This is a genomic window from Pseudomonas sp. Fl5BN2 (assembly GCF_009908205.1).
Lineage (GTDB): Bacteria > Pseudomonadota > Gammaproteobacteria > Pseudomonadales > Pseudomonadaceae > Aquipseudomonas.
This window is the reverse complement of the sequence record NZ_JAAARL010000026.1, coordinates 1-87069: the sequence shown is the minus strand read 5'-3', so window position 1 is coordinate 87069 and position 87069 is coordinate 1. Positions and strand designations below refer to the sequence as shown.

The following is an 87069-nucleotide window of genomic DNA, read 5'->3' as shown; positions in this document are numbered from 1 at the left end:
TTGGGGGGGGATCCTCTCGCGGCGGGCGCGAGAGGGAGCGCAAGTCAAACTTTACGGACGAATTCGGACTTGAGCTTCATCGGGCCGATGCCGTCGATCTTGCAGTCGATATCATGGTCGCCATCGCACAAGCGGATATTCTTGACCTTGGTGCCGACCTTGACCACCAGGGAGGTGCCCTTGACCTTGAGGTCCTTGATCACGGTGATGGTGTCGCCGTCTTGCAGCACGTTGCCCACCGAATCTTTCTTCACGGCTTCATCGGATGCGGCTTCGGCTTCGCCGTTGGCGGACCACTCGTGGGCGCACTCAGGGCAGATCAGCTGGGTGCCGTCCTCGTAGGTGTATTCGGAATTGCATTTTGGGCAGGGTGGCAAAGTGCTCACTTAAGCTCCTCAAAGTCAGGATGGCTAAAAGCGCACATTATATAGGGTTTTGCAGGGCCGGGGGGCGATGAGGCGTTGCGTCGACAAGCCGGCTCCTGCGGCTAGCAGGAGCCGGATCTTCTTAGTGAGTGCGGGCTACGGCAAATTCGCTCAGCTCTACCAGGGCATCGCGGTACTCGCTGGGTGGCAGGGCCTCCAGGCAGGTAATGGCGCGAGCGACGTAGTCGCGGGCCAGTTGCGCGGTGTAGTCCAGAGAGCCTGAGGCCTCAACGGCTGCACGGATGCTCTCCAGGTCTTCGATGCCACCCTTCTGGATGGCCTGGCGAACCAGGGCCGCTTGCTCCGGAGTGCCTTCGCGCATGGTGTAGATGAGCGGCAGCGTGGGCTTGCCCTCGGCCAGGTCATCTCCGACGTTCTTGCCCAGCGTCTCGGCGTCGCCGCGGTAGTCCAGCAGGTCGTCCACCAGTTGGAAGGCTACGCCCAGGTGATCGCCGAAGGTACGCAGTGCCTCGGCTTGTTCCTGTGTCGCACCGGCCAGGGCGGCGGCGCTGTGGGTCGAGGCTTCGAAGAGCATCGCAGTCTTGCCGCGGATGACTTCCATGTAGGTTTCTTCGGTGGTGCTGGCGTCACGCACCTTGGACAGCTGCAAGACTTCGCCTTCGGCGATGATCCGGGTGGCCTGGGACAGGATGCGCATGACCGGCATCGACCCCAGTTCAACCATCATCTCGAACGAGCGGGAATACAGGAAGTCACCCACCAGTACGCTGGGCGCGTTGCCCCACATGGCATTGGCCGTCGAGCGGCCACGGCGCATGCCGGACATATCGACCACGTCGTCGTGTAGCAGGGTGGCGGTGTGCAGAAACTCGATGGTAGCGGCCAGCAGGCGCAGGTCATCGCCTTCTCGGCCCAGGGCCTTGCCACACAGCAGCACTAATAAAGGACGCAGGCGTTTGCCTCCGGCCGAAGTGATGTAGTCGCCGATTTTTGATACCAGCGGTACTCGGGAAGTCAGCTGTTTCTTGATGATGCCGTCGACGGCACTAAAATCGTCCGCCACCGTGCGGTAGAAAGCTTGGGGTTGCATCAGCGACAGGTGCTCCAGAAGGGTTGCGCGGCATGCTAGGACCCGCGTCCGCAGGTGTCAAGGCGCGGTCCGGGGCGGTTAAAGCACCGGCAGGCGGTAATTTGTCAGGGTAAAACACTGAGGTATAGTCTTTTGCAGTCATGAAACCCTGATTTCAGAGGGCTCCTTTTCTCGCCAAAAGGGCGCGGCACAGTCCCCGGCGACGCCTGAACGGCACTTGCATCGCCATTGTGCCTTGCGTACAATCGCGCACCCTGAACTTCCTGGGCAGCACCTGCCTTACGCAATTGCACTTGGGCCGTTCCAGCCCCATGCAGCCATGCCAGCCAATACCTCTTCTTATAAAGAGCTGGGTGAGCAGGATTATCGGAGAAATACCATGTCTTATGCAGTAATCGTTACTGGCGGCAAGCAGTACAAAGTCGCTCCAGGTGAATACCTGAAGATCGAAAAACTGGAAATCGCTACTGGCGAATCCGTTACCTTTGATCGCGTTCTGTTGGTTGCCAACGGTGACGACGTGAATATCGGTGCTCCTGTTGTTGCTGGCGCTACCGTTGTGGCTGAAGTGATCTCCCAAGGTCGTCACGATAAAGTCCGCATCATCAAGTTCCGTCGTCGTAAGCACCACATGAAGCGTATGGGCCACCGTCAGTGGTACACCGAGATCAAAATCACCGGTATTCAGGCTTAATTTTCAGCCTAATCCCCTTTTTGGAGAATTGAACTCATGGCACACAAAAAAGCTGGTGGTAGTACCCGTAACGGTCGCGACTCAGAGGCTAAACGCCTTGGCGTGAAGATGTATGGCGGCCAGAAAATCATTCCGGGCAACATCATCGTGCGTCAGCGCGGCACCCAATTCCACGCTGGCTACGGCGTTGGCATGGGTAAGGATCACACCCTCTTCGCGAAAATCGAAGGCGTGATCAAGTTTGAAGTAAAGGGCGCTTTCAACCGCCGTTACGTGAGCGTCGTCGCAGCTTAATTGCGCGATCGCTGGAAAAGCCCTGTCTCGCGACGGGGCTTTTTCGTTTGTGGGATGAGTCTCTTGCAAAGCTGTTTGTACGGGCTGCCAGCGTTGGATGTTTCGGTCGTTGATTGAGGTCGCGGCGCTCATTTTTGCAAGAGTCTTATGTCTTAGTGTTTTTCAGCTCGCCCGAGCGGCGAGAGGCGTTTGATCATGAAGTTTGTAGATGAAGTTTCGATTCGAGTAAAAGCTGGTGATGGCGGTAATGGCTGCATGAGTTTCCGTCGGGAAAAATTCATCGAAAACGGTGGCCCTAACGGCGGTGACGGCGGTGATGGCGGCTCGATTTACCTGATTGCCGATGAAAACCTCAACACTCTGGTGGATTACCGCTATACCCGGCATTTCGATGCCGAGCGTGGTTCCAACGGCGGCAGCACCGACTGTACTGGCAAGAAGGGTGAGGATCTGGAGCTGCGGGTTCCGGTAGGCACCACGATAATCGATGCCGGTACTCAGGAGGTCATTGGCGACCTGGCCAAGGCTGGCCAGCGTCTGATGGTCGTGCAGGGCGGTTGGCATGGTCTGGGTAATACCCGTTTCAAGTCCAGTACCAACCGGGCTCCACGTCAGACCACTCCTGGTAAGCCGGGTGAGCAGCGTGACCTCAAGCTGGAATTGAAAGTGTTGGCGGATGTCGGTCTGTTGGGCTTGCCGAATGCTGGCAAGAGTACCTTTATTCGTTCGGTTTCCGCGGCCAAGCCGAAAGTGGCTGACTATCCGTTCACGACCCTGGTGCCGAACCTTGGTGTGGTCAGTGTCGACCGTTGGAAGAGCTTTGTGATTGCCGATATTCCAGGCCTGATCGAAGGTGCCTCCGATGGTGCTGGCCTGGGGATCCGCTTCCTCAAGCACTTGGCTCGTACTCGCATTCTGCTGCACTTGGTGGATATGGCTCCGCTGGATGAAACCAGTCCGGCAGATGCGGCGGAAGTGATTGTCAGCGAGCTGGTCAAGTTCAGCCCGTCCCTGGCGGAGCGTGAGCGTTGGTTGGTGCTGAACAAGTGCGATCAGATTCTTGAAGAAGAGCATGAAGAGCGGGTCAAGGAGATCGTAGATCGCTTGGAGTGGACTGGGCCTGTGTATGTGATCTCGGCCATCTCCAAGGATGGTACCGAGCGCTTGAGTCGCGACATCATGCGTTATCTGGAGGATCGTGCTGATCGTCTGGCGGCCGATCCGGTCTTTGCCGATGAGTTGGCTGAGCTGGATCAGCGCATCGAGGATGAGGCGCGTGCCCAGTTGCAGGCTCTGGATGATCAGCGTGCCTTGCGCCGCAGTGGTGTGAAGAGCGTCCATGACATCGGTGACGATGATTGGGATGAAGAAGATGTGGATGATGAGGATGGTCCGGAAATCATTTACGTCCGCGACTGATTCCGTGGTCGTGGGCTGGTCTGCGAAGACGGTTTATCTGGTTTGATGCGGTGTTATCATCGCTGGCAAGCCAGCTCCCAAGGCGCCGCTCATTTGAGCGGCGTTTTGGTGTCTGCAAGGTGCAAATACGAATAATCCCATGGGGGGCGCTCGGTCGCGTCGCTCGCTGGCAAAGGTTGAATAAGATGCGGAGCAAGGTGACGGGTGCGCAGCGCTGGGTCGTGAAGATCGGCAGTGCACTGCTGACGGCGGATGGCAAAGGGCTGGATCGCGCGGCAATGGGCGTGTGGGTCGAGCAGATGGTGGCGTTGCACGAGGCTGGCGTCGAGTTGGTGCTGGTTTCCTCGGGTGCCGTGGCGGCCGGTATGAGTCGCCTGGGCTGGACCGCACGACCGAGTGCGATGCATGAGCTGCAGGCGGCTGCGGCCATCGGCCAGATGGGCTTGGTGCAGGCCTGGGAGTCAAGCTTTGCCGAGCATGGCCGGCATACGGCGCAGATTCTCCTGACTCATGATGACCTGTCTGATCGCAAGCGTTACCTAAATGCCCGCAGTACCCTGCGGGCGCTGGTGGAGCTCAAGGTGATTCCGGTGATCAATGAAAACGACACCGTGGTAACCGATGAAATCCGCTTTGGCGATAACGACACCTTGGCGGCGCTGGTGGCTAACCTGGTGGAGGCTGATCTGCTGGTGATCCTTACTGATCGTGACGGTATGTTCGATGCAGATCCGCGTAGCAATCCCGATGCTCAGCTGATTTACGAGGCGCGAGCTGATGATCCTGCCCTGGATGCGGTGGCTGGTGGTACTGGCGGTGCCCTGGGGCGTGGCGGTATGCAGACCAAGTTGCGTGCCGCGCGTTTGGCGGCGCGTTCCGGGGCGCACACCATCATTGTTGGTGGGCGCCTGGAGCGAGTGCTGGATCGCCTGAAGGCGGGTGAGCGCCTCGGTACCCTGCTGTCGCCAGAGCGCGGCATGCTGGCGGCGCGTAAGCAGTGGCTGGCAGGGCATCTGCAAACCCGTGGCACTCTGGTGTTGGATGAGGGGGCGGTATCGGCCTTGTCCCAGGGCAACAAAAGTTTGCTGCCTGTGGGGGTCAAGCAGGTCCAGGGCGGTTTCCGTCGTGGCGAGATGGTGGTTTGCGTGGCGCCGGATGGTCGTGAGATTGCTCGTGGCCTGGCTAACTACAGTGCGCTTGAGGCGCAGAAGATTATCGGTCAGTCGTCTGATGCGATTGTCGGTGTCCTGGGTTACATGGCTGAGCCGGAACTGGTTCACCGCGATAACCTGATTCTGGTGTAAGGAAAAGCGAATGCGTTTGGCAAAAGTATTGTTGGGTTTGCTCATGGCGATGCCGTTGGTGGCGTCGGCGGAGGAGATTGGCCAAGTATCTACGGTGTTCAAGTTTGTCGGGCCGAACGACCGGATTGTGGTCGAGGCGTTCGACGATCCCAAGGTTGAAGGGGTGACGTGTTACCTGTCGCGGGCCAAGACCGGCGGCCTCAAGGGTGGGCTTGGCTTGGCGGAAGATCGCGCAGAGGCGTCCATCGCTTGTCGTCAGGTGGGACCGATCGCGTTCAAGGGTGAGCTCAAAGACGGTGATGAGGTGTTCAAGGAGCGCACGTCGCTGGTGTTCAAGACCATGCAGGTGGTGCGCTTCCTGGATAAGAAGCGCAATACTCTGGTGTACCTGGTCTACAGCGATCGCTTGATCGAGGGCAGTCCGCAGAATGCGGTGACGGCGATCCCGATCCTGCCTTGGCCGCATCAGTGAGGCATTGATTGTTGGCGGGCCGGCTCCCGTGGATAGAGGAGCTGGCTTGCGGGTTGGGTAAATCGCAGGCAATAAAAAACCGACCCTTGGGTCGGTTTTTTAACAAGCGTGTCGCTTAGGCTGCAGCAGCAAGGTTCAGAGCCTTGATGTGGCCATTCAGACGACCTTTATGGCGAGCAGCTTTGTTCTTGTGGATGATGCCTTTATCGGCCATACGGTCGATAACTGGTACGGCCAGAACATAAGCAGCTTGCGCTTTTTCGGCGTCTTTTGCGTCGATGGCTTTCACTACATTCTTGATGTAGGTACGAACCATGGAACGCAGGCTGGCGTTGTGGCTGCGACGCTTCTCAGCCTGTTTTGCACGTTTTTTGGCGGAAGGTGTGTTGGCCACCGTCGAGCTCCTCGAAAGACTTTTTGGGAAATAGCAAACAAAATAGGCCGCGAATCATGCCGATGAGTTGAAGTCTTGTCAAGGGCGGGTGATGCGTTCCGCTGAGTGGTCGATCTGAAGAGGCGGGATATTTATTTCCGGCGCTTGACCTGTAAACTCGCGAGCTTTGGCTCTGTGCTGTTGCGGCGCGGAGTATCGCATAAGTGGGCGTCATTTCGCCTGCTGTTTATCTACAGGCAAACAACCTTTTCATGAATCTGCTCAAGTCGTTGGCCGCGGTCAGCTCTATCACGATGCTTTCCCGGGTGCTGGGGTTCGTCCGTGACACCCTCATCGCGCGCATATTCGGCGCCGGTATGGCCACGGATGCCTTCTTCATTGCCTTCAAGTTGCCCAATCTGTTGCGGCGGATTTTTGCCGAGGGCGCTTTTTCCCAGGCGTTTGTCCCGATCCTGGCGGAGTACAAGAGCCAGCAGGGCGAAGAGGCGACCCGTACCTTCATCGCCTATGTCTCCGGCCTGCTGACCCTGGTGCTGGCGGTGGTTACCGCGCTGGGCATGATCGCTGCGCCCTGGGTGATCTGGGCCACCGCGCCGGGGTTTGTCGATTCCCCGGAAAAGTTTGCCCTGACCTCCGATCTGCTCCGGGTGACTTTTCCTTATATATTGCTGATCTCCCTGTCCTCTCTGGCTGGGGCGATTCTCAATACCTGGAATCGCTTTTCGGTGCCGGCCTTCGTGCCGACCCTGCTCAACGTCAGCATGATTATCTTCGCGGTGTTCCTGACGCCTTACTTCGATCCGCCAGTGATGGCGCTGGGTTGGGCGGTGCTGGCCGGTGGCCTGGCGCAGCTGCTTTACCAACTGCCGCACCTGAAGAAGATCGGCATGCTGGTGTTGCCGCGCCTGAATCTGCGGGATACCGGGGTCTGGCGGGTGATGAAACAGATGCTGCCGGCGATCCTCGGGGTCTCTGTCAGCCAGATCTCACTGATCATTAACACCATCTTCGCCTCATTCCTGGTGGCCGGATCTGTGTCCTGGATGTATTACGCCGACCGCCTCATGGAGTTGCCATCCGGCGTGCTGGGTGTCGCGCTGGGCACCATCTTGCTGCCGACCCTGGCCAAGACCTATGCCAGCAAGGACCGCCATGAGTACTCGCGGATTCTCGATTGGGGTCTGCGCCTGTGTTTCATCCTGGTGTTGCCGTGTTCCCTGGCGCTGGGGATTCTTGCCGAACCGCTGACCGTATCGCTGTTTCAATATGGTGAGTTCAGCGCCTTTGACGCATCCATGACTCAGCGTGCGCTGGTGGCCTATGCCGTGGGGCTGCTGGGGATCATTGTGATCAAGGTGCTGGCGCCTGGCTTCTATGCGCAGCAGAACATCCGCACGCCGGTGAAAATTGCCATTTTCACCCTGATCGTCACCCAGTTGCTCAACCTGGCCTTTATCGGCTCGTTGAAGCACGCCGGCCTGGCCTTGGCAATCAGTGTCGGAGCCTGCATCAACGCCGGCCTGCTGTTCTATCAATTGCGCAAGCAGCGGATGTTTCAGCCGCAGCCTGGCTGGGGAGGGTTTACCCTGAAGCTGTTGCTGGCAGTGGCGGTCATGTCAGCGGTATTGCTGGGGCTGATGCACTTTATGCCAGCCTGGGACCAAGGCCACATGCTCCAGCGCTTCCTGCGTCTTGGGGTTCTGGTGGTGGCCGGAGTGGTAGCGTATTTTGGCATGCTGGTCCTGCTGGGCTTCCGTTTGCGCGACTTCAATCGCAAGGCCTTGAACTGATGACTGTTTAGTCGTCGGGTTGGGCTGGACACTGGTTTTGTCGGTTCGATCACGTTGGGTGACGGTGCTGCCTGTCGTCGGCCGTCGGGTGTGGTTATAATCGACCACTTTATGAGCAAGAAGCGCGTTATGCAGCTGGTTCGAGGCCTCCACAATCTGCGCCCCCAGCATCGGGGGTGCGTCGCCACTATTGGCAACTTTGACGGTGTTCACCGTGGTCACCAGGCTATCCTGGGCCGGCTGCGTGAACGTGCGCTCGAGTTGGGCGTGCCCAGCTGCGTGGTGATTTTCGAGCCGCAGCCGCGGGAATTCTTTGCTCCCGATACCGCTCCGGCCCGTCTGGCTCGCTTGCGGGACAAGCTGCAGCTGCTGGCGCAAGCGGGCGTCGACCGGGTGTTGTGCCTGGCGTTCAACCAGCGCTTGAGCAAGCTCAGCGCCACCGAGTTCGTCGAGCGGATCCTGGTGGATGGCTTGGGAGTACAGCACTTGGAGGTCGGTGACGACTTCCGTTTTGGTTGCGATCGGGTCGGTGATTTCCAGTTCCTGCAGCAGGCTGGCGCTACTCACGGGTTTACCGTCGAGGCCGCGCAGACTGTTGAGCTGGATGGCTTGCGCGTCAGTAGTACCCAGGTCCGCAACGCCCTGGCGGCAGCCGATTTTGCCTTGGCCGAGCGCTTGCTCGGTCGCCCGTATCGGATCGCCGGTCGGGTCTTGCACGGACAGAAGCTCGCGCGCCAGTTGGGCACGCCTACTGCCAACGTGCAGTTGAAGCGCCGCCGTGTACCGCTTTCCGGGGTGTACCTGGTGAGCGTCGACATCGACGGGAAAACCTGGTCCGGTGTCGCCAATATAGGCGTTCGGCCCACAGTTGCAGGTGATGGCAAGGCCCACCTGGAAGTCCATCTTTTAGATTTTGCCGGCGACTTGTATGACCGGCGTTTGACGGTGGTTTTCCACCAGAAGCTGCGTGAAGAGCAGCGTTTCGCCTCCCTGGAGGCGTTGAAGACGGCGATCAATGCGGATGTTGCCGCCGCCCGTGCCCAAGTGGCACGTATCCATAGCGCCAATCGCTAATGAAGAGCCTTAAATGACCGACTATAAAGCCACGTTAAACCTTCCGGACACCGCCTTCCCAATGAAGGCCGGCCTGCCTCAGCGCGAACCACAGATTCTGCAGCGTTGGGACAGCATTGGCCTGTACGGAAAGTTGCGCGAGATTGGCAAGGATCGTCCGAAGTTCGTTCTGCACGACGGTCCTCCCTATGCCAACGGCTCGATTCACATCGGTCATGCGGTCAACAAGATTCTCAAGGACATGATCATCCGCTCGAAAACCCTGGCGGGTTTCGACGCGCCTTATGTTCCGGGTTGGGACTGCCACGGCCTGCCGATCGAGCACAAGGTCGAGGTGACCCACGGCAAGAACCTGTCCTCGGATCAGACCCGTGAGCTGTGCCGCGCCTACGCGTCGGAGCAGATCGAAGGGCAGAAGTCCGAGTTCATTCGCCTGGGCGTGCTGGGTGACTGGGCAAACCCTTACAAGACCATGAACTTTGCCAACGAGGCTGGTGAAATCCGTGCCCTGGCGGAAATGGTCAAGGGCGGCTTCGTGTTCAAGGGCCTGAAGCCGGTGAACTGGTGCTTCGACTGTGGTTCGGCCCTGGCTGAAGCGGAAGTCGAGTACCAGGACAAGAAGTCCGCCACCATCGACGTGGCCTTCCCAATCGCCGATGAAGACAAATTGGCCGCCGCCTTCGGCCTGGCCAAGCTGGCCAAGCCTGCTGCGATCGTGATCTGGACCACCACGCCTTGGACCATCCCGGCCAACCAGGCGCTGAACGTCCATCCGGAGTTCAACTACGCCCTGGTCGACGCTGGCGAACGCCTGCTGGTACTGGCCGAGGAGTTGGTGGAGTCCTGCCTGGCTCGTTACAACCTGGAGGGCTCGGTGATTGCCACAGCACCAGGTTCGGCGCTGGAGCTGATCAACTTCCGTCACCCGCTCTACGATCGCCTTTCGCCGGTGTACCTGGCCGAGTACGTGGAACTGGGCGCGGGTACCGGCGTGGTTCACTCGGCTCCGGCCTACGGTGTAGACGACTTCGTGACCTGCAAGCGCTACGGCATGGTCAACGACGATATCCTCAGTCCGGTGCAGAGCAATGGCGTCTATGCGCCTTCGCTGGAGTTCTTCGGCGGCCAGTTCATCTGGAAGGCCAACCCGGCCATCGTCGACAAGCTCAGCGAAGTCGGCGCGTTGATGCACACCGAAACCATCAGCCATAGCTACATGCACTGCTGGCGCCACAAGACGCCGTTGATCTATCGCGCGACCGCGCAATGGTTCGTCGGCATGGACAAGCAGCCAGAAACCGGCGACACCCTTCGCCAGCGTGCCCTGCAAGCCATCGAAGACACTCAGTTCGTACCAGCCTGGGGCCAGGCACGCCTGCATTCGATGATCGCCAACCGTCCAGACTGGTGCATCTCCCGCCAGCGCAACTGGGGTGTGCCAATCCCGTTCTTCCTGAACAAGGAAAGCGGCGAACTGCATCCGCGTACAGTTGAGCTGATGGAAGAGGTGGCCCAGCGCGTCGAACAGGAAGGCATCGAAGCCTGGTTCAAGATGGACGCTGCCGAGTTGTTGGGCGCCGAAGCGCCTCTGTACGACAAGATCAGCGATACCCTGGACGTTTGGTTCGACTCTGGTACCACCCACTGGCACGTGCTGCGTGGTTCGCACTCGATGGGCCATGAGACCGGGCCGCGTGCCGACCTGTACCTGGAAGGTTCCGACCAACACCGTGGCTGGTTCCACTCTTCGTTGCTGACCGGTTGCGCGATCGACAACCACGCGCCATACCGCGAACTGCTGACCCACGGTTTCACCGTGGACGAGAACGGCCGCAAGATGTCCAAGTCCCTGGGCAACGTGATCGCGCCGCAAAAGGTCAACGACACCCTGGGCGCAGACATCATGCGGCTGTGGGTTTCGGCCACCGATTACTCGGGTGAAATGGCTGTCTCCGATCAGATCCTGCAGCGTAGCGCCGACGCCTACCGGCGTATCCGCAATACTGCGCGTTTCCTGCTCTCCAACCTGAGCGGTTTCAACCCGGCCACCGACATCCTGCCAGCTGAAGAAATGCTCGCGCTGGACCGTTGGGCCGTAGACCGTACCTTGCTGCTGCAGCGCGAGCTGGAACTGCATTACGGCGAATACCGTTTCTGGAACGTCTACTCCAAAGTGCACAACTTCTGTGTGCAGGAGCTGGGCGGTTTCTACCTGGACATCATCAAGGATCGTCAGTACACCACGGGTGCCAACAGCAAGGCCCGCCGTTCGTGCCAGACCGCGCTGTACCACATCTCCGAAGCCCTGGTGCGCTGGATCGCGCCGATCCTGGCATTCACCGCCGACGAGCTGTGGCAGTACTTGCCGGGCGAGCGCAACGAATCGGTGATGCTCAATACCTGGTACGAAGGCTTGAGCGAGTTGCCGGAAGGCTTCGAGCTGGATCGGGCTTATTGGGACCGGATCATGGCGGTCAAGGTTGCGGTCAACAAGGAAATGGAAATCCAGCGCGCGGCCAAGGCCGTCGGTGGCAACCTGCAGGCAGAAGTGACGCTGTACGCCGAAGAGGCCCTGAGTGCCGACCTGGCCAAGCTGAGCAACGAGCTGCGCTTCGTGCTGATCACCTCGACCGCCAGCGTTGCACCGTTCGTGCAGGCGCCAGCCGACGCAGTGGAAACTGAAGTTGCCGGTCTGAAACTGAAGGTGGTCAAGTCGAACTTTGCCAAGTGCGCCCGTTGCTGGCACTGCCGTGAAGATGTCGGCGTGCACCCGGAGCATCCGGAAATCTGCGGTCGTTGCGTAGACAACATCAGCGGTGCAGGCGAGGTTCGTCACTATGCCTAACGCCGCGGGCCGTTTTGGCCGTCTGGGCTGGTTGTGGTTGAGCGTGCTGGTCCTGGTCATTGACCAGGTCAGCAAGTTCCACTTCGAAAGTTCGCTGACCATGTACCAGCAGATTGTGGTGATCCCGGATTACTTCAGCTGGACCCTGGCCTACAACACCGGTGCTGCATTCAGTTTCCTGGCTGACAGCTCAGGCTGGCAGCGCTGGCTGTTTGCCCTGATCGCGATTGTGGTCAGTGCGGTGCTGGTGGTCTGGCTCAAGCGCCTGGGGCGCAACGAAACCTGGTTGGCCATCGCCCTGGCCCTGGTGCTGGGCGGTGCCCTGGGCAATCTGTATGACCGCATCGCCCTGGGCCATGTGATCGATTTCATCCTGGTGCACTGGCAGAACCGCTGGTACTTCCCGGCGTTCAACTTCGCTGACAGTGCTATCACTGTTGGTGCGGTGATGCTGGCCCTGGATATGTTCAAGAGCAAGAAAACCGGAGAAGCCGTTCATGACTGAACAGGTATTGACTGAGCAACGCATCGGTCAGAACACGGAAGTCACTTTGCATTTCGCATTGCGCCTGGAGAACGGCGACACCGTAGACAGCACCTTCGACAAGGCCCCGGCGACCTTCAAGGTCGGCGATGGCAACCTGCTCCCAGGGTTCGAGGCCGCGCTGTTCGGCTTCAAGGCCGGTGACCAGCGCAAGCTGACCATCGAGCCGGAAAATGCCTTTGGCCAGCCCAACCCGCAGAACGTGCAGGTCATCCCGCGTTCGCAGTTCCAGGACATGGAACTGTCGGAAGGCCTGCTGGTGATCTTCAATGATGCGGCGAACACCGAATTGCCCGGTGTGGTCAAAACCTTCGATGACGCTCAAGTCACCGTCGATTTCAACCATCCGTTGGCGGGCAAGACCTTGACCTTTGACGTGGAAATCATCGACGTCAAAGCGCTTTGACAGCATCGCCGGCATGCCGCCCCTATTGTGTAGGAGTCGGCTTGCCGGCGATCCGCTGTCTACAACGATCTAACTTCTTGCGCGCAAGACACGAGGCACAGCATGCAAATCAAACTCGCCAATCCCCGTGGCTTCTGCGCCGGAGTGGACCGGGCGATCGAAATCGTCAATCGCGCCCTGGAAGTCTTCGGGCCGCCGATCTACGTGCGGCATGAAGTGGTGCACAACAAATTTGTCGTCGAAGACCTGCGTAGTCGTGGTGCGATCTTCGTCGAAGAACTGGACCAGGTGCCAGACGACGTCATTGTCATCTTCAGCGCCCATGGTGTTTCCCAGGCGGTGCGCAGTGAAGCCGCTGGCCGCGGCCTCAAGGTGTTCGATGCCACCTGCCCGCTGGTGACCAAGGTGCACATCGAAGTGGCGCGCTACAGCCGCGACGGTCGCGAATGCATCCTGATCGGCCACGCCGGCCATCCTGAAGTCGAAGGCACCATGGGCCAGTATGACGTCAGCAACGGCGGCGCCATCTACCTGGTGGAAGACGAAAAGGATGTTGCACAGTTGCAGGTGCACAACCCGGAGCGCCTGGCATTCGTGACCCAGACCACCTTGTCCATGGATGACACCAGTCGGGTGATCGATGCCTTGCGCACGCGTTTCCCAGCCATCGGCGGGCCACGCAAGGACGATATCTGCTACGCCACGCAAAACCGTCAGGATGCGGTCAAGCAACTGGCCGATGAGTGCGACGTGGTGCTGGTGGTGGGGAGTCCCAACAGTTCCAACTCCAATCGCCTGCGTGAATTGGCCGAGCGCATGGCCACTCCGGCCTATCTGATCGATGGTGCCGAAGACTTGCAGCGCAGTTGGTTCGACGGTGTCGAGCGCATTGGCATTACCGCCGGTGCTTCGGCCCCTGAAGTCCTGGTGCGCGGGGTGATCCAGCAACTGCAAGCCTGGGGCGCCACCGGCGCAGATGAACTGGCCGGTCGTGAAGAGAACATCACCTTCTCCATGCCCAAGGAACTGCGGGTCCGCTCCCTGCTTTGATCAGCCGGCTCCCGTGCACAGAGCCTGCTCGGCGGTTTCGCTGCGCAGGCTGATCCGCCCGCTGCGTGACAGCACTACCTGATGACGGCTGTACTCCTGCTCGGTCTGGCACACATGCAGGGTGCCGGCCTGGAAGGCTCCGCTGGGTAGCAGCGGGTTGCCCAAGGTGCTGAAACGCACGAAATGCTGGACCGGGCGATTGCCTACAATCAGCACCTGCCCACCGCTCTGCCGTTCGATCAGCAGCGGATTCTCCGGGTCACCCGGCCCTTTGCCACTGATATCCAGAATGATTCGCCAGCCCCGGCTCCAGTCGCCGTCGAGGCTGTGGATCAGTGCGGTGTGTTGGTACAGGATGGCCGCCGCCCGTGCATTGCGCATGCCGCTGGCAAGCATCTGGGCTGCGTCCAGTTCTCGGTTGGCCCGCAACAGCTCGCTGAAGGTCGTGCTGGAAAGTTGCAGCAACAGCGTCAGCAAGGCCAGTGTGGTCAGCAGTTCAATCAGGCTGAAGCCCTTTTCATGCATGATCTCTCCCTCCCTGGAAATGGTGGTTTCAGGCGATCCGTGCCTGCTCATCGAGCCAATGACCGAAGTGCCGATCTACGACTGATCGAGGCACTTGCCTGTTATAGCCGATGATGGTTCTAAGGCCGCTGGTGAACTTGCATACAAAGGGTTTCAACCTGCTGGAATTGCTTATCGCCCTGGCTGTTGCTGCTGTGCTTTTAGGGCTGCTGGTGCCGACCTATTGCATAACCTTGCAATGCACCCGCGCAGGCACCGAGGCCCATCAGTTGGGTCATCCCCTGGGTTAGGCATGCTTGGTTGTCGTCAGGGCGGGGGATTGTCATCGAGGAGAGTCTTTGGCGCAGGGAGCTGAAGGCGGGTGCGGGCAACAAGCCCGCAGCAATGTATTGCCGGTTGTTCCTGTCCTCAGTCAGGGGGCGACTCTGGCGCTAACCTCATGAATCGACAGCATCGACTTCAATCGCCTCGGCGGGCCGGTGGTTGGGTATGTGCTGAGCATTGTCTATGGACTCGATCAGCAGCGGCGGGTGATCAGTACCTGTCTCAATGGACGGTAGTAATAGCGGAGAGCGGCGGATGAACGAGTGGCATGCACAGGATGGCATGACCCTGATCGAGGTGCTGGTGGCGTTGTTGATTCTCGTAGTGGGGCTGCTTGGGGCGGCGGCGATCCAGATCAAGGCGTTGCAGTACACCGACAGCGCGCGGATGAGCACCCAGGCCAGCTTTATCGCCTATGACATGCTCGACCGCATCCGCGCCAACGCGGCAGCCGACTATACGCTGGCAGCACCTGCCGAAGGAGCCCCGGGCAATGTGCGCGATCAGGACTTGCATGACTTTGCCAGCAATGTCGTGAACTTCGGCGGCCCCAGTGCCAGGGGTAGCATCAGCGCGAGCCAGCAGGTTTATACCATCCATATCACCTGGGACGATTCCCGCGCCGAAGGTCGGGTGGACAGCCAGCGCAGCCTGGTGCTCAGCAGCCGGATAGCGCTGGGCCCGGGAGGCGTGCAATGAGCCGCAGAAATGCGGGCTTCGGTTTGGTGGAAATGATGCTGGCGCTGGCCATGAGCCTGGTGCTGATACTGGGGGCGGCCCAGGTATTCATCTCGGCAAAGAACATTTATCTCAGTCAGAGCGCTTCGGCCTACCTGCAGGAGGATGGGCGTTTTGTCCTGAGCAAGATGCTCCAGGAGATTCGCATGGTGGGTATGTTTGGTTGCCTGCGCAGCATCAGCGACGCCAGTGCTGCAAGCGAGTTCTCCCGCTATGCCGCAACGCCGATTCAGTGGGATGTCGCCGATCAACAGCTGACCCTGATCACCGCCGATGTCGGTGACGAGGGCGTGACACCGACCTGGAGTGTGGTTACCGACTGTCAGCGCAGCGCCGTGGCTTACTCGGGCGCTCGTCGTGGCACTGGCGCAGAGCAGGTGTTTGCTCTGCGCCGACTCTTCTATAGCTTCAAGAATCATCAGTTGTTGCTGGGCAGCGGCCTAGGCAAGCAGCAGGCGGTGCTGCTGGATAATGTTGAAGCCTTTGAGGTCAGCTTCGGTATGGCCCGCTCTGCAACGGAGACTGCTGCCTCCAGCTACACCCGCAACCCGGGAGATCCCGCGCGCATTCGCAGCGTACGTCTGCGCCTGATCCTGGCCGACCCCTATGGCGCCGTGCGCCCACAGAGCTTCACGGTGGTTGCGGCATTACGCAACAGGTTGCCCTGATGCGGCGCATGTGCGACTTCAAACATAACCGGGAGCAAGGCATGGCGTTGCTGGTTAGCCTGGTATTCCTGTTGCTGCTGACAATGATCGGCATTTCATCGCTGCAGAACGCCACTTTGCAGGAAAAAATGGCCGCCAGCCTGAGCTTGCACAATCGCTCGTTCCAGGCAGCCGAAGCGGCGCTGCGGATCGGGGAAAGTGCCATCCGAGTGGAAGATTATCGCTTGCCAGTGTGTGCCGGCCCCGCTCGATGTGCGCCTCCCGCGGAGTCGACGGTGGTCAGTGCCGCAGGGGCGCATGGGGCTTCTGGGGTGCTATGGATTGCCACCGACGATGGCTTCTATGGGGTGCAGAACCTCGGCGCCTCGCTGGATGCGGTCCACGTGCCGAGTAGCACTTCCGCCACCTTGTATCGGGTGACGGCCATCGGACTGGCTGGTCAGTCACGCAGTGTGTTGGAGAGTATCTATGCCAAGTACTGAATGTTGGCCCGGCTGGCTGCGGAGCGGGCTCAAAGGTATGGGCGGGATGTTGTTCGGTATGGGGTTGGTGCTGCCGGTCCAGGCGTTCAATACCGCTCAACTGCGGACGGAGGCTTCTTGCACAAATGCCGGCAGCGGGAAATTGATCGAGCTGGCAGCGTTCAGCGGTAAGATGCTCGACGCTGCGGTGCTCGTCACCCACGGCGAAGGTGTTGTGGATGACTCGGGCACGCCCTCCAGCGGGGTCCGCTTCATTGGCAGCATGCCCAGCCTCGGCGGCGTTGCCAGTAATGGCGCACGCAAGATCAGCAGTGACTCCAGTGGCGGCCTCGGCGCCCTGGTGGAAAGGCCCGGCAGTGGCGGCCGGCGCATCCTTTGGCGACAAATCCAGTAAGCGAGATTCTTGACCATGCGCAGATCCAACCAAGGTTTTACCCTGATCGAAATCATGATCGTGATTGCGATCATCGGTCTGGTCCTTACCTTGAGCCTTCCCAGCATTACCGAGTACATGAAGAAGCCCCATCGCAGCGAAATCGCGGTGCTGCTCACCGAGCAGGCGCAGCAGCTAGAGCGCCATCACTCCAAGTCCGGGGTTTACAGTAATGCCCCCGACCTGAGTGCGGGCAACGAGTACTACAGCATCACCCCGACGCTGAGCGACACCGGCTTCTCGCTGATCGCGACGCCGAAAGTCGACGGCCTGATGGCGGCTGACAAATGTGGCAGCTTCAGCATCGACCAGGCCGGGGCCATCGGCATCAGCGGTCAGGCCGAAGGGCTGACGGCGAAGGATTGCTGGGGACGCTGAGTGGCTGTTTCGGGGCCTCGGAGCCCACTGTCTTTCTCATGATTGGATCGGACTATGGCTAAGCAACAGCAAGTGCTGGTGGTAGGCGGCGGGGTGATCGGCCTGCTCAGTGCATTCAACCTGGCTTCCCAGGGACAACAGGTACGGCTTGTGGAGCGTGCGGAGTTGGGGCGTGAGTCGTCCTGGGCTGGCGGCGGGATCGTTTCGCCACTTTATCCCTGGCGCTACAGTCCGGCGGTCACGGCCCTGGCCCATTGGTCCCAGGACTTTTATCCACAGTTGGCGGAGAAGTTGTTCAGGGTCACCGAGGTCGATCCGGAGGTGCATACCACAGGACTCTACTGGCTGGACCTGGAAGACCAGGCCCAGGCTCTGGAGTGGGCGCAGCGTGAAGACCGGCCCTTGAGCATCGTGGATATCTCGGCGGTGCATGATGCGGTGCCCGCGCTGGGGGCGGGTTACCAGCAGGCGATCTATATGGCCAATGTGGCCAATGTACGTAATCCACGCCTGGTCAAATCCCTCAAGGCCGCCTTGCAGGCCCTGCCTAACGTGCAGATCGATGAGCAGTGTACGGTCAGCGGTTTTATCCGTGATGGTCAGCGGGTGGTGGGAGTGAGCAGTTCGCTGGGTGAGATTCACGCTGATCAGGTGGTGCTCTGTGCTGGGGCCTGGAGTGGCGAACTGCTGGGCAGCCTGGGACTGGCGCTGCCCGTGGAGCCGGTCAAGGGGCAGATGATTCTGTACAAATGCGCCGCCGACTTCCTGTCCTGCATGGTCCTGGCCAAGGGGCGCTATGCGATTCCTCGGCGTGATGGACATATCCTGGTGGGCAGTACCCTGGAACACGAAGGCTTTGACAAGACTCCGACCGCTTCAGCCCTGGAAAGCCTCAAGGCCTCTGCGGTCGAGTTGATCCCCGCCCTGGCTGATGCAGAGGTGGTGGGGCACTGGGCCGGACTGCGCCCGGGTTCTCCCGAGGGGATTCCCTACATTGGGCCGGTCCCCGGGTTTGCCGGTCTGTGGCTCAATTGCGGGCATTACCGCAACGGCCTGGTGCTGGCGCCGGCCTCTTGCCAGCTGTTCTGCGACCTGCTGCTGGGGCACCCGCCAATCATTGATCCAACGCCTTATGCTCCCGCAGGCAGGATCTAGTCCAGCCCGAGTTTTTTCATGCGATAGCGCATCGAACGAAACGACAGGCTCAGCCGTTGAGCCGCGGCGGTGCGGTTCCAGCGGGTCTCCTCCAGAGCCTGGAGCAGCAATTGGCGCTCCACCTGTTGCAGGTGCAGCGCCAGGTCGAGGTTCGGCGAGGCTGGCGCTGGGGCGTCATCGACGGTTTCGGCGGGCAAGTGCAAGTCGGCCAGTTCTATCCACAGCCCCTCGCAGAGGGTTTGTGCCCGCTCCAACAGGTTCTCCAGTTCACGCACGTTGCCGGGAAAGTTGTAGCGCTCCAAGGCTTGCAGTGCCTCGGGTCGCAATTGGGCGACCGGTACACCGCTGTCCCTGGCCAGGCGCTGGAGTATGTGTCGCGCCAGTGCCTGGATGTCGCCACGGCGTTCGCGCAGCGCGGGTACCGGCAGTTCTATAACGTTCAGGCGGTAATAGAGATCCAGGCGGAAACGTCCAGCCTCGACCTGGCTTTTCAAATTCTTGTGGGTGGCGCAGAGAATCCGTACGTCAACGGCTCTTTCCTGCTGGCTGCCCACCTGGCGCACGGACTTTTCCTGCAGTGCACGTAGCAGCTTTACCTGCATGGCCAGAGGCAGATCCGCAACTTCGTCGAGGAACAGCGTGCCACCGTGAGCCGCCTGGAACAGCCCCGGCTGATCCGTCATGGCACCACTGAAACTGCCTTTGCAGTGACCGAAAAACTCACTTTCCATCAGTTCGGAAGGAATTGCGCCACAGTTGACTGGAATGAACGGTTGTTGGGCTCTGGGGCCAAGTTGATGGATCAGGCGGGCCACTCGTTCCTTGCCGCTGCCGGATTCGCCGCTGATGTAGACCGATGCCAGGCTAAGGGCCAGTTTGTCGATGTGGCGGCGCAAGGTGTCCATGGGTGGCGAAGCCCCCAGCAATTGACCGTCGGGGTTGCTACCCGTGGAGGCTGCCGGTCGCTTCAATGTGTCGCCTACCAACTCTCGCAGGCGTGCTAGGTCGAGGGGTTTTTGCAGCAGATCGCAGGCTCCGGCCTGCAGGGCGCTGGCGGTGGTTTCCGCGTTTGTGCTGCTGCTTAGCACCGCCACAGGCAGTTGGGGATGAACCTGGCGGATATGCCGCAGCAACTCCAGCCCGCTGCCATCCGGTAGCTGCAGGTCAGTCAGGCACAGGTCGAAGCGATCCTGGGCCAGGCGGCCGCGGGCCTCCTGCAGGGTGCGGGCGCTTTGGGTGTGCAAGCGCATCCGGCCGAGGGTGATCTCCACAAGGGCGCGGACTTCCGTGGCCTCATCGACCACCAGCACCGTTTGCCGTGGGTTCATGGCGGCTGCAATTTCATCCGTGAGTGAAGGGCGGGCAATAGCGCTCGTCTTGCGGGCGCGTGTTGAAGTCTAGGCCTGGCAGGCTGGGTGCGCAGTGAGCCGCGAGTCGGCGAATGCTTGAGTGCGGGCTTCGGGCACCGCTACTGGATTGCCGTGAGCCCCGGATATATGGGGCGGAAGAGGAGCGTGGCGCGGATGAGTTGGGGGGGAGAATGCGTGGAGGACTTTGTCGCCAATTGTTCGGGCGATGCTGTCGGCTGGATATTTTTGTGGATATCCGTGGTCCACGGCAAAGATTGAAAGCCTAGGGGCTGGTTAGAAATCAGGGGGCAGCGAGCCGGTTCATGTGCTGACCAGGTCCGGAATGGTCTGTGTCAGAGCTTTTTGCCCCTGAGTTACTCACTGCCGGCGGGCAGCAGCGAGCCCCTTGCGGTCAGCGATTCTGGCTGCCCGGCCCTTGTTCCAGGTGTGACTGGCTGCAATACCACTGTTGCGACAGGCTTAGCGCCCGCTCTTGAGGCAGGTGTACGCCGCAATGGGCGCAGCGCACCATGGGCATGCTGGCCGGCTCGCTCGGCGAGTTGGGTGGCGCAACGGGGCGTTTGAATTTGCGCCAGAACCATACCGCGGCAGCAATCAGAGCGATCCAGAACAGTAGACGAACCATGGTGACCAGCTTTGTAGGGAAAGAGCCGCAGTTTAGCCAAGCGGCTGCCGGGCGCACAGGCCCATAAAGCTTCGGGCATGAAAAAGGGAGACATGAAGTCTCCCTTTTTTACCTGCGGTCGCTATCAGTCGAACACACCGAAGGTCATGTAGCTGAACCAGGAGCGGTCGCTGTTGTTGCCAGCAGCTTCGTGATTTTCTTCTTCGATGGCATCACCGTTGCCATCTTTAGGCTTGAGCTCTGAAGGAATCGCATCCTTGGCATCCTGGTACTGCTTCATCACGTCCTGGTTGGCGCGGGTTTCTCCCGGCGGCAGCGGTGGACGGGATTCGATCATGCCCAGGGTGGCCTTGCTCAGCCATGAGCGGTTGTCGGCCTCGGCGACCCGCGGCACGAACTGACCGTCCACCAGGCTAGGATGGTTCGGGTAGTTGAGCTTCAGGGTTTCCAGGCTGGTGGCGGCCAGCTCGTCCAGATGCAGACGCTGGTAAGCCTCGGTCATCACGGCCAGGCCATCACCCACAGATGGGGTCTCCTGGAAGTTTTCCACTACGTAGCGACCGCGGTTGGCGGCGGCCACGTAGGCCTGACGGGTCAGGTAGTAGTCGGCTACGTGGATTTCATAGGCCGCCAGCAGGTTGCGCAGGTAGATCATGCGCTGCTTTGCGTCCGGCGCGTAACGGCTGTTGGGGTAGCGGCTGGTGAGCTGGGCGAACTCGTTGTAGGAGTCGCGGGCAGCGCCCGGGTCACGCTTGGTCATGTCCAACGGCAGGAAGCGCGCCAGCAGGCCAACGTCCTGATCGAACGAGGTCAGGCCCTTGAGGTAGTAGGCGTAGTCGACGTTCGGGTGCTGGGGGTGCAGGCGAATGAAGCGTTCGGCAGCGGACTTGGCGGCTTCCGGCTCGGCATTCTTGTAGTTGGCGTAGATCAGCTCGAGCTGTGCCTGATCGGCGTAGCGACCAAAGGGATAGCGCGATTCCAGGGCCTTGAGCTTGGCGGTGGCACTGGTATAGCTGTTGTTGTCCAGGTCGGTCTGCGCCTGCTGGTACAACTCGACTTCGCTCAGGTTTTCGTCAACGACTTCCTTCGATGAGCAAGCAGCGGTCAGTGCGAGGATGGCGATCAGCAGCAGGTGTTTCACTTGCATGGCGGCTTGCGTCCCTATGACGGCCGCTGTCTTGGGCGGGGCCGTCCTGTTATGATGAGCGCCCCGTTGAAAGCCTCGGGGCAAAAGACGCCGTATTTAACCACAAGCGCGCAGCCGAAACCAAAGGCTGTGCCGACGCCCAGTCCGAGCATGTCCGATAAAATTGAACTTCGCGCAGAGGTGCCGTCCGAACTGGGCGGTCAACGCCTCGATCAAGTCGCCGCACAACTATTCGCTGAGCACTCGCGCTCGCGCCTTTCCGCCTGGATCAAAGACGGCCGCCTGACTGTGGACGGAGCGGTAATTCGCCCTCGTGACATTGTGCATGGCGGTGCCGTTCTTGAGCTGACTGCCGAGCAGGAGGCCCAGGGCGAGTGGATCGCCCAGGACATCGAACTGGATATCGTCTATGAAGACGACGACATCCTGGTGATCAACAAGCCTGCGGGCCTGGTGGTGCACCCGGCTGCCGGCCACGCTGATGGCACCTTGCTCAATGCCCTGCTGCATCACATTCCCGACATCGTCAATGTGCCGCGGGCCGGTATCGTCCACCGTCTGGACAAGGACACCACCGGTCTGATGGTGGTGGCCAAGACCATTCAGGCGCAGACCCAGCTGGTAGCCCAGTTGCAGAGCCGCAGTGTCAGCCGCATCTATGAATGCATCGTGATCGGTGTGGTGACTGCGGGGGGCAAGATCAACGCCCCGATTGGTCGTCATGGCCAGCAGCGCCAGCGCATGGCGGTGATGGAAGGCGGTAAGCAGGCAGTCAGCCACTACCGGGTGCTGGAGCGCTTCCGTTCCCACACTCATGTACGGGTCAAGTTGGAAACCGGACGTACCCACCAGATCCGGGTACATATGGCCCACATCAACTTCCCGTTGGTCGGCGATCCGGCTTACGGCGGTCGCTTCCGCATTCCGCCGGCGGCCAACCCGACCATGGTCGAGTCGTTGAAGAGTTTCCCGCGTCAGGCGCTGCATGCGCGTTTCCTGGAGCTGGATCATCCGACCACCGGTATACGCATGAGCTGGGAGTCGCCGTTGCCGGACGACTTCGTCTGGCTGCTGTCGCTGCTCAAGCAGGACCGTGAGGCGTTCGTTGGATGAGTGACTGGCTGATTCCTGACTGGCCCGCGCCGGCTGGGGTCAAAGCCTGTGTCACCACTCGTGGGGGCGGCGTCAGCCTGACGCCGTTCGACAGCCTCAATCTGGGCGACCATGTTGAAGACCACCCTGAAGCGGTGGCTGAAAACCGCCGTCGCCTGACGGATCATTTCGGCGTTGCCCCGGCTTGGTTGCACCAGGTACACGGGATCGCCGTGGCCCATGCTGATCCCTCAGTGGTGGCTACCGCTGATGCCAGTTGGTCTGCCACCCCGGGAGTCGCTTGTGCGGTGATGACCGCCGATTGCCTGCCCGCCTTGTTCTGCAATCGAGCTGGAACCCGGGTCGCCGCAGCCCATGCGGGTTGGCGTGGCTTGGCGGCCGGCGTGCTGGAAGCTACCCTCGACAGCCTGGATGTACCTGCGGCCGAGGTTCTGGTGTGGTTGGGGCCGGCTATTGGCTCGCAGCGCTTTGAGGTCGGGGCTGAAGTGCGTGAAGTTTTCGTTGCCCAGTTGGCCGAAGCCGAGCAAGCCTTTGTACCCAGCGTGAATGCCGGACGCTTCATGGCTGATATCTACCTGCTGGCGCGCCTGCGTCTGGCAGCCCGGGGAGTCACCTCGGTCTATGGTGGTGGGTACTGTACAGTGACCGATCCACGCTTCTTTTCTTATCGGCGCAGCCCGCGTACCGGTCGTTTTGCCTCCCTGATCTGGCTTGAGCGTTAAACTGATCTGACCTGCGTCAAGTAACGGGTGCTTGAATCTCCCAGAATCGACCGCATCTAGAGATACATCTGGCAGGTTTCTCTATTTAGGTGTGTCCATCGCTCCGGCCTGCTCAAAAGGAAGGTGACTAATGCGTATAGACCGATTAACCAGCAAGTTACAGCTGGCCTTATCCGATTCTCAATCTCTGGCGGTTGGCCTCGATCATCCGGCCATTGAACCGGCGCACCTGATGCAGGCGCTGCTGGAACAGCAGGGTGGTTCGATCAAGCCGCTGCTGATGCAAGTAGGCTTTGACGTTAATAGCCTGCGCAAGGAACTGAGCAAAGAGCTCGACCAACTGCCGAAAATCCAGAACCCCACTGGCGACGTCAATATGTCCCAGGATCTGGCGCGCCTGCTCAACCAGGCCGACCGCCTGGCACAGCAGAAAGGTGACCAGTTCATCTCCAGCGAGCTGGTGCTGCTGGCCGCCATGGATGAAAACAGCAAGCTCGGCAAGTTGTTGCTGGGGCAGGGCGTGAGCAAGAAAGCCCTGGAAAACGCCATCAACAACCTGCGCGGCGGCGAGGCGGTGAATGACGCCAACGTCGAAGAGTCGCGCCAGGCCCTGGACAAGTACACCGTCGACCTGACCAAGCGCGCAGAAGACGGCAAGCTCGATCCGGTGATTGGCCGTGACGACGAAATTCGCCGGACCATCCAGGTGCTGCAACGCCGGACCAAGAACAACCCGGTGCTGATTGGCGAACCTGGCGTGGGTAAAACGGCCATCGCTGAAGGCCTGGCCCAGCGCATCATTAATGGTGAAGTGCCTGATGGCTTGAAGGGCAAGCGCCTGCTGTCCCTGGATATGGGCGCGCTGATCGCCGGTGCCAAGTACCGTGGCGAGTTCGAAGAACGCCTGAAATCCCTGCTCAACGAGCTGTCGAAGCAGGAAGGGCAGATCATTCTGTTCATCGACGAACTGCACACCATGGTCGGCGCCGGCAAGGGCGAAGGTTCGATGGATGCGGGGAATATGCTCAAGCCGGCCCTGGCCCGCGGTGAGTTGCATTGCGTCGGTGCGACCACGCTCAACGAGTACCGCCAATATATAGAGAAGGATGCAGCCCTTGAGCGGCGCTTCCAGAAGGTACTGGTGGACGAGCCGAGCGAGGAAGACACCATCGCTATCCTCCGAGGCCTGAAAGAACGCTACGAGGTGCACCACAAGGTGGCGATCACCGACGGCGCGATCATTGCCGCGGCCAAGCTCAGCCATCGTTACATCACCGATCGGCAACTGCCGGACAAGGCCATTGACCTGATCGACGAGGCTGCCAGCCGTATTCGCATGGAGATCGACTCCAAGCCGGAAGTGCTGGACCGTCTGGAGCGGCGCCTGATTCAACTGAAGGTCGAATCTCAGGCGCTGAAGAAAGAAGATGACGAAGCGGCGATCAAGCGTCTGGAGAAACTCCAGGAAGAGATCATCCGTCTAGAGCGTGAATACGCTGATCTTGAAGAGATCTGGACCTCGGAAAAAGCCGAAGTGCAGGGCTCCGCGCAGATCCAGCAGAAGATCGAACAGTCGCGTCAGGAGTTGGAGTCGGCGCGCCGCAAGGGCGATCTCAATCGCATGGCCGAGTTGCAGTACGGGGTAATCCCGGACCTGGAGCGCAGCCTGCAGATGGTTGACCAGCACGGTCATAGCGAAAACCAGCTGCTGCGCAGCAAGGTCACCGAGGAAGAGATTGCCGAAGTAGTGTCCAAGTGGACCGGTATCCCAGTGTCGAAAATGCTCGAAGGCGAGCGTGACAAGCTGCTGCAGATGGAAAGCCTGCTGCATCAACGGGTGATCGGCCAGAACGAAGCGGTGGTGGCAGTGGCCAACGCTGTACGGCGTTCACGTGCCGGATTGTCGGACCCGAACCGGCCCAGCGGGTCGTTCATGTTCCTTGGCCCGACCGGCGTGGGTAAGACCGAGCTGTGCAAGGCCCTGGCGGAATTCCTCTTCGATACTGAGGAGGCCATGGTGCGGATCGACATGTCCGAGTTCATGGAGAAACACTCCGTGGCTCGTCTGATCGGCGCGCCGCCGGGCTATGTCGGTTATGAAGAGGGTGGCTACCTGACTGAGGCTGTGCGTCGCAAGCCGTACTCGGTGATTCTGCTGGACGAAGTCGAGAAGGCGCACCCGGATGTGTTCAACATCCTGCTGCAGGTACTGGAAGATGGCCGGCTGACGGACAGCCACGGGCGTACCGTGGACTTCCGCAACACCGTGATCGTCATGACCTCCAACCTGGGTTCGGTACAGATCCAGGAGCTGGTAGGGGATCGTGAGGCACAACGTGCAGCGGTGATGGATGCGGTGTCCACTCACTTCCGGCCGGAGTTCATCAACCGGGTGGATGAAGTGGTGATTTTCGAGCCGTTGGCACGGGATCAGATCGCCGGCATCACTCAGATCCAACTGGGCCGTTTGCGCAGCCGCCTGGCGGAGCGCGAACTGAGCCTGGAACTGAGCGACGAGGCTTTGGACAAGCTGATCTCCGTGGGTTACGACCCGGTGTATGGTGCGCGGCCGCTGAAGCGGGCAATCCAGCGCTGGATCGAGAACCCTCTGGCGCAGATGATCTTGTCTGGCAGCTTCCTGCCAGGTGCGACAGTTACCGCTTCGGTGCAGGACGACGAAATCGTCTTCATCTGATCGTCTGGCAGCGTGTTAATGAAGAGGCCTCGCACCGCGAGGCCTTTTTTTCACTAGGGTGTTGAACTGTAAGGAAAAGGCTTGTAAAGTGCGCCCCGCAGTCAGTCACCCCCGAGGTTTTTTCTGATAAGGAAGAAACCGACAATGAAGTCGCAAATCATTGTCTTAAAAGCAATTTAAGGGGTTGACAGGGTCGTTTAAGATTGTAAAATAGCGCGCCTCAGAGGCATGAACGTAGCGATACGGACAAGCCGAAGAGGATGGAAGCAAGATGTTGTAACTTGAAATATGTAGTTCCGTGATAGCTCAGTCGGTAGAGCAAATGACTGTTAATCATTGGGTCCCAGGTTCGAGTCCTGGTCACGGAGCCAATTTCAAACCGGGGTATAGCGCAGTCCGGTAGCGCGCCTGCTTTGGGAGCAGGATGTCAGGAGTTCGAATCCCCTTACCCCGACCATTTTTGGGTCGTTAGCTCAGTTGGTAGAGCAGTTGGCTTTTAACCAATTGGTCGTAGGTTCGAATCCCACACGACCCACCATTTTTGAGACCAGCTCGCTGGAATCGAATCTTAAGAACAGAGGCCAAAAGCACTGTTCGAAGAAGGCGCCTTTCGAAGGTGCCTTTTTTTTACCGGGGTATAGCGCAGTCCGGTAGCGCGCCTGCTTTGGGAGCAGGATGTCAGGAGTTCGAATCCCCTTACCCCGACCATATTCACGAAGAAGGGCACCTCTCGAGGTGCCCTTTTTCGTTTGTCTGCGAAAAGTCCGATTGCTCGGGGCGATGCCGGATGCAGTTCAAGGCGCTGCATCCGCTGCTGTCACTGGGTGGATGGCTCCTCGCTGATCTGGTGTTGTTCCAGTAAGTGCTGTTCCAGGGTCTCGATCGCCTGTTTCACCTGCTCCACACATTCCGTCACGACGAGCAGGGACAGGTCCGGGCTCAAGCAGGCGTCTTCCAGTTGGCGGCAGCTTTCCACTAGTTGCTCGCCTTTCACCATCCTGGCTGCTCCCTTGATCCGGTGTGCCAATTCTGCAAGCTCTGCTGTTGACTGCTCCTGGAGCAGGGAGGTCAGGGTCTGCAAGTCTGTGCGGTTGTTGCTGAGTAATTCGCTCAATATATGATTCAGCGTCGTTGGCTCGCTGCCCACCAGGGTATGCAGTGACTCGAGATCGAACACCTGTGGGGAGCGGGCACTGGTTTGCGCTGGTGGCGGGAGGTGTTCTCGATCGTCATCGTCAACCTGTCCCATGGATAGCAGGCGCTCCTCCAGTTCATCCAGGCTGATGGGTTTGACCAGGCAATCATTCATCCCGGCCTGGATGCAGCGTTCCACTTCCTCCGGCTGAGCGTCAGCGGTCAGGCCGATGATCATCATCGGTTCGCTGGCGTTGTCGCGCTCGTCCTGGCGAATCGCCCGGGCCAGTTCGGCGCCATTCATGATGGGCATGTGGCAGTCGGTGATGACCATGTCAAAATCCTGCTCGCGCCAGATGTTCAGCGCATCCAGGCCATTGCCTGCTTCTACTACGTCATGCCCGAGGAAGCACAGTTGCTGGTGCAGGACCTGACGGTTTACCGAGTGATCGTCAACCACCAGGATCTGCAAGCGGTACATGTGACGCTTCTTGACCTGCAGCGGACGCTCAACGGTAGCTATGCGCTCCAGCATCTGCAGGCGCAGTTCCACATCCACTCGGGTGCCGTGCCCCAGGGAACTGCTCATCGTCACCTCTCCGCCCATCATTTCGCACAAGGAGCGGCAGATCACCAGGCCCAGGCCGGTGCCTTCGATGTTTTGTACATTGCGCTCCACCTGGGCAAAAGGTTGGAACAGACGTTTCTGGCTGTTGGGCGAAATACCGATCCCTGAATCTTCGACACTGAGCTTGACCCGTAGCAACGAGCCTTCCAGCAAGTCGCCAGTAATGGTGATTCTGATGAAGCCGGCCTCGGTGAACTTGATGGCGTTGCTCACCAGGTTGGACAGGATCTGTTTGAAACGCATTCCGTCTACTAGTACATCGCCGTTGATGCTGGAGTCGATTTCGAGGATCAGGCTCAGGCACTTCTGTCGGGCCAGCCCCTCGAACACTCGGGCCACGGACTCCACCAGCTCTCGCAGGTTGGCGCGTTTGGGCGAAAGGCTCAGGCGGCCGGACTCAATGCGGGCGATATCGAGAATGTCGCCGATCAACTCCAATAAACTTTTGGCCGAGCTGTAGGCTATCTCGATGCTGGAGGGTTCGATCTGATCGCTACCGGCACGCTTCAGCGCCAGTTCCAAAATACCGATGATCGCGTTCATGGGAGTGCGTATTTCATGGCTCATGGTGGCCAGGAAGGTGGTCTTGGCCCGGCTGGCCTCGTCAGCGAGATTCTTTGCTTCTTTCAACTCCTGGACCAGGTGGCGATGTTTGGTAATGTCCAGCCAACCGCAGATCACGCCCTTGTTGACACCATTGGCGTCCTGGAACGGCTGGATCCAGTGTTCGATCCAGGCTTCCTTGCCCTGCAGCTGAACCGCGTACACCGAAGTAATGGTCTGGCCGTTGGTGATCGCTTGCAGGTAGTTCTGATGCAGGTCGGGTTCTGCTACGAAGTGCTCACTAGGCAGTTGCTGCACGGTCTTGTTCAGGACCTGTTTGGCATTCAGTCCGACACTCTGCAGATAGCTGCGGTTGCAGGACAGCATTTTGCCGTCGATGTCTCGAATATAGAGCGCCGGAGGCATGTTCTCGGCCAGGGTCTCGATAAAGCGCAATTGGTCATTGAGGGTTTTTTCGGCCTTGACCCGGCGCCGCAGATTGAAGACCCAGACCAGCAGGAGCAGGAGCAGCAGTGATGCCCCAGCGATGATTTCAGCGATCATCAGCGCGTAGTCGCGCCAGGTTTCGCTACTCATTCCCGGTGGTGAGCGCCAGTGGCTGGCAATTGCGTTCAGGTCGTCCGCCGGGAGGCTGAGCAAGGCCTTGTCGAGGATGGATTGCAGCTCCGAGTCGCCTCGGCGCAGGGCAAAGTTGGCCGTTGCCTGGCTCGTGTGAATCAGGTCGGCGATGGCCAGGCGATTTTGAAACAGGCGAACAATGTAGTAGCGCGAGGCTGGTAGTGAGACCACCGCCGCATCGGCGCTGCCGGCATAGACCCTGTTCATGGCATCCAGCGAGGCACCTGCTTCGATTACTTCGGTTTTCGGGTAGAGCTCGCGTACATGCTGCAGTGTCACGTGCCCGGTTGGAATAGCCAGGCGCTTGCCGATCAAGTCGCCTGCTGGTTGTGCTTTGCCCTGGCTGTCGGTCTGGGTTACGAGGACGAAGGGGCTTGTCAGAAAGGGACGGGTGAAGCGCAGGCTTTCCTCTCGTTTCGCGCTGGCGGTCATGATAGCCAGGTCCGCCTCTGATTTTTGCAAGGCCTCAATCTGTTCTGGGTACCCGCCATTACGGGCCGTCACCTGGAAACGCAGCCCGGTACGTTGCGCAATCACTTCTAACAGTTCGGCGGAGACACCCGAGAACACGCCATTGGCGTCGAAGAAGGCAATGGGCGCCAGGTCATCGTTGATCACCAGGCGCACCACCGGATGCCGTGCGATCCAGCGTGACTCCTCTTGAGTCAGCGCGATGCGCTGATCTGATGGAATGAAACCGCTTCCCACCCAGCGGCGAGTCAGGTTGACGAGTTTTTCTTTGCCGATGGCGTCGATGCTTTGGTCGAGAATCCGTTGTAGGCGCTGATTGTCGCTCATCACCGCATAGCCGTAGCCGCCCTTCGAAAAGTCTGCGAAACGTTCAAATTTGAGAAAACCATAATAGGAACGGTTAATTCGGAAGTAAGCGCTGAGTACGTCGTCCACGTAGATATCGGCATGACCAAAAGCCGCTGCGGCTATTGCCTCGTCATGGGTGGGGTAGATCAGAAGGTGTGCCTGAGGAAGCTGTGACTGCAACTCGGCGGCGTGTTCCTTGACGACGGATACTCGTAGTCCAGCGAGGCTGGAGGGAAGGTTGGGTAATTCACCGTTCCGTTTGAACAGGGCCAGGCGGCCCTCGGCGAACGGCCGGGAGAGTCTGATGGAGTCGGTAAGTTGTTTGGAGGTGTGGCTGCCCAGCAGGTCGATGTTGCCCGCCTGTAAGGCCTGCATGGCTTTTTCTTGGGTTGCAAAGGGCACGACCTTGATGCGAACCCCAAGCATCTGTCCAATCAGTGCACTGACATCGGCGGTAATACCCTCGTAGTGACTGTCGTTGTAGCTGACATTGAAGGGAGGTGACTCTGTGGCGACAGCGCCGATTTTCAGTTCCGACTTGTGGCGCAGCCAGGACCAGTCTTCATCCTTGAGTGCGAGATCGTGGTGATCGAGACGGACCATGCTGTACAGCGTGTCGGGCATGGTCAGTGTCTGGGCCTTAGCCGGTTGGGCGCCCATTATCGCCAAGCAGATAAAAAGCCAGATAAGTCGTGAATGCATGATCGCTTCAGAAAGTAGGGAGCAGGATGACGTGACCAACGAGTAGAAACGTAATGATTGTTGGAAGGACGGTACAGGAACATGGGCTATGGGTCGTCATCTTGATCTGTGGGTCAAGCCGTTTCCATGAGGGGCTAGCGCATGCAATAGGCGATGAGATGGCTTTCCGGCATCGGGCGTGCAAACAGAAAACCCTGGGCGACGCTGCATCCGAGTTCCAGTAGGCGTTCCTGCTGTTTGCGGGTTTCCACTCCCTCGATAATCAGTGACATGCCCAGGGAGCGGGCCAGGGCCACGGTGTAGCCAATCACCGCGCAGCTTCTGGATTGATGCCCCATCTTGCGTACGAAGCTGCCATCGAGCTTGATCTGGCTGAAGGGCAGCTCACACAAACGATCGAGGGAGGAGTAGCCGGCACCGAAGTCGTCCATGGCCAAGCCGCAGCCCATTACACGCAGGCGCACGAGGTTTTCCAGGCTGCTGGCGGGAGCGCTGATCAAGCTGGTTTCGGTGATTTCGAAGGTGATGCTGCTGGACGGAACCTGAAACAACGTAAGAAATGAAGTAATGGATTCGGTCAGGGTCTGGGAGGCCAGTTGCGATGGGTGCAGGTTGAACGAAAAACCCAGGGGAATGCCTTTCTGCGCCAGTCTGCGACGCAGAGCCAGGCCCTGATCAAACAACTGCCAGAATAATCGGTCCAGCAGATTGTGGTGTTCCATGATGTACAGGAAGTGCGACGGTGGCAGTACTCCCAACTCTGGGTGATTCCATCGGGCCAGTGCTTCTACGCCCAGCAGCGAGGCGCTGTCGAGGGCTACCTTGGGTTGGTAGTAGGGGCTGAATTCACCGTTATCCAGGCCGCGAACCACATCCGTCAGTGTTGGCAGTTCGGATGTCTTCAGAGGGCTGATCAAGTCATGACGCAGGGCTCGATAGCGGGTCAGCAAGCTGGTGAGGCGTTCCAGATCGAAGGGCTTGCCCAAGTCTCCAAGGAAGTTAAGGCCCAGGCGCTTGATCATCGAAATGGCGGTTTGCCGCAGGATCGGATCTATCTGACTGCACAGGATCACCGAGTGAAGCTTGCCACTTTGGCTGGCGTGGCGCAGGAATGCCAAACCGTCCATTCCGGGCATCTTCAAGTCACAAATGGCAATTTCCATCCTCTCGCAGTTCTCCAGCAACGCAAGTGCTTCGCTACCGCTGGCGGCCTCATGCACCCTTCCCGGCATTACTTTCTTCAATGCGGCGATGGTGACCAGGCGTTGCAGAGGTTCATCTTCCAGAACCAGAACGTTCAAGTCTTGCATTGCAGGCTCGCGTAATTATTTGCCGGCCATCTTACTTAAGCCTTTTGAGCTGATGCCATTAGGCGAATCCCTATGCGGTGTAGGAATTTTCCTAGCGAAAAATCAGACCGTCTGATTCGTTAAACAGAAGTCATTAACCTCTTGTGTCCTAAGATATTTGCCCGGAGTCTGACTTTCTTGGGAGCGATCCGGCTGTTGGAATTTTCAAATTCCATTCAGGCCGGCTGCAGGGAGGCGAGTTGAAGTGACAGCATCATCGTATCCTGTACGTGGCGCCCGCGAAGTCAGAACTTTATGTGAATACGAAAGTTGCACTTGATTGAGATGCAATAACGTATATTTTTCGAGCGCTCATGGCTGACTGAAGGCCAAGTTTTTAAGGTGAAATGACAATATGCACAGCGTATTGATAGTTGATGATCATCCTGTTGTTCGACTTGCTGTTAAGGTCCTGTTGGAAAAGAACGACATACATGTGGTGGCCGAAACGGACAATGGACTGGATGCGTTGGAACTGGTTCGCGAGCACATGCCGAATGTGGTGATTCTGGATATTGGCATTCCCAAGCTGGATGGTCTCAAGGTGCTTTCACGCATCAAGGCGCTGGCCTTGCCCACCGAAGTACTAGTGCTCACCTCGCAGTCCGTTGAAAGCTTCTGCAGGCGCTGCATTCAGTTGGGCGCGCGGGGCTTTGTCAACAAGGAGGAAGGTCTGAGTAATTTGGTGGTGGCCTTGAATGCCGTGTTGGCGGGTTACACGTTTTACCCATCTTTGGCGCTGGATGCTTCCGTTCCGGCCGCGGAACAGCAGTCCGAGGCTGAGCAGATCGGCTTGCTGACCGATCGGGAAATGATCGTGCTGCAATACTTGGCTCAGGGGCATTCGAACAAGGCCATTGGTGAAAAACTGTTTCTGAGCAACAAAACAGTCAGTACCTACAAAACCCGTCTGTTACAGAAATTGGGCTTGGGTTCACAAGTAGGCCTGGCGGAATTTGCCAAGCGTAACGCGTTGATTCCTTGAGGCTGGTATTACTGAATAGTTACTTAAGAGGGGAGCGGTGCTCTGTGCCTGTTTTTCTATTTGATAATAGGCGATACACCAATCTTGCTGTTTGTGAGTAACTAAGTAAGTGACAGGTCAGGTGTCTGACAGTTTTCGAGCTGTCTGGTTTTTTGGACTTCAGGGCCCATCATGGGTGGGTCTCTGAAGGGGCTTGATCATTAAGATTTTTCTTGTTGATGTTGTGGTCGTGTTAATGGATTTTTGAAGTTTCTGATGTGGCTCTTGCTTGGTTCCTGAAATGTAATGGAACGTGCTTCTGAGGTTTTCTACGTAAATATCTGGCCTGTATTTTTTGTATATTATTCGTTTGTAGTTGAAGTCGGTTTTGGCATGATTTAAGTAGAGATAAATATATAAGTCGTGCTCGGTGGATTGAACGTTCCCAGTAGACGTTGCTGCAATAATAATCGCTCGTGGCGGCATCTACGCTTGTGGGCGGCGGCAGGTCATGGGAGCGAAAAGATAAACTCAATGGTTAAAGCTGTTGCTTCAATGTTTGGTTTCCTAGAGTTGTAAAATCCAGATAGTAGATGTTGACTCTATTTAAGCCTGTGCTCTAGAAATGGTGGAAAGCCTACTCGAAGGGAGTTGCCCATCGAGTTGGGCGGTTTTTATTTTTCAGCGCTGAAGACCGCTATTCTCACCTAGATCTTTTGCGGCTAGCCCGGGATAGGGCTCAAGGCGCCAGTCTGGCGATTGCCAGTGGTTACTGCAGGTTGCTCACGTTGGGTACCACTTCGCCGCCCTATTAGCTGTCCAACGGTAGCAGTTTTCTGTATTTCACGGCCTGCTTGGGCAACACTGTTCCCGCGAAAAGCTATGGCGAATCGCTAGCAGCGGTAGTCGTTTCGGGCTCGATGTTATTGCCAACTTCACTCTGGCTTGTCCGCAAGTTCCGGTGCAGATGAGGCTGCAGAGGACCATCGACACTAATGTGTGGTCCAGATGCTCGGAGCAATTGCCGATGTTGCCCGTGCGGTACGTCTTGAACGTCAAGTATCAGGCATGTCTACATGCGCTAGCCCCAACGAGTAACGGTTTTTACGGTGGTCATTCGGTGCGTTTTCTGCAGTTTGTGAAAGGGGGAGAGTGCTCGACTCCTGATCATTTCCAGGCATCATCCAGGATATTGGCATTCAAATTAAGGACGCTGTTAGTGAGGCGATCTTTAGCGATTTTCCTACTATTGGAAGTGAAGTATTCGCCTCTGGCATAGAGCTGGTTACTTGTTGGCGCTTATCGGTGGTGGTCCTTTGCTTGGTTCGAGAAAGCATCACGCGACTATCAGGTTCAGGACTTGTCATTGCAGATGGATGAGTGTTCTTAAGCTTGCAAGGAAGTTTGCCTCTTGGCTCCGTCGAGCGTATGGGTAACCACACACTTTGTGGCCTGTCGCGGGTTTGGCTGGAGCAACTGAAGAGTCTGGATTTCAAGGGCTAGCAGAACCTTGACCTGAGTCTGCTCTCTAAGGCCAACTTCACTTTGGCCGGCCAGTACCTTCTAGCGGTTCATGTCAACCGTGACCCGCTCGCATAAAAGGCCGGCACGGTCCGCTGCAAACTCGCAGCCGGCCAATCTTGGAAATGTGGATGAACGCCCTTTCGCCAGTAACGAGCTCTCCGGGGGAGCAGTGGCTGGTCTTGGGGTGAAGGACTATTCGTGAGTGGCCCAGGGAGGCTTCGCCGGAGTATTCGACCCACAGGCACGATGACGAGCTTCAACCAAAAATGTTGTGCTGCGGTCCATAAGGCAGCCGAGTGATGTTCTCCGCGCCCAGTTGATTGACGATCAGGATGTCGTGCTCGCGATATCCTCCGGCGCCGGGCATGCCCTCGGGCAGCCTGATCATCGGCTCCATGGATACCACCATGTTTGGCTCCAGTATGGTGTCTACGTCTTCGCGAAACTCCAGCCCGGTCTCGCGCCCGTAATAGTGGTTGAGAATACCGAATGAGTGGCCATAGCCGAACGTGCGGTATTGCAGCAGGTCGTGCTCCAGGTAGATCTCGTTCAACTGCCGGGCGATGTCACTGCAGCGCGCCCCGGGCCTGATCAACTGCAAGCCTGCCTCATGCACCTGGACGTTGATTTCCCATAGCCGTAGATGGGCCTCGGGGCAATGCCCAAGGAACAGTGTGCGCTCCAGCGCGGTGTAATAGCCGGATATCATCGGGAAGCAGTTGAGGCTGAGAATTTCTCCTGGGCTGACCCGTCGCGAAGTCACCGGATTATGGGCGCCATCGGTGTTGATCCCTGATTGAAACCAGGTCCAGGTGTCCATTAATTCGGCGGCAGGAAAGCTTCTGGCGATCTCTCTCACCATTGCCTGGCTGGCGTGCAGTGCCACTTCGTACTCCGGTACTTGATCCTGCAATGCTTCGATGGCGGCGGCTCCGCCAATATCGGCGATGCGTGCGCCGTGGCGGATCAGCGTCTGTTCCTCGGCGGATTTGAGCATGCGCATGCTCATGCAGGGCGCGGCGATGTCCAGCAATTGTGCCTGGGGATAGAGTTCGGTGAAGGCCAGGTGATTGGGCAGGGTCAGTTGATCAAACTCCAGCCCCAGCCGTGCAACCCGGGGCAGGGCTTGCTTGACCGCAATGAAGAAGTTGCCACGTTGCCAGTCGGTGTAGACCACCTGCGCGTCACAGACCGCCCGGCGTCCAGGCTGGCCGCCGTCGATATTGGCGCTGATCAGCACCGTACCTGCCTGGGTCACTGCCAGAGCGTACTGGCGGCCAAAGGAGCAGTACAGGAAGTCGGCGTAGTAGTTGATGTTGTGATACGAGGTGAACAGCACCGCGTCGATTTCATGCTGTGTCATGTAGGCACGCAAGCTGTTCAGGCGTCGGGCATATTCTTTCGTCGAGAAGGTTGAAGGGGATTTTTCACCGTTGCGGATCTGAAGGGTCTGGGGCATCTGCATGGCACGGGTCCTTGTCTGCAATGAACGATGCTTGACGCCACATTTGGGTGGGCCATGAAGCAGCATTGCAACAGATAGAGGATGCGCGAGCATGCGCAGTACCGACCTTGAGGTGGTCGCAAGCGCTGTTATCCGGGCGAGCGGCACGCACCAGCAAGCCTTGGAACGGATCAGGGACGCGCTAAGGGCCGAAGCCAGTTGCATATCACAACCTGGTAGTTCTTATAGGTTTTGCCTGGCTCGTTGCTATCGGGCGTGGCATCCTAGGTACCTGCGTTAAGGCCCAAACAGTAAGGAAGCTGAAAGGATGCAGAGCAGACTTGCGGAAGTTAACACGCGTATTTTGTCTGGAAACTCATTACACGAGCGGATGACGGGGACCATGACAGTGGCCTCCGAGTTGGGTTTCGATGCCTTGGTTTACGACTACAGCCCGGTTCCCTTCGACCAAGAAGGCGAACTGATCATCCCCGGCGCAATGGTCTGTAATACCCCCAAGGACTGGCTGGAGCTCTGGTGCGATGAGGGCTACTACCATATCGATCCGGTTCAGCAGGTCGCGCTGGACAGGACTTCTCCCTTTATCTGGTCGTATAAACCCGAGGCGGAAACCGTCTTGCGTCAGGCCATGGGGCAGCAGCACGCTCCAGTATCGAGCTATCTGCAGCATCATCAGATGGCCCATGGTGTGACCGTCCCTATCCACCTGCCCAGGGGTGGCTTCGCCAGCCTGACCGGTTTGCGTTCGGGCAACACCCAGGTAGCGCTGCACGACCTGCAGCATGTCTTGCCCCACTTCACGCTTCTCGCTCATGTGTTGCAGGAGCGTCTCTATCCGCAACTTAGTAAAAGTGCTCACAGTTATCCGGTTCATCTGACCAGGCGTGAGCGCGAGTGCCTGAAATGGGCAGCAGAGGGAATGACCTCCAGCGAAATTGCTGAACGACTGAAGCGCTCGGTGGCCACGATCAATCTGCATCTGACGTCGGCGATGCACAAGTTGGGTGCGAAAAACCGGGTTCAGGCCGTGGTTCGAGCGGTTCACTATCGCTTGCTGGATAACTGACGCGAGCACAACCCGCTCTGTCGTATCGGTGATGCCGGGCGCGGGGCAGAAGATTGAATGACGCAGGGTGATTGTCATCAGGGAGTGAGGCGCAATGAATGCAAGTAAACCGCCACAGGAAGGCTATGCCTCCTTCGGCGCCAACAAGACCTGGTATCGAGTGACAGGGGATCTGCAAAATGGTCTTACGCCTCTGGTGATCCTGCACGGCGGTCCGGGCTGCACCTACGATACTGTCGATGCCTTCAAGGATGTGGCGGCAAGCGGGAGGGCGATCATTCAGTTCGATCATCTCGGTAGTGGATTCTCCACCCGCATGGTGGATAAGGATCCGTCATTCTGGACGGTTGAGCTGTTTCTGGAGGAACTGGACAACCTGCTGGATCACTTGCGCATCAGTCAGGGTTACGCGCTGCTTGGGCACTCCTGGGGAGGCGTGCTGGCCAGTGAGCATGCAGTATTGACCCCCTCGGGCCTGCGGGCCTTGATCATTGCCAATGCTCCAGCCGATATGCGCACCTGGGAGGCTGAAACCCTTCGATTACGCGAAGCTTTGCCGGAAGAGGTTCGGCAGGTGTTGATCCGGCACGAGCAGGCCGGGACGCTCCAGAGCGCCGAATCTGTGCAGGCTTCGCAAGTGTATTTTGAGCGACACGTCTGTCGACTCCGGCCATGGCCCGAAGAGGTGGTGCAGATGTTTGCCAGAGGACGTTGCGACAGTGCGATGGGCGGTGCGGCTCAGCGTGCTGAAGACTTCCCACTCCTGGGTAATCTACGGGACTGGAGCATTGTCGAGCGTTTGTCTCGTATCCAGATACCGACCCTATTGATCTCCGGACGCTATGACGAAGCCACTCCAACGGTGGTCAAGCCCTATCTGGAGAATATCCCAGACATCCGCTGGGCCTTGTTCGAAAGCTCCAGCCACATGCCCCATGTCGAGGAGCGAGTCGCTTGCATGGGGACCGTGGTGAGCTTTCTGGATGAGTGCTTGTAAGCGAGCAACCACTGGATCAGCGACCCGCACGTCCCACTACATTGCGTAGTGTGGCGTGCGGGGTTTCAGGCGCTTAGTGCAACTTCAAGCGTGGATCTGTGCCTCGTCCAATCCGGCTGCCAAGCATCAGCATCGCGGTGCGGAAGACGCCGTACAGCGCCATCTGGTGCATGCGGTACAGCGAGATGTAGAACATCCGTGCGAGCCAGCCTTCCAGCATTACGCTGCCGGTCAGGTTGCCCATCAGGTTGCCTACCGCCGAGAAGCGCGACAGCGAGATCAGCGAGCCGTAGTCGGTGTACTTGTAGGTCGGCAGGTCCTTGCCTTCAATGCGCAGCTTCAACGACTTGGCCAGCAACGACGCCTGCTGATGCGCGGCCTGTGCCCGTGGTGGCACGTTACGGTCGCTGCCCGGCTGCGGGCAGGCGGCGCAGTCGCCGAAGGCGAAGATGTTCTCGTCGCGGGTGGTCTGCAGAGTCGGCAGTACCTGGAGTTGGTTGATGCGGTTGGTCTCCAGGCCATCGATATCCTTGAGGAAGCCCGGTGCACGGATACCCGCCGCCCACACCTTGAGGCTGGCGGCAATGGTCTGGCCATCGGCAGTGATGAGACTGTCGGCGGTCACTTCGCTGACCGAGGCGTTGGTCAGGACCTTGACCCCAAGTCTCTCCAGGGTTTTGTGCACCGGTCCGCTGATGCGCTCGGGCAGGGCCGGCAACACCCGTGGCCCGGCCTCGATCAGGGTGATGTGCATGTTTTCCGGTTGAATCCGGTCCAGGCCGTAGGCGGCCAGTTCGTGCGCGGCGTTGTGCAACTCCGCCGCCAGCTCCACACCGGTGGCACCCGCGCCGACGATGGCCACGCTGATCTGTTCCACTGCATCGGTTTGCCCTGCGTGGGCCCGCAGGTAGTGGTTGAGCAGTTGCTGATGGAAACGCTCGGCCTGTTTACGGGTGTCGAGGAACAGGCAATGTTGGGCCGCGCCCTGGGTGCCGAAGTCGTTTGTAGTGCTGCCTACGGCGATCACCAGGGTGTCGTAGCCCAGCTCGCGGGCCGGCAACAGCTCCACGCTTTCTTCGTCGTAGGTGGCAGCCAGCTGGATCTTTTTCTGCTGACGATCGAGCCCGCTCATACGTCCCAGCTGGAACTCGAAATGGTTCCATTTTGCTTGGGCAACATAATTGAGTTCGTCTTCGGAAGAGTTCAGCGAACCAGCGGCCACTTCATGCAGCAGCGGTTTCCAGATGTGGGTCAGGTTGGCGTCCACCAGCATCACGCTGGCGGTGCCGCGCTTGCCCAGAGTCTTACCCAGGCGGGTCGCCAACTCCAGGCCGCCGGCGCCGCCGCCAACGATGACAATACGATGAGTCATGGGGATATCTCGCAAGGCTAAAAGAAATCGGGGCAGTCAACCGAGCGAGCGCGATGCAGCTCATAGCGTCAGGTAACTGATGAAACGGCTCAACAGGCCCAGGGCGACGGTCACCACCACGACCACCACGAGGAGCATCCACGGCCGGAAGGGCCGGCGCTCGACTCGATGCTGGGGCAGTTGTAGGTATTCTTCGACATGGCGTTGGTCGTCGGGGTTCAGACGGCTGCTCATAAAAGGCCTCGTCAGGTAGACGTTGCAACTCGAAGGAATGTTACAGAGCGGTGTAATCCGCACTTGTAACGGAGCATAGCCGCTGCTGCGTGGGGCTCGAGGGCGAGATTCCGGTGTTGGCTGGCAAGTGGGCTTTTTTACCATTGCCGAGCAAATTCCGCCATGCCCACGCAAGGCTGATTGACGGGTTTTACAAACTGATGCCGACGTCGAAAACGATGCTGCGCCCCAGGTTATTGCGCAGAAACTCCGGAGCATCCGGGTGCGCGAACAGTACCCGGGCGAAGGTCGGCCCCACCAGGGATAACGAGCGCCAGCCCTGGCGCAGGTATTCGGTGGGCGGCGGGAAGTGGCTGTTCAGGTCCAGCACTTCGCGCTTCAGGGCTGCGAAGGCAATGATGTCCAGCTCCCCGAGGTTCATCCCACGCTCCTGGTAGTTGTGGGCTTTCTTGCGCAAGGTCGGCGCCAGGCGCAGCAGTAATTCGTTGGCCGGGATGCGCTTGGGCTTGGCTTCGCGGCGTACCAGCTGGCTCAGGGAAAACGCACTGCGTCGGCGTTGCAGTTCAACACGCCATTCATCGTTGAGCCGACGGCCTTCGTCTAGAACGAAAAACACTTCGAAGCTGGCTTCGCGAAACAGCACATCCGGCGGCTCCTGCCCGGCGGCGGTGAACTCGTCATTGCGGTAGGGAATATTCAGGCCTTGCAGCAGGCGCTGGCAGACCCAACGCTCACGCTCCCATTTGCGGGCATTGGACAGGAACGCGTTGGCTTGTTCGGCCTGGATGGTAAGCAGGCGCAAAAAATCTGAGTCATCCATATCCCCAAGCTTAGCGCCCAAATGTGACCTTAAAAACCAGGGCCTTGGAAAAAAGCGTCCGAAGGCGCTGTTCTGAGGTACTTATGGACCGTGCTGGAGCCTGGTCAGGGGCGGTGTAGACTGTTTGCCGTGCAATCGATCAATAAGGAGTGTGCCGTGAAGCGCTGGTCAATTCTGTTGCTGGGCCTGTTGCCGTTATGGGCCCAGGCCCTTGAAATCGGCGAGCGTCTGGCGCCCTGGACCTTGCTCGATCAGTACGATCAGGCCTACAGCCTCGATAGCCAGGCCAAGGTCCTGTTGGTGGCGCGTAGCATGGACGCGGCCAAGGTGGTGAATGCGGCGCTCAAGGACCAGCCCAAGGGTTATCTGCAGGCGCGCCATGGCATCTTTGTCGCGGATATCCAGCGTATGCCGACACTGATTGCCAAGATGTTCGCGGTACCGGCCATGCGTGACTATCCCTATCGGGTGATGCTCGACCGGGACGGCCGGGTGGTTCCGCGTTACCCAGGCGCCGAGGACAAGGTCCTGTGGTTGCAACTGCAAGAGGGCCAACTGGTTGGCCGGCAGGAATACGCTACCGCCGAGCAGTTGGCTGAGGCCCTGGAGCGGCTCCAGCCATGATCAGTTCGGCACTGCTGTCGTCGCAGAGCCTGATCTTCGGTTGGCTGCTGTATGTGCCGCTGCTGCTCTGGGCGGTGTGGCGGGCGCCGTGGGTCGAGTTGTTCACCGACAGTCGTCGTCAGCATCTGCTGTTCGGTACGGTATTCGCCTTGTTCCTGCTGTGGCTGGTTCGTCGGGACTTCGATACCGGAGTGTCCTACCACTTCATCGGCATGACCGCGGTGACCTTGCTGCTGGACTGGCCGCTGGCGATAGTTGGAGGTTTGATTGCGCAACTTGGATTGTTGGCTCTGGGCCGCCAGGACCTGGCGGCGCTAGGGGTCAATGGCGTTCTGCTGATTCTGCTGCCGGTGGCGGTGACCGAGGCTTGTGCCTGGCTGGTGGAGCGGGCCCAGCCGCGTAATCCCTTCGTGTATATCTTCTGTTCCGGGTTCTTTGCCGCGGCACTGTCGGCGCTGTTGTGCCTGCTATGTGGCCTTGGGCTCTTGTGGTTCGACGAGCGTTTCGTCATGCCTGAGTGGCTGGAAGACTTCGTCGGCTATCTATGGCTGATCATTTTTCCGGAGGCGTTCATCAACGGCATGGTGATCAGTGCCCTGGTGGTGTTCTGCCCGGAATGGCTGGAAACCTTCAATCGCACCCGGTACCTGGCCGCGCCCTGGAAAGACGAGGAACCGCGCCCTTGATCCATATCAACCCCGAGGTTTCGGCCGGGCTGCATGCTCGGCAAAAATCTCAGGAGTGCGATCATGAGTGTCTACCAGTGGGCGCGGCAGGAAGTGCGTGACAGTCTGCAAGGTGCCCAGCAGGAAGGGTTCGAGCCAGGGTTGAGCTTGCGCGCCCTGCTCAGTGCGGTGGTGCAGCAGAGCAAGAGCGTGCGCAGTATTGAAGACCTGGCGGACGAGTTGCAGTTCCTCGCGGAAAACCTCGACGACGATCAGGACTACAGCTTCATGCGGCCCTGACTGGCGTCAGACTGAGCACTCAGTGAGCGCGGGGCGGCAGCTCTTCGGAGAACAGGTCGTCCTCGGCATCCGGGCTCACCGGAATCTTGTGCTCCTCGGCAGCCCAGGCTCCTAGGTCGATCAGTTTGCAACGGTCAGAACAGAAAGGCCGGTTGAGGTTGGCCGCGGTCCATTCCACGGGGGCGCCACAGGTTGGGCATTCGACGGTCAGGGATTGGCTCATGACTGGCCTCCACGCAAAGTTAGGTAAAAGTGATGCAGGCGTTCGACCTCGCTGCGCAACCAGGCGTGGTCGCGGTCGTTGACCAGCACATCGTCGGCGTGACGCAGGCGCTCCTCGCGGCTGGCCTGGGCCTGGAGGATCGCCTGGACCTGCTGTTGGCTGATCTGGTCACGCTGCAGGGTGCGTTCGATCTGCAGTTGCTGCGGTACATCGATCACCAGAATCCGTTGGGTCATCCGCGATTGGCCGGACTCGATCAGTAGCGGCGACACCAGAATCGCGTAGGGCGATTCGGCACGGGCCAGATGGTTGACGATCTCCTCGGCAATCAATGGGTGCAGCAGGGCCTCCAGCCAGCGGCGTTGCTCGGGGACTTCGAAAATCAGCTTGCGTAGGGCCGAGCGGTCCAGTTGGCCGTCGGCCTGCAGCACACCGTCACCAAAGTGTCGGGCAATCTGTTCCAGGGCCGGACGGCCGGGTTCCACCACCCAGCGAGCGGCGTGATCGGCGTCGATCACGTGCACTCCCAGGTCAATGAAGTGCTGGGCGGCGGCGCTTTTACCGCTGCCGATGCCGCCGGTGAGACCTAGGGTCCAGGGTGTGTTTACGGAGCGAGTCATTGGAAACCGACAAACTGCAAATAGAAGTTGGTTATTTGACCACCCCAGAGCAAGGCAATCCAGCCGGCAATGGCCAGAAAGGGGCCGAAGGGGATCGGCGTTGAGGTCTTTGCCTGGCGCAGGCGTAGCATGACAGTGCCAAGGATTGCCCCTGTCAGGGATGACAGGAGCAAGGTCAGTGGCAGAATTTGCCAGCCACCCCAGGCCCCGAGCATCGCCAGCAGCTTGAAGTCGCCGTGGCCCATGCCATCCTTGCCGGTCAGCAGCTTGAACAGCCAGAACACCGACCACAGGAACAGGTAGCCGATCACCGCGCCCCATAAGGCATCTTCCAGGCTGACCAGCAGGCCGAAGCTGTTGGCGATCAATCCCAGCCACAGCAGCGGCAACACCAGTACGTCCGGCAGCAACTGGTGATCGGCGTCGATCAGGCCCATGGCCAGCAACCCCCAGCTCAATATCAGCAAGAGGCCCGCCGGCCAGCCGAAGCCGAAGTGCCAGGCAACGAATGCCGAGATCAGGCCGCACGCCAGTTCGGTCAGCGGATAGCGCAGGCTGATGCCGGTCTTGCAGTGCGAGCAGCGACCGCGCAGCCACAGATAACTGAGCAACGGGATATTTTCCCAGGGGCGGATTGGCTGCGTGCAGTGCGGGCACTGGGAGTGGGGCAGCAGCAGGTTGTAGGGGGCAGCCGCGGGCTCAGGTGGCAGCCCCAGTACTTCGTGGGCCTGGGCTCGCCAGTCACGTTCGAGCATCTTTGGCAGGCGCCATACCAGCACGTTGAGAAAGCTGCCGATGATCAGTCCCAGTACTAGGGCCGACACCACGAATGCCAGGGGGTAAAGGGTCAGGACTTCAGTCAGGGACATGTTCAGATCGCTGTACCAAGTTGAAAGATGGGCAGGTACATGGCGACCACCAGGGTGCCGACGATACTGCCCAGAATGACCATGATCAGTGGCTCCATGAGGCTGGTCAGGCTGTCCACCAGGTTGTCCACCTCGACCTCATAGTGCGTTGCGACTTTTTCCAGCAAATGATCCAGGGTGCCGGATTCCTCGCCGATGGCCGTCATCTGGATCGCCATAGTAGGGAAGACGCCGCTGGCGCGCATTGCAAAGTTCAATTGCATGCCGCTGGCAACCTGATGGCGGATGCGCTCGACCGCTTGCCCGAAGACCTGATTGCCACTGGCCCCGGCCACTGACTCCAGGGCCTGTACCAGGGGGACACCGGCAGCGAAGGTGGTGGCCAGGGTGCGGGCATAGCGAGCCACCGCTGACTTGTGCAGCAAGGGGCCGGCCAGGGGCAGCCGCAGCAGACTGACATCCAGGCCTGCGCGCAATCGTGATGAGCGTCGATACGCCCAGCGCACTCCCAGCCCGGTTGCCAGGCTGCCGGCCAGCAACAGCCCACCGTGGCGCTGAATGAAATGCGAGAGGGCAATGACCCATTGGGTCAGCAATGGCAGTTCTGTGTGGAAACTGGCGAATAGGCTCTGGAACTGAGGGACGACCTTGAGCAACAGGATGCTGCTGACGATGATCGCTACGCCGACCACCGCCAGGGGATAGACCATGGCCTTCTTCAGTCGGGCCTTGAGGTTCGCGCTCTTTTCCTTATAGGTGGCGACCCTTTCCAGCAGGGTATCCAAAGCCCCGGCCTGTTCGCCGGCTTCCAACAGGTTGCAATACAGCTCGTCGAAATAGCGTGGGTGCCTGCGCAGTGCGGTGGCCAGGTTGGAGCCAGCCTCAATGTCGCGTTTGAGGCTGACCAGCAGCTGGCGCATCTGGGGGTGATCGAAGCTCTCGGCGATGATCTCGAAGGATTGCAGCAGCGGCACACCGGCCTGCATCAGCGTCGCTAACTGCCGGGTGAACAGGGCAATCTCCTGGGCCTTGATCCGCTGACCCAGTCGGAGCCAGGCCCTTGGCTTGCGTCTGACCCGGGTTGGGGTGATGCCCTGCTTGCGCAGTCGTGCCCTGATCAGCGCCGGATTCACCGCGCTCAGTTCGCCGCTGATTGTCTGGCCCTGACTGTCGGTGCCTTGCCAGAGATAGACACTGGCTGCGGGTGCTCTTACCGCCATGGTTCGATCCTTGATGAAACGGTGGGTTTCAGGGCCGGTGTGCCCCACGAATATTGAGCAGGCGATAGATCGCCAATGCTCCCCATACGTGTCCCGACAGGGGCATCGGCCTGGCCGTCGGGTTGCCATTGGCCTGTTGAAGCCTAGCTGCCTAGCACCTGCCGAATAGGGTCAGGGAGTGACGGAATTTGTCAGTTTGTGCGACTCCTTGCGCTCAAGGCCATGGGCTATCGCCCTTGCAGGTCACGTATCCCGCGGGTGCGGTGCTGGCACAGGGCGTGCTTCAAGCCTTGCTGATCATGCAACTTTCGTTCATGCCAGGAGGCAGCCCATGAAGAATCAATCCGCTTTTACCCTGATCGAATTGCTGGTGGTGGTGGCGATCATCGGCATTCTCGCCATGGTGGCGATGCCGCTGTATTCCAAGTATCAGGCGCGGGCCAAGGTGATTGCCGCGCTGGCTGAAGCCTCGGCCCTGAAGGTCAACATCGAGGATCTGCTGAACCAAGGGATCGACCCGACCCTGACGTTGGCCGGTGGCACAGCCCTGACTTCGAATTGCCGGATGAGTGCCGAGGGCAATGCGGCCTCCGGCGAAGGAAGCATTGCTTGCACGATCCTCAATGCCCCGGGGCCGGTGTTGAACAAGACCCTGACGCTGACCCGCTCGGCGACTTCGGGGTGGATCTGCAGCACCAGCGTGGAGGCCGACTATGTGCCCAAAGGTTGTGCTGTGGATGAGGTTTGAGCCCTGGCCTGCGAGGCCGGTGCCGGCTTGTCAGTCGGTTGCGGAAAAACCGCAACTTGCATGCAGAACGGCGAGCGGTCATGCATTTTGCATGAGTCCGGGTTTTTGTGTATTTCATAAGTAATTGATTTATAACAATATTTATTGTTTTCTGGACTTGGCACAGCACCTGCAATATTCCTCATAACCCTGCTGCCAGGACACGGCGCAGGCTTTCTAAAAGAACAGGAGTTACTCGTATGAAGAAGTTCGCTATCGCTGCTGCAACTGCTACCGCTCTGACCCTGACTCTGGCCAACGCAGCTTTTGCGCAGACCACTCAAAGCACTCAGTCGCCAATGGTTGTGGCTGCCGGTGAAATGACCAAGGCCGAAGAGGCAACCTCTGATACCTGGATCACCACTAAAGTGAAAAGCGATCTGGTAACCGAGAAAGGCATTCCTGGCACCGATATCAAGGTCGAAACCAACAAGGGCGTCGTGTCGTTGTCGTCCACTGTCGCCATCACCGAGTCGCAAAAAGCTACTGCAGTGGCGATCACCAAGAAAATCAAAGGCGTGAAGGCGGTATCCGCTGATGGCCTGAAAGCCGAGTAATCCACAAGCTTCTCGCCTGGACAGGGAGAGGGGGCGGCAGACGAGTTGAGCGATACGTCTGCCGCTTCTTTAATGGGTTCATGCGGACGATCACAAGGATGTGATCATTACAGGCCCCGGCACATTGTGTCGGGGCCTGTTCTATTGGGCGGAGGAAATACATGACCATGCTCGCTTGAGCCTGGTGTACACCTCATTCGCTATCCAGATGCAGCGGGGTGATTACCTTGCCATCGCTTTCGGCCTGGCCCAGGTTGGCATCGATGAAGTAGACCCGGTCGTCGGCCAACTGGCCTTTGTCCACCAGGAAGTCCTTGATGCTACTGGCCCGCTCCTGGCCCAGCTGGCGCAGCAACACGTCACTGCCGCTCCAGAACTTGATCAGGCCTTCACGCAGCTTGGCAGTGCGCTCGTCACGGCTGAGCTGGGTCCATTCGGCAGGAGGCTGCTGTTTCAAGCGGGTGCGGTAGATGCCTTCCAGCAACGGGGCTTTCTCGCCTTCGGGTACCTGCAACAAGGACGCCTGGGCCGGGACCTTGTCGCCGCGCCGTTGCAGAATCTTGTAGTAGTTGTACTGGTATTCCCGCTCCAGGCGCTGCTGGGCGATCAGTGGGCCATCGCTGCTCTGGGCGCTGGTGCCTTCGATCTCCAGGCGCAGGGCCGGACGCTCCTTGAGGGCCTTGGCCAAGGTGGTCAGGGCCGACTCGGATTCCTTGCTCAGTTCGCTGGAACCTGGGGCGAAGGACACATTGCTCAGATCTTCCGAGCCGCCACCAGTGATCAGGCCGCCGATGAACTTGAACGGTGCCTCGGCCGCGCGCAGTACCAAGTTGCGCAGGGTCTGCCAGACAATCGGCATGACGCTGAACTGTGGGTTGTTCAAGTCGCCAGAGATGGGCAGCTCGATGGAAATCTTGCCGTCGGTGTCTTTCAGCAAGGCCACCGCCAGACGGATTGGCAGGTCCACGGCGTCCGGGCTATCGACCTTTTCCCCCAGTTGCAGTTGCTCTACCACCAGTTTGTTCTCGGCCTTGAGTTGGCCATTGGTGATCATGTAGTGCAGATCGAGGTTGAGTCGGCCTTTGCGAATGCGGAAACCGGCGAACTTCCCGGAGTAGGGCGTCAGGGTGGTCAGCTCTACCCGTTTGAAACTGGTGGCAATGTCCAGGGCGGCCATTGGGTCGAAGGGGTTCACGCTGCCCTTGATGGTCACCGGTGCATAACGGTCGACCTTGCCCTTGACGTCCACTTCCGCCGGTTTGGCCTGGCGGCTGTCGATGGTGCCGACATGCCCGTTGAGCTGCTGGACGGCAGTAGCGAAGTTCGGTGTCAGGCTGAGGTCGGCGAAATTGGCTGAACCGTCGTTGATGGCGATTTCACCGATGTGGATGCCCAGCGCCTTGCTGGTGCTCGGGGCCGGCTTCGCTGCGGGCTTGCTGCTCTCGGGTTGGGGAATCAGCAGGTCATCGATATTGGTGGTGCGGTCATCGTTGATGATGAAGCGTGCGTAGGGCTGGGTCAGGTTGACCCGGCTGATGCTCAGGCTGTCACCGTGCTGATAGTTCAGGCCTTCTACCACCACCTGCTTCCACTTTACGAAGTCGCGGGTCTTGAGAGTATCCAGGGTGTGCAACTGCTCCACCTCGGCCCGGCCGGTGACGCTGAAGGTCAGCGGCTCGACCTTCTTCAAGTCCACCGCCAGATCGCTGCCGAGCATGCCGCTACGCAGTTCCAGGCGAATGAACGGGCTGATGTAGGACTGGGCGACACGCAGGTCGATGTCCTTGGTCTGCACCTTGAGCTTTGCGGTGATGGGGTTGAGATTGACCTCGCCGCTGGCGCTGACCTTGCCTTGTTTACCCAGGCCGGTGTCGAGCTTGAGAGTGAAGGGCGACTGGTTGAGGCTATCGAAGTTCTTCAGGTCCAGGTTCAGTGGACCGAGTTCCAGGGCCACGGCCGGTTTGGCCTGACGATCGGCCAGGTGCACCTGATAATTGCGCAGTTCTACGTCCTTGAGCAGCACCTGCCAGGGCTTGCTCGGCGCTGCCGGTTCCTTGGGGCTCTCGGCAGTGGCTGGTTGAGACGCTGTTGCAGGCTTGGCTGGTTGGCTGGCAAAGAGTTTCTGCCAGTCCAGCTGGCCGTCGGCTTCCCGGGCGGCCCAGGTTTCCAGCTTCTGGCTGCTGATCTTGCCGACAATCACTTGCTGCTTGGCCAGGTCCAACGTGGTTTCGCTGACGTCCAGGCGTTCCAGGCGTGCCAGTGGGCGACCGTCCGGAGCCTTGATCGCGAACGGCGCGATGCTGATCGAAGTATTGTCCAGCAGCAGTTCGGTTTCCTTGGCCAGGCTGAACTTGTAGTGGGTACTGAGGTTCACTACGCCGTCTTCCAGTACCAGCGGCACTGCATCGCGAACATAGGGCCACCAGGCTTTCATCTTGCCGTCGGTGACTTTCAAGGTGCCTTCGGAAGTCAGCGGGGTGACGCTGAAGTTGCCGCTCCAGTCGATCTGGCCGCCTTCGGGGCCGGTAGCCACCAGGGTCATATCGGCGCTGTCATCAGGCAGGGTGCTGAGGTTCTTCAGTTCGAATTCGAGCTTGTTGTAGATGAACTCGATGGGCTCGCTAGGGCGCAGGTCCTGAAAGTGCAGGTAGCCGCCAGCCAGCTTGATACGCTCGATGCGTACCGGGAACGGCTTGGCGTTGGGATCGCTCGGGGTTGGCTCGCTGGCGGGCAGCTTGAACAGGGCCAGGAGGTTGAGCTTGCCTTCCTTGTCGAAGAGGATCTCGGTCTTGGGTTGGTCCAGCTCGATGTCTGCCAGGTGCAGCGCACGGGTCCAGAGGCTGTCCAGCTGAAGGTTGGCATAGAGGCGTTCGAATGCCACTTGTTCCTTGCCTGGCTCTCCGATAGACAGGCCCCAGAGAGTCAGCTCCAGACTGAAGGGGTTGAGTTCGATGCGCTGGATATGGGCCGGGGTCGTGGCGTAGTTGGCCAGTTGCTGATTGGCCACCCGCAAGGCGATGCCCGGCAATATTAGAAAGCCCAGCAGACTGTAAAGGGCGAGAGCGGTCAACAAGGCGCCGAGAGCGCGAATCAATCCTTTGGTCATGCGAGGCTTCATCTATCTGAATCGGAAGTGCCTTGGAGTATGGCACGCGTTTACGGTTCCGAAACCATCACAGTCTTCAGGATTGTTCAGATTTCTTACCCTTGGTCAAAGTTGCAGGATCAGGGTTTTCAGCGGCGGCTGGCCATCCTGGGAAGGAAAGTCCGCAGCTGGGGCCAGGACCTGGCATTCACGTACTGGCCGCCCGGCTTTGTCGGCGCAGCGCAGCACCTGTTCGCGCCAGTCCTGCATCGAGACCTTGGCCAGGTTGTTACAGCAGATCAGTACGCCATCCTCTGCCGTCGCCAGCAACGCTGGTTTCAGCAAGCTCTGGTAGTCGCGCAACAGGTCGACGGTGCCGAATGCGCTCTTGGCCCAGGCGGGCGGGTCCAGCAGTACCAGGTCGTATTGGCGTTGTTCAAGGAGCGGATAGCTGGGCAGCTTCTGCCCACGCCGCTGGCTGATGGGCAGGCCGGCCAGTTGGCGGATGGCCGGAAAGTAGTCTGATTGTACGAACTGCATCTCGGGCAACTGCGGGTTGAGCTGGCCGTTTTCTCGTCCGACCGCGAGGTTGCCTTCGGCGAAGTCCAGGTTGCAGACCTCCCGGGCTCCCCCGGCTGCGGCACTGAGGCCGACACCGCAGGTATAGGCGAAGAGGTTGAGCACGCTTTTGCCAGCACTGTGCTGCTTGACCCAACCGCGGGCGTTGCGCAGGTCGAGAAACAACAGCGGGTCCTGCCCGGCATGCCGCCCGCGGACCCGGTAGTTCAAGCCCCACTCGTGGCCGACGAGATCTTCCAGAGCGTGCTCTTCAGCGTGGTACACCGAGTCTTCACGGTCGATACGCGAGTTGCCCCGGGAGCGATCGTTGTAGACCAGCAGGGTGGACAGGTTCAGCCGTTGATTGATGGTCTCGTGCAGTTGCAGCAAGGCGTCGCGTTCCAGGGCCTGGTGAAAGCTTTGCACCAGCAGTTGTGGCCCATAGCGGTCGATGGTCAGGCCGCCGGCACCTTCCTGGCTGCCATGGAACAGGCGGTAGCAGTCAGTGCCCTGCTGATGCAGTTCGGCGAGCAGTTCCTGACGGTGATCGAGGGCGGCGCGCAGCGCCTGATTCAAGGAAGACATGCAGGGCGCCTTGGAGCAGAGGAATAAGGCGCCGCAGTCTACCAGCGTCGTGCCTGTTGTAGGAGTGGCCGGATGGCGTTCGGTTGACCGGCGCAGGTGAGCTTGTGTTGGCAAGCCGACGCCTTACAGCCCCATGCGCCGTTTTGCCCGATGCACTGAACTGTCGCGTACTGCCCAGCGCAGCATCGGTGTACTGCGCTTGACGCTGGCACGAATCAACTGGCGTTGCAGCGGGTTCTGGTTGACCTCGAGCATGGCGCTGGCCCAGTCCGGCAGCAGGTCGATACCCGCCTGCATCATCAAGGCACCAAAGGGTTTGGCCAGGCGGCTAGGGGCGGGAGCCGCGAGCAGCAGGCGCAGTACTTCGCGGCTGCGTTCGTCACAGAGCAATTGCCTGCGCATGGCTTGCAGGTAATCGGCCACGGCTTGTCGTGAGCGTGGTACATCGCGGGCGCCGAGGCGTTCGGCAATCAGGGCAATCTCGTTGTAGTAGCGATCCTGGTCAGCCCCCGACAGATGGGGGTTGAGGTAGCGCAGGTGAGCAGCAAGAAAACTGCTGACTTCCGCCACATGCACCCATGTCAGCAAGTCCGGGTCGCTGGCGGCATAAGGCCGGCCATCGGGAGCCGTGCCGACAACCTGCAGGTGAATGGTGCGTACCTTGTCGATGAGCCACTCGGCGTCCTGGCGCGAACCGAAAGTGGTGCCGGAAATGAACTGCCCCGTACGGCGCAGACGACCGATCATGTCCTGGCGAAAATTCGAGTGATCCCAGACTCCGGCCAGGGCCAGTGGGTGCAGGGCTTGCATCAGCAGGGCGCTGATGCCGCCAATCAACATGCTGCCGAAGTCGGCGTGTACTTGCCAACTGACTGACTCCGGTCCGAACAGGCCAGGATCACCCTTGGGATTTTCCAGGTCGAGCTGACCCAGGGACAGGCCAGACAAACTCATGACCTGCTTTTCGATACGGCTGCGAATGAATTCCATGACAGCTCGGTGCGGATATTGGAAAAAGGGGCGCGGCCATCGCCGCGCCGGTTTCAAGCGTTCAGGCGCTTGTCGATCAGACCTTCCACTACGCTGGGGTCTGCCAGGGTCGAGGTGTCACCCAGGCTATCGAGTTCGTTGCAGGCGATCTTGCGCAGGATACGCCGCATGATCTTGCCAGAGCGAGTTTTCGGCAGGGCGGGTGCCCACTGGATCAATTCCGGCTTGGCAAAACTGCCGATCTCGCGGCTGACCAGGGCCAGCAGCTCCTTCTTCAGTTCCTCATCGGGTTCGACGCCCTGCATCGGCGTGACAAAGGCGTAGATCCCCTGGCCCTTGAGGTCATGTGGGTAACCCACCACCGCCGCTTCGGCAATGCTGTCGTGGAGCACCAGGGCGCTTTCCACCTCGGCGGTACCGATGCGGTGCCCGGAGACGTTGATCACGTCATCGATACGTCCAGTGATCCAGTAGCTGCCGTCCTCATCGCGACGTGCGCCATCGCCAGTGAAGTAGTAGCCGGGGTAGGGCGCGAAGTAGGTTTCGATCATGCGTTTCGGGTCGCCATAGACACTGCGGATCTGCGCCGGCCAACTGGCCTTGATTGCCAGGATGCCACTACCGACGCCGTGGATCTCTTTGCCCTGATCGTCCAGCAGCACCGGTTGTACGCCAAACATCGGGGTCGAGGCGCAGCCGGGTTTGACTTGCCGGGCGCTGACCAGGGGGCTGAGCATGATGCCGCCGGTTTCGGTCTGCCACCAGGTGTCGACAATCGGACAGCGTTGCTCACCCACCGTATTGAAATACCACTCCCAGGCTTCCGGGTTGATCGGCTCGCCGACGCTGCCCAGCAAGCGCAGGCTGGCGCGGGAGGTATGTTGCAGCGGTTCGCTGCCTTCGCGCATCAGTGCGCGCAAGGCGGTGGGGGCGGTGTAGAAGATGTTTACCTGATGCTTGTCCACCACCTCCCAGAAGCGCGAGGTGCTCGGGTAGTTGGGCACGCCTTCGAAGATCAGTGTGGTGGCGCCATTGGCCAGTGGCCCGTAGAGGATATAGCTGTGACCGGTGACCCAACCGACGTCGGCGGTGCACCAGAAGACTTCGCCGTCGCGATAGTCCAATACGTACTTGAAGGTCATGGCGGCCTGCAGCAAGTAGCCGCCAGTGGTGTGCAGCACGCCTTTGGGCTTGCCGGTGCTGCCGGAGGTGTAGAGGATAAACAGTGGGTCTTCGGCGTCCATGGGCTCGGGGGCGCATTGATTGCTGGCGGCGGCTACGGCCTGGTGATACTGAACGTCGCGGTCCTGCACCCAGTTCATTGGATTGTGGGTGCGCTCGACCACCACCACGCTGCTGACGTCCGGGCAACTGAGCAGGGCCTTGTCGACGTTACTCTTCAGCGGGACCAGTTTACCGCCCCGCACACCCTCATCGGCGGTGATCACGGTGCGACAGTCGGCGTTGAGAATCCGGTCGCGCAGGGCTTCCGGGGAGAAGCCGCCGAACACCACCGAATGCACGGCGCCGATCCGCGTGCAGGCGAGCATGGCGTAGGCTGCTTCGGGAATCATCGGCATGTAGATACACACCCGGTCGCCTTTCTTCACGCCGCGGCTTTTGAGGACGTTGGCCAGGCGGCAGACATGCTCGTGGAGTTGCTGGTAGGTGATACGCAGGGAGTCGGCAGGGTTGTCGCCTTCCCAGATGATCGCTGCCTGATCGCTGCGTTTTTCCAGGTGACGATCAATGCAGTTGTAGCTGACGTTGAGCTGGCCGCCGCGGAACCAGCTGGCTTCACCGGTGCGGATATCGTGGCTGTGCACGCTGTCCCAGGGGCTGCTCCAGTGCAGGAAACGCTTGGCCTGCTCGGCCCAGAACAGATCCGGTTGCTCAATGGATTGACGGTAGAGGTGGTGGTAGTCGTCCTGACTCATTTGTGCCGCCCGGCGGACGGCATCGGCTTTCGGAAAAGTGCTGATATCGAACATGACGGTTCCTTATTCTTGTTTTGCGACAAGTCATAAGGGTGCGCACAAGTGTCAGGAAGGTTCAAGGGGGGAGGGGCGAGCCCCGGACGGGAGCCGGCGTACCGGCTCCCGTGGGAGAGAAGCTTGATCAGCCGCGGTGACGGCCACGGAAGTAGTTGATCAGGCCTTGGGTCGAGGCATCGTCAGCCAGGGTTTCATCGCTGCCGGTCAGACGGTTGTAGACGCCTTTGCCCAGCTCCTTGCCCAGCTCCACGCCCCATTGGTCAAAGGCGTTGTTACCCCAGATCACGCTTTGCACGAAGACTTTGTGTTCGTACAGCGCCACCAGGGCGCCGAGGCGTCGCGGGCTGATGCGTTCGACCACCAGGGTGTTGCTCGGACGGTTGCCGGGAATCACTTTGTGTGGCGCGAGTTTCGCTACTTCAGCCTCACTCAGGCCCTTCTCCCGCAGTTCATTCTCAGCTTCGGCGCGGGTCTTGCCCAGCATCAGCGCCTGGCTCTGGGACAGGCAGTTGGCATACAGCCATTGATGGTGGTCGGCCACTGGATTGAAGCTGACGATCGGCACGATGAAGTCGGCCGGAATCAACTGGGTGCCCTGGTGCAGCAACTGGTGGTAGGCGTGTTGTCCGTTGCAGCCCACGCCGCCCCAGATCACCGGGCCGGTATCAGTGGTCACTGGCGTGCCGTCCTGGCGCACGCTCTTGCCGTTGGATTCCATGTCCAACTGTTGCAAATGCTTGGTGATGTTACGCAGGTAGTGGTCGTACGGCAGGATTGCGTGGCTTTGCGCGCCCCAGAAGTTGCCGTACCACACGCCCAGCAGAGCCAGCAGTACCGGCATGTTCTGTTCGAACGGGGCGCTCTGGAAGTGCTGGTCCATGGTGTAGGCACCAGACAGTAGCTCCTTGAAGTTGGACATGCCGATGGCCAGGGCGATCGGTAAGCCAATGGCGGACCACAACGAGTAGCGCCCGCCAACCCAGTCCCACATCGGGAAGATGTTCTCTTCACGGATGCCGAAGGCCACTGCCGCAGCGTTGTTGCTCGAGACGGCAATGAAGTGGCGATGCAGCTCTGCCTCGGAGCCGCCCTGGGCCAGGTACCAGGCACGTGCAGCCTGGGCGTTCTTCAGGGTTTCAAGGGTATTGAAGGACTTCGAGGAAACGATGAACAGTGTGGTTTCCGCGCGGATTTTAGCCGAAAGCTCATGGAATTCACTGCCGTCGATGTTGGCCAGGTAATGGCAACGCACGCCTTTGTGGGCGTAGGACAGCAGCGCTTCGGATACCAACTCCGGGCCGAGGAAGGAGCCACCGATACCGATGTTCACCACGTCGGTAATGGGCTTCTCGGTGTAGCCGCGCCACAGGCCATCATGGATGCGCCCTACCAGCTCGGTGATCTGGTTCAGCACCTTGTGGACTTCCGGCATCACGTTGACACCGTTCACTGCCAGCTTGTCGCCAACCGGGCGACGCAGCGCCGTGTGCAGGGCAGGACGACCTTCGGAGGCGTTGACCAACTCGCCGGTCATCATGGCCTTGATGGCATCGGCCAGGCCTACTTCCTTGGCCAGGTCTACCAGCAGGTCACGGGTCTGGCTGGTGATCAGGTTCTTCGAATAATCGAGAAACAGTCCGCAGCTGCTCAGGGTAAATTGGCTGAAACGCTGTGGATCGGCATTGAACGCCTCGCGCATGCTGAAATCCTGCATGGCTTGGCGGTGGTCTTTCAACGCTTGCCAGGCGGGCAGAGCGGTAACGTCTTGAGGAGTGCGGTAGTACGCCATCGCTGCGGTTTTCCTTTTGCTTGAACTGCCTTTTGGACACTGAAAAGCCCGGAACGTCCTGCGTGGTCCCAAGGACCCCGTTCGGTCAGCCCGGTGCTGATACGATTAATCACTCAGGGGGATAACAGTAACCCCGGCGTGCTGTTCTGTCTTGGCTTTGTCCGACCTGTGGCCAGTACTATTTTGTACCCGCGGGCCAGCCAGGGCTGCGTGCGGGCTTTCAGTGCGAAGAAACGGGGTTGGGTTCAGGCGACCTGGACCGCAATCGCATGGCTGGTATGGCTTAGCTCGTTGCCGGGGGCCATGTACAGCATGCGAGGTTTGAAATTGAGCAGATCGGCTTCGCTGTAGTGAGCGTAGGCGCAGATGATTACCCGATCACCGACCTTGGCCTTGTGCGCGGCGGCGCCGTTCACCGAGATCATCCGTGAGCCTGGTTCGCCGCGGATGGCATAGGTGGTGAAGCGTTCGCCATTGTCGAGGTTATAGATCTGGATCTGCTCGTATTCACGAATGCCGGAGAGGTCCAGCCAGTCGCCGTCAATGGCACAAGAGCCTTCGTAATCAAGCACGGCGTGGGTGACTTCTGCGCGATGCAGCTTGGCCTTGAGCATGATGGCATGCATGGGATGTTTCCTGGGTCTGATCCTCGAACGGGGCCTGCAGTATTGGCTGCAGGCCCCAGCCGGCGGCAGTTTGCCCGAAGGTTTGAGTTCGGGCAATCAGGCGTTTATGCCGGTGTGTCGAGGTTCAGATGCAGGTTGTCGATCAGCCGTGTCACACCCAGATACGCCGCCACCAGAATCACCAGGTCGCGGTCTTCGGCAGTGGCTGGACGCAGGTTCTGTGCCTGGCGGATTTCCAGGTAGTCACCACGCAGACCAGCCGCTTCGAGCAGCTGTTGATGCTCGGCCAGCAGCTTCGCATAGTCGCGCTCGCCACCCTTGATGGCCTGAGCTATCTGGCTCAGGCTGCGGTACAGCACCGGCGCAATGGCACGCTGCTCTTCACTCAGGTAACCATTGCGTGAGGACAGGGCCAGGCCGTCGGCAGCTCGCACCGTGGGCTCGCCGATGATCTGGACTGGCATGTTCAGGTCATGCACCAGGGCACGGATGACGGCCAGTTGTTGATAGTCCTTCTGGCCGAATACCGCCAGATCGGGCTGGACCATGTTGAACAGCTTGCTGACCACCGTGGCCACACCTTCGAAATGCCCGGGCCGACTGGCACCGCACAGGCCTTCGGACAGTTGTGGAACGCTGACCCGGGTCTGCCCGGCCATGCCGTCGGGGTACATTTCTTCGACGCCGGGAGCGAACAGCAACTGGCAGCCGGCCTGGAGCAGTTTTTCCTGGTCGGCGGCGAGGGTGCGAGGGTACTTGTCCAGATCCTCCCCTGCACCGAACTGCAGCGGGTTGACGAAGATACTGGCGACCACGAAGTCCACTCGTTGGGCCGCTTTGGCCACTAGGGCCGCGTGACCGCTGTGCAAGTTGCCCATGGTGGGCACGAAGCCGATGCGCTTGCCTTCGCTGCGGGCGCGAGCGACCGCAGCGCGCAATTCGCGCACGGTTTTAACTGTATTCATGCAGAAAACCCGTGTTCGACGCCAGGGAAGGTAACGGCTTTGACTTCTTGAACATAAGCGCTCAATGCGGCCTGGATGCTGTCTTTACCGGCCATGAAGTTTTTCACGAACTTGGGCGAGCGACCGCTGAGAGACAGCCCCAGCATGTCGTGGATCACCAGGACCTGGCCGTCGGTAGCGCTGCCGGCACCTATACCGATCACCGGGATCTTCACCGCTTGAGTGATTTCGGTCGCCAGCTCGCTGGGCACGCATTCCAGCAGCAGCATTGCCGCGCCGGCCTGTTCCAGGGCGATGGCATCGGCGCGCATCTGCCGTGCCTGGCTTTCGTTGCGCCCCTGGACTTTATAGCCGCCCAGTACATTCACCGTCTGCGGGGTCAGCCCCATGTGCACGCAGACAGGAACGCCACGTTCGTTCAACAGGCGAACCGACTCGGCCAGCCAGGCTGCGCCTTCGATCTTGACCATGTGCGCACCAGCCTGCATCAGCTGGGCTGAGCTGCTCAGCGCCTGCTCGGGGGTGGCGTAGGACATGAAGGACAGGTCAGCAACGATCATTGCGCCGTTGTTGCCGCGTTTCACCGCAGCGACGTGGTAGGCCATATCGGCAGTGCTGACGGGCAGTGTGCTGTCGTGCCCTTGCAAGACCATGCCGAGGGAGTCGCCTACCAGCAGAACGTCGACGCCGGCTTCGCAGCAGGTGTGGGCGAAGGTCGCGTCATAGCAGGTCAGCATGGCGATTTTCTCGCCTTTGTGCTTGAGGTTTTGCAGGGTGGTCAGAGTGATGTCTGGCATAAAAAGGGGTCCTCATTTCAGGCGCTTTGGAAACTACTGCGAGTAACGCGCGTGATTCTTCGTTATTCAGGCGCACGGTCTTTTGTCGTGCTTATACAGCCTGGTTCCAAGCGATATGAAGGCGGTGCCGGGACTCGCGCTTACGGCGCAGTGCGTATCATCCTGTGCTCAGTCCAGCTGTTTGGCTACGGGTGCCACCGCTGCGTGACAGCTGATTCTGCCTGGCCTTTCCTGTGTTTTCCGCAAACAGACCTTGCTTGAATTGCGCCCTTTAACGCCGTGATGGCGGCAGCGGGACGCCTATAGTCGTGATGAGAACTCGGGAAGTCAATTAGATGTGTTACCGCATTGTTACGCTGCGAGTGTTACCGCCGTTACTGATGCGTTTCAGCGGTCAGGGTAGGCGTTCCAGCCCGACAAATGGACAGGCGGCGAGCAGCTCTTGCAGGGTACGTCCATCGGCCAGTTGCAGCTCGGCAGGAGCCAATTCCGCCAGCGGATAGAGGACAAAGGGACGGGCCTGCATGTGGTAGTGGGGCACCTTGAGGCGCGGCTCGTCGATCAGCCGATCACCGAACAGGAGGATGTCCAAGTCCAGTGTGCGCGGCCCCCAGCGCTCATTGCGTTCGCGGCCTTGCTGGTTTTCGATGGCTTGCAACGCATCGAGCAGCACTAGCGGTTGCAGGTCGCTGTCCAGTGCCGCCACGGCGTTGGTATAACGCGGCTGGCCGGGAAGCAGAGAGTCGCTTTGATAGAACCCCGACACGCTCAGCAGCTGGCTGGCGGGCAACTGCGCCAGTGCCTCGATGGCACTGCGCAGTTGCTCTTCAGGGGCGGCCAGGTTGCTACCCATGCCGATGTAGATGCGCGCCATCAATCATTCGCCTGATGCGTTGGAGCTGCCGGCCCGCTTGCGTTTGGCGCCACTGCTGCGCCGACGCTTGCGGGGCGCACCACTGGCGTCTTCCTTGCCACTCAGGTCTCGGATCATGTCACGGCGTTCGGCATCGTTGGCGTCCTGGTAGTCGGTCCACCATTCACCCAGGCCATCGGTCTGCTCGCCGGCGCTTTCACGCAGTAACAGGAAGTCGTAACCAGCACGGAAGCGTGGATTGTCCAGCAACTGGTCGGCCCGCTTGCCGCTGCGCCGTGGCAGGCGCTCCTGCATATCCCAGATCTCGCGGATCGGCATGGTGAAGCGCTTTGGAATCGCGATGCGCTGGCACTGTTCGGCGATCAGCTCGTGCGCAGCTTCCTGCATGGCCGGAATCGGCGGCATGCCACGGTCCTGCAGGCGCAGTACCCGAGCCGGCAGGGCTGGCCAGAGCAGGGCGGCGAAGAGGAAGGCCGGGGTTACTGGCTTGTTCTGCTTGATCCGCAAGTCGGTGTTGATCAAGGCTTCGCTGATCAGCGTATGGGTGTAGGTCGGGTTGCATTCCAATGCTTCGGCGCTGGCCGGGAACAGAGGATCGAACAACTGCAGGTCCACCAGCATTTCGAAGGTGTCGGCGGCGTACCCGGAGAGGAACAGCTTGAGCACTTCTTCGAACAGGCGTGCCGAAGGGATCTCCCGCAGCATTGGTGCCAGTTCGCGGATCGGCATCGCGGTATGTTTCTCGATACCGAAATTCAGCTTTGCCGCGAAGCGCACCGCCCGCAGCATCCGCACCGGGTCTTCCTGGTAGCGCTGCCGAGGGTCGCCGATCAAGCGGATCAGGTTGTTGCGAATGTCGTGTACGCCGTTGGCGTAATCGAGGATGCGTTCGCTGACCGGATCGTAGTACAGGGCATTGATGGTGAAGTCACGGCGTTGCGCGTCTTCTTCCAGGGTGCCGTAGACATTGTCCCGCAGGATCCGCCCGCTTTCGTTGCGTGAGGATTGGTTGCTGTCCTCCTCGACTTCGTTTTGCGGGTGGTTGGCGCGGAAAGTCGCGACTTCGATGATTTCGCGACCGAAGTGGATATGCACCAGTTTGAAACGACGACCAATGATCCGTGCGTTACGAAACTCGGCCTTGACCTGCTCTGGCGTGGCACTGGTCGCGACGTCAAAATCCTTGGGGGTGATATTGAGCAGCATGTCGCGCACGCAGCCGCCCACCAGGTAAGCCTGGTAGCCGGCGTTCTGCAGGCGCTCGACGATATTCACCGCATACCGACTGAACTGGGCACGTTGCAGCGAGTGTTGGCTGCTGTTGAGCACTTCAGGCGTGCTGCGTTTGTGTTGCGTACGACGCAAGGGAGAACGGAATGACTGGAACAGCTTCTTCAGCATGGGATGCACTGTTTGAAGGAATGTTCGGCCAAAACAGAAGAATGACCGCATGATGGGCGGGGATTCTAGCATTTAGTCGAAGGATGGTGTAGGAAGCTGCCGCGACTTGTGCAGTCGGGCGCAAAGCAGCGGTCTAGTGGGGCTGGGATGAGGTATTGGGCTAAAAAAGCTGAATTCCAGAAACCACAAGGGGAGCCGAAGCTCCCCCAGAATAGTTGCGTGCTCTATTTTTATTATTGGTTTCGGGCTTCTTGTTTTTGTTAAACGCCCTTGTCACCTGATTTACTCAGAGTGACCCTCCCAATCGGGAGCCAAGAGCAAACGGATTGCTTTGATCGCTGTGTTGCAATGACCTTTCGATCCAACCAGTTCAGGCTCTGCCTTAGGGCAGTTTTTGTTGTTCTCGGCCTGGTTGTGGGGCATGCCCCAAATACAACGCCTCTCCAAAAGAATCAGTTAGCTGCGCCTCCGCCGTGTTGTTTTTATTATGCGTGAGTCGATTCGTCTTATTTTTATTGTCTTGTGCATTGCTTGTTATTGTTCTTGTACTAAGCATATAGCAGGTGTCGTGCCAACTTTTGCGATCTCCAATGAAACAAGGGGTTAGGCGCGTTGTCGGGTGTTTTTCGAGCCCAAAAAAACCGGGGCTTCGTTACCTTTAGCCCCGGTTCTTGTTACGTGCAATTACACAGGTAACAGTTTTTTCACAAACGCGAGTGTTACCCGCATTTTTGTCAGCAATGGTTCAGCTTTCGCTGGCTACTCCGCTTTTGCGCCGAGGGATGCCCAGGCGTTGGCGTCGCTCCCAGAGGCATTTGCGGCTGACCCCCAGTTTGCGTGCCAGCTCGGTCTCGGTCATGTGGTCCTGGTGTTCGAGGACGAAGTGTTGGAAGTAGTCCTCCAGTGACAGGTCTTCGGTCGGTTCATGGCTGGTGTTACCCGACTGTGGCGCCAGGCTGACGAAGTCGTCGTCCTCCAGGTCGCTCAATTCGATATCGATGCCCAGCAGGTCGGCGGAGATTTCCGGGCTTTCGCACAAAATCACCGCACGCTCGACAGCGTTCTCCAGCTCACGCACGTTCCCTGGCCAGGAATAATGGCGGATGGCTTGCTCAGCATCAGCAGCGAACTGCAGGTCCGTGCGACCGATGCGTGCACTCTGGCGCGCGAGAAATGCATGGGCAATTTCATTCACGTCGGCGCCACGCTCGCGCAGGGCGGGTAGTTTCAGGGCAATCACGTGCAGACGGTAATACAAGTCTTCACGGAACTGCCCGATCTTCGACAGGCTCTTCAGGTCGCGGTGAGTCGCGGCGATCAGGCGCACATCGACTTTCTGCGACTGTACTGAACCCACGCGGCGAATCTCGCCTTCCTGCAGGACCCGCAGCAGTCGTGCCTGGGCCTCCAGTGGTAGTTCGCCGATCTCGTCAAGAAACAGTGTGCCACCGTCCGCTGCCTCCACCAGGCCGGCACGACCGGCACTGGCACCGGTGAACGCGCCTTTCTCGTGGCCGAACAATTCGGACTCGATCAGGGTTTCCGGAATCGCCGCGCAGTTCACTGAGATCATCGGTGCCTTGGCGCGTTTGGAAAGGTTATGCAGTGCCCGAGCGACCAGTTCCTTACCGGTACCGGACTCGCCTTGGATCAGGACATTGGAGTCAGTCGGCGCGACCTTGCGGATCTTGCTGTACAGATCCTGCATGGGAGGGCAGGAACCAATGATGCCGATTTCGCCGTTGCTGTTGCCAGGCTTGTCGGCAGTCGTACCAGCCTTGCTCGACGGACGCTCTGTCGGGGCGTTTTCGGCGCTTTGGCGGTCCCGGAGGATTCGCGCTACAGCCTGGAGCATTTCATCGTGGTCGAAAGGTTTGGCGATGTAGTCCACCGCGCCCATCTTCATCGAATCCACGGCTGAGCGTAGGCTGGCGTAGCTGGTCATGATCAAAACCGGAGTGCCTTGCCCCAGCTTGATCAGCTCGGTGCCCGGGGCGCCTGGCAGGCGCAGGTCACTGACGATCAGGTCGAACGTGGGGATGCTGAAGCGCTCCTGGGCTTCCTGCACTGAGCCGGCTTCGCTGACCTGATATTGGTTGCGTTCGAGCAGGCGGCGCAGGGCCGAGCGGATAATGGTTTCGTCTTCGACGATCAGAATATGCGGCATTGATTCAATTCTCTCGACGGTCTCAGTTCACAGCGGACGTCGCTTCGACATGACGCGGTAAAGTCACCCGAATACGGGTGCCGCGTTGGCTTTGAGGATCGGCCGGGCTGTCGATGGTGATTTGTCCATAATGCTCTTCAACGATGGAATAGACCAGTGCAAGGCCCAGACCGGTGCCTTCTCCAGGGTCTTTGGTGGTGAAGAAAGGTTCGAACAATCGGTCCATGATGTTCTTCGGAATACCACTGCCTTCATCTTCCACGATCAGGTCGACCGTGTGCTCGAAAGCCTCGCTCTTGACACGTACCGCGCTGCCGGGAGGAGAGGCATCGCGCGCGTTGGACAAGAGGTTGATCAGTACCTGGGCAAGCCGTTGCGGATCACCGTCGACCCAATGCTCGGGATCGCACAAATTGAAGAACTGCACTTCGAAATTGCGCCGGTTCAACGCCAGCAGGCCGATGGCGTCCTGGGCAACTTCGGCCAGGCACACCGCTTCGTCGTTGTGTTGATGGCTACCGGCGTGGGCAAAGCTCATCAGCGATTGGACGATGCGCGAGATGCGCTTGGTCTGTTCGAGGATCTGCTCGCTGATTTCCGTCAGCTCGCCGTCTTCCTCGCGTTCTTCTCGCAGGTTCTGCGCCAGGCAGGCTATGCCGGTGATCGGGTTGCCGATTTCGTGGGCCACTCCGGCAGCCAGGCGGCCGATGCTGGCTAGGCGTTCGGAATGCACCAGCTTGTCTTCCAGGGTTTGAGTCTCGGTCAAGTCTTCCACCAGCACGACCAGGCCGCTGTTGCCTGGGGCCAATGGTTCGTCAATGGCAGCCTTGTGCAGGTTCAGCCAGCGAGTCTGGCCATCGAGGGCCAGGTGCTGCTTGTGCAAGTGTTCGTCCGGTAGATTGGTAAAGCCCAGTAACAGATCTTTCCAGGGGTTGGCGATGGTACTCAGGCGTGAACCCACCACGTGCTGGGCAGGTATTCCGGTGAGCTCCTCCATGGCTTTGTTCCACATGAGGATCTCTTGGTCCTTGGCCAGGGAGCAGACGCCCATCGGCAATTCCTGCAGGGTTTGCCGGTGGTAGCGGCGCAAGGCATCAAGCTCGGCTGCCAGGCCGGTCAGGCGCGAGTGGTAGTCCTCTAGCCGGCTTTCGATGAAGTGGATGTCCTCGGTGACGTAATTTTCTCCACCGGCCTTGTAAGGCAGGAAGGTTTCCACCATGTCTTGGGCGACACTTGGCCCCATCAGGCCGGACAGGTTGGCCTCGATCCGATCACGTAGGCGCCGCAGTGCATAGGGCCGGCGTTCGTCGAAGGGTAGATACAGGTCACGCAGGGCCTGTTCCACTTCCTTTTGTGCTGCCTTGGCCCCCAGGGGTTTGGCCAACTGAGTCGCGAACTCCTGGGGCGAGGCTGCGTGCAGTTCCCGGCGTTGCGGGCGCCGTACGTTATCCACTGCGCAGGCTTCGGCCGCGCTGGCCTCTTCGCTACTGGCGTTGGTAAATAGTGAGATCAGCGTGAACATCAGCACGTTAGCCGCCAACGAGGCGATTGCCGCCATATGCCAACTGGTGTCGTCGAGAACGTAGATCATGTTCAGCAGTGGGATATAGAACCCCTGCAGATTGCCGATCAGCGGCAGCAGCATGGTCACCAGCCAGACCAGGATCCCAGCCAGCAGCCCGGCGATGAAGCCGCGGCGGTTAGCGGTTGGCCAATACAATACCGACAGCACGCCAGGGAGGAATTGCAGGGTGGCGACGAAAGCCACAATTCCCAGGTTGGCCAGGTCCTGTTCTGCCCCCAGCAGCAGGTAGAAGGCGTAGCCGGCCATGATGATGGCGACAATCAGGGCACGGCGGGTCCACTTCAGCCAGCGATAGATGTTGCCTTCCGCCGGTGGTTGGTAAAGCGGCAGTACCAGATGGTTCAGGGCCATCCCCGACAGGGCCAGGGTGGTAACGATGATCAGGCCACTGGCGGCGGACAGGCCGCCAACATAGGCCAATAGCGCCAGGGCCCGGCTGTTGGCGGCAATGCCGATGCCCAGAGTGAAGTATTCCGGGTTGGTGGTGGCGCCGAGCTTGAGGCCGGCCCAGAGAATCAGCGGCACTGCCAGGCTCATCAGCAACAGGAACAGTGGCAATCCCCAACTGGCACTAACCAGAGCGCGGGGGTTGAGGTTCTCGGTAAACGTCATGTGGTACATGTGCGGCATGACGATGGCTGAGGCGAAGAACACCAACAGCAGGGTGCGCCACGGGCCTTCCTGCAATGGAGTGTGCAGTGCAGCAAGGGCGGTCTGGTTCTGCAGCAGCCAGAGCTCCAGTTGTTGCGGGCCATCGAACACTCCGTACAGCGCGTACAGACCAACACCGCCGATGGCGATCAGCTTGATCACCGACTCGAAGGCAATGGCGAACACCAGCCCCTCATGTTTCTCCCGGGTGGCGATGTGCCGCGAGCCAAAGAAAATCGTGAACAGGGTAATCAGCGCGCAAAAGCTCAGCGCCACCCGATGTTGCACCGGCTCATGGGTCAGGATGCCAATGGAGTCGGCCACCGCCTGGATCTGCAGGGCCAGCAGGGGCAGCACCCCCACCAGCATGAAGATGGTGGTCAGGGCCCCAGCCCAGGTGCTGCGAAAGCGAAAGGCGAACAGATCTGCCAGGGATGACAGCTGGTAGGTACGGGTGATTTTCAGAATCGGATACAGCAGCACCGGTGCCAGCAGGAAGGCCCCGGACACCCCCAGGTAGCTGGAGAGAAACCCGTAGCCGTATTGATAGGCCAGGCCCACCGTGCCGTAGAACGCCCAGGCGCTGGCATAGACCCCCAGCGACAGGGTGTAGGTCAGCGGGTGGCGAATGATCGAGCGCGGAATCATCCCGCGCTCACTGATCCAGGCCACCCCGAACAGCACCAGCAAATAGGCGGCGCTGATCAGGATCATCTGGGTCAGGCTAAAGCTCATCGGCATCTTTTTGGCTCTGCAGGATGAAGGTCACGACGATCAGAATCAGCCAGAGCAGATACGGGCGATACCAGGCGCCAGTAGCATCGATCCACCAATCCATGATGGCGGGGGAGAACAGATAGATCCCCACTACCAGGAGCAGGACCAAGCGATAGATGTACATCTCGGCCTCTCTTTATTGTGTGCGTGCCCGAAAACGTGCGGCGATGGTAACGGATGGGCGCCAAGCTGCAAGGGGCGTCAGCTTAATTGCGCTTCTGCCACGCTCAGTGTGCGAGGAATCAGGGCGACATCCCAGTGGGCAATACCCCAGGCAATGATCTCTGCCACGCTGGCATCATTGAGCTCGGTCGCCGGCTCCTGGCCCAATGCACGTAACGCGCGCAGCAACAAGGGCGGAGCCTGATCCTCGGTCAATGGTGGCGACCTGTAGGACTTGCCTAGTTTGTGGCCGTCTGGCTGGGTGATCAGCGGAACATGTAGGTAGCGAGGCTGGGTCAGTCCGAGTAGCTCTTGCAGGTACAGCTGACGCGGTGTGGAGTCCAGCAGGTCGGCGCCACGAACGATATCGGTGATGCCCTGCCAGGCGTCGTCGAGCACCACGGCCAATTGATAAGCGTAGAGGCCGTCACGACGACGGATCACGAAGTCCCCGACTTCGCGGCCCAGGTGCTGGCGATATTCACCCTGGACCCGGTCGACGAAGCGGTACTCAAGCTCTGGTACCCGCAGGCGGATCGCCGCGTCTGCCTGGGCATGGCCGAGGTTGCGGCACAGCCCCGGGTAAATGCCGTGGTAAGGCTCCAGCTGTTTGCGCGAGCAGGTGCAGGCATAGGCCAGGCCCTGGTTGAACAGGCGATTGAGTACCTCGGCATAGGCGTCGTGGCGGTCGCTCTGAAGGATCATTTCGCCGTCCCATTCAAAGCCGTAGCTTTCCAGGGCCTTGAGAATCGCCGTTTGGGCGCCGGGCTCTTCCCGGGGCGGGTCGAGGTCTTCCATGCGCAATAGCCAGCGGCCGCCAACGGCGCGTGCATCAAGGTAAGAGGCGAGGGCAGCAACCAGCGAGCCGAAGTGCAGGTAGCCACTGGGAGTAGGGGCGAAGCGCCCGATGTACGAAGAGGGTATGGAGGCAGTCATAGAGCGAATGTTACTTCGTCTGGCCCCAAGGTGACGAGGCGCTCAAGAGGGTCATCATTACGAGCAAATTCTTGCCTGCTGAGGGAGGCAAAGAGGGAGTCGCAGAAACAAAAAACGGAGCGTTGTTACGCTCCGTTTCAGGTTCAAGCCGGCGATTACTTGCCGACCTGTTTTTCCTTGATTTCTGCCAGGGTCTTGCAGTCGACACACATATCGGCGGTTGGACGGGCTTCCAGGCGGCGGATGCCGATCTCGACGCCACAGGACTCACACCAGCCGTACTCTTCGTCTTCAATCAATTGCAGGGTCTTGTCGATCTTCTTGATCAATTTGCGCTCACGATCGCGGGCACGCAGTTCAAGGCTGAACTCTTCTTCCTGGCTGGCACGGTCAGCCGGGTCAGGGAAGTTGGCTGCTTCGTCTTTCATGTGATCAACAGTGCGGTCGACTTCCTGCATCAAGTCCTGTTTCCACTTGTTCAGGATCTTGGTGAAGTGCTCGCGCATGGGCTTGCCCATGTACTCTTCGCCCGCAGTTTCAACATAAGGTTCAAAACCGCTGATCGATTGAATCTGTTGCTTTGCTTGGGTGGGCATGAATGGACCGCCTCTACTCTTGTAATCCATTGCGCAGGATTGCTCCATCTCCGACACTTGCCGGCCCTGCGGCTGCAAGCGGGCGAACTTACCAGATCAAACCAGAGCGCGCTACTCCCGGTTGTCGAGCCTATGTCCTGCATAGCCTGTAGCAACGGGGAAAGTCTGGTATGGCTTGTTGATCGGTCTGTTCAATCGTTGATTTTAGTCAAGTCTGCAAGTTCTGTTTGCGCCAATTGACGTAACGCAGCAGACCGCTTGGAAGGCGTTGGGTTCTCCCAGGCTTCATCGGATGGGTAGAATCGGACTTTTGCTCCCCTTGAATGAAGGAAGGCTAATGGCTCTGCCCTACAGTGCGCGCAGTCGCGCTATCGAACCTTTCCATGTCATGGCCCTGTTGGCCCGTGCCAATGAACTGCAAGCCGCCGGCCACGACGTGATTCACTTGGAGATCGGCGAGCCGGACTTCACCACCGCCGAGCCGATCATCCAGGCCGGGCAGGCCGCGCTGAGCGCAGGCAAGACCCGCTACACCCCGGCGCGTGGCATTCCTGAGCTCAGGGCGGCAATCTCGGGCTTCTACCAGCAGCGTTATGGTCTGGACATCGACCCCGAGCGGATCATGATCACTCCCGGTGGTTCCGGCGCGTTGCTGTTGACCAGCAGCCTGTTGGTAGACCCAGGCAAGCACTGGCTGCTGGCCGACCCGGGCTATCCGTGCAACCGGCACTTTCTGCGCCTGGTGGAAGGCGCGGCACAACTGGTGCCGGTGGGGCCGGATGTACGTTATCAACTGACCCCGGACCTGGTGGAGCGCTACTGGGACCAGGACAGCGTCGGGGCCTTGGTCGCCTCACCGGCGAACCCCACTGGCACTGTCCTCAGTCGCGATGAGCTGGCGGGGCTATCCGCTTCGATCAAGGCGCGTAATGGGCACCTGGTGGTGGATGAGATCTACCACGGCCTGACCTATGGCACCGACGCTGCCAGCGTACTGGAAGTCGATGACAGCGCTTTTGTCTTGAACAGTTTTTCCAAGTATTTCGGTATGACTGGCTGGCGCCTGGGCTGGTTGGTAGCACCGCCAGCGGCTGTGGGTGAGCTGGAGAAGCTGGCGCAGAATCTCTACATCAGTGCACCGAGCATGGCTCAGTACGCGGCCCTGGCCTGTTTTGAGGCGCAAACCATCAGTATCTTGGAGGAGCGCCGTGGCGAGTTCGGTCGCCGTCGGGATTTCCTGCTGCCCGCTTTGCGCGAGCTGGGTTTCAGTATCGCCGTTGAGCCTGAAGGGGCGTTCTACTTGTACGCCGATATCAGTGCCTTTGGTGGCGATGCCTTTGCTTTCTGCCGCCATTTCCTGGAAACCGAGCATGTGGCCTTCACCCCAGGCCTGGATTTTGGCCGCCATCAGGCCGGCCATCACGTGCGCTTTGCCTACACCCAGAACCTGGAGCGCCTGCAGGAAGCTGTGGCGCGTATCGCCCGTGGCCTGCAGAGCTGGCAAGGCTGATGCGTTTCGATCCGCCCCTAGAGGAAGGGCGCCTGCTGCGTCGTTACAAGCGCTTTCTGGCAGACATCGAAACGACTGCGGGTGAGCAGTTGACTATCCACTGTCCCAATACCGGTTCGATGTTCAATTGCATGGTCGAGGGCGGGCAGGTGTGGTTCAGCCGCTCCAATGATCCCAAGCGCAAGCTGCCGGGCACTTGGGAAGTCAGCGAGACGCCCCAAGGACGACTGGCCTGCGTCAATACCGGACGGGCCAACGGGCTGGTTGAGGAAGCGTTGCGTGCTGGCTTGATCAGTGAATTGAACGGGTTCACCGGGCTCAAGCGCGAGGTGCCTTATGGGCAGGAAAACAGCCGCATCGATTTTCGTCTGGATTACCCGGACGGTTCGGCCTACGTCGAAGTCAAAAGTGTCACCCTGGGTTTCGATGGCTCGTCAGTTGCGGCGTTTCCCGATGCCGTGACCCAACGTGGCGCCAAGCACCTGCGTGAGTTGGCGAGCCTGGCGCGCGAGGGGGTACGTGCGGTTCAGTTGTATTGCGTCAACCTCTCGGGGATAGATGCAGTACGCCCAGCAGAGGAAATCGACCCGGGTTATGCCGCCGCCCTGCGTGACGCGAAGGCGGCTGGTGTCGAGGTGCTGGCTTATGGTGTCTGTTTGACCGCCCAGGAGGTTTTTATCGACCGGCGCCTTGAGGTGCTGCTGAAGGGCTAGAGAGCGACCCAGATGCCCTGACTGTCTTCACGGCAGTCAACAGCCTCCAGGAACTGGCCGGCGCAAGGCCCGGCCACACACTCCCCACTCTCGATCAGAAACAGTGCGCCATGGGTGGCGCACTGGATCAGGCTGGCGCTGGGGTCGAGGAAATGATCGGGTTGCCACTCCAAAGCCACTCCCCGGTGCGGGCAGCGATTGGCGTAAACATAAGCTTGGCCCTCGCGGCGCACGGCAAAGAGTTTCAAGCCCTGAAGCTGGAAACCTCGGCTGCTGGCTTCGGCCAGATCGCTCCCGGCGCACAGAAATTTCATGTCTATCCTCATGATCCAAAGGCTCTGCGTCTGGGCTGTCACAGTTTTCCGTGGCTGCAGGATGAAACATGTCAGCGCTTGACGGTCAAATGAAAACAATTATCAAATGGCCGCCTCGCTCGTCATGGGGCGCCTGCTCATTTTGATGCCTGGACTGCTTGGTATGTCACATGGACAGCCGCTTCGCGGGCCCACTTCTATATAGGAAATGTTCTTATGCGCCTGAGTGCCAGCGCCATTGCGTTCTGTGCCGGATTGCTGGTGAGCCCATGGGCCGCCGCCGATGAGTTGCCACAGCGCTGGGTCAGTGCTGGTGGGGCCTTGTCGGAGTGGGTCGCAGCCATGGGCGCTGAGTCGAAACTGGTAGGCGTCGATACCACCAGCCAGTACCCGGAATCACTCAAGGCCTTGCCGAGTATCGGCTATCAGCGCCAGTTGTCGGCGGAGGGGATCTTGAGCCTGCGGCCGCAGATCCTGGTGGGAACCGAAGAAATGGGGCCGCCGCCAGTGCTTTCGCAGATTCGCAGCGCGGGGGTCAAGGTCGAGCTGTTTTCTGCCCATGCAGATCTGCCGACCCTGCAGCACACCTTGCAGCACTTGGGGCAGCTCCTGGGTCGTGAGGAGCAGGCCGGAAAACTGTTTGAGGAGTATCAGCAGCAACTCGAACAGCAGAAGACCTGGGTTTCCCAGGCTCAGGCGCAACAAGCCGCGCCCGGGGTACTGCTGTTGCTCGGACATGCCGGCGGCAAGCCACTGATTGCAGGCAAGGACACTGCGGCAGACTGGTTATTGCAGCAGGCTGGCGGGCGCAATCTGGCGACTCATACGGGTTACAAACCGTTTTCGGTGGAGTCCCTGGCGGGATTGAATCCAGATGTCCTGGTGTTCTCCGACCGCAGCCTGACCGGTGAAGCGGCCCGTGCCGCGCTGTTCAAGGAGAACCCGGTGCTGGCGGCCACGGTGGCGGCCAAAGCGGGGCGAATGGTCGAGCTTGATCCAACCTTGTTGGTGGGAGGCTTGGGCCCACGCTTGCCGGACAGCCTGAAACGCCTGTCGACAGCTTTCTATCCTTTGGCCAAGTCTGCCCAATGAGTCGTCTGGTCAAGCCTCGTACGTTGTTTCTCGGCCTGGGGACTGTGTGTCTGCTGGCCATCTGGTTGTCCCTGGCCTTGGGGCCGGTCAGCCTGCCGTTGTTCGATACTTTGCGCGCCGCCCTGCGGCTGCTCGGTTTACCCATAGACGGGCAGGGACTGGAGCAGGCGGAGTTGATCCTTGGGCAGATTCGCCTGCCGCGGACCCTGCTCGGTTTGGCCGTGGGGGGCGTGCTGGCCCTTTCTGGCGTGGCCATGCAGGGGCTGTTTCGCAACCCCCTGGCAGATCCGGGGCTGGTAGGTGTGTCCAGTGGTGCAGCGCTGGGCGCGGCCATCGCTATTGTCGGGGGCTCGATGTTTGGTGGCTTGCCGGAGGTCATCGGTCCCTACCTGCTCTCAATTTGTGCCTTTCTCGGTGGTTTGGGGGTGACGGCACTGGTCTATCGACTGGGGCGGCGCAATGGCCAGACTCATGTCGCGACCATGCTGTTGGCGGGGATCGCGTTGACCGCCCTGGCCAGTTCGGCGGTGGGTTTGTTCACCTACCTGGCGGATGACGCTACCTTGCGTACTTTGACCTTCTGGAACCTGGGCAGCCTGAACGGTGCCAGTTACCAGCGCCTGTGGCCGCTGTTGCTGGTGACGGTAGGCGTCGCGCTGTGGCTGCCGCGCCGCGCCAAGGCGTTGAATGCGCTGCTGCTGGGCGAGTCCGAGGCCAAGCACCTGGGCATCGATGTCGAAGGGCTCAAGCGCGAACTGGTGTTTTGTACTGCTCTGGGCGTTGGTGCCGCCGTCGCGGCAGCGGGGATGATCGGTTTTGTTGGCCTGGTGGTGCCGCATCTGGTGCGCCTGTTGTCTGGGCCGGATCATCGTACTTTGCTGCCAGCATCAATCCTGGCGGGAGCCAGCCTGTTGCTGTTGGCCGATCTGGTGGCGCGCCTGGCGCTGGCGCCGGCTGAACTGCCTATTGGTATTGTCACCGCTTTTATCGGCGCACCTTTCTTTTTGTACCTGTTGCTGCGAGGGCGCGCCTGATGTTGCAAGTAGAGAATCTGCACGTCCGGCGCGGCGGCAAAGAAGTGTTGGCAGGCATTGACCTGCAGTTGTTGCCAGGTGAAGTGCTGGGGGTATTGGGGCCCAATGGCGCGGGTAAAAGCAGCTTGCTCGGGGCCTTGAGTGGTGAGTTGGCGGCCCATCAGGGGCGGGTGTTGTTGGATCAGCAAGAACTGGCGCGGTGGGAGGGTGGACTGCGTGCGCAACGCCTGGCCGTACTGCCCCAGGCATCGAGCCTGGATTTTGCGTTCAGGGTCGAGGAAGTGGTGGGGCTGGGACGTTTGCCCCACCAGAGTGGCCGCGTGCGCGATGAGGAGATAGTCAGTGCCGCGCTTGAGGCGGCCGATGTCGCGCATCTTTGGGGGCGCAGTTACCTGGCGTTGTCCGGAGGCGAGCGACAGCGGGTGCATCTGGCGCGGGTCCTGGCCCAATTATGGCCCGGGCAGGCGGGGCAGAACTTGCTGCTCGACGAGCCTACTTCGGCCCTCGATCCATTGCATCAGCACATCACCTTGCAAGCCGTTCGAGCGTTCGCCGATCGCGGGGCGGGAGTGCTGGTCATTCTCCACGACCTGAATCTGGCGGCGCGTTACTGTGATCGTGTGCTGTTGCTTGAGGGGGGCCGACCTCATTCATTGGGGACTCCGGCCACGGTTCTGCGTCCTGAACCCTTGAAAGCCGTGTTCGGCCTGGAGGTTCTGGTGCAGGCGCACCCTGAGCGCGGGCACCCCTTGGTCATCGCCCGCTGAACTGAGAGGGGGAAGACTTGATGCGCCCACTTCTGCTCCTGATGGCAATGCTCCTGGCAGCCTGTCACAGCACGCCTGGAGTCTTGCCACCTCCTGTGGCTGGGGCTCCTGGAAACATTATCGATCTGCGCAGTGGCGAGGTATTGAGCCCAGCCGAGTTGGTGGAGCGCCTGGCGCGCGCTCCACGAGTAATCGTTGGCGAACAGCACGACAATGCCGATCACCATGCCTTGCAGTTGTGGCTATTGCGCTCGATGGCCCTGGATCGACCCCAAGGCAGTCTGCTGCTGGAAATGCTCAACCCTGATCAGCAGCCACGAGTCGATGCGCTCAAGGGCTCTCTTGGCGGGCGACGTTTGCCTGATGGCCTGCCGGGCTTGTTGGCTTGGCAATCGGGTTGGGACTGGAGTCTCTACGGCCTCTTGGTGAGTTATGCCCTGGTGCAGCCGTATCCGTTGCTGGCGGCCAATCTGGATCGTCAGGAAGTACGTGGGATCTATGCTCAGGCGCCGCGGCTGCCCGGAGGGCGGGCCAATGCCAGTGCAGTGACCGAAGCCCTATCCACACAAATCCGTGAATCTCACTGTGGCTTGCTGCCCGAGAGTCAGGTACCGGCCATGCTGGCGGTGCAGCAGCAACGGGATCGGCGTATGGCCGAGCGACTTCTGGCTGCGCCGATCCCGGCCTTGCTGTTTGCCGGAACATTTCACGGGCGCAAGGATCTTGGCGTGCCTTTGCATGTGGCGGATCTGGATCAGACGCAGAGCGTTGCAGTGTTGCTCCTGGCGGAGCAGGGCAGCCAGGTGTTCGCCTCGGCCGCCGACTTTGTCTGGTATACGCCGCCCCAGCCGGACAAGGATTACTGCGCGCAACTCAGACCTTGATTGCAGTACTTTTTCGCGGGCAAAAAAAGACCCGGCAAGAGCCGGGTCAAATAACCGTGATTAGCCTGATGAGGAGATAATCTGAGAGTCCGAACCACTGGTCTTCCAGGTTATCGACTGATCTCGCGACCAGTTGTGATAATCATAACGATTCTCATTTCGAAGTCAACAAAGCTTTTTCAGTTTTCGCATATTTCTCCGAACGCTTGTTTGGATCACCGGTAAACCAGCCTTTATTCCGGGGTGTTCAAGGCCATGAGCCGGGTGACTTCCTTGTTCAGCAGATCGATGCGCCGGGCCATGCTTTCGATCAGGCTGTGGGCGATCCGCGGATTGCTCTGGGTCAGGCTGAGAAACTGCTCCTTGGGAATCAGCATGACTGTACTCGGCTCACTGGCGATCACGCTGGCGCTGCGTTTCTCTCCGGTAAAGATGGCCATGGCGCCGAAAATTTCGTCTTTGGGTACATCCCCGACCTTGTGACCGTCGACAAAGGCTTGTGCATGGCCTTCGAGTATCACAAACACGTGATCAGCTTCATCGCCCTGGGCAATCAGCAGTTCGCCCGTCTCCACGCGTTTGAAGCCGTTGTTGCTACGTAATTGCGGAGGTTTCAAGCGGGCGATTGCATCGGAGAGCAGGGCGGTCTGGCCGATCAGGTACTGCAGAAACAGTTCCGAGCGTTGCTCGTCAGCGTAGACATGCCGAAATACTTCAGCCCTCAGGTAGGGGATCAGACGCAATGGCGTATCGCAATTCAAATGCCATTGTGGGTGTTCGATACCGCGACGCAGCCCGACCAGATCGCCTTCATGCAGGTAGAACAAAGGCCGTTCTTCGACACTGGCCTGGATCACGCCACTTTCCAGCAGGAACAACTGATGGTCTGGCAATACGCTGGACAGATCCTCCATGGGCTCAAGCTCCAGCACTGGGGCACTGGGCGAGAGACCTTCCAGCAATTGAGTCGGGATGCTTTGCAGCCGATTGATCAGGGCGTCGGCATAATCCGGTTGTTCTCCCAATAGATACATGAGGATCTGCCAGTCAGTTTTTATGACGAGTGGAAATGGCATCCAACTGTCTGTTCAACGCCTCTTTGCGCTCGATGGGGAGATCGTTCCAATGCATGTCCATCAGCGCGCCCTCGATGGCGTAGAGGAGGACTTTCGACGCGCGAAAACCGCGGGTACGCACCGCTCGGTAGGCGTCCACCGCGCCCAGGCGACGCAAGTCGGAAGCACTATGGATACCCACTGCATGCAGCCATTGTGCGGATGTCTTGCCAAGGTTTTTCAGGTGTTGCAGTTCATCATTCATTAAGCCTCCTGGCGATGGCCGAATGGTGTGTGGGTAGCCTCACAGGAGTGTAGCGCTCAGCAGAAAACGCGCTGTTCTTTGGTCGGGTTTGGCGCAAATGCTTCTAAGGCCGATGAATCAAGGCTCGACAACAAGACGTGCCCAGGCCTTGCAGAGGTGGGGAAAGGCGAGAGAGGAGGGCTATAGTCCGGCCTGAACAGTGCGCCGGACATAGAGGGGCAGGAAGCTCAGCGGGTGTTGTAGCGCAGGCGGGTGCCGAAATTGACCGACATGAGAATCTCATCGGCAGTCAGTTCGACCGGGAAGTAGGCGCCGGAAATCTGCGCATGGGCGAGGCTGGCGCCTTCCATGGAGGCGTTTCGCAGGTCCAGGCCACGCAGATCCGCCGAGCGGAAGTAGGCGTCAGTGAAATCGATGCCCTGGGCGTTCAGTTCGCGCAGATCAAGGCCACGGAAGTCGCCGCCGCGCATGTCTACGGGGTGATCCTTCGGACGTTCGCGGTTGAAACCGACGATGTCGTCTTTATGCAGCAGGGCGTAGAGCGGAGTGTCGAGAAGTTTCGGTTGGCTCATGGTGACATCACCGGTGTTGGATTTATGACGCCAGTATAGTGCCACTATTTTTCAGCCGTGAAGTCTTTGCCACTTCACGGCTGAAATAATCGCTTACAGGCCCGGGAGACGCTGACGAATGTTGGCAACCAGGGCATCCAGGCTGCCACTTTCGTTGGTTTCGATGCGTTTGCTACGCAGCAGTTCTTCGTCTGTCAGGGCTTCGCGAGTGGCTTGTTGATTGGCGATCACTTCCAAGGTGGCGTCGGAAGGGTCGTTCTGATCGGCCTGGCGTTGCGCCAACCAGCTGGCAACCACCGCCTCAGGAGCATTGCAGTCGATGATCAGGCAAGGCGTGCCAGTGGCTTCGGCAACCTTGGCAGCAGCATCCCGTTGGGCGCGCTTGAGGTAGGTGGCATCGATCACCACCGGGAAGCCGGCGCGCAGGATGGTTTCGGCGATTTCATGCAGGCGTGCGTAGGTAGTACTGCTGGCTTCGCTGCTGTAGATGCCAGCGTGCGGGTCGTTCGCTACTTGCTGTTCGCCGAACAGGCGCTTGCGTTCCACGTCGGAGCGCAGGCGAATGGCGCCGAGAGCTTCAACCAGGCGCATGGCAACGCGACTTTTGCCGACCGCCGAAATACCTGAGGTGATAGCCAGGAAGCGCGATGGAATGGTGCTGTAGCTTTCTGCCAGGTTGGCGTAGTTGCGGTATTGACGCAGGGTGGTGGCGCGCTGCACCGGGGTGGCGTCGGCGGGCATGCTGAACAGGCTGACCTTGGCGCGTACCAGGGCGCGATAGGCTTTATAGAAGTTGAGCAGCTCCAGGCCTTGATAGTCACCGGTCAGTTCCAGGTACTGGCTGATGAAGCGCCGAGCAAGGCTTTTCAGGCCGCGGTCTTCCAGGTCCATGGCGAGGAAACCGGTGTCGGCATACACGTCGGTGAACCGAAAAGGTTCGTTGAATTCAATGCAGTCGAAAATCACCACTTTGCCATCGATGATCGTGGCGTTGCCCAGATGGATATCGCCGTGGCACTCACGGATGAAACCTTCGCTCTTGCGCTGGGCCAGCAATGGCTTGAGACGTTCGAAGCTGGCCTCTGCCCAGGCTTCCAGGGCTTCGAGTTGCTGCAGGTCGGCCTTGTCGCTGAGAAACGGACGGATCTGTTCGAAGTTCTGGCGCACCGGCGCCATTACGCTGTCTGGAGTGCCAGCCTCGTGGGCGGCGGGAACCTTGGGAGCGTTTAGGTGAAATTGAGCGATCTGTTGGGCCATCTCGTCGATGTGTGCGGTGGTCAGTTCGCTGTTGGCCTGCAGGGTGCTGAGTAACTGGCTTTGAGGAAACTGGCGCATTTTCAACGCGTATTCGATGACCGGGCTGCTGCCGCCCAGTTCAGGGGCCTCAATGCTGCCGGTGATCGGCAGCACTTCCAGGTAAAGATCATCGGTCAGGCGCTGGTTCAATCGCAGCTCTTCACCGCAGAAATGTTCGCGAGCATCCAGGCTGGTGAAATCGAGGAAACCGAAGTTGACCGGCTTCTTCACTTTATAAGCAAAGGGGCCGGTGAGCAGAACCCAGGAGATGTGGGTTTCGATGACCTGAAACCCGTCTACGGGATGAGGATACAAAGCAGGGTTTTGCAGGGCGGCGATCAGTGACTGGCTCACAGGCGATCCTTCAGCGTCGGGAAAATCGAGGGCGTCATTATGGCTGCTGAGAGCGCTAAGGCAAACCTCGGGCGGCACATGTTGAGGATGAATAAAGTGCGTATAATCCGCCGCCATGACTCGTACCCGATCCCCTCGTTCCGCTAAAAAAACTTCGTCTGGTGGCCTGCGCCCCTGGCTGGGCTGGGCGCTCAAGCTCAGTCTGGTTGGTTTGGTGGTGCTCGCCGGCTTTGCGATTTACCTTGATGCTGTGGTCCAGGAGAAGTTCTCCGGCAAGCGCTGGACCATTCCGGCCAAGGTCTATGCACGTCCGCTGGAGCTGTTCGTCGGACAGAAGCTCAGCAAAGACGACTTCCTGACGGAACTCGATGCCCTGGGCTATCGCCGCGAAAGTGTCGCCAACGGCCCCGGCGCTGCGGCGGTCAGCGGCAATACCGTTGACCTGAATACCCGCGGTTTCCAGTTCTATGAAGGGCTGGAGCAGGCGCAGCCCGTGCGTGTGCGTTTCTCCGGCGACTATGTGGCTGAACTCTCCGGCAGCAAGGGCGCGAAACTGGCGGTGGTGCGTCTGGAGCCGCTGTTGATCGGTGGTCTGTACCCTAAGAATCTTGAAGACCGGATTCTGATCAAGATCGATCAGGTCCCTCCATATCTGCTGGAAACCCTGGTGGCGGTGGAAGACCGTGACTTTTATTCGCACTTCGGGGTGTCGCCGAAGTCGATCGCTCGAGCGATCTGGGTCAACACGTCGTCGGGCCAGATGCGCCAGGGCGGCAGTACCCTGACCCAACAGTTGGTGAAGAACTTCTTCCTGACCAACGAGCGCAGCCTGTCACGCAAGCTCAATGAAGCGATGATGGCGTTGCTGTTGGAGTTGCATTACGACAAGCGCGAAATCCTTGAGGCTTACCTCAACGAAGTTTTCGTCGGTCAAGATGGCCAGCGTGCAGTGCATGGCTTCGGTCTGGCCAGTCAGTTCTTTTTCAGTCAGCCGCTGTCCGAACTCAAGTTGCACCAGGTGGCGCTCTTGGTGGGGATGGTCAAGGGCCCCTCGTATTACAACCCGCGGCGTTACCCTGAGCGTGCACTGGAGCGGCGTAACCTGGTGCTTGATTTGCTTGAACAGCAGGGCGTGGCCACGGCGGAGCAGGTTGCCGCAGCGAAGAGCATGCCCTTGGGCGTGACCAAACGTGGCAGTCTGGCGGACAGCTCGTTCCCGGGTTTCCTCGACCTGGTGAAGCGCCAGTTGCGGCAGGACTACCGCGACGAAGACTTGACCGAAGAAGGCCTGCGCATTTTCACCAGTTTCGATCCGATCTTGCAGATGAAGGCGGAAGCCTCGGTCAACGATACCTTCAAGCGCCTGTCTGGTCGCAAGGGCTCGGAAGACGTCGAGGCGGCGATGGTCGTGACCAATCCGGAAACCGGTGAAGTCCAAGCCATGATCGGTAGTCGCCAGGCCAGTTTCGCCGGATTCAACCGAGCGCTGGATGCGGTGCGCCCGATCGGCTCGTTGATCAAGCCGGCGGTCTACCTGACCGCTCTGGAAAAGCCCAGTCAGTACACCTTGACCAGTTGGCTCTCGGATGAGGCGTTCTCGGTAAAAGGTGCGGATGGCCAAGTCTGGAAGCCGCAGAACTATGATCGGCGCTCCCACGGTACGGTTTTCCTCTATCAGGGGCTGGCCCACTCCTACAACCTGTCCACTGCGCGGCTCGGTCTGGAAGTGGGCGTACCCAATGTGTTGAAGACCCTTGGGCGCTTGGGGGTTACCCGGGAGTTCCCGGCATTTCCTTCGATGTTGCTGGGCGCGGGGGGCATGAGTCCGATCGAAGTGGCGACCATGTACCAGACGCTGGCCAATGGCGGTTTCAATACGCCAATGCGCGGGATTCGCAGCGTGCTGACCGCCGAAGGCGAGCCGCTCAAGCGCTATCCGTTCCAGATTCAACAGCGATTCGATGCTGGGTCGATCTACCTGATCCAGAGTGCGATGCAGCGGGTGATGCGTGAAGGCACGGGCAGCTCGGTGTACAACGTATTGCCCAAGACCTTGGCGCTTGCCGGCAAGACCGGTACTAGTAACGACTCCCGTGACAGTTGGTTCGCCGGTTTCAGCCAGGACTTGCTGGCCGTGGTCTGGTTGGGGCGCGACGATAACGGCAAGACACCGTTTACCGGTGCCACCGGTGCCTTGCAGGTCTGGACCAGTTTCATGCGCAAGGCTGACCCATTGCCACTGGACATGCCGCAGCCGGACAACGTGGTCCAGGCCTGGATCGATTCGCGTACGGGGCAGGGCTCCGACGCCAACTGTCCGGGCGCGGTGCAGATGCCGTATATTCGCGGCAGCGAACCGCCTCCCGGCGCCTCTTGCGGTGGTGAAACCCCGGCAGGTGGTGATTCGGTGATGGATTGGGTCAAAGGCTGGATGAACTAAGCGATGAGGGTTTGACGTGAACAAATGGTGGGTTCCAGCTATTACAGCGCTGGCGTTGCTCAACGGTTGCGCCAGTGTGCAGCGCGGTTCCATTCCCGTCGTGGACTCTGGGACCGCCGTGTCCAACAGTGAGCGAATTTCCGCCTCTGGAGGTTTTCGTCAGACGACTATCAAGCGTCCGGCGCAAGCTCAGGCTCAGGCGATTCCGGCAGACTCCGGAGTCGTGGTGATGGTCCCTGGCGGCGGTGCAACGGCCTCGGCGCCGATCAGCAGTTCGCCGATTACTCCGGGTCCTGTCACTTCTGGCCCTATTACACCGGGACCGGTGGATGGTTCGAGTTATCAGTCGGCTCCGATCAACCAGGGCACCTACAATATGCCTTCGACGCCGAGTGGCATTCCTTCGGCCCGTGCGGGTGGCTTGTCGGCCGATGAACAGCTGGACGGCCCGGTATTGGCGTTGCTGACCACTGCTCAGCAACAGCAGTCCAGTGGTGATCTGAACGGCGCGTCCTCCAGTCTCGAACGCGCTCAGCGTGTGGCGCCGCGCGAGCCGCAGGTGTTGTACCGTCTGGCTCAGGTGAGAATGGCCCAGGGCGATGCTCCTCAAGCAGAGCAGTTTGCCCGTCGCGGTCTGAGCTTCTCTGGCGGTCGTCCCGATCTTCAGGCGAGCTTGTGGGAGTTGATCGCTCAAGCCCGTGAAAAGCAGGGCGACGCCGCTGGTGCGGCCCAGGCCCGTCAGAAAGCCCGGGTTTCGCTGTGATGGATATGCGTTTTCCGAGAATCGCCGAGCACCTGCTGTTGATCGAGCGCGAACTGCGATTGCAGGGCTTGTGGGGTGACGTTGCGCCCAGTGCCGAATCTTTGGCCAGTACCCAGCCTTTTGCCGTGGATACGCTGGAGTTCGAGCAATGGCTGCAGTGGATCTTCCTGCCTCGCATGAAGATGATCCTGGAGCAGGATCTGCCGCTGCCCAATGCTTCCGGTATCCAGGAAATGGCCGAGATGGTGTTCTCTACCCGTCCCATGCAGGGGCGCGACCAGCAGTTGCGTGCTCTGCTCAAAGAGTTTGATCAGCTCATCGTAGCTACTCGCTGACGCTGGACTGCCAGGTTCACCTGGCAGTCGTTCCCTATAGCCCTGTGTGTTCTCGTCTGGCGCTACCGCGGGGCTTTCTCCTTATGCATCAGGTTCAGGACCTGGGCCGTTCAATAGGTCTGTGAATAAAGTCAAGGTTCGCAATTCTGATTTGCTTGTTGGAGATTGCGCAATTGAAGCGCAGAGAGTTGTTGTTTTGAGGTTTTTTCTTGCGTTCTCATGCGCTTAGTTCGAATTAGCTACATAGACGACTTGACTTGAAGAGGACGAAACAGAAGAATCCAAAGTCCGCTGTAGAGGGACTGCCAGAAGCAGACCCACTCAGCAGATCATGAGGCGCACACCCGCGCCGAAGTGCTACACCCGCAACGCGTTACCTCGCGCTGGGTGGGAAAACCCCGCAACACTTTGGGGGGCTCCCAATACTTGCTCAGTCAGTGCTGACGTAGTCGGCGACTACCGTCGCTCATGCTCTGCTGAGAAGTAAACCTATTAAGACCCGCTCCCTTTTGAGGGCGGTATTCTGGCGTTTTAGAGGTGAACAACGTGGAGCTTTTATCTGGCGGTGAGATGCTCGTCCGCTTTTTGCGTGACGAAGGCGTCAAATATATCTACGGGTACCCGGGTGGTGCTCTCCTGCATGTTTACGATGCCCTGTTCAAAGAACCGGAAGTGACTCACATCCTGGTTCGCCATGAACAAGCGGCAACCCATATGGCTGACGGCTATGCCCGTGCCACCGGTAAAGCCGGTGTGGTACTGGTGACTTCCGGCCCGGGTGCGACCAATGCCATTACCGGTATTGCCACCGCCTATATGGACTCGATTCCAATGGTGATCATTTCCGGTCAGGTGCCTAGCACCATGGTCGGCACCGATGCGTTCCAGGAAACCGACATGATCGGTATCTCCCGGCCGATCGTGAAGCACAGCTTCATGATCAAGCACGCTTCGGAAATCCCGGAAGTCATGAAGAAGGCGTTCTATCTGGCGCAATCCGGTCGTCCTGGCCCGGTGGTGGTCGATATCCCCAAGGACATGACCAACCCGGCTGAAAAGTTCGAATACGTTTTTCCCAAGAAAGCCAAGCTGCGCTCCTATAGCCCGGCTGTGCGCGGTCACTCCGGGCAAATCCGCAAGGCAGCAGAAATGCTCCTGGCGGCCAAGCGTCCTGTGCTTTATGCAGGTGGCGGAGTGATCCTCGGTGGCGGTTCCGCACCGCTGACCGAACTGGCCAAGATGCTCAATCTGCCAGTGACCAACACCCTGATGGGCCTGGGCGCATACCCCGGTACCGACCGGCAGTTCGTCGGCATGCTCGGCATGCACGGCAGCTACACCGCCAACCTGACGATGCACCATGCTGACGTAATCCTGGCAGTCGGCGCGCGTTTCGATGACCGGGTTATCAACGGCCCGGCGAAGTTCTGCCCGAACGCCAAGATCATCCATGTCGATATCGACCCGGCGTCCATCTCCAAGACCATCAAGGCCGATGTACCTATCGTGGGCCCGGTGGAGAGCGTCATGACCGAAATGGTTGCGGCCCTCAAGGAAATCGGCGAGACCCCGAACAAGGATACGGTCGCGAGCTGGTGGAAGCAGATCGATGAGTGGCGCGGTGATCGCGGCCTGTTCCCTTACGATAAGGGCGATGGCAGCATCATCAAGCCACAGACTGTGATCGAAACCCTGTGCGAAGTGACCAAGGGCGATGCCTTTGTGACCTCCGACGTGGGTCAGCACCAAATGTTCGCCGCGCAGTACTACAAGTTCAACAAGCCGAACCGCTGGATCAACTCCGGTGGCCTGGGCACCATGGGCTTCGGTTTCCCGGCTGCCATGGGCATCAAGTTGAGCTTCCCGGATGCCGACGTTGCTTGTGTAACGGGGGAGGGCAGTATCCAGATGAATATTCAGGAACTGTCTACCTGCCTGCAGTACGGGTTGCCGGTAAAAATCGTCATCCTGAACAACGGTGTTCTGGGTATGGTTCGCCAGTGGCAAGACATGAGTTATGGCAGCCGTCATTCGCACTCCTATATGGAGTCGCTGCCTGATTTCGTCAAGCTGGCAGAAGCCTATGGTCACGTCGGCGTGCGCATCACCGAGTCGAAAGACTTGAAGTCGAAGATGGAAGAGGCGTTCGCCATGAAAGATCGCCTGGTGGTGATTGATATTTCGGTCGACACCAGCGAGCACGTCTACCCGATGCAGATCAAAGACGGCTCCATGCGCGATATGTGGCTGAGCAAGACGGAGCGTACTTAATCATGCGGCACATTATTTCCTTGCTTCTGGAAAACGAACCGGGTGCTCTGTCTCGTGTAGTTGGCCTGTTCTCGCAGCGCAACTACAACATCGAAAGCCTGACTGTGGCGCCTACAGAAGACCCGACTCTGTCGCGTCTGACGTTGACTACTGTCGGCCATGATGAGGTCATCGAGCAGATCACCAAGAACCTGAACAAGTTGATCGAAGTGGTCAAATTGGTTGACCTGTCGGAAAGTGCTCACATCGAGCGCGAACTGATGCTGGTCAAGATCAAGGCCACTGGTGCCCAGCGCGCCGAGGTTAAGCGCACTACCGATATTTACCGTGGGCAGATCGTTGATGTCAGCGCTAGCGTGTATACCGTTCAATTGACCGGTACCAGCGATAAGCTCGACAGCTTCATTCAGTCCGTCGGCACCGCCTCGATTCTGGAGACCGTCCGTAGCGGCGTAACCGGTATCGCCCGCGGCGACAAAGTACTCAGCATCTAAACCAAATTAGCGAATGGCCGGAACGGCCTGATATAGGGGAAATTCATGAAAGTTTTCTACGATAAAGACTGCGACCTGTCGATCATCCAGGGCAAGAAAGTCGCCATCATCGGTTACGGCTCCCAAGGCCACGCTCAAGCGTGCAACCTGAAAGACTCCGGCGTTGACGTGACTGTTGGCCTGCGTAAAGGTTCGGCTACCGTTGCCAAGGCTGAAGCCCATGGCCTGAAAGTGACCGACGTTGCCAGCGCTGTTGCTGCTGCCGACCTGGTCATGATCCTGACTCCGGACGAGTTCCAGTCTTCCCTGTACAAGAATGAAATCGAGCCGAACATCAAGAAGGGCGCCACCCTGGCCTTCTCCCATGGCTTCGCGATCCACTACAACCAGGTTGTGCCGCGTGCCGACCTCGACGTGATCATGATCGCGCCGAAAGCACCGGGTCACACCGTGCGTTCCGAGTTCGTCAAGGGCGGCGGCATCCCTGACCTGATCGCCATCTACCAGGACGCTTCCGGCAACGCCAAGAACGTTGCTCTGTCTTACGCTGCTGGCGTAGGCGGCGGCCGTACCGGCATCATCGAAACCACCTTCAAGGACGAGACTGAAACCGACCTGTTCGGCGAACAGGCTGTTCTGTGTGGCGGTACCGTCGAGCTGGTCAAAGCCGGTTTTGAAACCCTGGTTGAAGCTGGCTACGCGCCGGAAATGGCCTACTTCGAGTGCCTGCACGAACTGAAGCTGATCGTTGACCTCATGTACGAAGGCGGTATCGCCAACATGAACTACTCGATCTCCAACAACGCCGAGTACGGCGAGTACGTGACTGGCCCTGAAGTCATTAACGCTGAATCCCGTCAGGCCATGCGCAACGCTCTGAAGCGCATCCAGGATGGCGAGTACGCGAAGATGTTCATCAGCGAAGGCGCTACCGGCTACCCATCGATGACCGCCAAGCGCCGTAACAACGCTGCTCACGGTATCGAAATCATCGGTGAGCAACTGCGCTCGATGATGCCGTGGATCGGTGCTAACAAAATCGTCGATAAAGCCAAGAACTAAGTTCGAGTTTTGTCAGGAAAGACGCGGCCTAGGCCGCGTTTTTTCGTTTGGGCGGGTAGGTTCTGGTATAAAGCTGGATCCTTTGTGGCCGAATCGCGGTCCTGGGTATCTGTCGAAACTATTCACACCGTTGCAAGGTATTGTCCATGAGCGAACGTCCCGAAGAGCCAAACCAGGCCTCTGACGCCGAAAGCCTGCTACCGATCGATGAGCATGTCGAAGAAGGGCATGACGCTGAAGGCCGTAAAGTCCGGCATCGTGGTATCTATCTTCTGCCGAATCTGTTCACCACTGCGAATCTGTTCGCGGGGTTCTATTCCATCATCAGTTCGATGAGTGCCCAGAGTGCATTGAGCGCCGGTGATACGGCAGGGGCGAGCAAGTACTTCGCCTTTGCCGCCATCGCGATTTTTGTCGCCATGGTGCTCGACGGCCTGGATGGGCGAGTCGCCCGTATGACCAACACCCAGAGCGCCTTCGGCGCCGAGTACGACTCTTTGTCGGACATGGTCGCGTTTGGCGTTGCGCCGGCGTTGCTGGCCTTCGGTTGGGCCCTGGGTGATATGGGCAAGGTCGGCTGGATGGTTGCCTTTATCTATGTTGCTGGCGCTGCGTTGCGCCTGGCGCGTTTCAATACTCAGGTGGGGACCGCTGACAAGCGTTACTTCATCGGTCTGGCCAGCCCTGCGGCGGCGGGCGTGGTGGCCGGTATTGTGTGGGCCTTCAGTGACTACGGTATCCAAGGTTCGAAGATGTCGTTCCTGGTTGCACTGATGGTCGCGGCAGCAGGCATGCTGATGGTCAGCAACATCAAATACAACAGCTTCAAGGATCTGGATCTGAAAGGGCGCGTGCCTTTTGTAGCGATCCTGGCGGTGGTGCTGGTCTTTGCCGTGGTGTTCAGCGATCCGCCACGTATTCTGCTCCTTGTCTTCCTTGCCTATGCAGCTTCGGGCCCGGTTCAGTACTTGTTGCATCTGCGTCGGCGCAAAAGCACCGAGTGATGTAATTTCCCCCATACTCCGCAGTCTATTGGTACATCTGTTCTCCAATACTGCGGAGTTGTCATGCTGATCCAAGTCCCCAAGTCGTCTGACTGCAAAGAGTCGGACGTCACGCCTGAATCCCTGTATTTCTCTCGTCGCAGCCTGTTGGGTGGTGCCATTGTTGGCCTGGCGGCTAGCAGCTTGCCCAGTTGGGGCTGTGCCGAAGAGGCGAGTCGCTACCCCGATGTTGAGCCCGGCAAGCTGCCGTCATGGTTTGCTCAAAAACTCCCGGCGACCCATTGGCAGGCCGTCACCGCCAAGAATGAGGCGATCACGCCGTTCAAGGATGCGACGCACTACAACAACTTCTATGAGTTCGGTACGGATAAGGGCGACCCTGCTGCGAATGCCGGTGCGCTGAAAACCGAGCCTTGGACTGTCGTTGTGGATGGGGAGGTTGGAAAGCCAGGACGCTACGCGCTGGAGGACTTCATGAAGCCCTATCAGTTGGAAGAGCGAATCTACCGTCTTAGGTGTGTAGAAGCCTGGTCGATGGTTATTCCGTGGATAGGCTTTCCGATCTCTGAGCTTCTTAAGCAGGTTGAGCCGACTTCCCAAGCCAAATTTATTCGTTTTGAAACCCTTCAGGACCCCAAGAGTATGCCAGGCCAGCGCTCGGGTTTTGCTTTGATTGATTGGCCTTATGTCGAGGGGTTGCGTCTGGATGAGGCGATGAATCCTTTGGCGATTCTTGCCGTGGGCATGTATGGCCGCGAGTTGCCTAATCAGAATGGCGCGCCCCTGCGTTTGGTGGTGCCATGGAAATATGGCTTCAAGAGCATCAAGTCGATTGTGCGTATCAGTCTGGTGGAAGAGCAGCCGAAGACGACCTGGCAGAGTATTGCTTCCGATGAGTATGGTTTCTACGCCAACGTGAACCCCACGGTTGATCATCCGCGTTGGACTCAGGCGCGGGAGCGACGCTTGCCGAGTGGTCTGTTCAGTCCGAACGTCCGCGAGACGCAGATGTTCAACGGCTACTCGGACGAGGTTGCTTCTTTATATAGCGGCCTGGATCTGCGGAAGAATTACTGATGCGTTATCCCATCTGGCGTATTGGTGTTTTTGTCATGATCTCCATCTGGCCTTTGCTCTGGTTGTACCAGGCCTGGAGCTTGGCGCTGGGGCCGGACCCTGGAAAGGTACTGGTTGATCGTTTGGGATTGGGTACCTTGATACTGTTGCTGGTCACTCTGGGCATGACACCGTTGCAGAAGCTAACCGGCTGGGCAGGGTGGATTATGGTTCGCAGGCAACTTGGCTTGTGGTGCTTTGCTTATGTAGTGCTGCATCTAAGTGCCTATGCAGTGTTTATTCTTGGTCTGGATTGGTCGCAGCTGGGGGTTGAGCTGCGTAAGCGGCCGTACATTATTGTCGGGAGCCTGGGGTTTCTCGGACTGTTGATGCTTGCGGTTACCTCCAATAGATATAGCCAGCGTCTGTTGGGGCGTCGATGGAAGGCGCTGCATCGGTTGGTTTACGTCATTCTTGGCTTGGGTTTGCTGCACATGCTATGGATTGTGCGGGCGGATCTTAAAGAGTGGGCTGTGTATGCCTTTATAGGCGCTCTTTTGTTGGGGCTGCGAATCCCGGTGGTAATGTGCAGAATCCCGCGTTTATTGGCTAAGCGGCCTGCTTCTGCAACAAAAGTGTAATTAGGGGTTGACGGCAGATTCTACACGTCTATAATTCGCCCCACTTCCGGCGCAGTCGAAACGGAAAACTCCTTGAAATTCAACGAGTTACGCAGTTTTCGGCAGCGGTTACGCTTAAGTTCATCGAAGCCAGAAGGAGTTGGTAAGGCAGTGAGTTTTAGCCTTATTAACGATTCGATCCTCTCGGTCGAAAGCGGTGAAAAAGAGGTGTTGACAGCAGCGTATAACGCTGTAGAGTTCGCCTCCCGCTAACGAGAGATCGGAAGCGCAAGTGGTTGAAGTTACAAAGGAAACTTTGAAAACTTCTGAAAATAATCACTTGACAGCAAATGAGGCTGCTGTAGAATGCGC

81 protein-coding genes and 4 tRNA genes are annotated in these 87069 nt (G+C 59.1%); 48 read left to right on the top strand and 37 right to left on the bottom strand.

The window, feature by feature from the left end; genetic code table 11:
• Positions 1-44: 44 nt before the first annotated feature.
• Positions 45-386, bottom strand: coding sequence for a zinc ribbon domain-containing protein YjdM (locus GV819_RS28240; protein WP_161759316.1), 342 nt, complete (start codon positions 384-386; stop codon positions 45-47).
• Positions 387-507: 121 nt separating this feature from the next.
• The gene (locus tag GV819_RS28235) at positions 508-1476 is read right to left on the bottom strand and encodes a polyprenyl synthetase family protein (protein ID WP_161759315.1); all 969 of its coding nucleotides are present in this window, start codon (positions 1474-1476) and stop codon (positions 508-510) included.
• 379 nt (positions 1477-1855) lie between these two features.
• On the opposite strand from GV819_RS28235, the gene rplU reads away from it, so the two are divergent.
• From rplU to GV819_RS28210, 5 genes are all read left to right on the top strand, one after another.
• Positions 1856-2170 carry a 50S ribosomal protein L21 gene (gene rplU, locus GV819_RS28230; protein ID WP_003176051.1) on the top strand — a complete coding sequence of 105 codons (315 nt, stop codon included), beginning with the start codon at positions 1856-1858 and terminating at the stop codon, positions 2168-2170.
• Positions 2171-2206: 36 nt separating this feature from the next.
• Positions 2207-2464 carry a 50S ribosomal protein L27 gene (gene rpmA, locus GV819_RS28225; protein WP_003176049.1) on the top strand — a complete coding sequence of 86 codons (258 nt, stop codon included), beginning with the start codon at positions 2207-2209 and terminating at the stop codon, positions 2462-2464.
• A gap of 195 nt (positions 2465-2659) precedes the next feature.
• A complete protein-coding gene (gene cgtA, locus GV819_RS28220) occupies positions 2660-3883 on the top strand; it encodes an Obg family GTPase CgtA (protein ID WP_161759314.1) in 1224 nt (407 codons plus the stop codon).
• A gap of 185 nt (positions 3884-4068) precedes the next feature.
• Positions 4069-5187, top strand: a complete 1119-nt coding sequence (proB, locus tag GV819_RS28215) for a glutamate 5-kinase (RefSeq protein ID WP_161759313.1) — start codon at positions 4069-4071, stop codon at positions 5185-5187.
• Positions 5188-5197: 10 nt separating this feature from the next.
• Positions 5198-5659, top strand: a complete 462-nt coding sequence (locus GV819_RS28210; protein ID WP_161759312.1) for a CreA family protein — start codon at positions 5198-5200, stop codon at positions 5657-5659.
• 115 nt (positions 5660-5774) lie between these two features.
• Here GV819_RS28210 and rpsT read toward each other — a convergent pair whose 3' ends face one another.
• Positions 5775-6053: a 30S ribosomal protein S20 gene (gene rpsT, locus GV819_RS28205; RefSeq protein ID WP_003215870.1), complete on the bottom strand. Its 279-nt coding sequence runs from the start codon at positions 6051-6053 to the stop codon at positions 5775-5777.
• Between the two features lie 251 nt (positions 6054-6304).
• Here rpsT and murJ point away from each other — a divergent pair, with 251 nt between their 5' ends.
• From murJ to ispH, 6 genes are all read left to right on the top strand, one after another.
• Entirely contained in the window at positions 6305-7843 is a 1539-nt protein-coding gene (gene murJ / locus GV819_RS28200) for a murein biosynthesis integral membrane protein MurJ (protein ID WP_161759311.1), read from the top strand.
• A 129-nt stretch (positions 7844-7972) separates the two neighbouring features.
• Positions 7973-8917: a bifunctional riboflavin kinase/FAD synthetase gene (ribF, locus tag GV819_RS28195; protein ID WP_178126115.1), complete on the top strand. Its 945-nt coding sequence runs from the start codon at positions 7973-7975 to the stop codon at positions 8915-8917.
• A gap of 13 nt (positions 8918-8930) precedes the next feature.
• On the top strand, positions 8931-11762 hold the full coding sequence (gene ileS / locus GV819_RS28190) for an isoleucine--tRNA ligase (protein WP_161759309.1): 2832 nt from the start codon (positions 8931-8933) through the stop codon (positions 11760-11762).
• A complete protein-coding gene (lspA, locus tag GV819_RS28185) occupies positions 11755-12267 on the top strand; it encodes a signal peptidase II (protein ID WP_161759308.1) in 513 nt (170 codons plus the stop codon). The genes ileS and lspA overlap by 8 nt, the downstream gene beginning before the upstream one ends.
• Positions 12260-12712 (top strand): FKBP-type peptidyl-prolyl cis-trans isomerase, encoded by a 453-nt coding sequence (gene fkpB / locus GV819_RS28180; protein ID WP_161759307.1) that lies wholly within the window; start codon positions 12260-12262, stop codon positions 12710-12712. The genes lspA and fkpB overlap by 8 nt, the downstream gene beginning before the upstream one ends.
• 102 nt (positions 12713-12814) lie before the next feature.
• Positions 12815-13762 (top strand): 4-hydroxy-3-methylbut-2-enyl diphosphate reductase, encoded by a 948-nt coding sequence (gene ispH / locus GV819_RS28175; protein WP_161759306.1) that lies wholly within the window; start codon positions 12815-12817, stop codon positions 13760-13762.
• On the opposite strand, the gene GV819_RS28170 is transcribed toward ispH, so the two are convergent.
• Complete coding sequence (locus tag GV819_RS28170; protein WP_161759305.1) at positions 13763-14287, bottom strand: GspH/FimT family protein; 525 nt, start codon at positions 14285-14287, stop codon at positions 13763-13765.
• A gap of 110 nt (positions 14288-14397) precedes the next feature.
• Between GV819_RS28170 and GV819_RS33360 the strand changes: the two genes are divergently transcribed.
• From GV819_RS33360 to thiO, 7 genes are all read left to right on the top strand, one after another.
• Complete coding sequence (locus tag GV819_RS33360; protein ID WP_306108861.1) at positions 14398-14577, top strand: prepilin-type N-terminal cleavage/methylation domain-containing protein; 180 nt, start codon at positions 14398-14400, stop codon at positions 14575-14577.
• 289 nt (positions 14578-14866) lie between these two features.
• Complete coding sequence (pilV, locus tag GV819_RS28160; protein ID WP_161759304.1) at positions 14867-15310, top strand: type IV pilus modification protein PilV; 444 nt, start codon at positions 14867-14869, stop codon at positions 15308-15310.
• Complete coding sequence (locus GV819_RS28155; protein ID WP_161759303.1) at positions 15307-16017, top strand: PilW family protein; 711 nt, start codon at positions 15307-15309, stop codon at positions 16015-16017. Before pilV ends, GV819_RS28155 begins: the two co-directional genes overlap by 4 nt.
• Positions 16018-16025: 8 nt before the next feature.
• A complete protein-coding gene (locus tag GV819_RS28150) occupies positions 16026-16499 on the top strand; it encodes a pilus assembly PilX family protein (RefSeq protein WP_256667638.1) in 474 nt (157 codons plus the stop codon).
• A 46-nt stretch (positions 16500-16545) separates the two neighbouring features.
• Positions 16546-16893: a hypothetical protein gene (locus tag GV819_RS28145; protein ID WP_256667637.1), complete on the top strand. Its 348-nt coding sequence runs from the start codon at positions 16546-16548 to the stop codon at positions 16891-16893.
• Between the two features lie 15 nt (positions 16894-16908).
• On the top strand, positions 16909-17310 hold the full coding sequence (locus GV819_RS28140) for a type IV pilin protein (protein WP_161759301.1): 402 nt from the start codon (positions 16909-16911) through the stop codon (positions 17308-17310).
• A gap of 54 nt (positions 17311-17364) precedes the next feature.
• Positions 17365-18465, top strand: coding sequence for a glycine oxidase ThiO (gene thiO / locus GV819_RS28135; protein ID WP_161759300.1), 1101 nt, complete (start codon positions 17365-17367; stop codon positions 18463-18465).
• Here the strand turns inward: thiO and GV819_RS28130 are convergent.
• The 3 genes from GV819_RS28130 to GV819_RS28120 form a co-directional block, all read right to left on the bottom strand.
• Positions 18462-19793, bottom strand: a complete 1332-nt coding sequence (locus GV819_RS28130) for a sigma-54-dependent transcriptional regulator (RefSeq protein WP_161759299.1) — start codon at positions 19791-19793, stop codon at positions 18462-18464. The two genes, thiO and GV819_RS28130, sit on opposite strands and share 4 nt — an antisense overlap.
• A 433-nt stretch (positions 19794-20226) precedes the next feature.
• Positions 20227-20460 (bottom strand): PP0621 family protein, encoded by a 234-nt coding sequence (locus tag GV819_RS28125; protein WP_161759298.1) that lies wholly within the window; start codon positions 20458-20460, stop codon positions 20227-20229.
• A 124-nt stretch (positions 20461-20584) separates the two neighbouring features.
• Positions 20585-21607, bottom strand: coding sequence for an outer membrane protein assembly factor BamD (locus tag GV819_RS28120; RefSeq protein WP_161759297.1), 1023 nt, complete (start codon positions 21605-21607; stop codon positions 20585-20587).
• Positions 21608-21757: 150 nt separating this feature from the next.
• Here GV819_RS28120 and rluD point away from each other — a divergent pair, with 150 nt between their 5' ends.
• The 7 genes from rluD (at position 21758) to GV819_RS28085 (ending at position 26845) form a co-directional block, all read left to right on the top strand.
• Positions 21758-22720, top strand: a complete 963-nt coding sequence (rluD, locus tag GV819_RS28115; protein WP_161759296.1) for a 23S rRNA pseudouridine(1911/1915/1917) synthase RluD — start codon at positions 21758-21760, stop codon at positions 22718-22720.
• A complete protein-coding gene (pgeF, locus tag GV819_RS28110; protein WP_161759295.1) occupies positions 22717-23442 on the top strand; it encodes a peptidoglycan editing factor PgeF in 726 nt (241 codons plus the stop codon). The genes rluD and pgeF overlap by 4 nt, the downstream gene beginning before the upstream one ends.
• 130 nt (positions 23443-23572) lie before the next feature.
• A complete protein-coding gene (gene clpB, locus GV819_RS28105; protein ID WP_161759294.1) occupies positions 23573-26137 on the top strand; it encodes an ATP-dependent chaperone ClpB in 2565 nt (854 codons plus the stop codon).
• 295 nt (positions 26138-26432) lie between these two features.
• Positions 26433-26508 (top strand) — tRNA-Asn (locus GV819_RS28100).
• Between the two features lie 9 nt (positions 26509-26517).
• Positions 26518-26594, top strand: a tRNA-Pro gene (locus GV819_RS28095).
• 5 nt (positions 26595-26599) lie between these two features.
• Positions 26600-26675, top strand: a tRNA-Lys gene (locus GV819_RS28090).
• Between the two features lie 93 nt (positions 26676-26768).
• A tRNA-Pro gene (locus tag GV819_RS28085) sits at positions 26769-26845 on the top strand.
• A 109-nt stretch (positions 26846-26954) separates the two neighbouring features.
• On the opposite strand, the gene GV819_RS28080 is transcribed toward GV819_RS28085, so the two are convergent.
• Both GV819_RS28080 and GV819_RS28075 read right to left on the bottom strand, forming a co-directional pair.
• On the bottom strand, positions 26955-30602 hold the full coding sequence (locus tag GV819_RS28080; RefSeq protein WP_161759293.1) for a transporter substrate-binding domain-containing protein: 3648 nt from the start codon (positions 30600-30602) through the stop codon (positions 26955-26957).
• Positions 30603-30736: 134 nt separating this feature from the next.
• Complete coding sequence (locus tag GV819_RS28075; protein ID WP_161759292.1) at positions 30737-31912, bottom strand: EAL domain-containing response regulator; 1176 nt, start codon at positions 31910-31912, stop codon at positions 30737-30739.
• A gap of 394 nt (positions 31913-32306) precedes the next feature.
• On the opposite strand from GV819_RS28075, the gene GV819_RS28070 reads away from it, so the two are divergent.
• Positions 32307-32936 carry a response regulator transcription factor gene (locus tag GV819_RS28070; RefSeq protein ID WP_161759291.1) on the top strand — a complete coding sequence of 210 codons (630 nt, stop codon included), beginning with the start codon at positions 32307-32309 and terminating at the stop codon, positions 32934-32936.
• Between the two features lie 1759 nt (positions 32937-34695).
• On the opposite strand, the gene GV819_RS28065 is transcribed toward GV819_RS28070, so the two are convergent.
• Positions 34696-35904, bottom strand: a complete 1209-nt coding sequence (locus GV819_RS28065; RefSeq protein WP_161759290.1) for a M24 family metallopeptidase — start codon at positions 35902-35904, stop codon at positions 34696-34698.
• Positions 35905-36211: 307 nt separating this feature from the next.
• Between GV819_RS28065 and GV819_RS28060 the strand changes: the two genes are divergently transcribed.
• Positions 36212-36970, top strand: coding sequence for a LuxR family transcriptional regulator (locus GV819_RS28060; protein WP_161759289.1), 759 nt, complete (start codon positions 36212-36214; stop codon positions 36968-36970).
• A 94-nt stretch (positions 36971-37064) separates the two neighbouring features.
• Positions 37065-37967: a proline iminopeptidase-family hydrolase gene (locus GV819_RS28055; protein ID WP_161759288.1), complete on the top strand. Its 903-nt coding sequence runs from the start codon at positions 37065-37067 to the stop codon at positions 37965-37967.
• Positions 37968-38040: 73 nt separating this feature from the next.
• On the opposite strand, the gene GV819_RS28050 is transcribed toward GV819_RS28055, so the two are convergent.
• The 3 genes from GV819_RS28050 to GV819_RS28040 all read right to left on the bottom strand — a co-directional run bounded on the left by GV819_RS28050 (position 38041) and on the right by GV819_RS28040 (position 40393).
• Positions 38041-39339, bottom strand: a complete 1299-nt coding sequence (locus GV819_RS28050; RefSeq protein ID WP_161759287.1) for an NAD(P)/FAD-dependent oxidoreductase — start codon at positions 39337-39339, stop codon at positions 38041-38043.
• Between the two features lie 60 nt (positions 39340-39399).
• On the bottom strand, positions 39400-39573 hold the full coding sequence (locus GV819_RS28045) for a DUF3094 family protein (RefSeq protein WP_043274580.1): 174 nt from the start codon (positions 39571-39573) through the stop codon (positions 39400-39402).
• A 190-nt stretch (positions 39574-39763) separates the two neighbouring features.
• A complete protein-coding gene (locus GV819_RS28040; RefSeq protein WP_161759286.1) occupies positions 39764-40393 on the bottom strand; it encodes a DUF1780 domain-containing protein in 630 nt (209 codons plus the stop codon).
• A 156-nt stretch (positions 40394-40549) separates the two neighbouring features.
• Between GV819_RS28040 and GV819_RS28035 the strand changes: the two genes are divergently transcribed.
• From GV819_RS28035 to GV819_RS28025, 3 genes are all read left to right on the top strand, one after another.
• A complete protein-coding gene (locus GV819_RS28035; protein ID WP_161759285.1) occupies positions 40550-41017 on the top strand; it encodes an FAD/FMN-containing dehydrogenase in 468 nt (155 codons plus the stop codon).
• The gene (locus GV819_RS28030; RefSeq protein WP_161759284.1) at positions 41014-41703 is read left to right on the top strand and encodes an energy-coupling factor ABC transporter permease; all 690 of its coding nucleotides are present in this window, start codon (positions 41014-41016) and stop codon (positions 41701-41703) included. Before GV819_RS28035 ends, GV819_RS28030 begins: the two co-directional genes overlap by 4 nt.
• Before the next feature lie 63 nt (positions 41704-41766).
• Positions 41767-41982: a hypothetical protein gene (locus tag GV819_RS28025; protein ID WP_161759283.1), complete on the top strand. Its 216-nt coding sequence runs from the start codon at positions 41767-41769 to the stop codon at positions 41980-41982.
• Positions 41983-42001: 19 nt separating this feature from the next.
• Here GV819_RS28025 and yacG read toward each other — a convergent pair whose 3' ends face one another.
• From yacG to GV819_RS28005, 4 genes are read right to left on the bottom strand one after another with little or no spacing between them, the layout of a single operon-like run.
• A complete protein-coding gene (yacG, locus tag GV819_RS28020; RefSeq protein WP_161759282.1) occupies positions 42002-42205 on the bottom strand; it encodes a DNA gyrase inhibitor YacG in 204 nt (67 codons plus the stop codon).
• A complete protein-coding gene (coaE, locus tag GV819_RS28015) occupies positions 42202-42825 on the bottom strand; it encodes a dephospho-CoA kinase (protein ID WP_161759281.1) in 624 nt (207 codons plus the stop codon). Before coaE ends, yacG begins: the two co-directional genes overlap by 4 nt.
• Positions 42822-43694, bottom strand: coding sequence for a prepilin peptidase (locus GV819_RS28010; RefSeq protein ID WP_161759280.1), 873 nt, complete (start codon positions 43692-43694; stop codon positions 42822-42824). The genes coaE and GV819_RS28010 overlap by 4 nt, the downstream gene beginning before the upstream one ends.
• A gap of 2 nt (positions 43695-43696) precedes the next feature.
• Positions 43697-44914: a type II secretion system F family protein gene (locus GV819_RS28005; protein ID WP_161759279.1), complete on the bottom strand. Its 1218-nt coding sequence runs from the start codon at positions 44912-44914 to the stop codon at positions 43697-43699.
• A gap of 331 nt (positions 44915-45245) precedes the next feature.
• Between GV819_RS28005 and GV819_RS28000 the strand changes: the two genes are divergently transcribed.
• Both GV819_RS28000 and GV819_RS27995 read left to right on the top strand, forming a co-directional pair.
• Positions 45246-45662, top strand: coding sequence for a pilin (locus GV819_RS28000; RefSeq protein WP_161759278.1), 417 nt, complete (start codon positions 45246-45248; stop codon positions 45660-45662).
• Positions 45663-45901: 239 nt separating this feature from the next.
• Positions 45902-46258 (top strand): BON domain-containing protein, encoded by a 357-nt coding sequence (locus tag GV819_RS27995; RefSeq protein ID WP_161759277.1) that lies wholly within the window; start codon positions 45902-45904, stop codon positions 46256-46258.
• 193 nt (positions 46259-46451) lie between these two features.
• Here GV819_RS27995 and GV819_RS27990 read toward each other — a convergent pair whose 3' ends face one another.
• From GV819_RS27990 to dksA, 15 genes are all read right to left on the bottom strand, one after another.
• Positions 46452-49364, bottom strand: coding sequence for a DUF748 domain-containing protein (locus tag GV819_RS27990; RefSeq protein ID WP_161759276.1), 2913 nt, complete (start codon positions 49362-49364; stop codon positions 46452-46454).
• Positions 49365-49469: 105 nt separating this feature from the next.
• Complete coding sequence (locus GV819_RS27985; protein WP_161759275.1) at positions 49470-50486, bottom strand: class I SAM-dependent rRNA methyltransferase; 1017 nt, start codon at positions 50484-50486, stop codon at positions 49470-49472.
• 123 nt (positions 50487-50609) lie between these two features.
• Entirely contained in the window at positions 50610-51476 is an 867-nt protein-coding gene (locus tag GV819_RS27980; RefSeq protein ID WP_161759274.1) for an oxygenase MpaB family protein, read from the bottom strand.
• Between the two features lie 53 nt (positions 51477-51529).
• Positions 51530-53467, bottom strand: a complete 1938-nt coding sequence (acs, locus tag GV819_RS27975) for an acetate--CoA ligase (RefSeq protein ID WP_161759273.1) — start codon at positions 53465-53467, stop codon at positions 51530-51532.
• A 127-nt stretch (positions 53468-53594) separates the two neighbouring features.
• Entirely contained in the window at positions 53595-55259 is a 1665-nt protein-coding gene (gene pgi, locus GV819_RS27970) for a glucose-6-phosphate isomerase (RefSeq protein WP_161759272.1), read from the bottom strand.
• A gap of 245 nt (positions 55260-55504) precedes the next feature.
• Complete coding sequence (panD, locus tag GV819_RS27965) at positions 55505-55885, bottom strand: aspartate 1-decarboxylase (protein WP_161759271.1); 381 nt, start codon at positions 55883-55885, stop codon at positions 55505-55507.
• Positions 55886-55989: 104 nt separating this feature from the next.
• On the bottom strand, positions 55990-56850 hold the full coding sequence (panC, locus tag GV819_RS27960) for a pantoate--beta-alanine ligase (protein ID WP_161759270.1): 861 nt from the start codon (positions 56848-56850) through the stop codon (positions 55990-55992).
• Positions 56847-57647 (bottom strand): 3-methyl-2-oxobutanoate hydroxymethyltransferase, encoded by an 801-nt coding sequence (gene panB, locus GV819_RS27955; RefSeq protein ID WP_161759269.1) that lies wholly within the window; start codon positions 57645-57647, stop codon positions 56847-56849. The genes panC and panB overlap by 4 nt, the downstream gene beginning before the upstream one ends.
• A gap of 394 nt (positions 57648-58041) precedes the next feature.
• A complete protein-coding gene (gene folK / locus GV819_RS27950) occupies positions 58042-58521 on the bottom strand; it encodes a 2-amino-4-hydroxy-6-hydroxymethyldihydropteridine diphosphokinase (RefSeq protein ID WP_161759268.1) in 480 nt (159 codons plus the stop codon).
• Positions 58522-58524: 3 nt separating this feature from the next.
• Positions 58525-59922, bottom strand: a complete 1398-nt coding sequence (locus tag GV819_RS27945) for a polynucleotide adenylyltransferase PcnB (RefSeq protein ID WP_178125036.1) — start codon at positions 59920-59922, stop codon at positions 58525-58527.
• A 745-nt stretch (positions 59923-60667) separates the two neighbouring features.
• Positions 60668-62089: a sigma-54-dependent transcriptional regulator gene (locus GV819_RS27940; protein WP_161759266.1), complete on the bottom strand. Its 1422-nt coding sequence runs from the start codon at positions 62087-62089 to the stop codon at positions 60668-60670.
• Between the two features lie 22 nt (positions 62090-62111).
• Complete coding sequence (locus GV819_RS27935) at positions 62112-65066, bottom strand: sensor histidine kinase (RefSeq protein ID WP_178125035.1); 2955 nt, start codon at positions 65064-65066, stop codon at positions 62112-62114.
• The gene (locus GV819_RS27930) at positions 65050-65226 is read right to left on the bottom strand and encodes a hypothetical protein (protein WP_003176118.1); all 177 of its coding nucleotides are present in this window, start codon (positions 65224-65226) and stop codon (positions 65050-65052) included. Before GV819_RS27930 ends, GV819_RS27935 begins: the two co-directional genes overlap by 17 nt.
• Positions 65227-65303: 77 nt before the next feature.
• Positions 65304-66188, bottom strand: coding sequence for a tRNA glutamyl-Q(34) synthetase GluQRS (gluQRS, locus tag GV819_RS27925; RefSeq protein ID WP_368668951.1), 885 nt, complete (start codon positions 66186-66188; stop codon positions 65304-65306).
• A gap of 167 nt (positions 66189-66355) precedes the next feature.
• A complete protein-coding gene (gene dksA / locus GV819_RS27920; RefSeq protein WP_011063504.1) occupies positions 66356-66796 on the bottom strand; it encodes an RNA polymerase-binding protein DksA in 441 nt (146 codons plus the stop codon).
• A gap of 337 nt (positions 66797-67133) precedes the next feature.
• Between dksA and GV819_RS27915 the strand changes: the two genes are divergently transcribed.
• Positions 67134-68306 (top strand): pyridoxal phosphate-dependent aminotransferase, encoded by a 1173-nt coding sequence (locus GV819_RS27915; RefSeq protein WP_161759263.1) that lies wholly within the window; start codon positions 67134-67136, stop codon positions 68304-68306.
• Entirely contained in the window at positions 68306-69019 is a 714-nt protein-coding gene (sfsA, locus tag GV819_RS27910; RefSeq protein WP_161759262.1) for a DNA/RNA nuclease SfsA, read from the top strand. Before GV819_RS27915 ends, sfsA begins: the two co-directional genes overlap by 1 nt.
• Here the strand turns inward: sfsA and GV819_RS27905 are convergent.
• A complete protein-coding gene (locus tag GV819_RS27905) occupies positions 69016-69333 on the bottom strand; it encodes a Rieske (2Fe-2S) protein (RefSeq protein ID WP_161759261.1) in 318 nt (105 codons plus the stop codon). The genes sfsA and GV819_RS27905 overlap by 4 nt on opposite strands.
• A 216-nt stretch (positions 69334-69549) precedes the next feature.
• Here GV819_RS27905 and GV819_RS27900 point away from each other — a divergent pair, with 216 nt between their 5' ends.
• The 4 genes from GV819_RS27900 to GV819_RS27885 are packed head-to-tail and all read left to right on the top strand — an operon-like array spanning position 69550 to position 73110.
• Positions 69550-70425 carry a heme/hemin ABC transporter substrate-binding protein gene (locus GV819_RS27900; protein WP_161759260.1) on the top strand — a complete coding sequence of 292 codons (876 nt, stop codon included), beginning with the start codon at positions 69550-69552 and terminating at the stop codon, positions 70423-70425.
• A 50-nt stretch (positions 70426-70475) separates the two neighbouring features.
• Positions 70476-71459: a FecCD family ABC transporter permease gene (locus GV819_RS27895; RefSeq protein WP_178125042.1), complete on the top strand. Its 984-nt coding sequence runs from the start codon at positions 70476-70478 to the stop codon at positions 71457-71459.
• Complete coding sequence (locus GV819_RS27890) at positions 71459-72226, top strand: heme ABC transporter ATP-binding protein (RefSeq protein ID WP_161759258.1); 768 nt, start codon at positions 71459-71461, stop codon at positions 72224-72226. Before GV819_RS27895 ends, GV819_RS27890 begins: the two co-directional genes overlap by 1 nt.
• A 20-nt stretch (positions 72227-72246) precedes the next feature.
• Positions 72247-73110: a ChaN family lipoprotein gene (locus tag GV819_RS27885; protein WP_161759257.1), complete on the top strand. Its 864-nt coding sequence runs from the start codon at positions 72247-72249 to the stop codon at positions 73108-73110.
• Between the two features lie 233 nt (positions 73111-73343).
• Here the strand turns inward: GV819_RS27885 and GV819_RS27880 are convergent, their stop codons facing one another.
• The 4 genes from GV819_RS27880 to GV819_RS27865 form a co-directional block, all read right to left on the bottom strand.
• Complete coding sequence (locus GV819_RS27880; protein ID WP_161759256.1) at positions 73344-74144, bottom strand: Crp/Fnr family transcriptional regulator; 801 nt, start codon at positions 74142-74144, stop codon at positions 73344-73346.
• 13 nt (positions 74145-74157) lie between these two features.
• Positions 74158-74430, bottom strand: coding sequence for a TfoX/Sxy family protein (locus tag GV819_RS27875; RefSeq protein ID WP_161759255.1), 273 nt, complete (start codon positions 74428-74430; stop codon positions 74158-74160).
• A gap of 227 nt (positions 74431-74657) precedes the next feature.
• Complete coding sequence (locus GV819_RS27870; RefSeq protein ID WP_161759254.1) at positions 74658-75002, bottom strand: pentapeptide repeat-containing protein; 345 nt, start codon at positions 75000-75002, stop codon at positions 74658-74660.
• Positions 75003-75095: 93 nt separating this feature from the next.
• Complete coding sequence (locus GV819_RS27865; protein WP_161759253.1) at positions 75096-76652, bottom strand: AAA family ATPase; 1557 nt, start codon at positions 76650-76652, stop codon at positions 75096-75098.
• A 115-nt stretch (positions 76653-76767) separates the two neighbouring features.
• Between GV819_RS27865 and mrcB the strand changes: the two genes are divergently transcribed.
• From mrcB to msrQ, 9 genes are all read left to right on the top strand, one after another.
• The gene (gene mrcB / locus GV819_RS27860; protein ID WP_161759252.1) at positions 76768-79092 is read left to right on the top strand and encodes a penicillin-binding protein 1B; all 2325 of its coding nucleotides are present in this window, start codon (positions 76768-76770) and stop codon (positions 79090-79092) included.
• Between the two features lie 16 nt (positions 79093-79108).
• The gene (locus GV819_RS27855) at positions 79109-79855 is read left to right on the top strand and encodes a tetratricopeptide repeat protein (protein WP_161759251.1); all 747 of its coding nucleotides are present in this window, start codon (positions 79109-79111) and stop codon (positions 79853-79855) included.
• The gene (locus GV819_RS27850; RefSeq protein WP_161759250.1) at positions 79855-80190 is read left to right on the top strand and encodes a YqcC family protein; all 336 of its coding nucleotides are present in this window, start codon (positions 79855-79857) and stop codon (positions 80188-80190) included. The genes GV819_RS27855 and GV819_RS27850 overlap by 1 nt, the downstream gene beginning before the upstream one ends.
• Before the next feature lie 546 nt (positions 80191-80736).
• A complete protein-coding gene (locus tag GV819_RS27845; protein WP_161759249.1) occupies positions 80737-82461 on the top strand; it encodes an acetolactate synthase 3 large subunit in 1725 nt (574 codons plus the stop codon).
• A 2-nt stretch (positions 82462-82463) separates the two neighbouring features.
• Positions 82464-82955 carry an acetolactate synthase small subunit gene (gene ilvN, locus GV819_RS27840; RefSeq protein WP_161759248.1) on the top strand — a complete coding sequence of 164 codons (492 nt, stop codon included), beginning with the start codon at positions 82464-82466 and terminating at the stop codon, positions 82953-82955.
• Between the two features lie 45 nt (positions 82956-83000).
• Entirely contained in the window at positions 83001-84017 is a 1017-nt protein-coding gene (gene ilvC, locus GV819_RS27835) for a ketol-acid reductoisomerase (RefSeq protein ID WP_003228216.1), read from the top strand.
• A gap of 146 nt (positions 84018-84163) precedes the next feature.
• The gene (pssA, locus tag GV819_RS27830; RefSeq protein WP_161759247.1) at positions 84164-85021 is read left to right on the top strand and encodes a CDP-diacylglycerol--serine O-phosphatidyltransferase; all 858 of its coding nucleotides are present in this window, start codon (positions 84164-84166) and stop codon (positions 85019-85021) included.
• A 63-nt stretch (positions 85022-85084) separates the two neighbouring features.
• Positions 85085-86098 carry a protein-methionine-sulfoxide reductase catalytic subunit MsrP gene (gene msrP / locus GV819_RS27825; protein WP_161759246.1) on the top strand — a complete coding sequence of 338 codons (1014 nt, stop codon included), beginning with the start codon at positions 85085-85087 and terminating at the stop codon, positions 86096-86098.
• Positions 86098-86718 carry a protein-methionine-sulfoxide reductase heme-binding subunit MsrQ gene (gene msrQ / locus GV819_RS27820; protein ID WP_161759245.1) on the top strand — a complete coding sequence of 207 codons (621 nt, stop codon included), beginning with the start codon at positions 86098-86100 and terminating at the stop codon, positions 86716-86718. The genes msrP and msrQ overlap by 1 nt, the downstream gene beginning before the upstream one ends.
• The last annotated feature ends 351 nt before the right edge of the window (positions 86719-87069 follow it).

Bases quoted from the DNA above. Each gene is read 5' to 3' on its own strand.
- GV819_RS28235 (WP_161759315.1), bottom strand. From the start codon at position 1,476: ATGCAACCCCAAGCTTTCTACCGCACGGTGGCGGACGATTTTAGTGCC.
- rplU (WP_003176051.1), top strand. From the start codon at position 1,856: ATGTCTTATGCAGTAATCGTTACTGGCGGCAAGCAGTACAAAGTCGCT.
- rpmA (WP_003176049.1), top strand. From the start codon at position 2,207: ATGGCACACAAAAAAGCTGGTGGTAGTACCCGTAACGGTCGCGACTCA.
- cgtA (WP_161759314.1), top strand. From the start codon at position 2,660: ATGAAGTTTGTAGATGAAGTTTCGATTCGAGTAAAAGCTGGTGATGGC.
- proB (WP_161759313.1), top strand. From the start codon at position 4,069: ATGCGGAGCAAGGTGACGGGTGCGCAGCGCTGGGTCGTGAAGATCGGC.
- GV819_RS28210 (WP_161759312.1), top strand. From the start codon at position 5,198: ATGCGTTTGGCAAAAGTATTGTTGGGTTTGCTCATGGCGATGCCGTTG.
- murJ (WP_161759311.1), top strand. From the start codon at position 6,305: ATGAATCTGCTCAAGTCGTTGGCCGCGGTCAGCTCTATCACGATGCTT.
- ribF (WP_178126115.1), top strand. From the start codon at position 7,973: ATGCAGCTGGTTCGAGGCCTCCACAATCTGCGCCCCCAGCATCGGGGG.
- ileS (WP_161759309.1), top strand. From the start codon at position 8,931: ATGACCGACTATAAAGCCACGTTAAACCTTCCGGACACCGCCTTCCCA.
- lspA (WP_161759308.1), top strand. From the start codon at position 11,755: ATGCCTAACGCCGCGGGCCGTTTTGGCCGTCTGGGCTGGTTGTGGTTG.
- fkpB (WP_161759307.1), top strand. From the start codon at position 12,260: ATGACTGAACAGGTATTGACTGAGCAACGCATCGGTCAGAACACGGAA.
- ispH (WP_161759306.1), top strand. From the start codon at position 12,815: ATGCAAATCAAACTCGCCAATCCCCGTGGCTTCTGCGCCGGAGTGGAC.
- GV819_RS28170 (WP_161759305.1), bottom strand. From the start codon at position 14,287: ATGCATGAAAAGGGCTTCAGCCTGATTGAACTGCTGACCACACTGGCC.
- GV819_RS33360 (WP_306108861.1), top strand. From the start codon at position 14,398: ATGATGGTTCTAAGGCCGCTGGTGAACTTGCATACAAAGGGTTTCAAC.
- pilV (WP_161759304.1), top strand. From the start codon at position 14,867: ATGAACGAGTGGCATGCACAGGATGGCATGACCCTGATCGAGGTGCTG.
- GV819_RS28155 (WP_161759303.1), top strand. From the start codon at position 15,307: ATGAGCCGCAGAAATGCGGGCTTCGGTTTGGTGGAAATGATGCTGGCG.
- GV819_RS28150 (WP_256667638.1), top strand. From the start codon at position 16,026: ATGTGCGACTTCAAACATAACCGGGAGCAAGGCATGGCGTTGCTGGTT.
- GV819_RS28145 (WP_256667637.1), top strand. From the start codon at position 16,546: ATGTTGTTCGGTATGGGGTTGGTGCTGCCGGTCCAGGCGTTCAATACC.
- GV819_RS28140 (WP_161759301.1), top strand. From the start codon at position 16,909: ATGCGCAGATCCAACCAAGGTTTTACCCTGATCGAAATCATGATCGTG.
- thiO (WP_161759300.1), top strand. From the start codon at position 17,365: ATGGCTAAGCAACAGCAAGTGCTGGTGGTAGGCGGCGGGGTGATCGGC.
- GV819_RS28130 (WP_161759299.1), bottom strand. From the start codon at position 19,793: ATGAACCCACGGCAAACGGTGCTGGTGGTCGATGAGGCCACGGAAGTC.
- GV819_RS28125 (WP_161759298.1), bottom strand. From the start codon at position 20,460: ATGGTTCGTCTACTGTTCTGGATCGCTCTGATTGCTGCCGCGGTATGG.
- GV819_RS28120 (WP_161759297.1), bottom strand. From the start codon at position 21,607: ATGCAAGTGAAACACCTGCTGCTGATCGCCATCCTCGCACTGACCGCT.
- rluD (WP_161759296.1), top strand. From the start codon at position 21,758: ATGTCCGATAAAATTGAACTTCGCGCAGAGGTGCCGTCCGAACTGGGC.
- pgeF (WP_161759295.1), top strand. From the start codon at position 22,717: ATGAGTGACTGGCTGATTCCTGACTGGCCCGCGCCGGCTGGGGTCAAA.
- clpB (WP_161759294.1), top strand. From the start codon at position 23,573: ATGCGTATAGACCGATTAACCAGCAAGTTACAGCTGGCCTTATCCGAT.
- GV819_RS28080 (WP_161759293.1), bottom strand. From the start codon at position 30,602: ATGCATTCACGACTTATCTGGCTTTTTATCTGCTTGGCGATAATGGGC.
- GV819_RS28075 (WP_161759292.1), bottom strand. From the start codon at position 31,912: ATGCAAGACTTGAACGTTCTGGTTCTGGAAGATGAACCTCTGCAACGC.
- GV819_RS28070 (WP_161759291.1), top strand. From the start codon at position 32,307: ATGCACAGCGTATTGATAGTTGATGATCATCCTGTTGTTCGACTTGCT.
- GV819_RS28065 (WP_161759290.1), bottom strand. From the start codon at position 35,904: ATGCAGATGCCCCAGACCCTTCAGATCCGCAACGGTGAAAAATCCCCT.
- GV819_RS28060 (WP_161759289.1), top strand. From the start codon at position 36,212: ATGCAGAGCAGACTTGCGGAAGTTAACACGCGTATTTTGTCTGGAAAC.
- GV819_RS28055 (WP_161759288.1), top strand. From the start codon at position 37,065: ATGAATGCAAGTAAACCGCCACAGGAAGGCTATGCCTCCTTCGGCGCC.
- GV819_RS28050 (WP_161759287.1), bottom strand. From the start codon at position 39,339: ATGACTCATCGTATTGTCATCGTTGGCGGCGGCGCCGGCGGCCTGGAG.
- GV819_RS28045 (WP_043274580.1), bottom strand. From the start codon at position 39,573: ATGAGCAGCCGTCTGAACCCCGACGACCAACGCCATGTCGAAGAATAC.
- GV819_RS28040 (WP_161759286.1), bottom strand. From the start codon at position 40,393: ATGGATGACTCAGATTTTTTGCGCCTGCTTACCATCCAGGCCGAACAA.
- GV819_RS28030 (WP_161759284.1), top strand. From the start codon at position 41,014: ATGATCAGTTCGGCACTGCTGTCGTCGCAGAGCCTGATCTTCGGTTGG.
- GV819_RS28025 (WP_161759283.1), top strand. From the start codon at position 41,767: ATGAGTGTCTACCAGTGGGCGCGGCAGGAAGTGCGTGACAGTCTGCAA.
- yacG (WP_161759282.1), bottom strand. From the start codon at position 42,205: ATGAGCCAATCCCTGACCGTCGAATGCCCAACCTGTGGCGCCCCCGTG.
- coaE (WP_161759281.1), bottom strand. From the start codon at position 42,825: ATGACTCGCTCCGTAAACACACCCTGGACCCTAGGTCTCACCGGCGGC.
- GV819_RS28010 (WP_161759280.1), bottom strand. From the start codon at position 43,694: ATGTCCCTGACTGAAGTCCTGACCCTTTACCCCCTGGCATTCGTGGTG.
- GV819_RS28005 (WP_161759279.1), bottom strand. From the start codon at position 44,914: ATGGCGGTAAGAGCACCCGCAGCCAGTGTCTATCTCTGGCAAGGCACC.
- GV819_RS28000 (WP_161759278.1), top strand. From the start codon at position 45,246: ATGAAGAATCAATCCGCTTTTACCCTGATCGAATTGCTGGTGGTGGTG.
- GV819_RS27995 (WP_161759277.1), top strand. From the start codon at position 45,902: ATGAAGAAGTTCGCTATCGCTGCTGCAACTGCTACCGCTCTGACCCTG.
- GV819_RS27990 (WP_161759276.1), bottom strand. From the start codon at position 49,364: ATGACCAAAGGATTGATTCGCGCTCTCGGCGCCTTGTTGACCGCTCTC.
- GV819_RS27985 (WP_161759275.1), bottom strand. From the start codon at position 50,486: ATGTCTTCCTTGAATCAGGCGCTGCGCGCCGCCCTCGATCACCGTCAG.
- GV819_RS27980 (WP_161759274.1), bottom strand. From the start codon at position 51,476: ATGGAATTCATTCGCAGCCGTATCGAAAAGCAGGTCATGAGTTTGTCT.
- acs (WP_161759273.1), bottom strand. From the start codon at position 53,467: ATGTTCGATATCAGCACTTTTCCGAAAGCCGATGCCGTCCGCCGGGCG.
- pgi (WP_161759272.1), bottom strand. From the start codon at position 55,259: ATGGCGTACTACCGCACTCCTCAAGACGTTACCGCTCTGCCCGCCTGG.
- panD (WP_161759271.1), bottom strand. From the start codon at position 55,885: ATGCATGCCATCATGCTCAAGGCCAAGCTGCATCGCGCAGAAGTCACC.
- panC (WP_161759270.1), bottom strand. From the start codon at position 56,850: ATGAATACAGTTAAAACCGTGCGCGAATTGCGCGCTGCGGTCGCTCGC.
- panB (WP_161759269.1), bottom strand. From the start codon at position 57,647: ATGCCAGACATCACTCTGACCACCCTGCAAAACCTCAAGCACAAAGGC.
- folK (WP_161759268.1), bottom strand. From the start codon at position 58,521: ATGGCGCGCATCTACATCGGCATGGGTAGCAACCTGGCCGCCCCTGAA.
- GV819_RS27945 (WP_178125036.1), bottom strand. From the start codon at position 59,922: ATGCTGAAGAAGCTGTTCCAGTCATTCCGTTCTCCCTTGCGTCGTACG.
- GV819_RS27940 (WP_161759266.1), bottom strand. From the start codon at position 62,089: ATGCCGCATATTCTGATCGTCGAAGACGAAACCATTATCCGCTCGGCC.
- GV819_RS27935 (WP_178125035.1), bottom strand. From the start codon at position 65,066: ATGCCGATGAGCTTTAGCCTGACCCAGATGATCCTGATCAGCGCCGCC.
- GV819_RS27930 (WP_003176118.1), bottom strand. From the start codon at position 65,226: ATGTACATCTATCGCTTGGTCCTGCTCCTGGTAGTGGGGATCTATCTG.
- dksA (WP_011063504.1), bottom strand. From the start codon at position 66,796: ATGCCCACCCAAGCAAAGCAACAGATTCAATCGATCAGCGGTTTTGAA.
- GV819_RS27915 (WP_161759263.1), top strand. From the start codon at position 67,134: ATGGCTCTGCCCTACAGTGCGCGCAGTCGCGCTATCGAACCTTTCCAT.
- sfsA (WP_161759262.1), top strand. From the start codon at position 68,306: ATGCGTTTCGATCCGCCCCTAGAGGAAGGGCGCCTGCTGCGTCGTTAC.
- GV819_RS27905 (WP_161759261.1), bottom strand. From the start codon at position 69,333: ATGAAATTTCTGTGCGCCGGGAGCGATCTGGCCGAAGCCAGCAGCCGA.
- GV819_RS27900 (WP_161759260.1), top strand. From the start codon at position 69,550: ATGCGCCTGAGTGCCAGCGCCATTGCGTTCTGTGCCGGATTGCTGGTG.
- GV819_RS27890 (WP_161759258.1), top strand. From the start codon at position 71,459: ATGTTGCAAGTAGAGAATCTGCACGTCCGGCGCGGCGGCAAAGAAGTG.
- GV819_RS27885 (WP_161759257.1), top strand. From the start codon at position 72,247: ATGCGCCCACTTCTGCTCCTGATGGCAATGCTCCTGGCAGCCTGTCAC.
- GV819_RS27880 (WP_161759256.1), bottom strand. From the start codon at position 74,144: ATGTATCTATTGGGAGAACAACCGGATTATGCCGACGCCCTGATCAAT.
- GV819_RS27875 (WP_161759255.1), bottom strand. From the start codon at position 74,430: ATGAATGATGAACTGCAACACCTGAAAAACCTTGGCAAGACATCCGCA.
- GV819_RS27870 (WP_161759254.1), bottom strand. From the start codon at position 75,002: ATGAGCCAACCGAAACTTCTCGACACTCCGCTCTACGCCCTGCTGCAT.
- mrcB (WP_161759252.1), top strand. From the start codon at position 76,768: ATGACTCGTACCCGATCCCCTCGTTCCGCTAAAAAAACTTCGTCTGGT.
- GV819_RS27850 (WP_161759250.1), top strand. From the start codon at position 79,855: ATGGATATGCGTTTTCCGAGAATCGCCGAGCACCTGCTGTTGATCGAG.
- ilvN (WP_161759248.1), top strand. From the start codon at position 82,464: ATGCGGCACATTATTTCCTTGCTTCTGGAAAACGAACCGGGTGCTCTG.
- ilvC (WP_003228216.1), top strand. From the start codon at position 83,001: ATGAAAGTTTTCTACGATAAAGACTGCGACCTGTCGATCATCCAGGGC.
- pssA (WP_161759247.1), top strand. From the start codon at position 84,164: ATGAGCGAACGTCCCGAAGAGCCAAACCAGGCCTCTGACGCCGAAAGC.
- msrP (WP_161759246.1), top strand. From the start codon at position 85,085: ATGCTGATCCAAGTCCCCAAGTCGTCTGACTGCAAAGAGTCGGACGTC.
- msrQ (WP_161759245.1), top strand. From the start codon at position 86,098: ATGCGTTATCCCATCTGGCGTATTGGTGTTTTTGTCATGATCTCCATC.